Here is a 114705-nt window from a genome sequence, read left to right as displayed (position 1 = left end):
GCAGCTCGGGGTTGCGCCAGTAGGTCTCGGCGGCGGCGAGGAACGCGGCGCTGTCCCGCACGGAACGGCTCACGACGCCGTCGGTGACGAGGTCGATCGGCAGTTGGCGGCCCAGCGCGTTCGGCACCACCCGGCCGCGGGTCGGCTTCAGCCCGACGAGCCCGCAAGCGGCGGCGGGGATCCGGATCGAACCGCCGCCGTCGTTGGCGTGCGCGATCGGCACCGCTCCGGCGGCGACGAGTGCCGCGCTGCCGCCCGACGAACCACCCGCCGAGTGGCCCGTGTGCCACGGATTGCGGACGGGTTCGGCCTCCTCGTACTCCGTGGTCGGACTGAACCCGAACTCGGGCAGCCGGGTCTTGCCGAGCACCGTGACGCCGGTGCTCAGGAACTGGCGGACGAACGGGGCGTGCCGTCGTGCGGCCCTCGGCGCGAACGCGGCGCTGCCGTGACCGGTGGGCAGCCCCCGGTAGTCGGTGTTGTCCTTGACGAAGGTCGGCACCCCGGCGAGGGCGCCGGCGGACCCGGACTCGTGCACCGGAGGGTCGAGGTGCACCTGGACGGCGCGGAGCCGGGCCTCGACGGCCCTGACCCTGGCCGCCGCGTCACGGGCGGCCTCGGCGGCGCCGACCTCGCCCCGGCGGATCGCCCGGGCGAGGCCGACGGCGTCGTGGTCGCCGAGGGCGTCGTCCCGGAAGACGTGCACCCTGGTCTGTTCCTCGAAAGTCGTCACCGGTGACTCCGCCCTGAACGCGTGAAGGATCGCCCGCCATCATTCCTTACCGGCGAGTAACAGGCGAGGGGGTGCGGCGCACGGGTCCGGACCGCAGGAGGACGGCGGCAGCGGCCGGGCGACGGCTGCGCGGACGCGCGTCCACCGCACCGGGCACCGCCCCGAGCCGTCCCCTCCCGGTCGCCGCCCCGGTCGTCGCGTGTTCCGGGTCCGGGGCCTGCGGAGTCCGATGCGGGGAATCCGGGTGGGGGGACGGACGGGACGTGGACTCCGGCCGGCGCCCGGGAGTTGCCTCGGGCCCGGCCGGAAGACGGGTCGCTCAGAAATTGATGCTGCCGATCATCCCCGCGATGTTCGTCGTGAGCTCGCTGATGGTGGGCGCCACCGTCGACGAGGCGAGGTAGAAGCCCAGCAGCATGCACACGACCGCATGCCCGGCCTTCAGTCCTGACTTCTTGATCAGCAGGAAGACGATGATCGCCAGCAGCACCACCGCCGAAATCGAGAGTGCCACGGCGGCTCACCTCCAAGGATCCCAGGACGCGGGGGGTAGGAATATGGGGGGCAGATAAATCCACGCACGAGCCAGCAGGTTCATACCCACTATGCGCTAACGATCATAACTATCCGTACGTGCGCATCGGTCGGCGCACAGCCGCACAAGGGGGCGCATGGCCAATATGGTCAGGGCATGACGACTGAGGCTGACTCCTTCCCCCGGCGGCACGCCCGCACCCAGCGCTTCACGCTCGGCGCGCCGCGTTCGTTCACCGTGGCGCCCGACGGTTCACGTGTCGTGTTCCTGCGCTCCGGTTCCGGTACGGACCGGGCCAATTCGCTCTGGGTCCTCGACACGGAAGGGGGCGGGGAGCGCGTGGCGGCCGACCCGCACGCCCTCCTGGGCGGGGCCCGCGAGCAGCTCTCCGCGGAAGAGCGGGCACGGCGCGAGCGGAGCCGCGAGGGGGGTGCCGGCATCGTCGGCTACGCCACCGACGCGGCCGTGGAGTTGGCGTCCTTCGCCTTGTCCGGGCGGCTCTTCACGGCCGAACTGCGGGCCGGGACGGCGCGTGAACTGCCCGTACCGGGGCCGGTGATCGACCCGCGGCCGTCGCCCGACGGGCGCCACGTCGCCTACGTCGCCCGGGGCGCGCTGCGGGTGGTGGCGGCCGAGGGGGAGGACGACCGCGCGCTCGCGGCCCCCGAGGCGGAGGGCGTCGCCTACGGACTGGCCGAGTTCATCGCGGCCGAGGAGATGGGGCGTTCGCGGGGCTTCTGGTGGGCTCCGGAGTCGGACCGGCTGCTCGTGGCGCGCGTGGACGACACGCCGGTCGAACGGTGGTGGATCGCCGATCCCGCCCGTCCGGAGCGTGAGCCGAGCCGCGTCCCCTACCCGGCGGCGGGCACCGCGAACGCGGACGTGCGGCTGTTCGTGATCGGGCTGGACGGAGTGCGCACGGAGGTCTCCTGGGACCGGGCGCGCTACCCGTACCTGGCACGAGTGCACTGGTCAGCGGCGGGTGCGCCGCTGCTGCTCGTCCAGTCGCGCGACCAGCGCGGGCAGCTGATCCTGGCCGTGGACCCGGATTCCGGGGCGACCCGGATGGTGCACGCCGACGAAGATCGAAATTGGCTGGAACTTTTCCCCGGGGTTCCGTGCTGGAGCCCCTCCGGGCAGTTGGTGCGGATCGCGGACGAGGGGGGCGCACGACGGCTGGCGGTCGGCGAACGGCCTCTGACCGGTCCGCAGTTGCACCTCCGCGCGGTGCTGGACGTCTCCGACGACGACGTCCTGGTCTCCGCGTCCGCCGGCGAGGAGGCGGACGAGCCGGAGATCGGCGAGGTGCACGTCTACCGGGTGAACGAGCTGGGCGTGGAACGCCTCTCCCAGGAGCCCGGCGTCCACTCGGCGGTACGCGCCGGCGGGGTGACCGTGCTGGTCTCGGCGACGCCGGATCGGCCAGGTTCGCGGGTGCGGATCCTGCGTGACGGGAAACCGACGGCCACTGTCCCCTCGTACGCCGAGGATCCCGGTATGTCCCCCCGCGTGACCCTGACCCAGGGGGGCGCACGCCGCATTCCGTGCGCCGTGCTTATGCCTCGGGACTACGCCGGTGACACCCCCCTGCCGGTGCTCATGGACCCCTACGGCGGTCCGCACGGGCAGCGGGTGCTCGCCGCCCACAACCCCCACCTGACCTCGCAGTGGTTCGCCGACCAGGGCTTCGCGGTGATCGTCGCCGACGGCCGCGGCACCCCCGGCCGCTCCCCCGCCTGGGAGAAGTCCGTCAAGGACGACCTGGCCGCGGTCGTCGTCCAGGACCAGGTCGACGCGCTCCGGGCCCTCGCCGCCGACTTCCCCCTCGACCTGGACCGCGTCGCCATCCGGGGCTGGTCCTTCGGCGGCTACCTGGCGGCCCTCGCGGCGCTGCGCCGCCCGGACGTCTTCCACGCGGCGGTGGTGGGCGCCCCGGTCACCGACCTGCGCCTGTACGACACCCACTACCAGGAGCGCTACCTCGGGCACCCGGGCGAGCAGCCGGAGGTCTACCGCCGCAACTCGGTGATCGACGACGCGGGCCTGGTCGACGCCGCCGAACCGCACCGCCCCATGATGATCATCCACGGGCTGGCGGACGACAACGTGGTGGTCGCCCACTCGCTGCGCCTGTCCTCGGCGCTGCTGGCGGCCGGCCGGCCCCACGAGGTGCTGCCCCTGTCCGGCGTCACGCACATGACCCCGCAGGAGACGGTCGCCGAGAACCTGCTCCGCCTCCAGCTCGACTTCCTCAGGCGCTCGCTGGGGCTCAGTGCCGGCTGAGCACGGCGGCGGGCCGGGACGACATGGCGCGTCCCGGCCCGCTTACGGCACCCGCACGGCCGTACGCTGTTCAGCCTCGCGTGTCCGTATATCGGAACCGCTTCCGTGGAGTTGCTTCCGCGTTAACGCGGTCGGCGTCCGTTCGCGCGGCTACGGCGGACCCTCGCGGTCCCCCTGCGGCACCACGTGTCTCTCCTGCGCGAAGTGGCAGGCCGAGTCGTGGGCGGCCGGGCCGCCGGCCGTCCGGAACTCCTCGGGGACCGCGAGGGCCGGGACCTCCACGGCACAGCGCTCCCCGGCCTTCCAGCAGCGGGTGCGGAAGCGGCAGCCGGAGGGGACGTCCGCCGGGGACGGGACGTCCCCGCTGAGGATGATCCGTTCGCGGTGCTCCCGGGCCCGCGGGTCCGGCACGGGCACGGCGGACAGCAGCGCCTGGGTGTACGGGTGGGTGGGGTGTTCGTAGATCTCGGTGTCGGTGCCGGTCTCCACGATCCGGCCGAGGTACATCACCGCGACCCGGTCCGAGATGTGCCGGACGATCGACAGGTCGTGCGCGATGAAGACGTAGGAGAGCTCGAACTCGCTCTGCAGCCGGTCCATCAGATTGATGACCTGGGCCTGCACCGAGACGTCCAGCGCCGAGACCGGCTCGTCGGCGACGATCACCTCGGGGCGCAGCGCCAGCCCCCGCGCGATGCCGATGCGCTGGCGCTGGCCGCCGGAGAACTGGTGCGGGTAGCGGTTGACGTACTCCGGGTCGAGGCCGACGACCTCCAGCAGTTCCTGGACCCTGCGGCGCCGGTCGCCCTTGGGGGCCGCCTCGGGATGGATCTCGTAGGGCTCCCCGATGATGTCGCCCACCGTCATACGGGGGTTGAGGGAGGTGTAGGGGTCCTGGAACACCATCTGGATGTTGCGGCGGACCGCCTTGAGGGCCCTGCCCGACAGCCGGGTGATGTCCTCGCCCTTGTAGCGGATCGAACCGGCCGTCGGCCGCTCCAGGTTGACCAGCATCTTCGCGACCGTCGACTTGCCGCAGCCGGACTCGCCGACGATGCCCAGCGTCTCGCCCCGGCCGAGGCCGAAGTCCACGCCGTCGACCGCGCGCACGGCGCCGACCTGCTTCCTGAACACCACCCCCCGGGTCAGCGGATAGTGCTTGACCAGGTCGCTGACCTCGACGATCGGCTCAGCCATCCAGGCACTCCCTCCAGAAGTGGCAGGCGCTCCCCCGGGTCTGCGAGACCTCGTACAGCGGGGGCTCGTCGGTGCGGCAGACGTCCCGGGCCAGCGGGCAGCGGGGGTGGAAGGCGCAGCCCGGCGGGATGCGCGTGAGGTTGGGCGGCAGGCCCTTGACGGCCTGGAGCTGCCGGCCCTTGAGGTCCAGGCGCGGGACGGACTCCAGCAGGCCGCGGGTGTAGGGGTGGGCCGGGGCCCGGTAGATGTCGTGCACGGGGGCCGACTCGACGATGCGGCCCGCGTACATCACGGCGATGCGGTCGGCGACGTCGGCGACCACGCCCAGGTCGTGGGTGATGAGGATCAGGCCCATGCGGTACTCCCGCCGGAGCTCCGCGAGCAGGTCCATGACCTGTGCCTGGACGGTGACGTCGAGGGCGGTGGTCGGCTCGTCGGCGATGATCAGGGCCGGCTCCAGGGCCAGCGCCATCGCGATCATGATGCGCTGGCGCATGCCGCCGGAGAACTGGTGCGGGTACTGCCCCACCCGTTCCCGGGCGGCGGGGATGCGCACCCGGTCCATCAGCTCGACGGCCCTGGCCCGTGCCTCCTTGCGCGACATGCCCCGGTGCACGGTGAACATCTCACCGAGCTGGTCGCCGACGGTGAGCACGGGGTTCAGGGACGACAGCGCGTCCTGGAAGATCATCGCCATCTCGGCGCCCCGGACCCTGCGGCGTTCGTCCTCCTTCAGCCTCAGCAGGTCCCGCCCCCGGAAGACGACCTCGCCGCCGGTGATCCGGCCGGGCGGCGTGTCGAGGATGCCCATGACCGCCTGCGCGGTCACCGACTTGCCGGAGCCGGACTCGCCGAGCACGGCCAGCGTCTCGCCCGCGTCCACGCCGTAGCCGAGGCCGTCGACGGCCTTGGCGATCCCGTCCCGGGTGCGGAACTCCACGTGCAGGTCCCGGACTTCGAGCAGCACGGCGGCTCACCTCAGTTTCGGGTCGAGGGCGTCGCGCACCGCGTCGCCGAGCATGATGAACGCCAGGACGGTGACCGCGAGGGCCCCGGAGGGCCACAGCAGCGCGTGCGGGGCGTTGCGGACGTACGGGGAGGCGGCGGAGATGTCGATGCCCCAGGAGACGCTGGGCGGCTTCAGGCCGACGCCGAGGTAGGACAGGGTGGCCTCCAGGGCGATGTACGTGCCGAGCGCGATGGTCGCGACGACGATGACCGGGGCGACGGCGTTGGGGGCGATGTGCCGCAGCACCAGCCGGGCGTGGGAGGCGCCGAGCGCCCGCGCGGCCTGGACGTAGTCGTTCTGCTTGGCGGTGATGACGGCGCCGCGGGCGATGCGGAAGATCTGCGGCCAGCCGAGCAGCACGATGAAGCCGATGACCGGCCAGACGGTGTCGCTGGTGATGACGGACAGCAGCACCAGTCCGCCGAGGACGACCGGGATGGCGAAGAAGACGTCGGTGACCCGGGACAGGAGCGAGTCCCAGACGCCGCCGAAGAACCCGGCGAGGGCGCCGAGGACGCTGCCGAGGACGGCGACGCCGAGGGTGGCGAGGACACCGACCGCCACGGACGTGCGGGCACCGTGGACGGTGCGGGTGTAGACGTCGCAGCCCTGGCCGTCGAAGCCGAAGGGGTGGCCCGGCCGGGCGCCCTCCTGCGCGTGGGCCAGGTCGCACGCGAGGGGGCTGCCGGGGGCGATCGCCGAGGGCCACAGGGCGATGAGGACCAGGAAGCAGATCACCAGCCCGGAGACGACGAAGACGGGGTTGCGGCGCAGGTCGCGCCAGGCGTCGGACCACAGGGAACGGGGCCTGCCCCGCGGTCCGGAGCCGTCCGGGCCGTCCGGGCCGTCCCGGCCCTTCCGGCCGCCCGGCGCCCTCTCGAGGGTCTCCGTCCCGTCCGCGCCCAGGTCCACGGTGCCGCCCACGCCGGTCACCGCGACGACGCGCTCGGGGTCGTAGTGCTGCTCAGACATAGCGGATCCTCGGGTCCAGTACGGCGTACAGGAGGTCGACGACGAGGTTGGCGACCAGGAACACCAGCACGAGCACGGTCACGAAGCCGACGACGGTCTGGGTGTTCTGGCGCAGGATGCCCTGGTAGAGCTGGTAGCCGACGCCGTGGATGTTGAAGATCCGCTCGGTGACGATCGCGCCGCCCATGAGGAAGCCGACGTCCGCGCCGATGAAGGTGACCACGGGGATGAGGGAGTTGCGCAGCAGGTGCCGGGTGACGACCCGGTGCCGGGGCAGGCCCTTGGCGACGGCGGTGCGGACGTAGTCGGAGTGCCGGTTCTCGGCGATGGAGGTGCGGGTCAGCCGGGTGACGTAGGCGAGGGAGACGGAGGCCAGCACCAGACCGGGCAGGACCAGCTCGCCGAACGGCGCCTCGGCGGAGACCGAGGGCCGGATCCAGCCCCACTTCACCCCGAGCAGCAGCTGGAGCAGCAGGCCGGTGACGAAGGTGGGCACGGAGATGACGACGAGGGTGAGCAGCAGGACGCCGGTGTCGACGGGGCGGCCCCGGCGCAGTCCGGTGAGCACGCCGAGGGTGACGCCGACGACGATCTCGAAGAAGACCGCGATCAGGGTGAGCCGGAGGGTGACGGGGAACGCCGTCGCCATCAGCTCGGTGACCTCCTGGCCGTTGAACGCCGTGCCGAAGTCGCCGGTGAAGACGTTCCCCATGTAGGTCAGGTACTGCTGCCAGACCGGCTGGTCGAGGCCGAACTCCGCCCGCAGCCGGGCGGCGGTCGCCGGATCGCAGCGGCGCTCGCCGCACAGGCCCGCGACGGGATCGCCCATCACGTTGACCATGAGGAAGATCAGCAGCGTGGCTCCGGCGAACACCGGGACCATCTGGAGCAGACGCCGGACGACGTAGCGCCCCATGGCACTCAGCTCACCCTGATCTGGTCGTACACGGGGACGCTGAAGGGGTTGAGCCGCACGTCGGACAGCCGCTCGGACCAGCCGGCACTGCCGTTCTGGTACCACAGCGGAATGGCGGCCATGTGGTCGCGGACGACCTGCTCGGCCTGCTGGAACAGGCCGACGGACCGGGCGGCGTCGGTCTCCTGGTTGGCCCGGTCGACGAGACCGTCGAAGTCCTTGTTGGACCACCCGCCGTCGTTGGAGGAGGCGTCGGTGTAGTAGAGCGGCTGGAGGAAGTTCTGGATGAGCGGGTAGTCCATCTGCCAGCCGGCGCGGAACGGGCCGGTCATCTTCTGCCGGGTGATCCGGTCGCGGAAGTCGGCGAAGGTGCCGACCGGGTTGCCGGTGCAGGCGCGTTCGTCGCCCAGCGCGTTGTTGATGGAGTTGCAGACGGCGTCGACCCACTGGCGGTGGGAGCCGGTGTCCGCGTTGTAGGTGATGGTGACGCGGCCCCCGGGCAGTCCGCCGCCCTCCGCGATGAGCCTCCTGGCCTCGTCCGGCCTGTACGCGCAGGCCTCGCCGCACAGGCCCGCCTTGAAGCCGCCGTCCTCGCCGAGCACCGGGGAGGCCCAGTCGGTCGCCGGGGTGCGGGTCTTCCGGAAGATGGTGTCGGTGATCTGCTCGCGGTCGATCGCCATGGACAGGCCCGTGCGGACCTTCTCCATGCCGGGTCTGCTCCAGTTCTCGTCGTAGTAGGGGAAGGCGAGGGTCTGGATGATGCCGGCGGGGGTGTTGAGGTAGCGGTCGCCGAGGTCGTTCCCGACGTTCTTCAGCTGGGCCGCCGGGACGTCGTCCACCAGGTCGAGGTTGCCGGCCAGCAGGTCGGTGTAGGCGGTGTTGTTGTCGGTGTAGACCTTGAGGTCGACGCCGCCGTTGCGCGCCTTGTCGGGGCCGGGGTAGTCCTCCCACGTGCGCAGGGCCATCTGCGAGCCGCGCGTGTAGGAGTCGACCAGGTAGGGGCCGTTGCCGACCGGCTTCCTCACCCAGGCGTCGTGGTCGTCGAAGAAGGCCCGGGGCAGCGGGGCGAACGCGTTGTAGCCGAGGGTGTCGGGGAAGCCGGAGAACTTCTGGGAGAGCGTGACGGTGAAGGTGCGGTCGTCGACGACCTTCAGCCCGGAGAGGGTGTCGGCGGTCTGCTTGCCGCCGCCCTCGGGGTGGACTTCGTCGTAGCCCTCGATGTAGCCGAAGAAGTAGGAGTTGCGCTGGTTGTTCCTCAGGGCGGCGCCGTAGTTCCAGGCGTCCACGAAGGACCGGGCGGTGACCTTCTCGCCGTTGCTGAAGGTCCAGCCGTCCTTGACGGTGATGGTGAAGTTCCGCGAGTCCGAGGTCTCGATCCTCTCGGCGAGCATGTCCTTCGCCTCGCCGGTCTCCGGGTCGTAGCGCTTGAGCCCCCGGAAGATCATGTCGAGGACCTTGCCGCCCTGGACCTCGTTGGTGTTGGCCGGCTCCAGCGGGTTCTGCGGGTCGCCCCAGGAGGCGCTCAGCACGGCGTCACCGTCGCCGGCGCCCCCGCCTCCGCAGGCCGTCGCGACGAGGGCGGCCGCCACCGCGCAGACGGCCCAGGGGGTGTGCGTGGCTCGGCGCATGGGTGCCTCCTCGTACGTGCGCGGTGGTGCGCTGCCCTGTGCGCTCAATATCCGCGCAGAAGGGGCACGGCGCACACGCACGAGGGCTGTACGGGGGCCGGACGGGGGCCGGACGGGGGGCTCCGGCCGGGTTGCGCGTACGCGGCGACGAACGACGGCTGCCGTCCGCCCCTGGGGGGACGGACGGCAGCCGCGGGTTCCGACGGGGTGTCACTCCTCGTCGGCGGAGTCCTCCAGGGCCTTCAGCGCCGGGTCGAGGACGACGTCCTCGTCACGGGCCTGGGTGGTCGGCTCCTCCGGGAAGTGGCAGGCCGTCAGGTGGCCCTCACGGTTGCCGGAGATCTGGACGAGCGGCGGCTCCTCGGTGGCGCACTTGTCCTGCGCCTTCCAGCAGCGGGTGCGGAAGCGGCAGCCGGACGGCGGGGAGATCGGCGAGGGCACGTCGCCGGAGAGCCGGATGCGCTCCCGGTTCTCCGTCTCGTCGTCCATGGCCACCTCGGGCACGGCCGACAGCAGGGCGTGGGTGTAGGGGTGACGGGGACGGTTGTAGATCGACTCCCGGTCACCGACCTCCACGACCTTGCCGAGGTACATCACGGCCACGCGCTGCGAGAAGTGCCGGACCACCGCCAGGTCGTGCGCGATGAAGAGGAAGGCGATGCCCAGTTCGTCCTGGACCTTCTTCAGCAGGTTGACGACCTGCGCCTGGATCGACACGTCGAGCGCGGAGACCGGCTCGTCCGCCACGATCAGCTTCGGGTTCAGCGCGAGGGCGCGGGCGACGCCGATGCGCTGGCGCTGACCGCCGGAGAACTCGTGCGGGAAGCGGTTGTAGTGCTCGGGGTTGAGGCCGACGAGCTCGAGCAGCTCGCGGACCTTCTTCTCCCGGCCGCCCTCCGGGTTGATCCCGTTGATCTCCATCGGCGACTTGATGATGGTGCCGACGGTCTGCCGCGGGTTCAGCGAGGAGTACGGGTCCTGGAAGATCATCTGGATCTCGGACCGGACGGGCGCGAGCTGCCTGCGGGAGGCGTGGGTGATGTCGTGCCCCGCGTACTCGATCTTTCCGCCGGTCGGCTCCAGGAGCCGGGTGATGAGCCGGCCCGTGGTCGACTTGCCGCAGCCCGACTCACCCACCAGGCCGACGCTCTCGCCGACGCCGACGGTCAGGTCGACGTTGTCGACGGCCTGCACCGCGCCGACCTTCCGTTTGATCGGGAAGCCGCCGTAGATCGGGAAGTGCTTGGTCAGACCCTCCACCTTCAGCAGCGCCTCGGTCGAGGTGCCGGTGGAGCCCTGCTGTGCGGGGAGGGTGAGGTTGTCGCTCATGTCTCGGATCTCCCTAGCGCAGCCGGGGCTGGATCTTGTCGATGAAGATGGTCTGCTTCTGCTCCGCCGTCAGGTGGCACGCCGCGGCGCGGCCTTCGCCGAGCGGCGGCCGTTCCGTGCTGCAGCGGTTGCCCGACACCTCGCCCGTGAAGGCGCAGCGGGGGTGGAAGGGGCAGCCGGAGGGCGGGTTGAGCAGCGACGGCGGGGAGCCGGGGATCGGGGTGAGCTCCTCGTGGATGTCGCCGTCCAGGCGCGGCATCGAGCTGAGCAGGCCCCAGGTGTAGGGGTGCTTGGGGGTGCGCAGCACCTCCTTGACGCTGCCGCGCTCCACGGCCCGGCCCGCGTACATCACGAGCAGGTCGTCGGCCATGTTCGAGATGACGCCGAGGTCGTGGGTGATGAAGATGATCGCGGACCCGAACTCCTGCTGGAGGTCCTTGAGCAGGTCCAGGATCTGCGCCTGCACGGTCACGTCGAGCGCGGTGGTCGGCTCGTCGGCGATCAGCAGGTCGGGGTCGCACATCAGCGCCATGGCGATCATCGCGCGCTGGCGCATGCCGCCGGAGAACTGGTGCGGGTAGTCGTCGAAGCGCACCTTGGGCTGCGGGATGCCGACCTTCTCCAGCATCTGGATCGCCCGGTCCTTCGCCTCCTTCTTGGAGGCGCCGGTGTGCTTCATGAACGGCTCGGACAGCTGCCGGCCCACCGTGTAGTACGGGGACAGCGCGGTCAGCGGGTCCTGGAAGATCATCGCCATCTTGTTGCCGCGGAGCTGCTCCAGCTCCTTCTCCTCGGCGGTGACGAGTTCCTGGCCGTCCAGGACGATCTCACCCTGGATCGTCGACGTCCGCGGGTTGTGCAGGCCCAGGATCGTCAGGTTGGTGACGGACTTGCCGGAACCCGACTCGCCCACGATGCCCAGGGTCTTGCCGCGCTCGACGTCGAAGGAGAGGCCGTCGACCGCCTTGACGATGCCGTCCTCGGTGGAGAACTGCACCCGCAGGTCACGGACCGAGAGGAAGCTCTCGGGCCCGGTCGGGGCCGGGGCGTCCTCGGTCTTGGTCAGTGTGGTCACGGTGGTTCGTTCTTCCTAGGAGAGCCGGACGCGCGGGTCGATCCAGGCGTACGCGATGTCGACGAGGATGTTCAGGAGCAGGATGAAGAAGGCTCCGAACAGCATGACGCCCATCGTCAGCGGGAGGTCCTTGTTGACCGCTCCGTCGACGGCGAGGCGACCGATTCCCTGGAGGGAGAAGGTCAGTTCCGTGACCACGCCGCCGCCCAGCAGGGCACTGATGTCGATGCCCAGGATGGTGACGATCGGGATGAGGGAACCCCGCCAGGCGTAGCGGAAGAACACGTAGTTCCTCGACATGCCCTTGGCCCGGGCGGTGCGCACGTGCTCCTCGGCGAGCTGCTCGATCATCGAGGCGCGCGCCATACGCGTGTACTGCGCGGTGAAGATCGTGGCCATCACGACCATGGGGATGGACAGTCCGACGAGCCAGCCCACCGGGTCCTCGGTGAACGGGACGTACTTGGGGTCCTCCATCCAGCCGGTGCTGTAGACGAAGATCATCAGCGCGATCGGGCCCAGGAAGTAGATCTGGAAGGAGCTGAGCACCATGGACGCGCCGGTGGCCACCTTGTCCACCGCGGAGCCGCGCTTGTAGGCGGCCAGCATGCCCGTACCGAGACCGACGAACAGGAAGACGACGATCGAGCCGATGGTCAGCGACAGCGTGAGCGGGAAGCGGTCCATGATCGTGTCCCAGACGAAGTCGCCCGAGTAGAACGACTGGCCGAGGCACGGGGCCGCGCAGTGCCCGTCCGGGAAGTCGCGGCCGGCGACGATGCCGGACATGAACTCCCAGAACTGCTGGGCGATCGGCTGGTTCAGGCCGAGCGCTTCGCGGATGTCCTCCAGTCGCGCGGGCGAGCAGTCCTTGCCACAGGCCAGGGAGGCGTAATCGGAGGGCGCGGCGACGAAGAGGAAGAAGGTGGCGGCGCCGATGAGGAACAAGGTGACGACGGCACCGACCGAACGCCGGAGTATGAACTGAAGCATGGCGGGGAAGCTGCTCTCTGCGGAGGCGGTGGGCGGTTTCACGGAACCGCGGGAGTGCGCTCCGCCTGGTGCGCACTCCCGCGATCAGCCGTAGAGAGTTACGACTTCAGGAACAGACGGGTGACGTCGATGTAGCTCGACTCGGTGCTGTAGCGGGCACCGCCGATGTTCGAACCGTAGAGCTGGAACTGCTTCGTGTACCACAGCGGAGCGGCCGGGTTGACCTCTTCGAGGATGTAGCGGTGCGCTTCCTTCCAGGTCTTGTCGGCCTCGGTCGGCTCCTGGGTCAGGGCCTTCTTGATGAGCTCCTGGACCTTCGGGTCCTTCATGTGCGAGTAGTTCGGCGCACCGTCGGCGACCTGGTCACCGTCGTAGATCGGCGTGACGACCGTGCCCGGCGACGGCCAGTCCTGGCCCCAGCCGGTGATGTAGATGTCGTACGGGTTGTCGAGCTTGCCGATCTGCTCGTAGTAGCTCGCGGAGTCGATCTCCTTGGAGACGACGTCGATGCCGACCTTGCTCAGCGCGTCCTCGATGGCGACCTTGCGCTTCTGGCCCTGCTCGGTGTTGCCGTAGGCGAAGACGAGCTTCTTCTCGGCGGCCGGGACGTCCTTCAGGAGCTCCTTGGCCTTCTCGATGTCGCCCTGCGGCGCCTTCAGGCGGCCGTAGGGGTCGTAGTCCGCCTCGTAGCCCGGCAGGGTCGGGGCGAACAGGTTCGGGGCCACGTCGCCGCCGTACGCGCCGCCCTCACCGGCGATGAGCGACTTGGAGTTCACCGCGTAGGTGACGGCGTCGCGGACCTTCTTGTTCTTGACGCGGTCGAGGTTGAACGTCAGCTGCATGACGTAGGGCTGGTAGCCCTTGATCGTGCGCTTGTTGACCGCCGGGTCGCCGATGACGTCCTGGATCTGGGTCGAGTCGACGCTGCCGGTGAACTGGATGGCGCTCTTCGACGCGCCCTGGTCGGCGATCAGACGCTTGGTCTGGGTCGACTCGGTCACGCCGAAGTCGAAGTTCCAGCCGTCCACGTACTGGTGGCGCACGGAGTCGGTCTTCGGGTCCCACTGGTCGTTCTTGACCAGCTTGAGGGTCTTGCCGACCTTGTACTCGGCGATCTTGTACGGGCCGGTGGCGACCGGGGCCTTGTCGTACTTCTCCTTCGTGTCGGACTCCTCCGGCACGACGGAGTAGCCCGGCATGGCGAGCGTCTGGGGGAGGTCCGGACGCGGGGTGTCGAAGTGGAAGATGACGGTCTTGTCGTCCGGGGTCTCCAGGACCGAGTCCGGCAGGTGCTTCTTGCCGAAGCCGCCGTCCGGCAGCGCCTTGCGGTAGTCCGGGCCGCTCAGCCAGGTCTGCAGGTAGGTCGGGCCGTCGAAGATGAACTTGGCGTACAGGCGCTCGACGGAGTGGCGGACGTCGGCGGAGGTGATCTCCTTGCCGTTCTGGTCCTTGATGCCGTCCTTGAGCGTGAACGTCCAGGTCTTGCCGCCGTCGGAGGACTTGCCGGAGTCGGTGGCGAGGTCACCGACGACCGAGACGTTGCCCTTGCCGTCCTCCTCGAAGTTGGTCAGGCCGCGGAACAGCAGGTTGGCGACCTGGCCGGCGTCGGAGACGTAGATCTGGCCCGGGTCGAGGTGGGACAGGCCCGCCTCCTGGTAGACCTGGATGGTGCCGCCGCTCTTGGCGCCGGGCACCTCCTCGGCGGGGCCGGCCGACGCCGCGGCGTCGGCGTAGGTCACCGCCTTGGACTGGGTGGACGCCTCCTTCTGGTCCTTCTTGGAGTCCTTGCCCGAGCTGCCGCCCTCGTTCTTGGAGCAAGCGGTGAGCGCGAGGGAGCCGGCCGCGAGGGCGACCACGATGGCACGCGCTCTGCGCGAGGTCTGCGACTTCATGATGGTGTTTGCACCTACCTGTCGGTTGTTATCCATGAGTACTGCCTGACGCGGCTGGTAGGCCGACGCGGGGGCGGCAGTCACCCCCCACCAATGGACGGTTCAGCGCCCGGACTTGGGGTCGAAGGCATCCCGTACCGAGTCTCCGAGGAGGTTGAAGCACAGGATGAAGATCACCAGCGCCACGCCCGGGAAGAACATGAACGCCGGGTCCTGCTCGGCGTACCTGGCGCCGGCGGCGAACAGCCGTCCCCAGTCGGGGGTCGGCTCGACGAAGCCGACACCGGCGAAGGACAGGAACGCGATGGTGAGGATGGTGCTCGGCAGCATGTACGTGAACTGCACCAGGATCGGCGAGACGACGTTCGGCAGGATCTCCTTGCGGACGATCCGCCAGGGCGACGCGCCGGCGACCTTGGCCGCCTCCACGAACTCGCGTTCACGCAGGGACAGTACAGTCGAGCGGACGAGTCGGGCCATACCCATCCAGCCCAGCACCCAGAGCACGATCAGGATCGCCACCGCCCGCAGGTAGGTGGGCGTCTCCTCCCGCGGGTCCACGAAGAACGCGGTCACCACGGGCATGAAGGCGATGAAGAACAGCTGGCTGGGGAAGGACAGGAAGAAGTCGGTGACGCGGCCGATCCAGTAGTCGGTCTTGCCGCCGAAGTAGCCGCCGACCAGACCGATGACGACACCGGTGAGGACCACGAGGACGGTCACGCCCAGCGCCATGAACAGCGAGGTGCGCATGCCGTACAGCAGCATGGCGAACAGGTCGCGGCCGTACTGCGGCTCGACGCCGAACCAGTGGTCACCGGAGACACCGCCGAGGTAGCCGAGCGGCAGACCGAAGTCGTCCAGCACCGGCTTGTCCGCGTACGTGGGGTCCTGTCCGTACAGCGTGTACGGGTCGGTCCCGCTGATGGAGGTGAGCACCGGAGCCAGCAGGGACATCACGAAGTAGAAAATCACTACCCCGGCGCAGATCATGCCGGTACGGTCACGCCTGAAGCGCTGCCACATCAGCTGGCCCGGGGAACGACCTTCGAGCTTCTTCGGCTCGGCGGCCCTCGCTGGTCGCCTCCAGCTCAGGTTCCAAGGCGACCGTGGAGCCGGGACCCTCGGCCTTGGTTGGACTGGTCATGTGTGTTCTTCCCCCGGGATGGAGAGTTGAGCGCAGCACAGATACCGGCAGGTTCTGTGGTTTGGGGGAACTTTCGCCAAGACCATCAACGCGCGTCAAGGGCGGAAGACATAGGGATCTCCCTACCGTCCATATTTTGAGCGAAAATTGCAAAGATTGACACCTGCGCGCGCTTGACACCTATTACGAGAAACAGGCAAAACGGTCATACGGAAGTATTTTTTCGTTTACATGTCCGAAACCTGTTGGTGTGATCACCGGTATCCGAACAGCTCCTCGCGCTCCTCAGGGGCCCCACGGGCAGCACCGGAGCCGGCCGCCCGCCCGGCGGGCCGTCGGCAGGACCCCGGGTCCGGCCGGGGCCCCGCGGGCCCGGGAAGCCCCCGGGGCCCACGGCTCCCGCGCACGGGAAGGCGGTCCTGTCGACGGCCCCGTACCATGGGGTGAGGCCGTGGCGTGTTCAGCCCGGCAGGGCCCGCGCACCGCAGACGTCTGCGCAGGGCATCCTTCACCACCTCCGGGAGTACGCCTTATATGGCCACGCGCCACGACATCCGCAACGTCGCCATCGTCGCCCACGTCGACCACGGCAAGACCACCATCGTCGACGGCATGCTCAAGCAGGCCGGCGCCTTCGCGGCCCACCAGCTCGACTCCGTCGACGACCGCATGATGGACTCGAACGACCTGGAGCGTGAGAAGGGCATCACGATCCTCGCCAAGAACACGGCGGTGAAGTACCACCCCAAGGACGGCGGGGACCCGATCACCATCAACATCATCGACACCCCCGGCCACGCCGACTTCGGTGGTGAGGTCGAGCGCGGTCTGTCGATGGTCGACGGTGTGGTGCTGCTGGTGGACGCCTCCGAGGGCCCGCTGCCGCAGACCCGTTTCGTGCTGCGCAAGGCGCTCCAGCAGCGGCTGCCGATCATCCTGTGCATCAACAAGACGGACCGGCCGGACTCCCGCATCGACGAGGTCGTCAACGAGACCTACGACCTCTTCCTCGACCTGGACGCCGACGAGGAGCAGATCGAGTTCCCGATCGTCTACGCCTGCGGCCGTGACGGCATCGCCTCCCTGACCAAGCCGGAGGACGGCACGGTCCCGGCCGACTCCGACTCGCTGGAGCCGTTCTTCTCCACGATCCTGGAGCACATCCCGGCCCCCACCTACGACGAGGGCGCCCCGCTCCAGGCCCACGTCACCAACCTCGACGCCGACAACTTCCTCGGCCGCATCGCCCTGCTGCGCGTCCACCAGGGCGAGCTGAAGAAGGGGCAGACGGTCGCCTGGATGAAGCGCGACGGCTCGGTCTCCAACGTCCGCATCTCCGAGCTGATGATGACCGAGGCGCTCACCCGCAAGCCCGCCGAGAAGGCCGGCCCCGGTGACATCTGCGCCGTCGCCGGCATCCCGGACATCATGATCGGCGAGACCCTGGCCGACACGGAGAACCCCGTCCCGCTGCCGCTGATCACGGTGGACGAGCCGGCGATCTCCATGACCATCGGCACCAACACCTCCCCGCTGGTCGGCCGCGGCGGCACCGGCAAGGGCGCCGACAACAAGGCGGCCGTGAAGGACCGCAAGGTCACCGCCCGCCAGGTCAAGGACCGCCTGGACCGCGAGCTGATCGGCAACGTCTCGCTGCGCGTCCTGGAGACCGACCGCCCCGACGCCTGGGAGGTGCAGGGCCGCGGCGAGCTGGCGCTGGCCATCCTGGTGGAGACCATGCGCCGGGAGGGCTACGAACTCACCGTCGGCAAGCCGCAGGTGGTCACCAAGGAGGTCGACGGCAAGGTCTACGAGCCGGTCGAGCGCATGACCATCGACGTCCCCGAGGAGCACATGGGCGCGGTCACCCAGCTCATGGGCGTCCGCAAGGGCCGGATGGACAACATGTCCAACCACGGCTCGGGCTGGGTGCGCATGGAGTTCGTGGTGCCCTCCCGCGGTCTGATCGGCTTCCGCACGGAGTTCCTGACCCAGACCCGCGGCACCGGCATCGCCCACTCCATCCACGAGGGCCACGAGCCCTGGTTCGGCACGCTCACCACCCGGAACAACGGCTCCCTGGTCGCCGACCGCGCCGGTGCGGTCACCGCGTTCGCGATGACCAACCTCCAGGAGCGCGGCGTGCTGTTCGTCGAGCCCGGCACCGAGGTGTACGAGGGCATGATCGTCGGTGAGAACTCCCGCTCCGACGACATGGACGTCAACATCACCAAGGAGAAGAAGCTCACCAACATGCGGTCGTCCACGGCCGACGTGGCCGAGTCGATCGTGCCGCCGCGCAAGCTGTCGCTGGAGCAGTCCCTGGAGTTCTGCCGCGACGACGAGTGCGTCGAGGTGACCCCGGAGGCGGTCCGCATCCGCAAGGTGAACCTGGACGCCCGCGAGCGCGCCCGCGCCGCGAGCCGCGCCAAGCACGGCTGATCCCGGCACACGCCGGCAGCGACAGGAACGGCACGCCCCGCTCGGGGCGTGCCGTTCCGCGCGTGCGGGGGCCGCGCTCCCTGGCCGTCAGTCCCCGGACGACGGCCCGGCGCTCTTCTCCCCGCCCGGGGTTCCCCCGGTCCCCTGGGTCCCCGTCGGCCCCTGTGTGCTCTTCTTCAGGAAGCCGATGTCCTCGTACACCGGCGTGCGGAAGCCGAAGGCGCCGGCGTTGACCAGGTCCTTGCGGGCCGCGGTGAGCTGGGGGCGCTGGTAGAGGGGGATGGAGCCGGCCGCCGCCCAGATGCGGGCGTCGGCCTTGCGGATCAGGGCGCGGCGCTCGGAGTCGTCGAGCGTGGCGACGGCCTGGTCGAAGAGCTGGTCGACCTGGTCCGTGCCGACGCGGGTGTAGTTCTGCTCGACGTTCAGCGAGCCGTCCGCGGCCGGGACGGGCTTGGCGTAGACGGGGCGGGCGTCGGTGGCGGGGAAGGCGGTCGCGGGCCACGAGTACAGGGCGAGGTCGTACGCGCCGGAGGCGATGTGGTCCTTGAAGTAGCTCTCGTCGTCGACCCGGGAGATCTCCGTGCGGACACCGATCCGCTCCAGCATCCTCGAGATCCGGTCGGCCACGGTGCGCAGGGTGTCCGAGCCGGGGCCCGAGGGCAGCACGAAGCGGAGGGTGAGCGCCTTGCCGTTCCTGGCGACCGGGGCGGCACCGGCCCCGGCGGGGGCGGCGGTGCCCTCGGGGGCGTAGGCGCCGGGGGCGGCGCCCCGCTTCAGGTGCGCGGTGCCGTCCTGGGCGAGGTGGTCCGCACGGCTCCCGGCGCCGGAGTCGCGCGGCGCCTTGTTGTCGCCGCCGTCCTCGCCGTCGCCGCTGCCGCTGTCCTTGTCGCCGTCCCTGTCCTTGCCGTCGTTCCCGCCGACGATGTACGCCCCGTCGTCGCCGCCCTCCGACTCGCTCCCGGTGTCCTGGTCGGACGCGCCGTCCTTGTCCTTCTCCGCGCCGGTCGCCTTCTCCCCCTTCTTCTCCTCCTTGACCGGCCCGCCCGGCACCCACCCGGCGTCCGTCAGCAGCGCCCGCGCCTCCTTGACGTCCTGACGGCCGAGGGCGCCGCTGTTGTCGGCGTAGGCGGCCTGGCCGGACAGCGCCAGGTGGCTGCCGACCGGCTCGGCGGGCAGACCGAGCGGCTTCAGCACCGTCTCGGCCAGCTCCTTGCGGTCCAGGGCGCGGGCCACGGCACGGCGGACCCGCTCGTCGGCGAGGGGACCGTCGGCGCCGTTGAGGGCGAGCTGGGTGTAGGCCGGCTCCAGTGACTTGCGCACCTCGAAGCCGCTGAGGGCCTTCTGCCGGCGTGCGTACGCGGCGGCCTTCCTCTCCCGCTTCGCGCGGGCGGCGTCCTCCTCCTCGGCGGCCTTCTCGTCGGAGCCGCCGGCGCTCGCCCGGGAGCGGGGCTCGTCCGCGGTGGACCGGCCGGTGCCGGGACCCGTGAGGGCGGTGCCCGTGCTCCGCGGACCGGTGGCGAGGGTGATGCGGCGGGCGGTGGCCGGGTCGATCTCGGCCAGGTCCACGGTGCCGGCGGCGAGCGCGGAGACCCGCTCGTCGCGGGGCACGGCGCGCAGCACGATCCTCGAGAGCCTGGCGGGGTCGCCCCACCAGCGCGCGTTGCGGGTGAGGGTGACCTCGTCCTTCCTGCCGTCGACCTTCTTCACCGTGAAGGGGCCGGCGGTGACCTTCAGCTTCTTGCGGGCCCCGTCGTTGAAGGAGTCCGGGGTACCCATGACGTCCTTCGGGTACAGCGGGGTGAACAGCGACCTCCAGTCGGCGTAGGGACGGCTGAAGGTGACCTTGACCTCCAGGTTCCCCTTGCCGCGCTCGACCTTCTCGACGCGGTCGTAGCCGGCGTTGCGGGCGGTCCAGTAGGCGGTGTCCTTCCCCGACAGGGCGCGCCACTGGGCGGCGAAGTCGGCGGCGCCGATCTCGCGTCCGTCGCTCCAGACGGCCTGCTGGTTGAGCCTGTAGACGACGACCTGCTTGGGCTCGGTCGCGACGACCTCGGCGGACTCCAGGTAGTCCGGATTGCGCACCGGCCGCCCCCGGGCGTCCATCCGGAACATCGACGGCAGGACGGCCTGCGTGATCCGGGTGGTGGTGGCGTCGGCGTCCGACTGGAAGGTGTTCAGGGTGTCCGGGACCGTGTCCACGGCCCAGCGCAGGGTGCCCCCGTCGGCGATCTCCGCGCGGCCCGCGGGCTCGATGTCCTGCCCGGCGAGGGGCTTGCCCGCCGGGTCCTCGGAGCCGCATCCGGCCAGCGCGGGCACCGCGAGCGCGCCCGCCGTGAGGAAGGCGACCGAGCGCATGACCGCGCGCGGGCCGATGCCGTCATGGGACATCTCTGGTTACCTCCGGAAGCCGCGGGCGTTACGATCACTTTTGGTGGTATTTGGAGCTCATCCGATGTATGCGGCCACTGAAAAGGAAAGAGTTCGGCAGCCGGGGGCGACACGACGGCCACGGGCGGCAAGCCCACCCGTGCGGCGCAAAGCACCCGGCGGTGCACCCCCTGCGCCTCGGCCAATCGATGCACATCCCTTCACAGCACAAGGTGTGACGCGCAACACTCTCAGGCGCATGAACGTTGCCGCCTTGGGCCTGAAGGACCCGTGGAAGTGAGGGCAAGTCATGTCCGTGCACGACGAACTGACAACGGTCCAGCGCTGCCTCGACGACCTGATCCGGTCCGTGGGACGCCTGGAGAAGCAGCTCGGCAGCGGTGGCCTGGAGATGCGCCGCGTCCGCGCCGACAGCAACCACCTGCGTGAGAGCGTCGCGCTGCTGCGGGAGGCGGCCGCCTCGCCGGCCGCCGCGCAGAAGCGGCCCGACCTCGTCACCATCTCCGACACGCCGTACGACCCCTCACTGTGGGTGGACACGGACGACGAGGGGCTCGGCGCCCGCGACCGTCGCGCCCCCTGACCCCCGACCCCGACCGGAGTGGATCCCGTGGCCACAGGTACGGAACCCCCTGCCACCGAACCCCGTCCCCGCGGCGGCGTCACGGCGGGCACGCGCGCCGCGATCGCCGCCCCGCACCTGCGGAGCGACCGCTGGTGGCTGGCCCCGGCCGCCACCGCGGCCGGTCTGCTCGCCTTCGTCGTCTACTCGACCTGGCGGGCCTTCGCGAACGCCGACTACTACGCGGCACCGTACGTCTCGCCGTTCTACTCGCCCTGCCTGGCGGAGAACTGCGAGCCGATGAAGGCCGGACCGAACTGGGAGATCTTCGGCAGCTGGTGGGGCATCTCACCGGCGGTCATCATCCTGATCTTCCCGCTCGGCTTCCGCCTGACCTGCTACTACTACCGCAAGGCCTACTACCGGGGCTTCTGGGCGTCCCCGCCGGCCTGCGCGGTGGCCGAGCCGCACCGGAAGTACACCGGCGAGACCCGCTTCCCGCTGATCCTGCAGAACCTCCACCGGTACTTCTTCTACGCGGCCCTCCCGGTCGCCGCCATCCTGACCTACGACACCGTGCTCGCCTTCCGCGACGAGCACTACGACTGGGGCCACATGGGCCTGGGCACCCTGGTGTTCCTGGTCAACATCGTGCTGATCTGGGCGTACACCCTCTCCTGCCACTCCTGCCGGCACATCGTCGGCGGGAAGCTCAAGCACTTCTCCCGGCATCCGGTGCGCTACCGGATGTGGCGGTGGGTGGGCCGGCTGAACGCCCGGCACATGCAGCTCGCCTGGGCGTCGCTGCTGAGCGTGGCGCTCGCCGACCTCTACGTGTACCTCGTCGCGTCCGGCGTCTTCGACGATCCGCGCTTCTTCTGATGTGTTCCGTGATGAGTTTCGATGACTGGGGCCTTGTGAGATGACCGTGGTCGACCGGCAGGAATGGGACGTCGTCGTGGTCGGCGCGGGCGGCGCCGGACTGCGTGCCGCCATCGAGGCGCGCGAGCGGGGCGCCCGCACGGCCGTGATCTGCAAGTCGCTGTTCGGCAAGGCGCACACGGTGATGGCCGAGGGCGGCATCGCCGCGGCGATGGGCAACGTCAACGCCGGGGACAACTGGCAGGTCCACTTCCGCGACACCATGCGCGGCGGGAAGTTCCTCAACCAGTGGCGGATGGCCGAGCTGCACGCCCGGGAGGCGCCGCAGCGGGTGTGGGAGCTGGAGACCTGGGGCGCGCTGTTCGACCGGACCGAGGACGGCCGGATCTCGCAGCGCAACTTCGGCGGCCACGAGTACCCGCGCCTCGCGCACGTCGGCGACCGCACCGGCCTGGAGCTGATCCGCACCCTCCAGCAGAAGATCGTCGCGCTCCAGCAGGAGGACTTCCGCCTGACCGGGGACTACGAGTCCCGGCTGAAGGTCCTCCAGGAGTGCACCGTCACCCGCGTGCTCAAGGACGGGGAGCAGGTGTCGGGGGTCTTCGGCTACGCGCGGGAGTCCGGGCGCTTCTTCGTGCTGGAGGCGCCCGCCGTGGTGATCGCGACCGGCGGCATCGGCAAGTCGTTCAAGGTGACGTCGAACTCCTGGGAGTACACCGGCGACGGCCACGCGCTGGCGCTGCTGGCCGGGGCCCCGCTGCTGAACATGGAGTTCGTGCAGTTCCACCCGACCGGGATGGTCTGGCCGCCGTCGGTGAAGGGGATCCTGGTCACCGAGTCGGTGCGCGGCGACGGCGGGGTGCTGCGCAACTCCGAGGGCGAGCGGTTCATGTTCGACTACGTCCCGGACGTCTTCAAGGAGAAGTACGCCGAGTCCGAGGAGGAGGGCGACCGCTGGTACGACGACCCGGACCACAACCGGCGCCCGCCCGAGCTGCTCCCCCGCGACGAGGTGGCCCGCGCGATCAACGCCGAGGTGAAGGCGGGGCGCGGCTCCCCGCACGGCGGGGTCTTCCTGGACGTGTCCACGCGGATGCCGGCCGAGGTGATCAAGCGGCGGCTGCCGTCGATGTACCACCAGTTCAAGGAGCTGGCGGACGTCGACATCACCGCGGAGCCGATGGAGGTCGGGCCCACCTGCCACTACGTGATGGGCGGCGTCGCCGTCGACTCCGACTCGGCGGCGGCACGCGGGGTGCCGGGGCTCTTCGCCGCCGGTGAGGTGGCCGGCGGGATGCACGGCTCCAACCGGCTGGGCGGGAACTCCCTGTCCGACCTGCTGGTGTTCGGGCGCCGGGCGGGCCGGCACGCGGCCGAGTACGCGGGCGGACGGCACGCCGCGCGGCCCCGGGTGGACGACGCCCAGATCGACGCCGCCGCCGCGGAGGCGCTGCGGCCGTTCTCGGCGGGGGGCGGGGAACCGGCCGAGGGACCGCCGGAGAACCCGTACACCCTGCACCAGGAACTCCAGCAGACGATGAACGACCTGGTCGGCATCATCCGCCGCGAGGCGGAAATGAAGCAGGCGCTGGAGAAGCTGGACGAGCTGCGGGCGCGGGCGCGCCGGGCCGGGGTCGAGGGGCACCGGCAGTTCAATCCCGGCTGGCACCTCGCCCTCGACCTCAGGAACATGCTGCTGGTCAGCGAGTGCGTGGCGCGGGCCGCGCTGGAGCGCACCGAGTCGCGCGGCGGGCACACCCGCGAGGACTACGCGGCGATGGACCGCGCGTGGCGCAACGTCAACCTGCTGTGCTCCCTCACCGACCCCACGGGCGCCCTCGCGGCCGCCGACCCGGCGCGCGGCCGGATCACCCTGACCCGCGAGACCACCGAGCCCATCCGTCCCGACCTGCTCGCCCTCTTCGAGAAGGAGGAGCTGGTCAAGTACCTCGCCGAAGAGGAGCTGTACGAGTGAGCAGCTACGAGGCCCGCTTCAAGGTGTGGCGCGGGGACGCCGGGGGCGGCGGTCTGGAGGACTTCGCGGTCGAGGTGAACGACGGCGAGGTGGTCCTCGACATCATCCACCGCCTCCAGGCCACCCAGGCCCCCGACCTCGCCGTGCGCTGGAACTGCAAGGCCGGCAAGTGCGGCTCGTGCTCGGCGGAGGTCAACGGCCGTCCCCGGCTGCTGTGCATGACCCGGATGTCGGTCTTCGGCCGGGACGAGACGATCACCGTGACCCCGCTGCGGGCCTTCCCGGTGATCCGCGACCTGGTGACGGACGTCGGCTTCAACTACGCCAAGGCCCGCGAGGTCCCGGCCTTCGTGCCGCCCGAGGGGCTCGGTCCGGGCGAGTACCGGATGATGCAGGAGGACGTGGACCGCTCGCAGGAGTTCCGCAAGTGCATCGAGTGCTTCCTGTGCCAGGACACCTGCCACGTGGTCCGCGACCACGAGGAGAACAAGCAGGCGTTCGCGGGGCCGCGGTTCCTGATGCGGGTGGCGGAGCTGGACATGCACCCGCTGGACGCGGCCGAGGAGGCCGGCCTGGACCGCAGGCGCACGGCCCAGGACGAGCACGGCCTCGGCTACTGCAACATCACCAAGTGCTGCACGGAGGTCTGCCCCGAGGGGATCAGGATCACCGACAACGCGCTGATCCCGCTGAAGGAGCGGGCGGTCGACCGGAAGTACGACCCGCTGGTGTGGCTGGGCTCGAAGATCAGGAGGCGCTCCTCGGCGGGCTGAGCGCCGGTCACGGCCCGTCCGCCCAGCCCTCCCGGTACGCCCTCCAGTCCGCCTCGGTCGCCGTGAAGTCGATGTAGAGGGCCACGCCGAAGCGGGCGCGGTCGGCGTCCTCGCGGGACAGGCCGAGACGGACGCCCCGCACGGCGGCGGGGACGGTCTCGGCGTGGGCCCAGTGGCCGAACCGGTTCTCCCTGTAGGCGGGAAGGCCCATCAGCAGGTCGGTGGAGGGCGGGGTGACCTCCAGGGCGAGGGCGGTCTGCTGGGCGACGTAGCCGCCGTAGGTGCCCTCCAGCGGCTGCATGGTGTCGTACGACATCATCGCGATCTGGTCGACGCGGCGGGCGACCTGCCCGAAGAACTCCTGCGACCACCACTTGGGGTGACCGGTGAGCGCGCCCCAGAAGGAGTGGAAGCCCGGCAGGGGGTCGATCTGGTGGGCGGCGACGGAGAGCGGGACGCCGCGCGCACCGGTCTCCTCGTGCAGCGCGTCGAGGAGCTCCAGGTAGTCGCCGTCGCCGGAGTGCAGGGGTTCGAGGTCCAGGTGGATCCCGTCGTAACCGGTGTCGAGGACCTCGCGGGCCGACCGCAGGATCGCGGCACGGGACGCGGCGCGCCCCAGGTGCAGGCCCTCGGGGTGTTCGGGCGCGAGGATGTCGCCGAGGAAGGCCTGGACGCGGACGCCGGGCAGCTCCCGGTGCACGGAGTCGATCAGCCAACGGGCGCGGGGGTACGCCGGCTTCGGCAGGGTCCCGTCGTGCTCCAGCGGGCCGGAGTGCACGTAGAGGTCCCGGATGCCGGTGCCCTCCAGACGGCGGGCGAGCGCCTCGACGTCGGCGTCCTTCTTCCGCCCGTCGACCCAGGCGTGCCCCAGCCAGAGGGCGTCGCGGCCGCGGGTGTACGTGCCGTCCGCCGGGTCGCCGGTGTAGTTGATCCGCAGGGCCGTCCCGGCGGCGAGGAGGGGGACGAGGAGCAGCAGGGCGAGCGCGAGAGCGGTGCGCCTGAGCCGGCGGGCCCAGGGGCCCCGGCGTTTCCCCCCGGGCGGGCCGGTGGCTTCCGGGGGGTCGGGGGTTCCGGACGGGGCCGGAGCGTCGGACGGGGCGGGGGCGTCGGAGGCTTCCGGGGCGTCCCGCGTGCCGGGGGCGTCGCCGTCGGTGTCCCCCGGGACGCTCGCGCCGGCCGGCTCGGGCGGACGGCCCTCCTCGCCTCCGGCCGACGGCTCCCGCGACTCGGCGCGCTCCATCCCGGACCCCCTCACCCGCCGGCTCCCGCCGACGGCCGCGTGGTTGGTGTCGCAGGGGAGGACGGGAGGAACGGGTGTTCCGGTTGCGGTCACCGCACGGGGGCCACCCGCCGTACGTGCCGGTGGCCGTCCGGCGGGAAGGCCGGCGGAGCGGACCGTCAGAACATGCTCAGCAGTGCCTCCGCCGGGTCGGTGAGACCGGTGTCGGCGCCCGGGAGGGGGAGCTCGAACCAGACGGTCTTGCCCCGGTGGGTGCGGCGGGAGCCCCAGGCGGCGCTGAGCAGACCGACGAGCTGCAGGCCGCGGCCGCCCTCGTCGGTGTCGCGGGCGCGGCGGCGGCGCGGCTGGACCAGGCCGGAGTCCCAGACCTCGCAGACCAGGGTGCGGTCGAGGAGGAGGCGGAGCCTGATCTCGCCCTCGCCGTAGCGCAGGGCGTTGGTGACCAGCTCGCTGACCAGCAGCTCCGTGGTGTCGACGAGGGGTTCCAGGTCCCAGCTGAGCAGCTGGGCGCGGGCGTACTCGCGGGCCCGGCCCACGCTGCGGGGCTCGCGCGGCAGGGTCCAGTCGCCGACGGACTCGGCGGGCAGCCCCTGGACACGGGCCATCAGCAGGGCGATGTCGTCCTCGCCGTGGTGGGTGTCGAGGATGTTGAGGACGTGGTCGCAGACGTCCTCCAGGTTCGGACGGGTGTCGGCGCGCGGCGCCGTCGCCGGGGGGTGGCCGGGCGACGGGTGGTAGGGGTCCGTGAGCGCGCCCACGAAGGCCTGCAGGCCCTCGTCGAGGGGGTGGTCGCGGCTTTCGACCAGTCCGTCCGTGTAGAGCGCGAGCAGGGCGCCTTCGGGCAGTTCGACCTCCACCTCCTCGAAGGGCTCGCCGCCCACACCGAGCGGCATGCCGGGCGGTACGTCCAGCATCAGCGCGGACTCGCCGGGCTCGACCAGGACGGGCGGCAGGTGGCCCGCGTTGGCGAAGGTGCAGCGTCTGGTCACCGAGTCGTAGACGGCGTAGACGCAGGTCGCCAGGTAGACCTCGGAGAGGTCGGCCTCGCGGGGGCGGCGGGCCGCCCGGGTGGCCTGCTGGACGCCCCCGGGGGCGCCGAGGCCCCGGGCGATCTCGTCCAACTGGGAGAGGACCTCGGCGGGTTCCAGGTCGAGCTGGGCCAGGGTGCGTACGGCGGTGCGCAGTTCGCCCATGGCCACCGCGGCCCGCAGGCCGCGTCCCATGACGTCGCCGACGACCAGCGCGGTGCGGTGACCGGGCAGTTCGATGACGTCGAACCAGTCGCCGCCGACCTCGCTGGGCCGGCCGGTGGCCGCGTTGCCGGGCAGGTAGCGGCAGGCGATGTCGAGGCCGGAGGCCTCCGGGTCGCCGGGCGGGAGCAGGGACCGCTGCAGTATCAGCGCGCGCTCGTGCTCGCGCCGGTACAGGCGGGCGTTGTCGATGCAGACGGCGGCGCGTGCGGCCAGCTCCACCGCGAGGTCGCGGTCGCGGTCGCCGAACGGCTCGCTGCCCTTGGTCCGGGCGAACTGCGCGAGCCCCACCACCGTGTCGTGGGCGACCATCGGCACGGCGAGCGTGGACTGCACCAGTCCGCCGTCCTCGCCGGGGACGGTCTGCGGGCGGGCGGTGCGCAGGGCGTCCGCCCAGGGCGAGTTGAACGCGTAGTGGTGGACGGCGCCCAGCTTCACCCGCTCGCCGGTGCCGTCGAACGGCGCGTCGGAGACGGCGCTGGCGAAGGCGACCCGGCGTACCTCCGCGCTGCCGTCGGCCAGTCCCGGCGGGGTCTCGTCGCCGGCCAGCAGCCCCTGGTAGAGGTCGACGGTGGCCAGGTCGCAGAAGCCGGGGACGACGACGTCGAGGAGTTCGCGGGCGGTGGTCTCCAGGTCGAGGGAGTTGCCGATCCGGGCGCCGGCCTCGTTGAGGAGGGCGAGATTGCGCCGTGCGGCGGCGGCCTCGCGGGCGGCGGCGCGGCGGGCCGTGATGTCGGTCCCGAGCCAGGCGACGCCGATGGGCCGGCCGCTGCCGCTGTGCACGCGGTAGAGGTTGACGGACCAGTGGCGGCGCTCGTCGGACCCCGGCACGAACCCCGTGACGTGCATGTCCGTGATGGAGTCGCCGGTCTCCAGCACCCGGCGCAGGGTCGCGGCGACCCGTTCGGCCTCGCCGCGCGGCAGGTAGTCGTGGACGCCCTTGCCGCGGTGGTCGTCCGGCGTGCCGCCGAAGATGGACGCGAACCGCTGGTTGGCGCGGCGCACCCGCAGGTCGGGGTCGATCAGCAGGAAGCCGAACGGAGACTGGCCGAATATGGCCTGTGAGGCGGCGAGATCGGTCTCGATGCGGCGCAGGGTGCGCACGTCGACGACGATGCAGACGGCGGCCTTCTCCCCCTCCTCGGTCCGCGTCGGCATGACGTAGACCTCGGCCAGTCCCTCCCGGTCGCGCTCGTCCCGCGCCACCGTGTCCGGCAGCCGGAAGGGCACCACTCCGGTCCACTCCCGGCCGTCGAGGATCTCGGCCATCTTGCGCTGGCCCCGCTCACGCCGGTCGGAGGCGACGAAGGCGGCGATGGGGTCCATGCCGACGGCGCGGTCGGCGGGGATGCCGAAGAGCTGTTCGGCGCGCAGGCTCCACTGGTCGACCAGCCCGTCCGGGCCGATGGAGAAGGAGGCGACCTTGATGTAGTCGTACATCGAGCCGGGCGGACTGCTCTGCCACACCGCGTCGGCGGACGGGGCGTCGCCGGAGGAGAGGCCGTCCGCGGCCTCCGTCCTCGGGCCGCCCGACGAGTCCTCGGACCCCGTGGCCTTCGCTGGTATCTCGCTCACGCGAACCGTCCCCTCCAGCTCACCGCGTCCGGCACCGGTCACCGGAGACGGCTGCCCGCAGTATCCAGCACTACGGCGCCGCACGACACGGTGTTCACGATCACAGCACGGTCCCGATGCTTTTCGGTCCCCGCCGTGAGAACACTTCCAGTCTTCTAACCAGCGGACACGCCATCGAACCCCCTCTTCGGCAACCTCCGCGGGCCGGTGCCCGCGGGTGGACGCAGGAGGCGGGGGCGTACACCCGTGAGCGGTGTCGCGCGCCTCAGCGCGGCACCGCGAGTTCGAACCACACGGTCTTGCCCGCGCCGCCGGTCCGGGTGCCCCAGCGGCGGGAGGTGGAGTCCAGGAGCTGGAGCCCGCGACCGCCCTCGTCGTCGGGGCGGGCGACGCGTTCGTGGGGGAAGTCGGGAAGCGGGTCGGAGACCTCCACCAGGAGGACCCCGCCGAGGCCCGCGGGGCGCGTCAGGCGCACGCCGATGGGGCCGGTGGCGTACCGCAGGGCGTTGGTGACCAGTTCGCTGACCAGCAGGGCCGTCAGGTCGCCGACGCTGTCGAGGTCCCAGTCGCGCAGCCGGTCGCGGACGACGGAGCGGGCGGCGCGCACGGCGCCCGGGTCCGCGGGGAAGGTCCACGCGGCGCAGTCGCCTCCGGTGTCGATCACGTGGATCACTTCCCCGCCCAGCGAGCCCATCCGTGTCCGGTTTCATGGGGTTAATGGGCACATACCCGATATCCCGGACCGCGTACCGCGCACGGCGGCGTCTTGTGGCACGGACGGCGCGGGAGGGCGTGCCGCGCACCGGCGGGCCGCGATCCGGGCGGCGCGCGCAGCGCGCGAGGCGCGCGGCACGGCGCGCACGGCGGTACGGCGCGCACGCCGCCTACGGCCGCCGTGCGGTGAGACCGAGGTGGGCGAGGGTGTCCCGGACGGCGGGCACGTCGTGGTCGAGCCAGTCGACGTCCCAGATCCGGGCGGGAGCGAGCCAGCGCAGCGCGTCGTGGTCCTGGAGGGGCCGGGGATCGGCGGACCCGGGGCGCAGGCGGGCGGTCCACACCTGCATCACGTAGGGCGCCCTCAACGGCCACTCCCCCGGGACGCGTTCACCGGCCTCGGCGTCGACGCCGAGCTCCTCGCGCAACTCGCGCACGACGGCCGCGTCCGGGGTCTCCCCCGGCTCGACCTTGCCCCCGGGCAGCTCCCAGCGCCCGGCCAGCTCGACGGGTGCGCTCCGGCGGGCGGCGAGCAGCCGTCCCCCGTGCCACAGGGCCGCACCGACCACCACGATCCGCTCGCTCATGCGCCGGAGCCTACGGGAGGCCGGCCGGGCGCCCGCGACGGCGGCCGGTGTCAGCCGGCGGACGTTCCGTTCTGGCCGATGCGCTCGACCCAGTACAGCTGCTTGTGTCCGCGGTCGTCGAGGCTGTCCGCGATCTTCTGCGCCTCGGCGCGGGTCGCGTACCGGCCCACCCGGTACCGGTTGCCGTTGTCGTCCTGCCGCACGACGAGCCAGGGAAGAGTGACCGTGCCGTCGTTCATCGCGCCTCTCCACTTCCCGCCCGCGGCCTGTGCCGCGCCCCGCCCGGTAAGGAAACCGCAGTCCGCATATGCCTGAGCCTACGCCTTACCTTCACGCAGCGAATACGCCTTTTCACAAAGAGGCACGCAACCGACCGGCGCGCAAGGGGCGCACGGTGGTGGACGCGCCGTGCGCGATGACCGACGCATCCGGTCGGCGGCAGGCCGCTCCCCGCGCGCCGCACCCCGGGCGGCCTGCGGGAACGGCCGGATCACCACGGCGGCGGGGCGGTCGCCTCCCGGACGGCGCGCCGGGGCGGAAGCGGTGCCGGGGGCGCGCAGGGAGTGAGCAGGCTCACTGGACGGAGCGCCCGGCCGCGCCGGCGGAGGAGGGCCCGGCCGGCGGGACTACTTCACCGGGAGGTGGTAGGCGGCCCGGTAGCGGTCGGCCGGGATGACCACGTCGGCCGTCTCCACCGGACGCCCCGAGGCGAAGTACGTGCGCCGGATGACGAGGACGACGTGCCCGGGGACACCGCCCAGCACGGCCAGTTCCTCGGCGAGGCCGGGGCGGGCGCCGACCTCCTCGGTGACGTTGTCCACGATCACGTCGATGGCGCGCATGCGCTCGACGACGCCCATGCCGCCGAGCGGCCCCTCCTCGGGCAGCATCACCGGCGTCCGGCCGGTCAGGGCCAGCGGCTCCCAGGAGGTGGAGAGCATCATGGTCTCGCCGGCCTCCCGGAAGAGGTACCGGGTGCACATCACGCGGTCGCCGGGCTCGAGGCCGAGCCGCTCGGCGATCGCGGCGTCGGCCTCGGTCTGCTCGCTGCTGGACTCCCAGGTGCCGTGCACGCTCGCGTCGGCCTGCTCCTGGCGGAAGGGCGTGGCCCCGCGCTCCGGGCGGAACCCGGAGCGGGCGACCCGCCGGGGCACCGGCCGCTCGCGCACGTACGTGCCCGAGCCGGAGCGGCCCTCGACGAGGCCCTCCGCCATGAGCACCTTGCGCGCCTCCAGCGCGACCGTGTCCGAGACGCCGTACTCCTCGCGGATCCTCGCCTGCGAGGGGAGGCGGGTGTGCGGTGGCAGCCTACCGTCGACGATCTTCCTGCGGAGATCGCTCGCGACGCGCAGATACGCCGGCTGCTCACCGAAAGTCACTGGCCGCTCCCATCAGGTTGTACAGACAGCAACAGCGTGGCAACCGTGGGTTGAGCCGGGCAAGCGAAGGCCAGAGAATCACTCGATGTGATGACATGTGTCCGGCGGGGGTTTTACGCAGGCACTTTCTCCCCGCCCGGGCGGCCGTCACACCTGCGTGCCGCCGCTCCCGGTGTCGCGCCCGGGCGGCTCCCCCGCGTGCGCGCGTGGTGAGGCGGCCGGGCCGCGCGCCTCGCACGCGGTGACCGGCGCGCGGGCCGACGAGCCCTCGGCCCTCGTCGTGTGCCGGTGGCGGGCGGCCGCGTCGGCGGCCCTCCTCCCGTTCCCGGCGCCCCCTGACGGAGCAGCGGCCGGCCGGCCCGCGGAGGCGTCCGGGGCACGGCGTTCCCGGCCGCCGGGGCCCGGCCGGCCCGCACCGCGGGACGCCCCCGTCCTCGCGGCGGGCCGGGTCACCGACCCGAAGCCCCTCCCCGAGGACGAGGGCGTCCGTGCGCCGGACGGATCCGGGAGCAGGCGTGCTCCCGGGCCCGCGTCAGAACTGCAGGGCCCAGCCGTTCAGCCGGCCGGTGTCCCACCGGGCGTTGTCGCCGACCCGGAGCTTCCACGTGCCGTTCGCCGTCTCCGAGGAGGCGTCGACGGTGTAGGTGGTGTTGATGTTGTCCGCGCTGCCGCCGGTGCCGTACGCCTTCAGCGTGTACGCCGTGCCGTCGGGGGCGACCAGCTGGACCTGGAGGTCACCGATGTACGTGTGGGTGATGTCGACCTCCACGGCCAGGTCCGAGGGCGCGTTGCCGGAGACGCCGGAGACGGTCACCGGGGACTCGACGGTGGAGTTGTCGGCGATGGTGTAGTCGGTGGCGTTCTCGAAGCGGTCACCGGTCGGGGGCGGGGTGGTGCCCCCGTCGCCCACGTACAGCAGGCGGTTGGGCGAGCCGCTGCCCGGGCTGCCGACGACGCCGGTGGTGGCGGCGGAGGTCAGCGCGGAGGAGACCTGGGCGGGGGTGGCCGAGGGGTTGTCGGCCAGGTGGAGGGCGGCGGCGCCGGCGACGTGCGGGCTCGCCATGGACGTGCCGGAGATGGTGTTGGTGGCCGTGTCGCTGGTGCGCCAGGCGGAGGTGATGGAGGAGCCCGGTGCGAACAGGTCGAGCACCGAACCGTAGTTGGAGTAGCTGGCGCGGGCGTCGCCGGAGGTGGTGGCGCCGACGGTGATCGCCTCGGTCACGCGGGCCGGGGACTTGGTGGAGGCGTCGGTGGACTCGTTGCCGGCCGCGACGACGAAGGTGACGCCGGTGCCGATGGCGTTGCGCACGGCCGTGTCGATCGTGCTGTCGGCACCGCCGCCGAGGGACATGTTGGCGACGGCCGGCTTGACCGCGTTGCGCGCCACCCAGTCGATGCCGGCGACGACCTGGGCGGTGGTGCCGGAGCCGGAGTTGTTCAGCACGCGGACGCCGACGATCTTCGCCTTCTTGGCGACGCCGTAGGAGGTGCCCGCGACCGTGCCGGCGACGTGGGTGCCGTGGCCGTGGCCGTCCTGGGCGGTGTTGTCGTTGTCGACGGCGTCGTAGCCGTCGGAGGCGCGGCCGCCGAAGTCGCTGTGGGTGGTGCGGACGCCGGTGTCGATGACGTACGCCGTCACGCCCTGCCCGGCGGAGTCCGGGTAGGTGTAGGAACTGTTCAGCGGGAGGTTGCGCTGGTCGACCCGGTCCAGGCCCCAGGAGGGCGGGCTGGGCTGGGTGCCGGTGATGTGGAAGGTGCGGTTCTGGATCACCGAGGCGACGGCCGGGTCGGCGGCGAGGCGCTCGGCCTCGCTCTCGGACGCCTCGACCTCGTAGCCGTTCAGGGCCTTGGTGTAGGTCCGCTCGATGTCGGCGCCGTACTTCTCGGCCAGGGCGCGGCCCTCGGCGGAGCCGGACCGGGCCTTGTCCGCGTCGAGGGTCACGATGTAGCTGCCGGCCACGGCGTTCGCGGCGTCCTCGTACTGGATGCGGCCTTCGGGCGCAGCCGGGGCCGCGCCCGCGGGGAGGGCGGAGACGAGACTCGCGACGAGGGCCGCGGCGGTCGCCGCGCCGAGCGTGGTGAGTCTTCGGGTGGTGCTCCGCCGGGGGTGACGCATCACTGCCATCTGAGGGGTCCTCCTCGATCGGTGGTGCGTTGCTGTGGGGGGCGGTGCGGTCGGCGCACGGTGCCGCGGGTGTGACGAAGCGACTCCCTGATTGGCAGGATCATGTCAATCAGGGAGTGGCCGGGCACGTGCGTCAGCCGAAAGATTGAGGGTTCCACAGGAATTGCACAAGGGTTCCCGCACGAAGAAACAAGCATGTCATGCGCTCGTCATATGCGGCCTCGCCGGACCGGGCGCCCCCGCGCGCGGGCGCCCCGCGCGGCCGCCGGCTCCCTTTCGGTGAACGCCCCGGCGGCCCCGAGCCCTTCAGCCGCTCTCCGGGCTCAGCCGGCGGCCGTCGCGCACGGGGTCGCGCCCGGGCGGCTCGTCCGCCCCGCGCCGGGCCCGGACGCGCCGCGGCCGGACCGGGAAGTACCGGTGGGGCCCGCCGAGTTGGCGCAGGTCGACACCGGTCCTGACCGTGAACGCGTCGCCCGTCCCGGCGGCGGGCCGGGGACGTCCACCGGCCCGCGGCGCCGTCGACGACCACGGCGCCGCGGGGCGGCCCGGGGCCGAGGCGCACCCGCCCGTCCGCCGGCGGGTTGCGGCCGGTGCCCGAGGCGCGCGGCGCCGCGCCGGGGGACGCGGCTCCGTCCCCCGGCAGGAGAGCGGGACGAGGCGGACGCCGCCCGGGAAGCCCGCGGTCGCGCCCCGGGGACCGGCGTCGCCCTCCGGCCTCGCGCGAGTGTCCCGCAACCCCTCCTCGAGCCCGCGCGTCCGGCAGGCCCCCTCCTGGGACGGGCTCCGTCGGTCGCCGGTCAGTTCGCGAGCGCCGGGGACGCCGCCTCCCACGCGAACCCGTCCGGGTCGGTGAAGGGCCCCGCGTCGCCGGCGACCACGAGCCGGTGCGATCCGCTGCCGTCGGGGGAGACGCCGGCCACCTTGGCCAGGGCGCGGCGCTTGTACAGCGCCAGCTTGACCGAACCCGAACCGGGGGCGAACTCGACGTACTTGCTGCCGAAGCCCTTCGCCACGGCGAGGCCCTGGCCGACGTAGAACTGCTTGCTCGCCTTCACGTCCGCGACTCCCAGCAGGAGCACGACCTCGTCGATCCGCCGGGTGGCCGGGCCGGTGTCCTTCTTCGCCGACGTGGCGACCTGCCAGATCGTCCCGTCCGGGGCCTGTACGACGCCCCCGTAGCCCCAGAGCGACTTGGCGGCGGGCTTCAGGGTCGCGGCGCCGGCGTCCACGGCGGCGCCGACCAGGGCGTCGACGTCGGCCGGCTGGGAGACCACGAGCGACAGCGTGAACCCGCGGAAGCCGGCCGTCGGTTCCTCCGAGGCCCGCAGGCGTACCTGGCCCCCCAGGCCGAAGGCGGTGGTGTGGAAGCGGTCGGCGGCCGTGAGGTCGGCCACCTCGAGGGTCACGGATGCGATGGATGTCATGGCCGTCACGCTAGGTTCGGCTCGACGGCCGGCGCTTCTCGATTCCTGACCGGTTCCGCCGACGCCCGTTGCGCGGACCGGTAGGCGCCGGGCTCCATGCCGACCAGCTCGGTGAAGCGGGTGTCGAAGACGGCCGGCGACGGGCAGCCGACCGCGGAGCGGACCTCGGTGACGCCGAGGCCGCCCTGGCGCAGCAGCGCCGCCGCGCGCTCCATGCGACGCGCCGTCAGGTACGCGTACGGCGACGTGCCGTAGGCCTGCCGGAACCGGCGGCTGAGGTGCCCGGCGGGCATGCCCGCGCCGCGGGCGAGCGCCTCGACGTCGAGCGGGAGCGCGTACTCCCGGTCGATCCGGTCGCGGACGCGGCGCAGTCGCGCGAAGTCGCTCAGGCGCTGCGCCGCGGCGCGTGCGCGCCCCCACGAGGGGTGACACATGAGGGAACTCCTTTTCGACGGTGTGCGCGGGCGCCCGGCCGGTACGCGCCGGGGCGGCCGGCCGGGTGCCCGACGGTGACGACCGGACGGTTCAGCGGACTTCCTGGATGCGGACCAGGTTGCCCGCGGGGTCGCGGAAGGCGCAGTCGCGGATGCCGTACGGCTGCTCGGTCGGCTCCTGGACGACCTCGGCGTCGCGGGCCTGGATCTTCGCGAACGTGCCGTCGAGGTCCGGGGTGGCCAGCAGGATCCAGCCGTAGGTGCCCTTGGCCATCATCTCGGCGATGGTGCGGCGCTCGTCCTCGGTGATCCCGGGGTCGGCGGCCGGCGGCGCCAGCAGGATGGACGTGCCGGGCCGGCCGGCGGGGCCGACCGTGATCCAGCGCATCCTGCCCTGCCCGACGTCGTTGCGGACCTCGAAGCCGAGGACGTCGCGGTAGAAGGCCAGGGACGCGTCCGGGTCGTCGTGCGGGAGAACGGTCGTGTGAATGGTGATGTCCATGGCGGTCAGGCTAGGCACGGCTCCCCGGCCCCCGCTTCTCGATTCCTGACCGGAATCGGCCGCCGGAACGCTCTCCAGGACGGGGCTTCCCTCCCGGCCGACCGCCCGTGCCGATCGCCCGTGCCGGGCACACGGCGCAGGAGGCCCGAGGCCGGTGAGGTGGTGCACCGGGCTCCACGATCCACTCGGCCTTCGACCCGCCCACCGGGGCGGTCGGGAGGAGCCCGTCCCGGCCCCGCGCGCCCCGCCGCGCCCGCTCCCCCGGCTCCCGGTGCCGACGCCGTACCGGTCGGCACGCGAACCGCCCCGGCGTTCCGGCACGGTCCGGCACGGGAAAGGGGCAGGGGCCCGCCCCGAAGGGCCGGACCCCTTCCGGCCCGCAGCCCCCGGCGCCCTTCTCCACCTCGACGCCCGCCTCGGCACCGGGCGCGCGGCCCGCTTCACCCAGCCCGGCGGCCTCTGGGGCCAGTGGGTCAACGCCCTGACCCACCTCCGCGACCACCCGGCTCACACCCCCGCCGGGCTGCGCCGCCGGACGGGCCTCCACTGCGGCTTCGCCCACGGCTGGCCCCGGCCGTAACCGCCGGAAGGGGCCGGACCGTGAGGTCCGACCCCTGACCCGGGGTTCCCCCCTCCGACCCGCGTCTCAGCCGATCGAGGGGGCACCCGCTACACGTTGAAGCGGAACTCCACGACGTCCCCGTCCTGCATCACGTAGTCCTTGCCCTCCATGCGCGCCTTGCCCTTGGCGCGGGCCTCGGCGACCGAGCCCGCCTCGACCAGGTCGGCGAAGGAGATGACCTCCGCCTTGATGAAGCCCTTCTGGAAGTCGGTGTGGATGACACCGGCGGCCTCGGGGGCGGTGGCGCCCTTCTTGATGGTCCAGGCGCGGGATTCCTTCGGGCCGGCCGTGAGGTAGGTCTGCAGGCCGAGGGTGTCGAAGCCGACGCGGGCCAGGGTGGCGAGGCCGGGCTCCTCGGCGCCGACGGACTCCAGGAGCTCCATCGCGTCCTCCTCGTCCAGCTCGGCGAGGTCCGCCTCCAGCTTGGCGTTGAGGAAGATCGCCTCGGCGGGGGCGACCAGGGCGCGCTGCTCGTTCTTGAAGTCCTCGTCGACCAGCTCGTCCTCGTCGACGTTGAAGACGTAGAGGAAGGGCTTGGTGGTGAGGAGGTGCAGGTCGTGCAGGAGCTCGTTGCGCTCGGTGCCCTGGACGATGCCGTGCGCGAAGAGCGTGTCGCCCTTCTCCAGGATCTCCTTGGCCTCCTCGACCGCCTTGACCTTGGGCGCGACGTCCTTCTTGATCCGCGACTCCTTCTGCAGGCGCGGCAGGACCTTCTCGATGGTCTGGAGGTCGGCGAGGATCAGCTCGGTGTTGATCGTCTCGATGTCGTCCTTCGGCGAGACCTTGCCGTCGACGTGCACGACGTTCTCGTCCTTGAAGGCGCGGATGACCTGGCAGATCGCGTCGGACTCGCGGATGTTCGCCAGGAACTTGTTGCCGAGCCCCTCGCCCTCGCTGGCGCCGCGCACGATGCCGGCGATGTCGACGAAGTCGACCGTGGCCGGGAGGACGCGCTGGGAGCCGAAGATCTCGGCCAGCTTGGCCAGCCGGGCGTCGGGGACGCCGACGACGCCGACGTTCGGCTCGATCGTGGCGAACGGGTAGTTGGCCGCCAGCACGTCGTTCTTGGTCAGGGCGTTGAACAGGGTCGACTTGCCGACATTCGGCAGGCCGACGATTCCGATCGTGAGCGACACGTTGCGACTTCCCGTACGTGAGGAGAGGGGACGAGGGCCCGGCGACTGGGCCGCGTGGGCCGATCCACCAGTCTACGGCGTGCCCGCCCGCGCCCCGGCGACATGTCGAACGTCCGGCCGGACCGCGTTCCACGGCGTGTCTGAGGAGCCATTCGGCACATAAAACGACCTAAGTTGGTCCAATGGAGCACCCCAGGACGCGACCCGCGCAGTACGGACCGCGACGCGACACGCCGCCCAGGCCGCCCCGGCCGCCCGGGTCATCCGGGCCGTCCGGGCCCCCGCTGCCTCCGCAGGCGGGGCGGGCGGCGGGGGGCGGTGTCACGCGGTCCGCCGGGCCGGCCCGGCCCGGCCGGCCCGCCCGTGCGCCGCAGCGCCGGCCGGTGCCCGCGCGGCGCCCCGCTCCGGCGCCGGCCGCCCGGCGGCTGCCCGACCCGCGGCTCACCGGACTGGGCGGGGGGCTGTTCTGCGGGCTGGTGATGCTCGCGCTCGGGCTCCTGGTCGGCGTGGTGTTCGGGGCGCCCCAGACGGTGTACGGGGTGCTGTTCCTGCCGGTGTGCGTGCTGACCGCGGTGTGGGTGCGCGAAGGGGACCTGCTGGCCGCGCCCGTCATCGTGCCGATCGCCTTCGCCGTGGGGCTGGTCCCGGTGGCCGACGGCGGCGACGGGACCGGCGGCCTGCTGACGGGACTGGTGACGGGCCTCGCGACGCAGGCCGGCTGGCTGTACGGGGGGACGCTCGTCGCCGGGCTGATCGTGCTCGGCCGCAGGATCCGCATGGTCAACCGGAGGGCCGCGAAGGGCCGGCCGCGGAGGTGAGGCGTCCGGCGCGACGGTCGTGGCACCGGGGGGCGAGGCGCCGGAGGGCGGGGCACCGGGGGCGGGGCCCGCCCCGCCACGGACGGCCCGCCGCGCCCCCGCGCACCCCTACACGCCCGTGGCCGCCCGCATCGCCGCCCCCACGATGCCCGCGTTGTTCTGCAGCTGCGCCGGGACGATCTCCGCCTTGACGCCCTCGATGTGGGGCAGGAACTTGTGGGCCTTGCGGCTGACGCCGCCGCCGATGACGAACAGCTCCGGCGAGAACAGCATCTCCACGTGGGCCAGGTACTTCTGCACCCGTCGCGCCCATTCCTCCCACGACAGGTCGTGGTCCTCCCTGGCCTTGCTGGAGGCGTGCTTCTCCGCCTCGTGACCGTGCAGCTCCAGGTGGCCCAGCTCGGTGTTGGGGACGAGGACGCCGTCCACGAACAGGGCGCTGCCGATGCCGGTGCCGAAGGTCAGCAGGATGACGGTGCCCCTGCGGTGCCGCCCGGCGCCGAAGTGCATCTCGGCGACACCGGCCGCGTCCGCGTCGTTCACCACCGTCACCGGCAGGCCGCCCAGGCGGTCGCCGAGCAGCACCCGCGCGTCGGTGTCGATCCAGGCCTTGTCGACGTTGGCCGCCGTGCGGATCATGGCGCCGTCGGTGACCACTCCGGGGAAGGTGATGCCGACCGGACCGGTCCAGCCGAAGTGGTCGACGACCTCCTTGACGCCGTCCGCCACCGCGTCCGGGGTGGCGGGGTGCGGGGTGAGGACCTTGTGGCGCTCCTGCGCCAGGTCCCCCTCGTCCAGGTCGACCGGGGCACCCTTGATCCCGGATCCGCCGATGTCCACGCCGAAGATCTGCATGGCCCCACGTTACGACGTACGGCGGACGGCCACGGAGTCGATCACCGTGACGCCACCGTCACCGCGCGGAATCCTCACCCGTGCCGGAACCGCCGCGCCCGGCCGCCAGGGCCGCCGCCTCCTCGCGCAGGTCGCGGCGCAGCTCCTTCGGGAGCGAGAAGGTGATGGACTCCTCGGCGGCCTTGACGATCTCGACGTCCTCGAAACCGCGCTGCGACAGCCACTCGAGCACCTGCTCGACCAGCACCTCCGGCACCGAGGCGCCCGAGGTGACGCCGACCGTGGTCACGCCCTCCAGCCAGGCCTCGTCGATCTCGTCGGCGAAGTCCACCAGGTACGCCGCGCGGGCGCCCGCGAGCTTGGCGACCTCCACCAGGCGCTTGGAGTTGGAGGAGTTGCGCGAGCCGACCACGATCACCAGGTCCGCCTCGGCGCCCATCTGCTTGACCGCGAGCTGGCGGTTCTGCGTGGCGTAGCAGATGTCGTCGCTGGGCGGGGAGATCAGCTGGGGGAACTTCTCCTTGAGGGCGTCGACGGTCTCCATGGTCTCGTCGACGGAGAGGGTGGTCTGGGAGAGCCAGACGACCCTGGAGGGGTCACGGACCTCCACCTTGGCGACGTCCCCGGGGCCGTCGACGAGCTGGATGTGGTCGGGGGCCTCGCCGGAGGTGCCGATGACCTCCTCGTGGCCCTCGTGCCCGATCAGGAGGATGTCGTAGTCCTCCTTGGCGAACCGGACCGCCTCCTTGTGCACCTTGGTGACCAGCGGGCAGGTGGCGTCGATGGTGGCGAGCCGGCCGCGCGCGGCCTCCTCGTGGACGACGGGCGCCACGCCGTGCGCGGAGAACATGACGATGTTGCCCGGGGGCACCTCCTCCGTCCGTTCGACGAAGATCGCGCCCTTCTTCTCCAGGGTCTGCACGACGTACTTGTTGTGCACGATCTCGTGCCGGACGTAGACGGGGGCCCCGTACTGCTCCAGGGCCTTCTCGACGGCGATCACGGCGCGGTCCACACCCGCGCAGTAGCCCCGGGGGGCGGCGAGCAGGACACGGCGGCCAGGCGAAGCGGTCATGCGTCCCATCGTAAGGGCCGCGTCCGGGGGGCTCGATCACGGTGCGTTGTCGGCGGGGCCCACTACCCTCGCGGCATGGCTGTCAACACGTCTGCGGAAGCGCCCCTGCCGGTCGGTGAGGTGTCGCGGCTCATCGGGGGGTGGATCGACCGGCTCGGCGCGGTGTGGGTCGAGGGGCAGATCACCCAGCTGTCGCGGCGGCCGGGCGCCGGGGTGGTGTTCCTGACCCTGCGGGACCCGTCGTACGACATCTCCGTGGGCGTGACCTGCTACCGGCAGGTGTTCGACGCCGTGGCGGACGTGGTGAGCGAGGGCGCCCGGGTCGTGGTGCACTGCAAGCCCGAGTGGTACGCCCCGCGCGGGCAGCTGTCGCTGCGGGCCGCGGAGATCAGGCCGGTGGGGGTCGGGGAGCTGCTCGCGCGGCTCGAGCAGCTGAAGAAGGCCCTCGCGCGGGAGGGGCTGTTCGCGCCGGAGCGCAAGAAGCCGCTGCCGTTCCTGCCCCAGATGATCGGGCTGGTGTGCGGGCGCGCCTCGGCCGCCGAGCGGGACGTGCTGGAGAACGCCCGGCACCGCTGGCCCGCGGTCCGCTTCGAGGTGCGCAACGTCGCCGTGCAGGGGGTGCACGCGGTGCCGCAGGTCGTCCAGGCCGTGAAGGAGCTGGACGCGCTCGACGACGTGGACGTGATCATCGTGGCGCGCGGCGGCGGCAGCGTGGAGGACCTGCTGCCGTTCTCCGACGAGCAGCTGGTGCGGGCCGTGGCCGCCTGCCGTACGCCGGTGGTCTCCGCGATCGGGCACGAGCCGGACAACCCGCTGCTCGACCACGTCGCCGACCTGCGCGCCTCCACGCCGACCGACGCGGCCAAGAAGGTCGTGCCGGACGTGGGCGAGGAGCACGAGCGGGTGCGGATGCTGCGCGACCGCGCGCGGCGCTGCGTCCGGGCGCTGGTGGACCGGGAGGAGCGCGGGCTGTCCCAGGCGCTGGCCCGGCCCTCGCTGCAGGATCCGCACCGGATGGTCGACGTCCGGGCCGAGGAGGTCACGGCGCTGCTCGAGCGGGGGCGGCGCTCCCTGCGGCACCAGCTGGACCGGGCCGACTCCGAGCTGGCGCACACGCACGCGCGCGTGGTGGCGCTGTCCCCCGCCGCGACCCTGAAGCGCGGGTACGCCGTGCTCCAGCGGGCCGACGGGCAGGCGGTGCGCGCTCCGGGCGAGGTGGAGGCCGGTGAGGCGTTGCGGGCGCGGGTGTCCGAGGGCGAGTTCACGGTCCGGGTCGATGCGCAAGGGTGACGAGAGCGAGGAGGATGAGCGCATGAGCGGCAAGACGAAGCAGACGGCGGCGGTGTCCGAGGAGCTCGGGTACGAGCAGGCCCGGGACGAGCTGATCGAGGTCGTACGGCGGCTGGAGGCGGGCGGTACGACGCTGGAGGAGTCCCTCGCGCTCTGGGAGCGGGGCGAGGAGCTGGCCAGGACGTGCCGCCGCTGGCTGGACGGCGCGCGGGCGCGGCTGGACGCGGCGCTGGCGGAGGAGGCGGCGGAGGAGACGGAGGGCGGCGGCGAGGACGGGTAGACCTCCGTGCGGGCCCCTGTGAAGTGGATCACCGCGCCCCGGATTTAGTTGAGCGTTGAACTTAATGCGCGTACGGTCGTTCCGTCAGCCGATCCGCGCGCCCTCCCGGGCGCCCGGACCCGACGTCCACGCAAGAAGGTTCACGCATGACTCTCGTACTCGACCCGGCCGCCCAGGACCTGCTGTTCCGTGAGGCACGCACCGCGAACACGTTCACCGACGAGCCGGTGACCGACGAGCAGGTCCAGGCGATCTACGACCTGGTCAAGTACGGTCCGACCGCCTTCAACCAGTCCCCGCTGCGCATCACGCTGGTCCGCTCCCCCGAGGCCCGCGAGCGCCTGGTCGGGCACCTGGCCGAGGGCAACCGGGCCAAGACGGCCGCCGCCCCGCTGGTCGCGATCCTCTCCGCGGACAACGAGTTCCACGAGGAGCTGCCGCAGCTCTTCCCGCACTTCCCGCAGGCCAAGGACGCCTTCTTCAGCGAGCGTCCGGTGCGCGAGAACGCCGCCGCCCTGAACGCCGCCCTCCAGGCCGCCTACTTCATCGTCGGCGTGCGCGCCGCCGGCCTGGCCGCCGGCCCGATGACCGGCTGCGACTTCGAGGGCATCCGCAAGGAGTTCCTGGACGACGACCACACCCCGCTGATGGTCGTCAACATCGGCCGCCCCGGCCCGGACGCCTGGTTCCCGCGCAGCCCGCGCCTGGAGTACGAGCAGGTCGTCACGACCGTCTGACCCGAGGGGGCGCCGCGACGGCGGCGCACCACCGGCACGCCCGCGACAGGGCCCCGGGGATCGGCCGATCCCCGGGGCCCTGTCGCACGCCCGGGGCGGTCACTCGGCCCGCAGCGCCTCGGCCATCTCCGTCAGCTGCCCGAACGACGCCGTGCCCGTCACCACCGTGGTCGAGCCCTCGGTCCCCTCGAGCACCAGGGCGTCGTAGCGGCCGCCCTCGTACCGGGTCCAGGTCCTGCCGTCGATCCGCTGGGTGACCTCGGTCTTCTCCGCACCCTGCGTCGCGTCCTCGATGAAGAGCAGCCGCTTCTGCGTGGACTGCTCGACCGCCACGTACTCCCCGCCGGGAGCGTGGTAGCCGAGGTGCCAGGCGTCGCCCTCGTCGCCGCGGAAGCGGACGGAGGTGGGCTTCCACGCCTCGGGCAGGCCCTCGGGGGCGGCCACCGGGTAGGAGGCGGCGCGGCGGGCGGTGAGCAGGTCGACCCGGTAGTCCACCCGCTTGAGGTCGGGCGCGCTGTCGTCGTGCGGGATGAACAGCCAGACCACTCCCGACACCAGCCCTATGAGGCCCAGGGACAGGATCATGTCCCGGGCCGTCTTCTGCACGCTGTTCTTTCCTGCCACGCCCTCTATCGTCGCAGGTGCCCGGTGCGCTCATCCGTGGGGGCCCCTGCTCATTTTGTCGGACTGGCGATAGAGTCGTGCCCCACACCCTCATCCGGCCGTCGTCGTACAGAAAGGTGCGCTCCGATGACCGAACACCATCACCTGCCGTCCGAGCTCGATGTGCCCTCCGAGGCTCCCGACCGCAACCTCGCCCTGGAGCTCGTACGGGTCACCGAGGCCGCGGCGATGGCCGCCGGCCGCTGGGTCGGGCGCGGGGACAAGAACGGCGCCGACGGTGCCGCGGTGCGTGCCATGCGGACCCTCGTCTCCACCGTCTCGATGAACGGCGTCGTCGTCATCGGTGAGGGCGAGAAGGACGAGGCCCCGATGCTCTTCAACGGGGAGCGCGTGGGCGACGGGACCGGACCGGAGTGCGACATCGCCGTCGACCCGATCGACGGCACCACGCTGACCGCCAAGGGCATGACGAACGCGATCGCGGTGCTGGCCGCCGCCGAGCGCGGGTCGATGTTCGACCCCTCGGCCGTGTTCTACATGGACAAGCTGGTCACCGGGCCGGAGGCCGCCGACTTCGTCGACATCGACGCGCCGGTGAACGTGAACATCCGCCGGGTCGCCAAGGCCAAGCGGGTCACCCCCGAGGACGTCACCGTGGTGATCCTGGACCGGCCGCGGCACGAGGGCATCATCAAGGAGATCCGGGAGACCGGCGCGCGCATCAAGCTGATCTCCGACGGCGACGTGGCCGGCTCGATCCTCGCCCTGCGCGAGGGCACCGGCATCGACCTGCTGCTCGGCGTCGGCGGCACCCCCGAGGGCATCATCTCGGCCTGCGCCGTGAAGTGCCTGGGCGGCACCATCCAGGGCAAGCTGTGGCCCAAGGACGACGAGGAGCGGCAGCGGGCGATCGACGCCGGGCACGACCTGGACCGGGTGCTGACCACGGACGACCTGGTCTCCGGCGAGAACGTCTTCTTCGTGGCCACCGGCATCACCGACGGCGAGCTGCTGCGCGGGGTGCGCTACCGCTCCGAGACCGCCACGACCGACTCGATCGTGATGCGCTCCAAGTCGGGCACGGTCCGCCGGATCGACTCCGAGCACCGGCTGAGCAAGCTGCGCGCCTACAGCGCGATCGATTTTGACCGGGCGAAGTGACCACGCGGTAGCGCGGGGCCCGGACGGAAGCGTCCCGCGTCCCCGGGCGAAGGGCCGCCCGGCGCCGAAAGGGCACCCTCTGTGCGGAGAGGGTGCCCTTTCGCTCGCGTCCGCGCTAACCGGCCGCGGCTATGCGGTCCGTCGCGCGCGCCGTCTTCTTCAGCTCCATCTCGCGGCGCCGGCGCCGGGCCAGCACCACGCGGCGCTCGGCGGCGGTCAGGCCGCCCCAGACGCCGTAGGGCTCGGGCTGGAGCAGGGCGTGCTCGCGGCACTCCACCATCACCGGACAGCGTGCGCAGACCCGCTTGGCGGCCTCCTCGCGGGAGAGCCGGGCGGCGGTGGGTTCCTTCGAGGGGGCGAAGAACAGCCCGGCCTCGTCGCGCCGGCACACCGCCTCGGTGTGCCAGGGGGCGTCCTGGTCCCTGTCCCGCGCTGCCGCTCGCTGGGCCGGGACGGCAGCTACCTGCAGGGACGAATGCGGCGGTTGCAGCACGGTCTACTCCTGACGACGGCTTCGCGAGCGAGACACGATGCAGCAAGGCTTACCCGTTGTGCGCACGCCTATGCACTGAGTCCCGAACCGCCGTGCCGGATGCCGGATTTCGCACCGGCCCGCCCCGCCGCCCTCGGACGAACCGACTCCGCTTCCGGCCCGTTCACGGGCGTCAACGGTCCAGGCGCCCGCGCAAACCCCTGTCGACCGAGCGCTGCACCTTGTCGAGGATGTCCGCCACGAGCTTGCCGCGCCTGGGCCGCGCCTCGATGCTGCCCAGCACCGCCCAGCCGTCGACGTAGACCACCGGGGCCTCGGCGTCGGTCGCGTCGAGCGTGTCCACGTCGAAGGCGCCGAGCACGCCGCCGCCCATGCCGCGCAGCGACACGTTCTCCGGGACGCGGATCTCGACGCTGCCGAACACGGAGAACGCCTTGATCACGACCTGCTGGTGGTCGAACAGCGCCTCGCTGAGGTCGATCTCGACGCTGCCGAAGACCGCGTACGCGTGGATGCGGCGGCCGGTCCGCCAGCGGCCCTTGCGGGCGGCGGCGCTGAAGACCGCGACCACGTTGTCGTCGGGGTCCGTCGGTATCGCGCCGGCGGTGGGGCGGTCGGGCGCCGAGGCGTGGACCGCGCGCCGCCGGTGGGCGGCCGGGAGGTCCCGGACGAACACCTCGAGCTCCCCGACCGTCTTGGCGGCCAGCACGCCCTCGACGCGCTCGGCGTGCTCGTCGGGGGTCAGGCGGCCCTCCGCGAGGGCGTCGCGCAGGAGGTCGGCGACGCGGTCGCGGTCGGCGTCCGAGGCGCGCAGGTCGGCGGGGCGCGGGGCCGTGTCCGGCCGCTGGGCGTGCTGGTGAAGGTCCACGGCACCAGCGTACCCAAACGCGATAGATCGCGACTACCCCCTGTCAGGGACAACTGTGCGGGACGAGCGCGCGGGACGACCGCGGGACGACTGAGGACAACCTCACAGGTTCGCCGACGGGAGCAGGTCCTACGCTGGTGAGCGCCCGCCAACGTCGGCGGGCGGCCGTCTGTCGAGTGAGGAATGGGCGAGATGCCTGAGTTCGAGTACGCCGATCTGCTCCCCATGGGAGAGGACACCACCCCCTACCGGCTGGTGACCTCCGAAGGTGTCTCCACCTTCGAGGCCGACGGGCGGACCTTCCTCAAGGTGGAGCCGGAGGCGCTGCGCAAGCTCGCCGAGGAGGCCGTCCACGACATCCAGCACTACCTGCGCCCCGCGCACCTCGCCCAGCTGCGCCGCATCATCGACGACCCCGAGGCGTCGTCCAACGACAAGTTCGTCGCCCTGGACCTGCTGAAGAACGCGAACATCGCGGCGGCCGGCGTGCTGCCCATGTGCCAGGACACCGGCACCGCCATCGTCATGGGCAAGCGCGGCCAGAACGTGCTGACCGGGGGCCGCGACGAGGAGGCCCTGTCCCGGGGCATCTACGACGCGTACCAGAACCTCAACCTGCGCTACTCGCAGATGGCGCCGCTGACCATGTGGGAGGAGAAGAACACCGGTTCCAACCTCCCCGCCCAGATCGAGCTGTACGCGACCGACGGCGACGCCTACAAGTTCCTGTTCATGGCCAAGGGCGGCGGCTCGGCCAACAAGAGCTTCCTGTACCAGGAGACCAAGGCCGTCCTGAACGAGGCCTCCATGATGAAGTTCCTGGAGGAGAAGATCCGTTCGCTCGGCACGGCCGCCTGCCCGCCGTACCACCTGGCGATCGTCGTCGGCGGCACCTCGGCCGAGTACGCGCTGAAGACCGCCAAGTACGCCTCCGCGCACTACCTGGACAACATGCCGACCGAGGGCTCCCCGCTCGGCCACGGCTTCCGGGACAAGGAGCTGGAGGAGAAGGTCTTCGAGCTGACGCAGAGGATCGGCATCGGCGCGCAGTTCGGCGGCAAGTACTTCTGCCACGACGTGCGCGTGGTGCGCCTGCCCCGGCACGGCGCGTCCTGCCCGGTCGCCATCGCCGTCTCCTGCTCCGCCGACCGCCAGGCCGTCGCGAAGATCACCGCCGAGGGCGTGTTCCTGGAGCAGCTGGAGACGGACCCCGCGCGGTTCCTGCCGGAGACGACGGACGAGCAGCTCGACGCCGACGGCGACGTCGTCAAGATCGACCTCAACCAGCCGATGGACGACATCCTCGCCGAACTCACCAAGTACCCGGTGAAGACCCGCCTCTCGCTCACCGGCCCGCTGGTCGTGGCCCGCGACATCGCGCACGCCAAGATCAAGGAGCGGCTGGACGCGGGCGAGGAGATGCCGCAGTACCTCAAGGACCACCCGGTGTACTACGCCGGTCCGGCCAAGACGCCCGAGGGCTACGCCTCCGGTTCCTTCGGCCCGACCACGGCCGGCCGGATGGACTCCTACGTCGAGCAGTTCCAGGCGGCGGGCGGCTCCAAGGTCATGCTCGCCAAGGGCAACCGCAGCAAGCAGGTCACCGACGCGTGCGCCGCGCACGGCGGCTTCTACCTCGGCTCCATCGGCGGCCCGGCGGCGCGCCTGGCCCAGGACTGCATCAAGAAGGTCGAGGTCCTCGAGTACGAGGAGCTGGGCATGGAGGCCGTCTGGAAGATCGAGGTCGAGGACTTCCCGGCGTTCGTCGTCGTCGACGACAAGGGCAACGACTTCTTCCAGGACCCGGCTCCGCAGCCGACGTTCACCAGCATCCCGGTGCGGGGGCCGGGGCTGGCGTAACCGGCTCCCCCCTTCGGCGGGCCGGTCCGGGCGTCACCCGGGCCGGCCCGCGGCCGTCCCGCTCACCGCCGTCCGCCGGGCGGGTCCCGCAGCGCCGCCGCGATCAGGTCGTGGACGAGGAACTCCCCGGGGGCGCGGTTCTCCTTGAGCCGGTCGAGGTCGTCCGGCCCGAACCAGGCGCAGGCGGTGTGCCGGGACCACTCCAGGGCGGGCCGGCGCAGGTCGCCGTCGACCTCGACGAGGAAGTCGGCCTCGTGCCGGACCCCGAGACCGTCGTCCCCGGTCCAGGTGGTGACGCCGAGCAGCCGCCGCACCCGGCGCACGCGCCACCCCGTCTCCTCGGCCACCTCGCGGACGAGGGCGTCGAGCAGGGTCTCGCCGGGCTCCACGTGTCCGCCCACGACGTCCCAGCAGTCGGGGAAGAGCCTGCGGTCGGGGCCGCGCCGCTGGGCGAAGGCCCTGCCGTCCCCGTCGAGGATCACCGCGCCCACCGCCCACAGCTCGCCGTCGGCCGGCCGGGGCAGCTCGACACCGGGATCCACGGCCGCACTCCACCGGTCCTCCGACATGCCGTCACGGTAAGCCGTCCGGATGCCGGACGGCGTGTTCTTTTTTTGGACAACCTGCCCGCACCGGCGCCGATTTCATTGACTCCCTCAACCTCCGCTGTGAGTCTTCTCGCCACTCCGACATGCGCATGTCATGTCGACTCCCGTGTGGCCACCCCACGGCCACCTCCCGAAGGAGACAGAGTGAGACGACGATTCGCCGTGGCGAGCCTCTCCCTCGCCGTCGTGCTCGGCTGCGGAACACTCCCCGCCGCGGCCGCCGGCCCGGCAGACGCCCGGCAGACGCGGGCCCTCGCGGACACGGACCGGTCCACCGCCGCCGTGAACGCGCTGGCCGCGCCCGACGTCGACGTGACCAGGGTGCGGGCGCACCTGAGCGAGCTGAGCGCCATCGCCGCCCGCAACGGCGGCAACCGCCGCTCCAACACCCAGGGTTACCGCGACTCCGTCGCCTACGTGAAGGGCAAGCTGCAGGCGGCCGGCTACACCGTCACCGAACAGCCCTGCACCTCCGGCTGCACCAGCGGGGCCGGCCCCAACCTGATCGCCGAGTGGCCGCAGGGCGACGCGAACAACGTGTACATGTTCGGCGCCCACCTCGACGGCGTCTCGGCGGGCCCCGGCATGAACGACAACGGCTCCGGCTCGGCCGCGCTCCTGGAGAACGCCCTGACGCTGGCGCAGCAGAACCCCGCCCTGCGCAACCGGGTCCGCTTCGCCTGGTGGACCGACGAGGAGCAGGGCCTCAACGGCTCCGAGTTCTACGTCCGTTCGCTGTCCTCGACCCAGCGCTCCAGGATCCGGGCGTACTACAACTTCGACATGATCGCCTCCACCAACGGCGGCTACTTCATCAACCACATCACCTCGTCGGCCGCCGCGCCGATGAAGGCGTACTGGGACTCGCTGGGCCTGCGGCCCGAGGAGAACACCGAGGGCGCCGGGCGCAGCGACGACTACCCCTTCGAGCAGGTCGGCATCCCCACCTCCGGCTACGCGATGGGGGCCAGCGCCCGCAAGACGTCCGCGCAGGCCGGCAAGTGGGGCGGCACGGCCGGTGCGGCCTACGACCCCTGCTACCACCGGTCCTGCGACACCCTCAGCAACATCAACACCACCGGCCTGAACCGCGCGGCCGACGGCATCGCCCACACCCTCTGGCAACAGGCCGTCACCGGCGGCTGAGGCGCCACCGGCACCGTCCCGCCGGCCGTCCGCCGGCACCGGCGGGCCCGGCCCGGCGCGGTGCGACGGGCCCACGGCCCGGGCCGGCGACGGCACGCCCGCCACGCGGTACTCCGCCCCGCCGCCCCCTCGCGGCGGGGCGGAGTCCGTTCCGGGTACCCGCGCGGGATGCTGGCAAGGCAGGCCGGCGGGAATACGCCGGGCCGGGACCGCTGCTGTGAACCTTCGGAGGTACGACGATGACGACCACGGACGACGACCGGAACCACCGCATCGAGCACGACTCCATGGGGGAGGTGAAGGTCCCGGCCGACGCCAAGTGGCGCGCCCAGACCCAGCGCGCCGTGGAGAACTTCCCGATCTCCGGGCAGCGCATCGAGCGCGCCCACATCGAGGCCCTCGCCCGCATCAAGGGCGCCGCGGCCAAGGTGAACGCGCGGCTCGGCGTGCTCGGCGAGGACGTCGCCGAGGCGATCCAGGAGGCGGCCGGCGAGGTCGCCGAGGGGAAGTGGGACGAGCACTTCCCGGTGGACGTGTTCCAGACCGGCTCCGGGACCTCGTCCAACATGAACGCCAACGAGGTCGTCGCCACCCTCGCGAGCGAGCGGCTCGGGCGGGACGTGCACCCCAACGACCACGTCAACGCCTCGCAGTCGTCCAACGACGTCTTCCCGTCGTCCATCCACATCGCGGCCACCGCCGCCGTCACCCGCGACCTGGTGCCGGCCCTGGAGCACCTCGCGGCCTCCCTGGAGCGCAAGGCCGGGGAGTTCGCCGACGTGGTGAAGTCCGGGCGCACGCACCTGATGGACGCCACGCCGGTGACCCTGGGTCAGGAGTTCGGCGGGTACGCGGCTCAGGTGCGGTACGGGATCGAGCGGCTGCACGCCTCCCTGCCGCGCCTCGCCGAGCTGCCGCTGGGCGGGACCGCCGTCGGCACCGGCATCAACACCCCGCCGGGATTCTCCGCCGCCGTCATCGAGGAGGTCGCCCGGGTCACCGGGCTGCCGCTGACCGAGGCGCGCGACCACTTCGAGGCGCAGGGCGCCCGCGACGGCATCGTGGAGACCAGCGGCCAGCTGCGCACCGTCGCGGTCGGCCTGACGAAGATCGCCAACGACCTGAGGTGGATGTCCTCCGGTCCGCGCACCGGGCTCGCGGAGATCAGCCTCCCCGATCTCCAGCCCGGCTCCTCGATCATGCCCGGCAAGGTCAACCCGGTCGTCCCGGAGGCCGTGCTCATGGTCTGCGCGCAGGTGATCGGCAACGACGTGACCGTCGCCACCGCCGGCGCCTCGGGCAACTTCGAGCTCAACGTGATGCTGCCGGTCATCGCGAAGAACGTGCTGGAGTCGATCCGGCTGCTCGCGAACGCCTCCCGGCTGCTCGCCGACCGCACGGTCGACGGGATCGTCGCGCACCGCGACCGCGCCCGGGAGTACGCCGAGTCCTCGCCGTCCGTCGTCACCCCGCTCAACCGGTACATCGGCTACGAGGAGGCCGCCAAGGTCGCCAAGAGGGCGCTGGCCGAGCGGAAGACCATCCGGCAGGTGGTGCTGGAGAGCGGCTACGTCGAACGCGGGGACCTCACCGTCGAGCAGCTCGACGAGGCGCTGGACGTCCTGCGGATGACGCGCCCGTAAAACATCGCGCCGCGCGGGTGAACCGTGACCGGGGCCGCAGCGTCGTATGCCCCGGGCACCTAATATCTGCGCATGGCAGAGGGCGGAGCGGTGAGGGGCGTCGGACACGGGGACGCGGGCGGCGCGGCGGGCTTCTGGGCGCCCGGGACGCAGATCCTGTGGCGGTACCGGGAGAACGGCGGCGCGCGCTTCCACATCGCGCGCCCCGTCACGGTCGTGCGCGACGACCCGGAACTGCTCGCCGTGTGGATGGCTCCCGGCACCGAGTGCGTGAAGCCGGTGCTCGCCGACGGCACCCCCGTGCACCAGGAACCGCTGGCCACCCGGTACACCAAGCCGCGCACCGTGCAGCGCGACCGCTGGTTCGGCACCGGGGTGCTGAAGCTGGCCCGGCCCGGTGAGCCCTGGTCGGTGTGGCTGTTCTGGGACCCGGGCTGGCAGTTCAAGAACTGGTACGTGAACCTGGAGGAGCCGCTGGCCCGCTGGGCGGGCGGGGTGGACTCCGAGGACCACTTCCTGGACATATCCGTGCACCCGGACCGCAGTTGGCACTGGCGGGACGAGGACGAGTTCGCCCAGGCACGGCGCGACGGACTGGTGGACGAGGCGCTGGCCGGGAGGGTGCGGGAGGCCGGCCGGGCCGCGCTGGAGGTGATCGCCGCCTGGGGGCCGCCCTTCTCGGACGGCTGGCAGGACTGGCGCCCGGACCCGTCCTGGACGGTACCGTCACTGCCACAGGACTGGGACCGCACGCCCGCGCACATGTCTCCGTGAGACCCTTGATACGCCCCCGGGCAAGAAACGTAGGATCGTCCTCCGCAAGGGCACGGGAGCAGCAACCAACGGAACAGTCGCTGGGCTTGACCGATCGTCACCGAGGGGCGGCAGGACGTGAGCGAGGGGTACGGCAACACCGGTAACGGCCGGGAAGGGTCGGCCGGCGGCACAGGAACGACCTCTGACCGCGCGGGAATTCCGTTCCTGAGGCACGTATTGCGGGTATCGGAGTTTCGGCGGGACGCACTGCGCGCACGACGCGCAGTCCCGGACGGATGGACTTCACACGCGTGACGGAGCAGCCGACCTCCTTCGACCGCCCGCAGCCGGGCGTGGACCCCGCGGACCCCCGCGGGGCGCTCGTGCGTACCCAGGACCCGGTCCGCGCGCCGGGCACGGGAGCCGCCTTACCCGCACAGGCCCGCTCCGGCGGCGAGTCCGTCGCTCCCGGGGCCGCGTCCCCCGCGTCGCCGGACGCGTCCGCCTCCGGCGGCACCGGCCAGGACACGGCCGCCGGCCCCGCCTCCGAACACTCCCAGCCGGGCGCCGGACACGGTGCCGAGCCGGACACGCACCGGCCGCGGCCCGTGCCCGAGGGCATCCCGGTGCAGCCGGCCGCGGGTCAGGACGGCCGTCCGGCGCAGGGCCGGGACGGCCGGGAGCGCCGCACCGGCCAGGTCACCCCGCCCGGACAGCCCACGCCGATGCGGCGGGACGGGGACCGGCTGAGGTTCGTCGGCGCGGCGACCCGGCGGATCGCCCGCGGCATCGACCTGGACGAGATCGTGATGGGGCTGTGCCGGGCCACCGTGCCCACCTTCTCCGACACGATCCTGGTCTACCTGCGCGAACCGCTGCCGGTCGGCGACGAGCGGCCCACCGGCCCGCTGGTGCTGCGGCTGCGCCGCAGCGACCGGATCCCTCCCGACCGCGACACCGAGGGCGGGTTCGCCCCGATCGCCCCGCCGGAGCCGAGCGAGCTGGACTCGGTCGGCGAGGAGCTGTGCACGGTGCGGCCCGGCAGCGCGCTCGCCGAGGTGCTGCGCGGCGTCCGGCCGGTGTTCACGGACGCGCCGGCCGCCCGCGCCGCGCTGCCCGAACTCCTCGGCGAGGACGGCGCCCCGGCCGTGCCGCAGGGGCAGCGGGCGATCCTCGCGCCGCTGCGCGGCCGGCGCCGGGTGATCGGTGCCGCGCTGTTCCTGCGCCGCCCGGAGCGCATCCCGTTCGAGGCCGACGACCTGCTGGTCGCCGCGCAGCTCGCCACGCACAGCGCCCTCGGCATCGACAAGGCGGTGCTGTACGGGCGCGAGGCGTACATCGCGGACGAGCTCCAGCGCACCATGCTGCCGGAGCACCTGCCCCGCTGCACCGGCGTGCGGCTGGCGTCCCGCTACCTGCCGGCCGCGGAGACCGCTCGGGTGGGCGGCGACTGGTACGACGCCATCCCGCTGCCGGGCAGCCGGGTCGCGCTGGTCGTCGGGGACGTCATGGGGCACTCCATGACCTCCGCCGCGATCATGGGCCAGCTGCGCACCACCGCGCAGACCCTGGCCGGGCTCGACCTGCCGCCGCAGGAGGTGCTGCACCACCTCGACGAGCAGGCCCAGCGACTCGGCGTGGACCGCATGGCGACCTGCCTGTACGCGGTCTACGACCCGGTCTCGCACCGCATCACCGTCGCCAACGCCGGCCACCCGCCGCCCGTCCTGCTGCACCTGGGCGGCCGGGCGGAGGTGCTGCGGGTGCCCGCGGGCGCCCCGATCGGCGTCGGCGGGGTGGACTTCGAGGCGGTGGAGCTGGACGCGCCCGCCGGGGCGACCCTGCTGCTGTACACCGACGGCCTGGTGGAGTCCCGGCTGCGGGACGTGTGGACCGGCATCGAGCAGCTGCGCGAGAAGCTCGCCGCGACCGCGCAGCTGACCGGCCCGGACCATCCGCCGCCGCTGGAGGCGCTGTGCGACGAGGTGCTCGACATGCTCGGCCCGGGCGACAGGGACGACGACATCGCGCTGCTCGCCGCCCGCTTCGACGGGATCGCGCCGAGCGACGTGGCGTACTGGTTCCTGGAGCCGGAGGACGCCGCTCCCGGCCGGGCCCGTCGCCTGGTGCGGCGGACGCTGTCGCGCTGGGGTCTGGAGGAGCTCAGCGACTCGGTGGAGCTGCTGGTCAGCGAGGTGGTGACCAACGCGGTGCGGTACGCGTCCCGGCCGGTCACGCTGCGGCTGCTGCGCACCGACGTGCTGCGCTGCGAGGTCGGCGACGACGTGCCGCAGCTGCCGCGGCTGCGGCAGGCGCGCGCCACCGACGAGGGCGGGCGCGGGCTGTACCTGGTGAACCGGCTGGCCCGGCGCTGGGGCGCGACCCGGCTGAGCACCGGCAAGGTGGTGTGGTTCGAGCTGAACCGCGGCTGACCCGCGGCCGGACCTCGGCGGGTCCGCGGGAACGACTCAGGGGCGCCCGGTGACCTCACCGGGCGCCCCTGCCGTCCCGCCTCGTCTCGTCCGTTCCCGTCTACTCCTGCTGGTCCTGCTCCGGGTCGTCCGGCCTCTCCGGTTTCTCCGGGCTCTCGAGGATCGGCGGGATCGAGGGCGTCTGCGTCGTCGGCTCCGTCGTCGGGGTCTGGCTCGGCGGCTCCGTCGTCGGCGTCCGGGACGGGGTCTGGGACGGCGGCTCGGTGGTCGGCTCCTCCGTGGTCGGCTCCTCGCTCGGCGTCTGAGACGGCGACTGCGACGGCGACGGCGTCGAGGACGGCTCCACGGCCGCGCCCTGCTTCGTCTCCAGGTCGAACTCGCTGGTCTCCTCCATCACGCCGAAGGTGTACGCCGCCCAGATCCGCGCCGGGAAGCCGCCGCCGTTGACCCGGGGTTCACCGCCCGCGCCGTACATCTCGACCTGCTTGTGCGGGGGCTTGTCGTCCTCGCCGAACAGGCCGACGGAGGTCACCAGGTCGGGCGTGAAGCCGGTGAACCAGGCCGACAGGTTGTCGTCGGAGGTACCGGTCTTGCCGGCGACCTGCTGGCCGTCGCGCAGCGGGTTGTCGCGGACGGCCCCGCGCGCCGTGCCGTCGTCGACCACTCCGGTCAGCACCGAGGTGACCGTGTCGGCGGCCTCGCGGCTGATGACCTGCTCGCCGACCGCGTCGGGCATGGTGACGGTCCGGGTGCGGTGCTCCGCGGACTTGATGATCGACGGGGTGGTCTTCCTGCCGTGGTTGTCGAGCGTGGCGTAGACGCCGGCCATCTCCAGGGGGCTGGCGCCCATGGAGCCCAGGGTCTGCGCGGGCACCGCCTGGAGGTCCTCGGCGTCCATGCCGAGCCTGCCCGCGGTCTCCATCACCTTCTCCATGCCGACGTCGATGCCCATCTGCGCGAAGACGGAGTTGATCGACTTGTTCATCGCCGTCTGGACGGTGACGTCGCCGTAGTTGCGGTCGTCCTCGTTCTCGGGGGCGAAGCCGACCCTCCGGCCGCCGTCCACGACCGGGCGTTCGCTGGTGCCGTCGTAGACGGTGCCGGCCGTGATCGGCCGGCCGTCCTGCGTCTCGGCCCCCTCCTCCACGGCGGCGGCCAGGATGACCGGCTTGAAGGTGGAGGCGGGCTGGTAGTCGTCGCGGGTGGCGTTGTTGAAGTAGTGCTTCAGGTAGTCCACGCCGCCGTACATCGCCACGACCGCGCCCGTCTTCGGGTCCACGGACACGGCGCCGGCCTGGACGTCCGCGTCGACCTCGCGCTCCTCGGGGTCCAGCTTGGCGGTGAGCTGGGTCTTGACGGCCTTCTCCAGCGCCGCCTGCTTCTTCTTGTCGATGTTGAGCGTGATGGTCCAGCCGCCGGCGTCGACGAGCGCGTCGGCCTGCTTGGCGTCCTCGGCGGTGCCGTCGGCGACCAGCTGCTCCTTCAGCGCGGCGTTGGCCGCGTTCACCAGGTAGCCGGTCTGGCCCGCCATGCCCGGGTCGCCCTTGGGCTCCTTCGGCACCGGGAACTCCATGCCCGACCGCTCGGACCGGTCGAGCCAGCCCTCCTCGACCATGTTGTCCAGGACGTAGTTCCAGCGGTTCTTGACCAGTTTCCTGCCGCTCTCCGAGGCGACCGCCCAGTCGTACTGGCTCGGCGCCTGGAGCAGCGCGGCGAGGTAGGCGCCCTGTTCGACCGTGAGGTCCTCGGCGTCGACGCGGTAGTAGGCCTGGGCGGCGGCCTGGATGCCGTAGGCGTTGCGGCCGTAGTAGCTGGTGTTGATGTAGCCGGCGAGGATGTAGTCCTTGGACTTCTCCCGGTCCAGCTTCAGCGAGATGACCAGTTCCTTCAGCTTGCGCGAGACGGTCTGTTCCTGCGTCAGGTAGTAGTTCTTGACGTACTGCTGAGTGATCGTCGAGCCGCCCTGCGCGCCCTTGCCGGAGACGGTGTTGAGCAGACCGCGCGCGGTGCCCTTCAGGTCGACGCCGGCGTCGCTGTAGAAGGTCTTGTTCTCGGCGGCGACGAAGGTCTTCTGGACCTGCTTGGGTATCTGCGCCAGGTCGACGACCTCGCGGTTGACCTCGCCGTCGCGGGCCATGATCGAGCCGTCGCCGTACTTGTAGACGTTGCTCTGCCGTTTGGCGTCGGCGTTCCCCTCGGGGATGTCGATCACCATGTACAGCACGATGAAGGCGCCCATGCCGAGCAGGCAGAGCCCGAAGAAGGTGCCGAAGATCTTCTTCCAGGTGAAGAGGCGGCGTATGCCGGTGCGCCCGGCCGCTCCGGACGAACGGCGGCTCTGGGCCGCCGCCCGGCGCCCACCGCGCTGTCGTGCGCGTCTTTCTTCCGCTCGTCCCATGCGTCCGTTCCGCTCCGCTTCGTTCGTGTGTGCTCGACAGCCCCACAGGTTCGCCGCTCGGGTCAGCTCAGAAAACTAACACCGGGAGCTATGACAAAGGGCCGCCGATCCGACCTTTACGGACGTGACAATCAGCACCCGTCCCAACGGAACCGACGTACGAGAGGGGCGCAAGGTTGCCGAGATGCGATAAAGTGATATCACTTAGATAGGCAGGCGCTAGCCGCGCACACCGCGCGCGGCGGACGCCCGAGGGAACGGGGGACCACTCATGTCCACGCACGACACACAGGTCACGGCCGACGTGCCCGAGATGCCGGCGCCGCGCGTGCGGGAGTTCGCGGCGCACAGCATCGGGGGCGGACTGGCGCTGCTGCTCGGCCTGGCCGGGCTGCTGATCGGCGCGGCGCTGATCGTGACCGCCACCGCGGTCGCCGGGGCCGGCGCCAAGGCCGCGCTGATCGTCGGCGGCATCCTGGTCGCGCTCGCCGCGTTCCTCGCGATGTGCGGGCTGAACATGGTGGCGCCGGGCGAGGCGCGGGTGGTCCAGCTCTTCGGCAGGTACCGGGGCACGATCCGGCAGGACGGCCTGCGCTGGGTGAACCCCTTCACCTCGCGCACCAGGATCTCCACGCGCGTGCGCAACCACGAGACCGCCGTCCTCAAGGTCAACGACGCGTACGGCAACCCGATCGAGCTCGCCGCGGTCGTGGTGTGGCGGGTGGAGGACACCGCCCAGGCGACCTTCGAGGTGGACGACTACGTCGAGTTCGTCTCCACCCAGACCGAGGCGGCCGTCCGGCACATCGCCATCGAGTACCCCTACGACGCCCACGACGAGGACGGCCTCTCCCTGCGCGGCAACGCCGAGGAGATCACCGAGAAGCTCGCCGTCGAACTGCACGCGCGCGTGGAGGCGGCCGGCGTGCAGATCATCGAGTCCCGCTTCACGCACCTCGCCTACGCCCCCGAGATCGCCTCGGCGATGCTCCAGCGGCAGCAGGCGGGCGCGGTCGTGGCGGCCCGCAAGCAGATCGTGGAGGGCGCCGTCGGCATGGTCGAGTCGGCGCTGGCCCGGATCGCCGAGCAGGACATCGTGGAGCTGGACTCCGAGCGCAAGGCGGCGATGGTGTCCAACCTGATGGTGGTGCTGTGCGGGGACCGCTCCGCGCAGCCGGTCCTCAACACCGGGACGCTCTACCAGTGACCGGCCCCGCGGACTCCCCCGAGGGCACGGCCCCTCGGCGCAGGCCGCAGCAGCGCAAGCAGGTGCTGCTGCGGCTGGACCCCCTGGTGTACGAGGCCCTGGCCCGCTGGGCCAACGACGAGCTGCGCTCGGCCAACGCCCAGATCGAGTTCCTGCTGCGCCGGGCGCTCGCGGAGGCGGGCCGGCTCCCCGGCGAGGCGGGCCCCCTCCCCCGCCGGGGCCGCCCGCCCGCGCGGCAGCCGGACGACGCCCCCCGACGGCCCCCGGGCGACCCCTCCGCCCCTCAGTGACAGAACCGTGACAACCGGCCCCCACCTGGGGTCCCGCACCCCCTGCCACGCTCTGCGCACTCGGCGTATACACGGCGCGTATACACCGTGTGTAGAGTGCTCGGCATGTCCATCGGTCACACCCTTCTGGGGCTCCTGGAGTCCGGCCCGCGCCACGGCTACGACCTGAAGCGGGCCTTCGACGAGAAGTTCGGTCACGACCGGCCGCTGCACTACGGCCAGGTCTACTCGACGATGTCCCGCCTGCTGAGGAACGGCCTCGTCGAGGTCGACGGCATCGAGTCCGGCGGCGGCCCCGAGCGCAAGCGGTACGCGATCACCGAGGCCGGCGTCACCGACGTCGAGCGCTGGCTCGCCACTCCGGAGAAGCCGGAGCCGTACCTGCAGTCGACGCTCTACACCAAGGTCGTCCTCGCCCTGCTCACCAGCCGGGACGCCGGCGACATCCTCGACACGCAGCGCTCGGAGCACCTGCGCAGCATGCGGATCCTCACCGACCGCAAGCGCAGGGGCGACCTGGCCGACCAGCTCGTCTGCGACCACGCCCTGTTCCACCTGGAGGCCGACCTGCGCTGGCTGGAGCTGACCGCGGCGCGCCTCGACAAGCTCCGCGAGGCGGTGACCCGATGACCTCCGTCCCCGCCGGCACCCTGCTCGCGGCCCGGGACCTGCGCAAGGTCTACGGCCCGACGACCGCGCTCGACGGCGCCGCGTTCTCCATCCACCCCGGCGAGGTCGTCGCCGTGATGGGGCCCTCCGGATCGGGCAAGTCGACCCTGCTGCACTGCCTCGCCGGGATCGTCACACCCGACTCCGGGTCGATCACGTACGACGGGCGCGAGCTGACCGCGATGAACGACGCCGGGCGCAGTGCGCTGAGGCGCTCGGAGTTCGGCTTCGTCTTCCAGTTCGGGCAGCTCGTGCCGGAGCTGACCTGCGTGGAGAACGTCGCCCTGCCGCTGCGGCTGAACGGCACCTCCCGCAGGGAGGCCGAACGGGCGGCGCTGACCTGGATGGAGCGCCTGGAGGTCGACGACGTCCGCGGGAAGCGGCCCGGCGAGGTCTCCGGCGGCCAGGGGCAGCGGGTCGCCGTGGCCCGGGCGCTGGTCACGGGCCCGCGGGTGGTGTTCGCCGACGAGCCGACCGGTGCGCTGGACTCGCTCAACGGCGAGCGGGTGATGGAACTGCTCACCGACGCCGCCCGGTCCGCGAACGCCGCCGTCGTCCTCGTCACGCACGAGGCACGGGTGGCCGCCTACTCCGACCGCGAGATCGTCGTGCGCGACGGGAAGTCCCGGGACATGGAGCGCGTCGTATGAGTGCCGGGTGGGCCCGTGATCTGGCCATGGGGATCCGGTTCGCCTTCGCCGGCGGGCGCGAGGGCTGGGTCAGGGCGCTGCTCACCGCCGTCGGCGTCGGACTGGGGGTGGCCCTGCTGCTGCTCACCACCTCCCTGCCGAACGCGCTGGCGGAACGGGGCCGGCGCGAGGAGGCACGCCTGGACTACACCTACGCCCAGGAGGTCATGCCCGAGGCGGACGACACCCTGGTCATCGCGGACATCGACACCGAGTACCGGGACCGGGACGTCCGCGGCCGGCTGGTGGAGCCGGAGGGCGAGGGGGCCCCGCTGCCCCCGGGCCTGGAGGAGTTCCCGGCACCGGGCGACATGGTCGTCTCCCCCGCGCTGAGGGAACTGCTCGACTCGGACGGCGGCGGGCTGCTGCGCGAGCGGCTGCCGTACGACATCGTGGGGACGATCGGCGAGCAGGGGCTCATCGGCTCGCAGGAACTCGCCTACTACGCGGGCGGCGAGGGCCTCGCCGAACGGATCAACAACTCGACGGTGGCCCGTATCGACGCCTTCGGCGACCCCTACCCGACCGAGGAGGAGACGGATCCGGTCCTCGTGCTGCTGACGCTGGTCGTCTTCGTGGTGCTGCTGATGCCGGTCGTCGTGTTCGTCGCCGCGGCCGTGCGGTTCGGCGGCGAGCGGCGGGACCGCAGGCTGGCGGCGCTGCGGCTGGTCGGTGCCGACGGCGGCACGGCACGGCGGATCGCCGCGGGCGAGGCGCTCGCCGGGGCGCTGCTCGGACTCGTCCTCGGCGCCGGCTTCTTCCTGGCCGGGCGTGAGGTCGCGGCGTCCTTCGAGGTGTTCGGGGTCAGTGTCTTCCCGAGCTATCTGAACCCCTCGCCGCTGCTGGCGCTGCTGGTCGCGGTGGCGGTTCCGGCGGCCGCGGTGCTGGTGACGCTGGTGGCGCTGCGCGGGGTGGTCATCGAGCCGCTGGGCGTGGTGCGCACGGCGCGGCCCGCGCGCCGCCGGCTGTGGTGGCGGCTGCTGCTGCCGCTGGCCGGGATCGGCATGCTGCTGCCCATGGCCGGCCAGGGCAGGGACGGCGGGGACTTCAACCAGTACCTGGTCGTCGGTGGTGTCATGTGCCTGCTCATCGGGGTCACCGCGCTGCTGCCGTGGGTCGTGGAGACGGTCGTCGCCCGGCTCGGCTCCGGCAGCGTCTCCTGGCAACTGGCGGTGCGCCGCCTGCAGTTGAGCAGCGGCGCGGCGGCCCGCATGGTCAACGGCATCGCGGTCGCGGTGGCCGGGGCGATCGCGCTGCAGATGCTGTTCGCCGGGGTGGAGAGCGACTACACCGAGGCCACCGGCTACGACACCACCCGGGCCCAGATGCAGATGCGGGTGCCCGAGGGCGTGGAACTCTCCGCGGCGGCGGCGAAGCTGGAGGGGACCGAGGGCGTGCGGCGGGTGCACGCCCTGTCCCACGGCTACCTCTACGGCGCCCCGCCGCAGGAGGAGCCGCAGCAGGGCGCGCAGCTGACCGTCGGCGACTGCGCCACCCTGCGGGAGGTCGCGAAGCTGCCGGGCTGCCGGGACGGTGACGTGTTCGCGCTCCGCGGCGGCGACTACGACGAGGAGACCGCGGCGCTGAACGAGCCCGGCCGGAAGCTGTACCCGGAGACGTCCGGCTCCGGCGGGCCCGGGGCCGCCGCCTGGACCGTCCCCGGGGGCGTGCGGCAGGCCGACTCGATCGAGGACCCGACCGGGGACAGGCGCAACGGCTTCCTGATGACCCCGGGCGCGATGCCCGAGGGCCTGGCGGAGGCGGTCACGGGGGAGCTGTACCTGGCGGTCGACGACTCGGTGCCGGACGCCCACGAGCACGTGCGCAACGCGGCGGCCGCGCTCGACCCGATGACCCAGCCGCTCGTGTGGTCCGCCACCGAGCGCTCCGAGCGCTACGAGTCCGTCCGCACCGGCCTGTTCGCCGGCGCCGCCGCCGTGCTCGCGCTGATCGGGGCGAGCCTGCTGGTCTCCCAGCTGGAGCAGCTGCGGGAACGCCGCAAGCTGCTGTCGTCCCTGGTCGCCTTCGGCACCCGGCGGCGCACGCTGAGCCTGTCGGTGCTGTGGCAGACGGCGATCCCGATCGGGCTGGGGCTGCTGCTGGCGTCGGCGGTGGGCATGACGCTGGGCGCGGTGCTGCTGCGGATGACCGCGACGCCGGTCCGCGTGGACTGGCCGAGCGTGCTGCAGATGACCGGGACCGGCGCGGCGGTGGTCGTGGTGGTGACCCTGCTGAGCCTGCCGCCCCTGCTGCGCATGATGCGCCCGGACGGCCTGCGCACGGAGTAGGCCCCGGCCGCGGGAGGCTCCGGGGCCCGGCCCGGGCAGGGGCGGGCGGCGCCGGAAGGCGTACCGCCGGTCAGTCCCGCACCACCCGCACCGGCAGGTCCCGCATCGCCTCGCGCAGCGCCGCCGCCAGTTCCTCGTACTCCGCCGCCCTCGCCGCGCCCGTGCGCATGGCGAGGGCGATGCGGCGCCCGGGGGCCGGATCGGCGAAGCGGCCGGTGAGGAGTCGGCCGGAGCGGGTGGTCTCGACCTGGACGGCGGTGCGCGGCAGCAGCGTCACCCCGAGGCCGCCCGCGACCAGCTGCACCAGCGTGGACAGCCCCGCCGCCGTGGTGGTGGCCGCGACCCCCGCGCTTCCGGCCTCGCGGCAGATGTCGAGGGCCTGGTCGCGCAGGCAGTGGCCCTCGTCCAGGAGGAGCAGGTTGAGCTCGCGCAGCGCCTTGCGGGGGATGCCCTCCCGGCCGCCGAGCCCGTGGCCGAGTGGCGTAACCAGCACGAAGTCCTCGTCGAACAGGGGCAGTTCGGTCACACCCGGGACCCCGAGCGGCACCGCGAGCAGCAGCACGTCGAGCCGGCCGCCGGTCAGCCCGTCCAGCAGGCCGGCGGTCCGCTCCTCCCGCACCTGGAGGTCGAGGTGCGGATAGCGGTCGTGGACCAGCCGCAGGACCGTCGGCAGCAGGTACGGCGCCACCGTCGGGATCACACCGAGCCGCAGCGCCCCGGTGAACGGTGCCCTCAGCGCGTCCGCCTCCTCCGTCAGCGCCCCGACCTCCGACAGCACCGCCTTGGCGCGGGCGGCGAGCCGCTCGCCGGCCGGTGAGAGCAGCACCTTGCGCGTCGTACGCTCCAGGAGGGTGACACCGAGTGTCTCCTCCAGCGCCGACACGGCACCCGACAGGGCCGGCTGGCTCATCCCGATCGCCGCGGCGGCGTCCCGGAAGTGGAGATGCTCGGCCACCGCGGCGAAGGCGCGCAACTGCGCGAGGCTGGGCTGCCTGCGCCCTTTACGCACGGTCACTGATAGCTACCTCCGATCAACACGACCGAGTGTAGCTATTTCACTCATCAATGCACCTTGTGCCAACATCAAGAACGTCCAACCCATGGGAAACACCCTCAAAAAGGGTGTCTCCTCGCTGCAAGGAGAGCCTGTGCTCACTGTCGGTGACAAGTTCCCCGAGTTCGAACTGACCGCCTGCGTCTCCCTGGAGAAGGGCAAGGAGTTCGAAACGATCAACCACAAGACCTACGAGGGCAAGTGGAAGATCGTCTTCGCATGGCCCAAGGACTTCACCTTCGTGTGCCCGACCGAGATCGCGGCCTTCGGCAAGCTGAACGACGAGTTCGCCGACCGCGACGCCCAGATCCTCGGCTTCTCCGGTGACTCCGAGTTCGTCCACCACGCCTGGCGCAAGGACCACGACGACCTGCGCGACCTGCCGTTCCCGATGATGGCGGACTCCAAGCACGAGCTGATGCGCGCCCTCGGCATCGAGGGCGAGGACGGCTTCGCCAAGCGCGCCGTCTTCATCGTCGACCAGAACAACGAGATCCAGTTCTCCATGGTGACCGCCGGCTCCGTCGGCCGTAACCCCAAGGAGGTCCTGCGGGTCCTGGACGCCCTGCAGACCGACGAGCTCTGCCCGTGCAACTGGACCAAGGGCGACGAGACCCTGGACCCGGTCGCGCTGCTGGCCGGGGAGTGACCTGACATGTCCCTCGACTCCCTGAAGTCCCGCATACCGGACTACGCCAAGGACCTGAAGCTCAACCTGGGCTCGGTCATCGGCAACTCCGACCTCCCGGCCCAGCAGCTGTGGGGCACGGTGCTGTCGACGGCCATCGCCTCGCGCTCGGCGATCGTGCTGCGCGAGCTGGAGCCGGAGGCGAAGGCGAACCTGTCGCCGGAGGCGTACACGGCCGCCAAGGCCGCCGCCGCGGTGATGGCGATGAACAACGTCTTCTACCGCACCCGTCACCTGCTGTCGGACCACGAGTACGGCAGCCTGCGCGCCGGCCTGCGGATGAACGTCATCGGCAACCCGGGCGTCGACAAGGTCGACTTCGAGTTCTGGTCCTTCGCGGTCTCCGCGATCAACGGCTGCGGCATGTGCCTCGACTCCCACGAGCAGGTGCTGCGCAAGGCCGGCGTGGAGCGTGAGGTCATCCAGGAGGCGTTCAAGATCGCCGCGGTGATCCAGGCGGTCGCCGCCACGCTGGACGCGGAGGCGGCCCTCGCGGAGTGACGCCGCGCCCGCCCCACGCAGCGGGCCCGTCCACCGGTCACGGTGGACGGGCCCGCTGTCGTCGTACCGGGGACCGCTGTCGCCGCATGAGGGACCGCTGCCGCCGTACGGGGGACCGCTACTGGTCGCGTGGGTCCTCCGCCCGCTTCTCCTCCGCCGGAGCCGGCGGCTGCGCTCCGGAGGGCTCCGGGGCAGGGGTCAGGGCCGGCGCCGGGGCCTGGGCCGACGACATCGCCGTCGCGCCCCGGGGCCTGACGGCCTGTCGCACGGCCGCCTCCTGGGAGTACGAGCGCAGATAGCCGACGACGGTGTTGACGACCGCGACCAGCGGTACGGCGACCACCGCGCCGCCGATGCCGGCCACCATGCCGCCCGTGGAGACCGCCAGCACCACCGCGAGCGGGTGGACGCGCACCGCGCGGCCCAGGATGAACGGCTGGAGGATGTGCCCCTCGATCTGCTGCACCGCCAGGACCACCACCAGCGTCATGACGCCCGTGAACACGCCCTGCGTGACGAGCGCGACGACCACCGCCAGCGCTCCGGACACCACCGCGCCGACGAGCGGGATGAAGGAGAACAGGAAGATGAAGACGGCGAGCGGCACCGCCATCGGCACGTCGAGGAAGTAGATGCCGAGGCCGATGAAGATCGCGTCGATCAGCGCCACCACCACCGTGCCGCGCACATACGCCGTGAGCGTCCGCCACGCGGCCGGACCCGCGCCGGCGACACCCGGACGGGCGGCGGCCGGGACGAGCTTGAGCGACCACTCCCAGATGCGCCGGCCGTCGTAGAGCAGGAACAGCGTCGAGAAGACCGCCAGCAGGATGCCGGTGAGCGCCTCGACGACGACCGTCACGCCCTCGATGCCCGCCGAGGTGATCTGCTCGGTGTTGGCGCCGACCGCCTCCCGCAGGTTCTTGGCGATCTCGTTGATCTGCTTGTCGGTGACGTGGAAGGGGCTGTTGAGCAGCCAGTTGCGCAGCTCGTCGATGCCGTCCTGGATCTGGTCGGAGAGGTGGTCGATGTTCTCCATGACCTGCCAGGTCACGAACCAGCCGATGAGGCCGATCACGACGAACCCGAACAGGGCCGTCAGCGCGGTGGCCGGCCCGCGCGGCACCCCGATCCGGCACAGCCGCGCCACCGTCGGCTGGAGCAGCGCCGTGATCAGCAACGCGGCCGCGAACGCCAGCACCACCAGCTGCACGGCGCTGATCACCCGCATGAGCACCCAGAGGGTGCCGGCCAGCACCAGCAGCCGCCAGCCGGCCTCGGCCGCGACCCGCACCCCCCACGGCACGGCCAGTGCCGGATCGGGCCGGGGCTGGACGAGAGGGGGGTCGGACGGCGGCACGGGCTGCGGGGCGGTCTCCCGTTCGGACTCGCCGTCCTCCCGGTCGCCCCGCTCCACCTCGGCGCGGCGCTCCTCCAACCGCTTGCTGACCTCGGTCAGCCGGGCTCCCACCCGGCCGAGCCACCCTGGCACTCGCGACATGATCCGTCCTCTTCCCCCGTTGCTCCCCACCACTCCCCCTGGAGTCATCGGTCAGACCGTACATGGCGAAAGCCCCGCACCGTAGGACGGTGCGGGGCTGCGCCGGGGTTGAGCGACGGCCGGGAGGCCGGGGACCGGAGGGCCGGGCGGCTCCGGGGGCTCCCCTAGTACCAGTTGTTGGCCTGCCAGAACGACCACGCGCCGCAGGGGCTGCCGTAGCGTTCGTTCATGTAGTTGAGGCCCCACTTGATCTGGGTGGCCGGGTTGGTCTGCCAGTCGGCGCCGGCGGAGGCCATCTTGGAGCCCGGGAGCGCCTGGACGAGGCCGTAGGCGCCGGAGGAGGGGTTGACGGCCCGGTAGTTCCAGGTGGACTCGTGGTCCACGATGTTGCTGAAGCACTGGAACTGGTCGGCGGGCACCATCTGGCGCGCGATCGCCTGTACCTCGGCGACCGTGTACGAGCTCTGGACGGCGATCTGGGAGGCGTCGCGGGTCTCGGAGCGGGCGGCCTTGGCCTCCGCCTCCTCGCGCTCCTTCGCCTCTGCCTCCGCCTTGGCCTTCGCCGCCTTCTCGGCGGCCGCCTTCTTGGCGATCGCGGTTTCGGCGGCGGCCTTGCGGGCGGCCTCCTCCGCGTCCTTCTTGGCGCTCACGTCCGCGGCGATGGCCATCGTTTCGGCCTGCTGCGTCAGGGACGCGGTCTGCACCTGGGCCTGCTGGCCCGCGGGGATGTCCGCGAGCAGCGTGGTGCCGCTTGCCGTCGCTTCGGCGTCGTTGTTCTGCGCGGTGCTGCCCGAGGCAACGCCGACGACGCTTCCGACAGCGGTGACCGCGGTGGCCGAGGCCACTGCGAATCCCCGGACCGAGATCCGGCTCACACGGTTTCCTTCCAGCATCGCCCGCTTCGGTGACCCTCGCGGACGCAATCGTGCCCCTGGCACTGGCCTCCCCAACTGCGGGTCACGGGAGGCTCGGGCCCGGTGGGCAACCCCCACGAGGGGAGCGCCGCGTGGTGCTCGGGCGGCATACGACGACGCTATGGAGTTGGAAAGCGATGCTTTTGTGGTGCCGTACCGCTGGGGGTACAGGTGTGTCGTATGCGGGGCCTGACAGGAGTGAGACTCTGCCGCAACCCGACGGTGCAAGGCAATTCCCCGTTGCGTGTGAAAGCTCACATCCCGTTCGGCCCCGAGGGATCCAGGAAACCCCCACACACGCCGACGCCGCCCGGCTAGGCTCTACGCCTTTCCGGACGGCGCCAATCACCCCATGACCGGCCCTCGTTGGAAGGTGCGGGTCAGACCTGCCCGTCTTCCAGCATTTCGGTCACAAGGGCGGCGATCTGGGACCTTTCGGACCGTGTCAGGGTGACGTGCGCGAAGAGCGGATGGCCCTTCAGCTTCTCGACGACGGCGACCACACCGTCGTACCGGCCGACCCTCAGATTGTCCCGCTGGGCGACGTCATGGGTCAGGACGACCCGCGAATTGGCCCCGATCCGGGACAGGACGGTCAGCAGGACGTTCCGCTCCAGCGACTGCGCCTCGTCCACGATCACGAACGCGTCGTGCAGCGAGCGGCCCCGGATGTGGGTGAGCGGCAGGACCTCCAGCATGCCGCGCGCGGTGACCTCCTCGATGACCTCGCGGCTGGTGACCGCCGACAGCGTGTCGAAGACGGCCTGCGCCCAGGGGCTCATCTTCTCCGCCTCGGTGCCGGGCAGGTAGCCGAGCTCCTGCCCGCCCACCGCGTACAGCGGACGGAAGACCATCACCTTCTGGTGCTGCCGGCGCTCCAGCACCGCCTCGAGGCCCGCGCACAGCGCCAGCGCCGACTTGCCGGTGCCGGCCCGGCCGCCCATGGACACGATCCCGACGTCCGGGTCGAGCAGCAGGTCGAGCGCGATCCGCTGTTCGGCGCTGCGCCCCTTGATGCCGAACGCCTCCCGGTCGCCGCGCACCAGCCGCACGTTGCCCTCGGCGGTGACCCGACCGAGCGCCTTGCCGCGCTCCGACTGGATGGTCAGCCCGGTGTGCACGGGCAGGTGCGAGGCCTCGGGCACGTACACGTGCCCCTCCTCGAAGAGGACGTCCACCTGCTCGCCGGGCAGGGTCAGTTCGGACATCCCGGTCCAGCCGGAGGCGTCCGTGACGGCGAGTTCCGCGCGGTACTCCTCGGCGAGGAGACCGACGGAGGACGCCTTGATCCTGAGCGGGAGGTCCTTCGACACGACGGTGACGTCGAACCCCTCGGCCTGCAGGTTGCGGGCGACCGCGAGGATGCGGGAGTCGTTGTCCCCCAGGCGGTAGCCGCTGGGCAGCACGCTGGGGTCCGAGTGGTTGAGCTCGACCCGCACGGTTCCGCCGAGGTCCCCGGTCGGAATGGGGGCGTCGAGACGGCCGTACCGCACCCGGTAGTCGTCCAGCAGACGCAGCGCCTGACGGGCGAAGTAGCCGAGTTCGGGATGGTTCCGCTTGGCCTCCAGTTCCGTCACCACGACGATGGGGAGCACGACCTCGTGCTCGTCGAAGCGGTTCAGGGCTTTCGGGTCGGCCAGCAGGACGCTGGTGTCGAGAACATAGGTGCGCCGGTCGGGCTTGTGGCGCTTTGCGCTGGTCACCACGGAAGGACGTACCCCCTCGGATGAGGTCGGGGAGCGACGAGGCGGAGCTGGACCGGTCTGCGGCCCCTGCGCACGCCCCCGTGCGCAGCGGGCCGGGAACCGGCCCTCCGCTGCTTCTTCCGTGCCGTGACCGCACGGTCGGGCTGGTGCAAAGGGCCTCCCGGGCGGACGGCTTCCCTGCCGCCCGCTGAGATCCGACACCCGTGGTTCGGGTGTCGACCTGTCTGGCTTATGCCCTCGAACGAGCGCCGCCATGCCACGGCATATGACGGCACACCGGTGAACTCGGTGTGACCCCCGGCCCTCGCCGGGGTGTCCGCGCGTGTCCGAATGCCGCCCGCCGCGCCGTCCGGCCCGCCGTCGGGCCCCGGTCCGGCCGCCGCTCAGCCGCTGCTCAGCCGCCGTAGCGCCGGTGGCGGGCGGCGTAGTCGCGCAGGGCGCGCAGGAAGTCGACCTTGCGGAAGGCCGGCCAGAAGACCTCGCAGAAGTAGTACTCCGAGTGCGCGGTCTGCCAGAGCATGAATCCGGACAGCCGCTGCTCACCGCTGGTGCGGATGACGAGGTCCGGGTCGGGCTGGGCGCGGGTGTAGAGGTGACGCCCGATCATGTCGACGTCGACGGCCTCGGCGAGCTCGTCCAACGAGGTGCCCTTCTCACGGGCGTCGAGCAGCATGGACCGCACCGCGTCGGCGATCTCCTGGCGGCCGCCGTATCCGATGGCGACGTTGACCACTATCCCGTCGATGTGCGCGGTGGCCTCCTCGGCCTCCTTCAGGGTGGTCTGCATCCCGGAGGGCAGCAGGTCGAGCGTCCCGACGTGGTGCACCCGCCAGCGTCCGTCGGCGGCGAGGGTGCGGACCACGTCCTCGATGATGCCGAGCAGCGGGACGAGTTCCTCCTTCGGCCGGTCGAAGTTGTCCGTGGACAGCAGCCAGAGGGTGACGACCTCGACGTCCGTCTCGGAGCACCAGCCGAGGAACTCCTCGATCTTGTCGGCACCGGCCCGGTGGCCGTGGACGGTGCTGGAACCCGAGGCCTTGGCCCAACGGCGGTTGCCGTCCATGATGACGCCGATGTGCTTGGGCACCTGAGCGGTGTCCAGGTGGCCTTCCACCCGGCGCGCGTACAGCCTGACCAGCAGGCCGCGCAGCTTGTCGCGCAGGTTCACGTGATCGTCAGCCCCTCCGTACGGATCGGACAGGCACGGCATCCCGCCGCGGTGCGCGGCAAGCGGCCCGGTCTCGGCCGCGGGCGCCCCTGTCCGTATGGCGGTCCCCGAAGGCGAAGCGTACCCCCGCCGGGGCGGGGGTCCCCAAAGTCCGGGGTGGTGCGTTTGCCGGATGTGCCGCGGCGGCACACCGTTTGCGCGGTGCCGGGCATGACCCGGGCCGGGACGGGGCGCGGTACGGCGGGACACCGGTCGCCCGGGCTCCCGGGAGCGGAGGGGTGGGGCGCCCCGGACTCCCGCCGGAGGGGGGCGGACGGAGGCGTCGGAGCGGAGAAGAAAAAACGGGCCGGTCCGTGGGGGGGAGACGGACCGGCCCGAGGGGGGGTTTCCACCATAACCCTTCGTAAGTGATGCTGCGTGCATCAGCGCGCCACAACTACTCTCCGAAACCGGCCGACGACGCCCCGACGCCCGCGGAAGCCCCCGTTCAGGCCGCCCGCGTGGCCGGAACGCAGCGGCATTCCGTCGAAAAGCGGGTGTCAGGAGGCGGCTGTGCAGGATGTGACGCCGAAGGACCCGCATCGCGACAACTCCTCCGGCCGTCCCCCCGACGGGTGACCCGGCGGCGAGCGCCGGCTTGACCCGCCCCGCGGCGAGCGCCGTACGGCGGGAGGGGTGCCGGCACCGCGCAGCCCCCTCCGCCGCGCGGTGCCGCCCGCGCGACTTTGCTCACGCGAATTACCTTGGTCTGAACTTATGTGATGTCGAGCGCCCGTGGCGAGCCGCCCTCCCCAACGATGCGGACACCCCGGCTCCGCCCACGACGAGAGCGAACACGGGAAGGGAAAAGAAGATGAGGAGGAAGAGGGGCAAAGAGGGAAAACAGGCCGGCGCGGGCGTCATCACCGCGCCGGCCGACCGGGGCCGGGCCTGCGGGCCTCGATGAGGTGACGGGTGCTGTGGGCCACGAACGCCCCGTCCGTCTCGATCCGCTCGTGCAGGGTGCGCAGCTTCGGCAGATACGCCTCGACGGTGAAGCCCGGGACGATCCAGACGACCTTGCGCAGGAAGTGGACGACGGCGGCGATGTCGTGGAACTCCATGCGGAGCCGTTCGGCCCGCAGATCGACGATCTCCAGCCCGGCGGCCTCGGCGTCCCGCCGCTCGCGGTCGGGGTGCCGGGCGTCGCGCCGCTCCTGCGGCTGCGGTCCGAGGAAGTACTCGGTGAGTTCGTGGACGCTGCCCGGCCCGACGTGCTGGGCGAAGTAGGTGCCACCGCTCTCCAGCACCCGGGCGATCTCGTCCCAGCGCGCCTCGACGGGATGCCTGCTGACGACGAGATCGAAGGTCCCGTCGGCGAAGGGCAGCGGCGCGTCCTCGGGTGAGGCGACGACGGCGACGCCGCGGGGCCGGAGCAGAGCGGTGGCCTTGGCGACGTTGGGCGGCCATCCCTCGGTGGCGACGGTGAGCGGGGGACGCCGGGGGGCCTCGGCGAGGGCGAACTCGAGCACCTCCCCTCCCCCGGTCTGGATGTCGAGCGCGGCACCGGCCCGGCCCAGCCGCCCGGCCATCGACACGGCGTACCCCCAGGAGGGCCTGGCCTCGGTGGCCCGGCCCTCGAACCAGGAGAAGTCCCATCCCTCGGTGGGGACGGAGGCGCCTTCCGCGAGGAGATCATCGAAGGAACGGGTCCGCTTGTCCGGCATGATCCGATCATGCATGACCGGGACGGATCCTGTCGGCCGGATCACGGCACCAGCGGCCGTACCTCCTGCGCCACGAACCGCACGAAGCCCTCGGGGTCCGGCTCGTCGCCGGTCGGCTGCAGGACGACCGCGTCGGCCCCGGCCTCGGCCAGCCGCTGGACCGCCTTGGCGACGGCGCCCGCGTCCCCGGCGGCCCCGAGGTCCGGTTCCCCGCCGACGCCCTCGGCGACCAGCTCGGCACGCAGCCGCCCGTCGGCGCCGGGCCCGGTGGCGGCGAGCAGGTAGACGACGACCCTGTGCGGCCCGGCGCCGCGGCCTGCCGCGGCGCGTCCCTCGTCGATGAGCCGGCGTGCGCGCCGGACGCCTTCCGGTGAGGTGGTGGCGGTGAGGATGGTGCCGTCGGCGGCCTCACCGGTGAGCCGCACGGTCCGCGGACCGGTGGCCCCCGCGAGCACCTCGACCTCGCCCTCCGGCGGCCAGTCGAGAGCGACGTCGTCGAGCTCGACGTACTGCCCGTCGGTCGTGATCCGCTCCCCCCGCAACAGGCCCCGCAGTGCGACGAGGTGCTCCCGCAGCAGGGTCACCGGGGACTCGACGCGCGCCCCGACCTGCCCCATCCAGTCCTGCACCCCGTGTCCGACGCCGAGGATCGCGCGCCCGGGGAACATGCGGTGCAGGGTGGCGGCCTCCATGGCGGTGACGGCGACGTTCCGCAGGGGCACGGGCAGCAGTCCGACCCCGACCCGCACCCGCTCGGTCCACGCGAGCGCGGCGGCGGCGGCCGAGATCCCGCCCTCCCGGAAACAGTCCTCCCACAGCCAGAGCTCCTCGAGCCCCGCCCCGTCCGCGAGCCGGGCAACGGAACGGAGCCGCTCGGGAGCGAGCTGGGGACGGAACACAGCGCCGAGTGTGGTCATGGTCGGGGTCCTACCCGGCAGGGAGCGGGTCGGTAACCACATCGGCGGAGCAAAGACCTGCAACCGGCCTGCGCTCACGCACCGCCGCCCGCGTCCCCCGGCGGGCTCTCGAAACCGACGCTCCCGGCGATCAGCCGCAGGATCGCCCGGTACTCGTCCCCTCGCTCCGGGGCCGTCGTGGCGAGCGTGAGCACGGCGAGGCGCCGGCAGTCCGGGTGGGGCAGATACGCGTGCAGTCGCAGGAGCGGCCGCTGCGGCAGCCCGCTGCCGGGGGCCGGTACCGACACCGTCTCGGCGAACGTGGCGGGCCCGCAGGGAAGTTCGGCGAACTCGATCCGTGCGTGCCCGCCGGCGGACGTCACCGCACGGGCCGCGGTGACTCCCCGCGGGGCGACGCCGGTGTCCCGCCAGGAGATGGTGAAGAGCGAGAACAACGGCCCCCCGCCGCCCACGACGGCCACGTCACCGACGTCGTCACGGTGCAGCCCGACGGAACAGTGGACGGTGCCGGCTTCGCGCAGGGCAGCCAGCAACCGCTGTGCCGTGGCGAACTGAGCGATGAAATGCCGGCGTGCCCCGCCCTGCGGAAAAGCATCGAGAAGTGGCGTGGCAGCCGCGCGCAGATCATCCGCCGCCCGGGAATCAGGAGAAGGGAGCAGTTGGTCGAGGGGAAGGGCTGTGAAACCGGCGGGTTCGAAAAACCAAAGCGCCGCATGGGGGTCGTTGAACGAGTCGTCGATGACGATTGCCAGGTCAGCCACAAGCGGCTCCGTACGTGGATCAGAATTGGGCAGGGTGGATTCCGACGCGTCTACTACGCTCCACGTCCTCCGCAGTGGCACCCCATTCGGCACATCGCTCCTTCTCCGGCAATGCCATTCGCTGTTCGAGTACATGCAGCCGACGGGGCCGGACACCCTTGCGGCCGGGTACGGCGACGAGTCCGATGAAGCGGGGGTCACCGGCGAACCAGATCGTCTCGATACCCGCCTTCAACACAGGCTTGGCACGAGGCGCCATCCTGCGGTGCCACCACTCCGTACGGTGATGACGAGGGAACACAAGCGGCAGTCGGTGCTGAGCACGGACTGGATTGGAAAACTCGAACCACCCGTAGTGCTTGCTGACGACCTCGGGGTGGTCCGTCAATCCGTAGGGAGTACGTCGAAGGACCTGCCAGGGATACGTCAGCATGATACGCCGCATGCGAAGAGCCGGACGGAAATAACACAACTGCACCACCAGTCGATAGGAGCAGTAGCAGAGCGGGACCACGAAGAGAAGGATGAACCCTGGAGGCAGGAACACGACCAGCACATAGAGCAAACCGAACCAGGAAGTGATCCACCCCAGCAGGCCGACGAAGTTCATCAACATGTGTCCTGCCCAGGACCGACGACTGGGCGGATGGTCCCAAGCCACACGGCACGCTTCAGGATTCACAACTCGGCCTCTCCTCATCAGGACATCAGAAGGCGTGACGGACGACATCGAAGATCCCGGCGTTGTCCAGAATCAATCGCGTTCCGTCGACGCCTGCGACGGCCCCGTCCTTGATTCCGTCGTCGTCCGCGTCCACGACCTTGTTGTAGAGTCCGAATCCGGCAGTACCGACGCCGACCAGCCCTGACGTGATCGTCACGGTCCTGGCCGCGGTATCGGGGTTGCCGAGACCCCGAACAGCCCGCGCGACGAAAGGGTTGTCGAGCCGGGAAATGGCCTGCATGTTTTCCATGGTTTTGGTGCCGAGCAGTGCTGTCTTCTGTGCGAGCGAAAGCGTCGCTCCGCCCGTACGAAGCGTGTTCACGGCTCCCTTGGCTCCTGCTGCAACCGCCGCGAGTCCGGGAATCGCCCCGGCGGCATCTGCTCCCACTGACACCAGATTGCTCCAGAAATCCGCATCGAGCTCACCTTTGGTGAAGCCGTCCTTCAAGGACTCCAACGTCTCGGGATTCGCAAGGAGCCGCAGACCGAGTGCCGTCACGCTCAGCCCGGACGCTGTGAGCATCAACGCCGCCACCATCGCCAACCCAAGTGGCCCCGCGAAGAGGATCGCCACGACACCTGCGACTCCGGCCAAGAAGCTCAGGATGTCCGGCAGGTTGTCGCCCAGCCAGTCGAGGGCCTCGTCGAACCAGCCCGGCTCCTGCGGCGCCAGCTTCTTCGTCGCGTCGCGGATCTTCCTCGCACGGAGCTGGGCCCGGCGCTCATGCTCCTCGGCCAGCCTCTTCGCCCTGCCGATGACCTTGTCGAGTTCGGCCTGCGCCTCCTCGACGTCGTTGTTCGCCCGGGTCAGCGCCCGCCGTGCCGCCTCCCGGTCGGAGCCCTCCTTCTCGAGGTCGGGATGGCCCTCCGCCCTGGCCGCGCGTCCCTCGGCCCGGTCGACCTCGGCCCGGGCCTCCCTCGCGTCGTCCTCCAGCTGCTTCGCGCGCCGCCGGAAGTCGTCCAGCTCTCCCTCCCAGCGGCTCAGCTGCCTCGCCGCCTTGCGGAGGGAGTGCGCCGCGTTCTTCAGGTTCAGCGGCAGCGGCCCGTCGTCGAGTTGTTCGCGGAAGGCCACGGCGGCGTCGCCCTTCCAGTGGCTTCCGTCCAGCAGTCCGGTGACCACGTCGTGCGTGTCCTGAAGCGCCTCCGCACACCCGCTCAGCTTCTTGTGCAGCCGACGGACGGTCTCCGTGTCGCCCGGCACCGGGTTGAACCCCAGATGCGGACAGTCCGGGTTCGGCATGCGCGGGGCCGACTTGAGCCCCTGGGGCAGGCCGAGGTCCGCCCGGGACCGCGGGTCCAGGACAACGCCGTCCCGATCACTCTCCGGAGCGAGGGTCACTTCCCGGCACCCCCGCCCTCGCCCCCGTCGCGCGCCTGCCGGAGCGCCTCTTCCAGGGCTCTGTCGACCTCGAGGTAGCCGTCCCGGCTCTTGCCGATGATCTCGGCGAGGTCCTCCGTCTGCTTGCCGATCTCCTCGGCGCCGTGCTTCCAGTCCTCCTGGAAGTCCTGGCAGGCCTCGTCGAGATCGTCCGTACCGAGCCCGGTGACGGTCGCGTCGGCGAGCGCCTTGCGTACGCCTCTGAGTGAAGTCGCCGATTTCCGCAGCGACTTCATGAACCGACCGAGTTCACCACCGTCGACCGCCAGTCGCTCCGCCATGCGCCCGTCCCCTCTCCCGGTTCACCTGCACCCATGGGAGGAACGAGGTACTCCACGATTCGTGGCGCGCGCTCAGGGGCGTTCTGGGGATTCACCGCGCGGGGGAGGCGCGTGGACGCGGCGCCGAACTCCTGCTCATCCCGTGGGGGACGCACGACCGTCAGCGCGGTCGGCCTGTCGTTCGCCGCTGGTGCTGGTGCTCCGGTGGGGACGGCGTGTGTCCGGACCCGTACCGGGAGGTGCGGCTGAAGGCCGGGATCACCGTGGCGGCCGGCACGCCCTCCCGGGCGTGCCGGCCGTCTTCCTCACGCCTGCCGTGCCGCCGCGTTCACCGGTTGACGGCCTGGATCTCCTGGACGACGACGTCCTGTGTCGCCCCGAATTCGCCGTCGGGCAGGTCGCCGCCCGCGTCGCCGCTGCCCGTCCAGTGGATCTCCCAGGTGACCGTGGCCCGGAGCGGGAAGGTGCCGTCGCCCGAGGAACGCAGGTACTTCACTCCGCACGGGGGCGTCCGGTCCGCCTTGCCCTTGGCGTAGGGCTCGCCGATACGGCCGTCGTCGATCTCGCAGATGCCCGAGGCCGGGTACGTCTCGGCATCCGGGGTGCCCGGCTCGATCTTCAGCGAGACCGGCTCCGCCGTGGCGGTCGCCTCGATGCCGAGCACCGGTACGGACGCGGTGACGGAGACCGGCTTGAACTCGGCGCCGTCCAGCCAGGACCAGGTCGGGAGGTTGACCTTGGTCGCCTCCGCGGGGGCCAGCGTCACCTCGGTGCCCGGGACGCGGATCTCGGCGTAGGCGAGTTCGGCGAGGACCTCCGGGGTGACGGCGTTCTCGATGTCGGCGGGCGGCGGGTCGCCCTGGTCCACCCAGAAGTAGTCCTTGTCGCAGGAGTCCCAGCCCGGGGGGTAGCTCTCGTTGACGTACGAGCCCCACCAGTAGCCCTTGCCGGTCTTGTCCTTGTTGAAGCCCTTCTTCTCGTCGTCGGCGTTGTACTTCTTCCGCTGCTCGGCGTCCCACTGGTAGCCCGTCGACTCCGCCTCCCAGATCGGCTCCAGGTACTCCTGCAGCTGCTCGGGCGTGTACTTGGGCGCGTACCAGCACGGAGGGGGCGTCCACGACGTGGACGACGTCAGCGAGCCCGCGGAGTCACCGCTGCCGTTCTTCGAACGGTCGAAGACGACGCCGCCGACGGTCACGGAGACGGTGCCGTCGTCGCCGGCTTCGGCGTGTTGCTGGGTGTCACCGTTGTTCCCGTACTTGCCCCGCCCAGCGAAAGCCGCTTGGGGAGCCAAGACGGAAACACCCACGAAGGCCAGAACTGTTGCGGCCCTCGCCGCGTTCCTTATGGCTGGCACTCCTCGGCTCCCCTCTTCGAAACGATGTCGGTGGTCCGCCAGACGCCGTCGGTGTTCTTGGTGAGCACGGTGTTGTACAGCACGTAGCTGTCAGAGGTCGCCGGCGACTTGTCGACCTTGCCGGTCTTCTTGCTCTTGATGTACGACTTGCTCTCGTCGGAGCAGTAGGTGACGTATGCCTTGCTGTCACTGCTCAGCGTTACCTTGCGGTTGAAGTACCGCGTCACACCGATCCAGGTGTCGTTGCCGTCGATGTAGCGCTGTGCGTACGTGATCGACGAGCTCAGGGCCTTCTCGGTGTTGTAGAAGCCGAGCGCCTTGGTGTCCGTGGTGCCCTTGAAGATCGCCTCGTCGACGGAGTTGACGCTGAGAGCGCTGTCGGCGAGGACGGCGTCCTTCGTCGGGTCGCCCGTTTTCCCGCCCTCGAAGACGTTCTTCGCGTCGGAAGGAAAGGTGATCTTCGGACGTCCACCGGAGTCCGACGCGCTCGGACTCGGTGACGCCGACTTCTCACCCCCCGTGTCGGCTCCCGCGATCTTGTCGTTGTCCTTGGCGGCGCTGTCCTCGTCGCTACCGCACGCGGACAGCGTCAGGGCCGCGGCGGCGGTCAGCGCGAGCGCTGCGAGCAGGGTGGGGCGGCGGTTCACGGTCGGCTCCCGGTGGGGCGAGGCTTCTGTCGAGCGCACCCAAGCTATCCGCGTGATGCGCGGTGACACCAGGGTGAAAGATGTCAACCTGTATGGGTAATAGCCCAATTGGCGCTGAAAAGCCCTCCCGGCTCGGGTAACGGTTCGGATCGGCCGTCTCCTCCACCGCGTCGTCCGCCGCCGTGGGCGGGCTACTCGCCGCGGGTCTCCGCGAGGGTGTGGGCGACGAGGGCGTTGGCGTGGCCGTGGCCCAGGCCGTGTTCGGCCTTGAGCCAGTTGACGAGTTCCATGTGCTTGGCCAGCGGCGAGGAGCGGATGAGGTCCTTCCACTCCGTTATCGGGCGGCCGTACTTCTTCTCGATGGAGGGGAAGTAGCTGGCAGGGCCCTTGGCGGTGTCGGTCATGTCGGCGGTGTCCCGTCTGTCGGTGCTCGGTGGTCGGTGGTCGCGGAGTGCCGCTCGCAGCCGGATGTCCCTCCGGCTGCGGGCGGTGCCGTCCCTTGTGCGACCGGTGGGCGGGGCTCGTGTCATCGGCCGGGGAGGGTGTGCCGCGTCACACTCCGGAGCCCGGGCGGCCCCGCCGCGGGAGCCGGCTCCGCTACGCGTCGAGGTGGGCGGGCGGACGAGCGGGGCGGGTCGCGGGCTTCAGGGGCGTTCGTGCGGCTCTTCGACCGGACGGGTGCTGACCAGGGCGGTGATGATCATGGGGGCGTCGCCGTCGGACTGGTTGAGGGAGAGGGCGAGCCACCGGGGGGCGCGGGGAGTGGTGGGCGGGCCGTCGAGCGGCACCGGGCCCCACACCGTCAGGTCGCCGTAGCAGTCCTTGGCGGCGAGGGTGCGGAAGGGCTCGGGGAGGGGGGCGCCCGTTCGGCTGCGGTGCAGGGGGACGCGCATGCTCACCGTGCGGTGGGGGCCCCAGCGGTGGTCCAGTTCCGTGACGAGCGCGGCCAGGTTCGCCTCGGCCGCCGCCTCGGCGTCGTTCCACTCGGGGCCGTACACGCCCGTGAGGGCCTCGCCCTCCCAGAGGGGCAGGAGCAGGAAGCCCGCGCCGCGGGTCACGGTCCACTCCCCCGTGCCCGGCTCGCCCTCGCTGGTCGTGGGGCCGGTCGCCGGGACGGGGGCGGACAGGGCGGCTTCGATGCGGGACGTCACCCGGCCGACGTCGAAGGGTTCGCCGGCGCGGGCCGTCACAGGGTGGGCCCGGTCATCGGGTGGGGCAGCGGGTCCAGGACCCCGGCCTTCTTGAGCAGGTCGTAGGCCCGGACCACCTCGGCCGTGTCGCCGGGCGCCGCGATGTCCAGGAGGACGCCGACGCCGGGGATCTCCTTGCGCGGGGCCGGCCAGTCGGCGGGGACGCGGGCCGCCCGGCCCGGGGACAGGAAGGCGACCCAGCCGACCGACGGGGTGCCGATCCTGAGGCCGGCCTCCTTCTTCAGGGCCGCCGTCACGGCCCGGTCACCGACGTCCCCGTGGTCCGGGTGCCACGCCTCGGCGACGGCGGTGAGGAGGTCGGCGTCGGGGAGGCGCTCGTCGTCGGGGGACACGATCGTGGCCACCAGCGACTGGAGCAGGAACTCCGGTGTGCCGCCCGCCAGCGCGGCGATCTCCACCTTCCAGCCGGGCGGCGGGCCGTCCGCGACCAGGCGCAGCGACGTGCCGTTCCCCGCCGACCAGTCGTCGGCCGCCTGGGCCGTGCGCAACGCCTCGAGCAGTGACGCCCCGTCCGGCCGGAGCGGCCGGGAGGGGCCGGACGCCGGGGCGGTCCGCCACGTCCACCGCGGGTCCGCCTCCGGTTCCCCGGGGGTGGGGAGCAGCCGGGCGAATCGGGTCAGGGTCGCGCTCCACCGTTCGGCGAGCGCCTCCGCCGGCTCCTGCCGGGGGCCCCAGAAGCCCCGCACCACTCGTCGCATGTCCGTCCTCTTCCCTTCTCCGTCCCGCGTCCACGCCTCTCGTTCCTGCCCGGCCGTTCCCACCTTAGGGCCGGCCCGGCCGGTGGTCCCGTCAGTCGAACGCCTCGGGTCGCCGGTCGCCGGCGACCGGTTCGGGCGCGGTGTGGACGACCTCGATGTCCAGGCCGGCGTCCTCGAACGCGTCCCTGGCCGCGTCGGCCACCTCCTCGTTGGAGAAGTGCCACTCGACGTCCTTGCCGCGCGCGGCCTCGACCTGCCTGCGGGCCTCGGTCAGCAGGCGTTCCCTGCCGGACGGGGTGAGCTCCGTGCGGTCCGCGCTCAGGAAGCTGTCGTAGCCGTTCTTGGCCTCGAGGTAGGTCTGGCGCGAGGAGTCCCAGCCGTCGAACTCGACGTCCGGCACGTCGGGGTCGGTGTGCGGGACGACGTACTCGTATCCGCGCTGCGTGCCGGTGACCTGTTCCTGGTAGCGCAGCCACGACTCGTTCTTCCAGCCCGGCTTGGGGTTGCGGTCGCGACTGGCCCAGAAGCCGTCGCCGTCGTCGGCGTCGCCGTACGTGCGGCTGCGCAGGTTCTCCGCCCAGTCCGGCGGGTTGTAGTTGCGCGGGTCGCCGGTGTCGTTGCGCTCGGGGTCCGGCCACTGCTTCTTGTTCTCCAGCGCCTGCCGGGCGCGCTCCGGCTCCTCGGCGCGCTTGCGCTCCAGGTAGGCCCGGCGCTCCTGCGCGCGGGCCGCCTCCGCCTGCTCCCTGGCCTCCTCGTCGCAGCCGCCCTCCGCCAGGACGACGTACGGGCTGCGCGCGGACGGTCCGCCGGCGAGCACGGTGGTGCCCGTGCCGGGTCCTCCGCCGAGGCCGGGGAGGCCGGGGTGCGGTCCCTCGCCGTACGGGATCCCGCGGGCGGGCGCGGAGATGGCGCAGCCCGTCCGGCGGGCCGCCTCCTCCGCCTCGTCCGCCGCCTCGTCGGCGCGCCGTGCGGCGTCCTCCAGCGCCTCGAGGTCGCCGGCCTCGGCCGCTCGCCGCGCGTCCCGGGCGGCCTCGGTGGCGTCGTCGACGACTTTGCTCAGCCGGCCGAGCGAGCCGATCTTCTCGACGATCTTGGCCTCGCCGTAGCCGGGGATGAACAGGGACCCGACGTTCCAGATGACGGTGGTGACGGCCCGGGTCTCGTTGCCCTCGTTCCACTGGTCCACGACGTCGTCGCCGACGAACGAGTCGAACAGGACCGTGCCGCCGGTGCCGAGCGAGGCGCCGCCCCAGTCCAGGATCGCGCCGAGGTAGTCGCCGTCGTCCCACCTGTCGCGGGCGTCCGCGGTGTCGTTCCACCAGTCGTCCCCGAGCGAACGGCCGTAGTCCATCAGGCCGTTCCAGGTGTCGACGGGGCTGGTGACCACGTCCCAGATGCCGGTGAGGTCGCCCCAGACGCCGTCGACGAAGAGGCCCTGACCGACCTGCTTGATCTGGTCGCCGGCGCATCCGAGGAAGGCGCCGAAGCCGGAGAAGCAGCCCTCGTCGTCGCCCTCGCCGCCGTCGTCTCCGTCGCCGCTGCCGTCTCCGTCGGTGGTCGGGTCTTCGTACGGGGGCTCGTCGATCTCGTCCGCGGCGGCCACGGGGTCGACGGGATCGACGGCGGGCGGGTCCTCGTCCCCGCCGGGGTTCCTGGCCTCCGCGTCCTGGCCGGGGTCGGCTCCCCCGGGGTCGCCGCCCGGGTTCCCGGTGCCGCCGGTCCCGGTGTCTCCTGGGGTGTCGCTTCCGCCGGTGTCCCCCTGCCCGTCCCCGTCGCCGCCCTCCGCGGTGACCTGGCCGTCGTCCCCCCCGGCGGGCGCGGGGCAGGCCGTGCCGGTGACGCGGCACACCTGGGCCTGGATGCCGGTGAGGATCTGCGTGCCCAGGCCGCTGACGACGAGCGCGGTGATGATCGCCGCGACGACCGCGACCAGGCCCGCGTACTCCACCGCCGTCTGGCCCTCGTCCCGGCGCCAGCGGATCAGCCGGGCCGGTGAGAAGGAGCGGCGTTCCGGCCGGTCCGGTGCGGCGAGGCGGTACCAGGCGCGGCTCTCCGGGCGGGTCAGGAGGAACAGGATCAGGAGGGGGAACAGGAGCTGGGTGAGGCCACGGGCCGATCCGTCGGCGAGGTTGGACACCGAGCCGAGGACCAGCCACGCCTGTACGGCGATCAGTCCCGTCCGGACCCTGGCGCCGCCCTCCCAGGAGCGGCGGGCCAGCCACCAGCCGAGCGCGCCGGGAGCGGCCGCGTACGCCACGTGGGCGAGCAGCGCGCCGTCCACCGCGTCGAGGGACGCCGCGGTGAGGAGCAGGCCCACGCCGCCGAGCACGGTGAGGGCGAAGAGCGTGTGGACGAGCAGGAGGGCCCACGACAACGGCCGGGGCATGTCCCGCCGCCCTCCGGGTCCGGCCGGCCACACGGCCCCGGCCTCCGCGCCTCCCCCGATCGAGGACATGTCGCCCCTCCTCAACTCCCCCGGTTCGCAACCGTGTTTGGTTCACGGCACGGCCCGAGGGTAGGGAGAGGCAGCTGTCACAGCATGGGCCCGTGGGCCCAAATCGGCGCCCACGCCTCACCACGCGCAGCCCGGGGTGACGCCCCGCCCGGCTCCTGGCCGCGTCGGCCTTGCGACTTCGCAACGGCCGACATCCGGCGGTCTGCCGGGGATACCTTCGGTTCGGCCGGTCGGTCGCCGGTCGGTCGTTGGTGACGGAGGGGGTCGGTGATGGCGCGCTGGCGTGACGGGCACGGGAAGTTGACCGTGCGGGGGGAGGCGGGGGGAGGGACGCTCGTGCGCGTTCCCCTGGAGATCGCGACCTCCTACCGGGCCCGCACCAAGGGGTTGCTGGGGCGGGACTCCCTCGACGGGGCGCTGCTGCTCTCCCCCGCCGGCAGCGTGCACACCTTTCGTATGCGCATGCCGATCGACGTCGCCTATCTCGATCGCCGTCTCACCGTCATCGCCGTACGCACCATGCCACCGGGGCGGCTCGGGCTGCCCCGGTTGCGGGCACGGCACGTGATCGAGGCCGAGGCGGGTGCCATGGAGGGGTGGGGGCTGCGGGTCGGGGTGCGGGTGGAGGTGGAGCGGGAGCAGGAGCGGGAGGGAGAGTGACGGGGGCCTCCACGGCTCTCCGCCCACGTAGGCGCGTGCGCCGTCCCCGGGCGGGAGGACCGTTGCCTCACCGACAGCGGGGAGGCCCTGCGCGCCCTGAATCCTGGGGATCAGGGCGGGCAAGGCCGATCGTCTGCTGCGGCTAGCTCTCCGTGCGGGGGAAGGAGATCTCGACCCTGCGGTTCTTCTTGCGGCCGGCCTCCGTCGAGTTGTCGGCGATCGGGTACTGCTCGCCGTAGCCGCGCACCTCGTAGGTGACGTTGGAGTCGTTCAGCTCCTGCTCCAGGATGCCGTGCACGGCGTTCGCACGCTGACGGGACAGGACGTCGCCGTGCGCGGAGGAGCCGAGGTCGTCGGTGAAGCCGAAGACGCGGATCCTGGTGGCGTTCTGGGCCTTGATCTCGTCCGCGATGGCGGTGATACGGGCCTTCGCCTGCGCGCCGAGTTTCGCGCTGTCCTTGCCGAACAGCACCTCGGCCTGGAGCGCGAACTTCACGTCGGAGTTGGTGTCCTCGCGGCGCTCGTCGCCGCTCTGGTCCTCCACGACGGTTTTGATGTCGAGGACTTTGGCGGCAGCGAGGGTCGCGCCTTCAGGAAGCTTGAGGTCCGGGTCATTGCCATCCACCTCCACCGGTGCGGAGGCGGTGGCTTCGGTGCCGGGAGGGACACTGGGGCCATCGTCGGCGTATGTCACTCCTACGCCAACGACCAGGAAGGCTGCAAGGCTCCCGGCGAGAATTACGCGCGTACGGATCATCCTCTGCCTCACCCGGAAATCTCGATGGCGGCGCTCGAGAATGTCGGCAGTTGGAACGTCACTTCGGTGGTGTCCATGGGCGGTGCCGGGAATTGCATGAAGACCGGGACAGACTCACCAGGCTTGATGATGCCTAGGTCAGTGGTGGTCAGGGGACGCCCATCGGTGTCACGAAGCACGTAGTAGCGCTTCTTTCCCTTCGAGTCCACAAGTGTGGCTCCACCGAGTGTCCGACCGTGCTTGATGATCTCCGTCTCATCCCCCCTCAGTGCCGCAGGCACCGTGATCCTCTTGGAACCCTCGTTCTTAAGGTCACCATTAACCGTCACGAAGCCTCCGGCATCACGCTCAGCAGTTGTGAGCTGCAAAAGCAGTCCGTCCTGCCCCCTTAGCTCCGCCAAAGGCTCCTCTGCCTGTCCTTCCTGAGCACTCGGGCCGGATGCGTCCTCCCTGGAGGCAGAAGTCGAAGCCCTCGGCTTTTTATCGTCGCCGCCTCCACCACAGCCAGCCACGCCGAGAGCCAGTCCGGCCGCAACGGTCAGCGCGACCATCCCCCTGCGGGCCTTCGTTGTGAACCGAATGCTCATGCCTCTGCTTCCTTAGTCACTCGTCGTTCGCTTGTCAGTCGGCCAGATGGACGTCGAAAAGATCTTCGGGTTTCGGCAGCAGCTCCTCGGGGCCCTTTGGATCCAGTTCCCACTCCGTGCCCTCACAGATGAGCGGAGGCAGCGTGTCATCCCCCGCTTCCTCCGTCGGAAGCTCGAACGCACAACGAGGCTCGATCACGGCGGTGGCGGTCTCCTGGGACTTCTTGTCCTCCGTGCCGGGCACGATGGAGTTCCCCACGGCGTCGTTCGTCTCGACCACGACCGTGTAACCCAGAGTTCCATCCGGGGCGCAGCTCGTCACTGTCGCATCGTTCTGTGCCGCAAGCTGGTCCGCCCGCCAGCACGAAAGCCCGAGACCGTCTGACTCGCCGTCGAAGATGTCCTGCCACTCGGTCGGGTCGAGGAGGTTCTGCACCCATGCACCCGCGAGTTGATCCCGCCGGTCCTGAGCTGCCGCGAGCGCGGCCGCGTCGGCGGCGGTCTGCGCGTCGTTCCGGTTCGCCGCGGCCTGGCCGACCGCGAAGTACGCGAACGCGAGGAAGAGCAGGCCCCCCACCACCGTGATGTAGATGGGGAAGGCCTGCCCTGCGTCGCCGTACTTACGGGGCTTCGTCAGCCGCCCGTGACTTCCGCGATCTGGTTCGTAATGGCGTCGTAGATCGACTCGCCGATGTCCGTCCCCGTGATCGCCAGTACGATCGCCACGACCACCGCGATGATGCCCAGGTACTCCACCGCGGTCTGGCCCTTGTCGTTGCGGGCCGCGCGGGACTGGAGGTACGCGACCGTCGTGTTGATCCAGTTGCTCATGGTGTTCCCCTCCGGCTGACGCGGTAGCGGCCTCCTTCGCGGTGCCGCTTTCGACATGAGCAACGTAGGGGCGCGCACCCCGTTCGCCGGAGGGCCCCAGGGCCCAATCCCGGGCCCAATCGCAGGCCCAGTTCCTCTTCCCCCCTACCGTCATCGCAGGTCACCCCACTTCCCGGCCGGAACCCGGTGCCGTGCCGAGCCACTTCGCGGCGGCCTGGGAGCGGCTGGTGCTGTGGAGCTTGGCGAAGATGCGGTTGATGTGGTTCTTGACCGTCTTCTCGCTGATGAAGCACGCGGCGGCGATCTGCTGGTTGTTCATGCCGGACGCGATGAGGTCCATGATCTCCGCCTCTCTCGTGCTCAGCCGGAACCTCGACCTGTCGGGAGCGGCCGGGCGGCCGCCCGTCCACCCAGACGACGACTGTGCCACATACGGTTGCATCTGCGAAAGGTTTTCCGCAGAAGCAAGTGAGGACGGGGCATGGGGCGGGCCGAATCCCGGTAGGATTCCGGGATTTGTGCGCGAGGCGCCCAGCCCGTCCGGCAACACTTGATCCGTCCTGGGCTCCTGACGCAGTTGCGCCAGCAACGCCCCCGCCGCCGTGGACGTGAAGTGGGCCCTGCCCTCCTTGACGTCCCGCACCGCCGACACCAGCTGGTCGGCCGTGAACTCGCCGTGGACCAGGTAGCCGCCCGCTCCCCTGCGCAGCGCCTCCTGGACGACCTCCGCCTCCCTGCTGTACGTCAGCATCACGACCGGGGCGATCCGCACCAGGTGGGGCAGCGCCGAGATGCCGTCCACGCCCGGCATGCGGACGTCGAGGAGGACGACGTCGGGACGGTGGGAGTGGGCCGCCTCGTAGGCCTCTCTGCCGTCCGCCGCCTCCGCCACGACCGTGATGTCCGCGCGGCCGGTGAGCAGGGCGGTCAGGCCGGCGCGGACCACCGGGTTGTCGTCGGCCACCACGACACGGAGCGCGGCGGGCGGGGGGACGTTCTCGAAGGGGTTCGGCGGCGGTTGCATGGGGCTGCCTCCTCTCGGCGTCTTCACGGGGCCGCCTCCGCGGGACGCGGAGCCGGTGCCGTCACGGCCGCCAGGGGGAGTTCCAGGCGGACCTCCGTGCCCCGGGCGTGCGAGCCACGGCCTATGCGGATGCGGGCGCCGACGGAGGCCGCCCGTTCGACCATGCCGAGCAGGCCGAAGTGGCCCGCACGGCGGAGTTGTTCGAGGTTCGTGCCGGGCGGGAGGCCGCGGCCGTCGTCGTGGACGCTGATGCGGAGCAGGTCTCCGTGGACGCCCGCGTGGACGTCGACCCGGGTCGGTCCGGCGTGGCGGTGGGCGTTCTCCATGGCCTCCGAGGCGATGGTCAGGAGCTGGCGGGCCACCGCCGGCGGAACCGGCGGGACCGTGTCGCCGCCCGTCGGGCGGTACGTCGTCGGCAGGCCGGTGCGGGCGCCGAAGTCACGCGTGCGGGCCGCCAGTTCGACCAGGACGTCGGTGCCCTGGTCCGGGTCCGACTCGCGGCGCAGGTCGGCGAGGAGTTCGCGGGACTCCGCCGCCGCGCGGCGGGCCGAGCGGGCGACCAGTTCCGCCTGCTGCCTCACCAGGGCCGGGTCCACGGGCCGGGCGCCCGCCGAGCCCGCCAGGCCGTCCGCCGCCAGGGCGACGCCGTGCAGGGTCTTCGCCACCGAGTCGTGCATCTCCCGGGCCAGGCGGGCGCGTTCGGCGCTGACCGCCTCCGTGACGGCCAGGCGGGCCTGGACCGTCGTCAGGGCCCGGGTCGCCGCGCCGAAGCGGAGCATGAGGTTGCGCAGGCTCGAGCCGACCGCCCCCGCGACCACGCAGAGGCCGGGCAGGAGCAGCGTCTCCGCCGGGCCCGCGTGCGGGTCCTCCACGGTCGCGTAGACCAGGAGCAGGATCAGGCCCTGGAGGGAGGCGAAGACCGCCGCGCCGCGCCAGCCGTAGACCAGGCCCGCCAGGAGGGGGGTGCAGACGCTGACGTAGGCGAGGGTCGTGTCCGGGCCCGCCGAGATCAGGAGCAGGGCGCCGAAGAGGGTGTCCACCGCGAGGAGTGTGGGGTGGCGCAGGAGGAGGGGGCCGAAGCGTTCCCAGTCGCGGAAGAGGAGGTAGGACGCCATGAAGGTGACGACCACCGCGATGCCGACCAGGCGGGTGCCCCAGCCGGGGCCGGCGTTCAGGAGGGCGGCGGGGGCGGCCAGGGCGATCATCGCCAGGCGGAAGCCGAACGCCTGCCGGCACAGGGCTTGGAGGGCGTTGACCTGGATGTCCACGTCCGGGGCGGGCGCGGGTGCGGGTGCGGGTCGTGGGGGGTGCGTCCGGCCGTCGGCCGGGTCCTCGGTGCCGCCCGCGCCGCCCGCGCCGCCCGCGCCGTCGGCGGCTCTCCCGTCGTGCGCCGGCCCGCCGGCTCCTGCCCCGACCGCCGCCTCCCAGCCCGGCGGCAGCACCGGCGTCGCCGACGTCACCGGGACGTCCGGCGCGCCCGTCCGGACGTGGGCGGGCAGGACCGTGCCCGCGGGCGGGGTGGTGATCTCGGGAGTCCTGGGGCGTCGGCGGAGCAGCCCCGTGCGGCCCCCGCGCGGTCCCCGGTCGTCGTCATCGCACCCTGCCCCCGTCCTACTCGCCCGTGATCGAGCCGAAGTCGGTGCCGGAGCCGAGGATCAGGCCGGCGCCGAGGAGGATCATGGTGGCCGGGACCATGAACGTGGTGATCATCATGGTGGCCTTGGGGACCGCGCGGGCGGCCTTGCGGCGGGCGTTCTGGGCGTCCGTGCGGCGCATGTCCTTGGCCAGGGACACCAGCGTGTCGACGATCGGCGCGCCCAGTTCCTCGCCCTGCTGCAGCGCGGTGACGAACATGGCGACCTGTTCGGAGTCGTTGCGGCGGCGCAGTTCCGCGAAGGCCTGGCGGCGGCTCATGCCCAGGTCCATCTGGCGGAGGGTGATGCGCAGTTCGTCGGCCCAGGGACCCTCGTACTTCGAGGCCACCCTGTCCAGTGCCTGGCGGAATCCGAGCCCGGCGCTCACCACGACCGCCAGCACGTCCAGGAAGTCCGGCAGCGTCCGCTCGATCACGTCCTTGCGGATGCGGATCGCCGACCAGATGCCGACCTCCGTCCAGAACGCCCCGAAGGCGAGCAGCAGCAGGGCCACGAAGAGCTGGCCGCGCATGAGGAAGACCAGGAAGCCGACGCCGCCGAGGGCGCCGTAGACGGCGCGGCGGGCGGCGTAGCGGTCGAGGGTGAGGCCGCCGGGGTTGCCCGCGAGGTCGATCTTGCGGCGGTACCTGGCGACCTGCTTGGGGCCCATGAGGCGCAGCACGGCGGGGGCGTAGCGCATGCCCATGCGGTCGACGAGCGAGTCGACCGCGCCGGTGCGGGTGGAGCCGACCTCCAGGGCGAGGGCCAGGTCCCCGGGGAGTTTCGCCTCGGCCCGGTACATGCGGATGCCGGCGAAGACGCCCCAGACACCGAGGCCCATGGCCAGTGCGAGCAGAAGTGCCATGTCAGTCAGTCCCTCCTGTGCCGGTCCGGCCGCTCAGACGTCGATGCGGGACAGGCGGCGGATGAGGACGAAGCCGACGGCGTAGAGCCCGAAGGCGATGATCACCGCGGCCTGGCCGGCCGGGGAGCCGGTCATGCGCTCCAGGGCGCCGTCCTTCACGCCGTTCATCAGGAAGAGGGAGCCGACGCCGAGGACGGGGACGGCGTACGAGGTCATGCTGACCTGGGAGAGCTGCGTCCTCACCTCCCGCCGCGTCTCCTTGCGTTCCTCCAGCGTCTCGGTCAGGTTCCTGAGCGCGCTCACCACCTGGCCGCCCGCCCGGTTGGACAGCACCAGGGTGGTGACCAGGACGACCAGTTCGCGGGAGGGGAGGCGGTCGGCGAGTTCGCCGAGCGCGTCGTCCATCGAGGCGCCGACCGCCAGCTGGTTGGCGACCTTGGACAGTTCCTCCCCGGCGGGGGCCTCCAGTTCCTCCGCCGCCATGCCGATCGCCGTCCGCAGGGCCAGACCGGCCTGGGTGGCGTTGGCCAGGATGCGGGCCAGTTCGGGGAGTTGGTTGATGAACTTCTCGATGCGCTTCTGGCGCTGCCAGTTGAGGAACTGGACCGCCACCCAGATGCCGAGCAGCCCGGCGATCGGGCCGAAGAAGGGGGCGAGGGTCGCCTGGCCGACGAGCCAGAGGCCTGCGACCGTGGCGAGCATGGCGGCGAAGAACTCGCCGGGGGTGATGTCCAGGCCGGTGGCCATCAGGCGCAGTTCCAGCTTCCGGCCGAACCCGGTGCGGCGCAGACGGCGGTCCAGGGTGGGGAAGTGGCGCCGGCGGCCGGCGACCGGGATCTGGCCGGTGGCCGACAGCCGGTCCACCAGCGCCTGCCGCTGTGCCTTGCCGGTGGCGTAGGAGTGCACGCCGACGACCGCGAGGACGCAGGTCAGCAGCGTGACGCCGGTGGTCAGCGTGATCAGGTTCTGCAGATCCATGGGGACGGTTCCTACCTGGCTTCTCGGGTGGCGAGCTGGTCGGCGGACTGGGCGATGCCGAAGGCCTGGGGGACGGGCTGGCTCGCCATGTAGAGGCGGTCGGCGGTGCGGCGCGGGAGCGGGTAGTACTCGAAGGCGCCGTGGATCCGGCCGTCGGCGGTCATCGGCCGGGCGTGGAAGCGGGCGACCGTGGCCAGCCGGTACGGCTCGCCGCCGTGGCTCTCCAGCAGGGCGATCTCGGTGATGCGGCGGGCGCCGTCGGCGAAGCGGGTGAGCTGGACGATCACGTCGACGGCGCTGTTGATCTGGTCGTGCAGCGCGACGAAGGGGATCTCGACGTCGGACATGGAGGCGAGGGTCTGCAGGCGCATCAGCGCGTCCTCGGCGCTGTTGGCGTGGACGGTGGCGAGGGAGCCGTCGTGGCCGGTGGACATCGCCTGGAGCATGTCCAGCGACTCGCCGCCGCGGACCTCACCGACGACGATGCGGTCGGGGCGCATGCGCAGCGAGTTGCGCACCAGGTCGCGGATGGTGACCCGGCCCTTGCCCTCGACGTTCGGCGGGCGGGACTCCAGACGGATGACGTGCGGCTGCTGGAGCTGGAGTTCGGCGGAGTCCTCGATGGTGATGATGCGCTCGCCCTCGGGGATCAGGCCGGAGAGGGCGTTCAGCAGGGTCGTCTTCCCGGTGCCCGTCGCGCCCGAGACGATGACGTTGAAGCGCGCCTGCACCAGGCCGGCCAGCAGGTGGAGCATGTGCTCGTCGAGCGAGCCGAGGCCGATGAGCTCGTGGAGGGTGAAGGAGCGCGGGAAGCGGCGGATGGTGAGGATGGCGCCGGTCAGGGACAGCGGCGGGATGATGACGTTGACGCGCTCGCCGGAGGGGAGGCGGGCGTCGACCATCGGGTTGGACTCGTCGACGCGGCGGTTGACCGTGGAGACGATGCGCTCGATCGTCTGCATGAGCTGGTCGTTGGAGGCGAACCGCAGCGGGAGCTGTTCCACCCGGCCGCCGCGCTCGACGAAGATCGCGTCGGGGCCGTTCACCATGATCTCGGTGATCGACGCGTCCTCCAGGAGGGGTTCCAGGATGCCGAGGCCCAGCGCCTCGTCGACGACCCGGCGGATCAGCTGGGAGCGTTCGACGGTCGACAGGACCGGGCCCTCGCGGCTGATGATGTGGCCGAGCACGCGCTCCAGCCGCGCGCGGCGCTCGGCCGCGGCGAGTGAACTCATCTCCGCGAGGTCGATCTCCTCGAGGAGCTTGGCGCGGTAGGAGGCGACCAGGTGGCCGTCCTCGCCCCGTCCGGTGTTCTCCTCGGGGGAGTTGATGCGTGCCCGCAGGCTCATGAGTCCGGTGCTCCTCGGTCCTCGTGGGTGCTCGTCGGTCCTCGTCCCCGGTCAGTGGTCGAGCGGCATCGTGGCGGTCTTGCGGGCGGGGCCGAAGTCCCAGCCCGGCACGATCGAGGGGATGTCGATCGTGGCGGTGACGGTCACCTCGTCGCCGCCCTCCGCCGCGCCGCAGTCGGTGCGGCCGGCCAGCCAGTCGCTGACCGCGGCCGTGCAGGCCGGTCCGGCGCCCCGGTCGAGCGACGCGCTGCGCGCTCCCGCGCGGGCCGCGGTGCCGGCCTGCTGGGCGGTGTAGGCGATCAGGCCGAGCTGTACGGCGGCCATGGCGACGATGAGCAGGACGGGGAGGAAGCCCAGGTATTCGAGCGCCGCCTGACCGCGGTCGCGGGGCCCGCGCGGGCCGCGGAGGCCGCGGCGGGGCCCGGGGGGGTACGGCATCTCAGTCCACCTCCTCCTCGACGGCGCCCGCGTGGCCCTCCACGTCGAAGGGGAAGGAGACGGTGCCCGGGAAGAGGACGGGGACGCTCAGCTCCACGTCGGCGGTCACGAACCCGCCCGCGGTCGTGCAGTTCACGGTCGCTCCCCCCGCCCACGCTCCCGACAGCTTGTCCAGTCCGGCCTCCTGGCAGGCGCCCTGGCGCGCGCCCGGCGCCGCCGCCGTCCCCGCCCGCACGGCCTCGTCCGCAGCATTCCCCGCGAGCGTGAACGTGTACCCCACCAGTACGAGCTGCCACAGCACCACCAGCGTCACGAGGATCGTCGGTGTCATGCCGAGGAACTCGACGGTGACCTGGCCCCGGTCACGGTCGCGTGCAGGTGGTGCGGCCCGCATGCTCATCCCCCTCCGTCCCTGCGGCGCCGGAAGCTCACCGACCCCCGGTCGCCGCGCAGCCGTCCCGCCCTGTGGGCGCCCTCGGCGGCCCTGACCAGGCCGAGTTCGCCGGCCAGGCCCCACATGGCCTGCTTGACCGCGCTCTTGTTCTCCAGTTCGTGGACGCGGCCCGCGTCCACGACCGCCTGCAGTTCCCTGAAGCCGGCCGGGATCGCGGTCGCCGCCACCGACGTGCCGGTGATCCGCTGGATGAGCGGGGGCTGGATCTCCGTGGCCCGGGTGTGGCGGTTGACCACCACCGTGGTCTCCTCGGCCTTGCGGATCTGCAGCCGGTCCCACATCCGCACCGCCCGCTTGGCGCCCCGTACGGCGATCACGTCCGGGGTGGTGACCAGCAGGGCCGTGTCGGCCATCTCGACCGCCGCCGCGCCGGCCCCGGTGAGCTGGGCGCCGCAGTCGATGACGACGACCTCGTAGCGGGAGCGCAGGGCGCTGACGATCTGGCGGGCGGCCCGGTCGGTGACGTCCTCGCCGCGTTCGCCCTCGGCGGGGGCGAGCAGCAGCGCGACGCCGGTGTCGTGCCGGAAGACCGCGTCGGCCAGGACGCGCGGGGAGATGTCGGTGATCGCGGCGAGGTCGACGACGGACCGGCGGAACTGGACGTCCAGGTAGGAGGCGACGTCGCCGGTCTGGAGGTCCATGTCGACGAGGGCGGTGGCGCGTCCGGAGGCCTGGGCGGCGAGGGCGAGCTGGACGGCCGTGAGGGTGGTGCCCACGCCCCCCTTGGCCCCGCTGACCGTGACGACCGTGCCGCCGGCGCCGGTGAAGACGTCGCCGCCCGCGCCGAGGTGGCGGCGTACGCCGACCGACCACTGGGCGACCGCCTGGACGCGGCTGGCGAGTTCCTCGTAGCTCAGCGGCAGGGCGACCAGTCCGCGGGCGCCGTAGTCCATGGCGGCCTGGAAGAGGCCGGGGCTCGCGTCGGAGGTGACGAGGATGACGCCGACGGCCGGGAAGCGCAGGGCGACCTCACGGATCAGTTCCAGGGCGGGGACGGGGCCGATCCGCTCGTGCACGACCACGACCTCGGGCAGTTCGTCGACGGACTCGGCGGCCAGGCGCGCGAGGGTGTCGACGAGCTGGGTGGAGTCGGTCACCGGGGTCACCGGCTCGGCGTCGGGGAGCTGGCTGAGCAGTGTGGTGATGGACCGGACCGCGTCCGCGTCGCCGACTGCCGGGAGGATCCTCGTGGACATGCGGGCCTCTCACTTGTCCTTCGCGAGTTCGTACGTCCGCTGCGAGTCGGGGACGGTGGTGTCGCCGCCGGGTGCCACCAGCGCGAGCCGGACCCGCTGGGCGAACGACTCGGCGTAGGTGATGCGCTGGGCGTCGAGGGCGGACAGCGCGAAGGTGATCGGGACGGCGTCGGTGGGCTCCCGGCCGCGGTCGTCCTCGTCGGGCTGGAGGGCGGTGAGCCGGCCCACGTCCAGGACCTTGGCGTTCGTCACGATGACCTTGGACTGGGCGGGGTCGCCCTCGCGCTCGCCCTCGAAGGTGGCGTAGACGTTGACCGCCGAGCCCGGTGTGATCTTGCCGGCGACGCCGGTCGCCGCGTCGATCATGATGGCGACCTCCTGCTGACCCGGCTGCAGCTCGGGCTGGTCCACGACCATGTCGCTCTGCAGCAGGGAGCCTTCCTTCAGCGTGGTCACGGCGATCTTGCCCCGGATCTCGCGCAGGTCGGTGACCGCGTTCTCGGACAGCCACCGCTCGGGCATCTTGATCTTCTCGAACTGGCCCGTGCTGAGGGCGGTGTAGGGCGCCACGTCCGCTTTCAGCCGGTACGCGGTGACCTCGGGGCCCACCTTGGACTTCACGTCGTTGATGACGGACAGCACGCCGGCGAACGCGCCGAGGGCGCACAGGACCGACAGGAGCAGGAGTATCACGCCGCGGCGCTGACGGGAGTTCATGAACCGTGCAACCTCATCGGGAAATCGGTCGAGCGGGATCGGGCGGGCGGATCAGGTGCGGTGGGCCGGGTGCGGTGGACCGGGTGCGGTGGACCGGCGGGTCGGGAGGCCCGGGACGGCGGGAGCCGTCCGGGGCGCCTCGTGGTGCGGGACTCACCCGACGGCCGTGCGGTTCCCGGGCCGTGACCGGTGCGGGTCCTCCTGGCCGGGTGGTGTGGCCGAACAGAACACGCACCGGTCGCCGATGACGTCGATGCCGCACCAGTGGCAGGTGGTCCGGCGCACGGACGTGACCAGCTGGTAGAGGACGGACAGGTCGGGCAGGTAGGTGCAGAACTCGATCAGCCTGCCGGTCCCCCACCAGCCCGGGGACTCGGCCGGAAGCGGTGCCTCGTGCAGCCCCTGGACCTTCCAGGCCGGCGCCAGGGTGCCGGTGACCCAGTCGGACTGGAGCTGGCCCTTGGCGAGGAGCATCCAGGTGCCGAACTCCGGGCCGTCGAGCGCGGCCTCGGGGCCGAGGCGGACGAGCTGCGGCTGCGGGTGGGCGAGGACGGCGAACTGGCTGCCGGGCATCCAGGACTTGGCGTGCTGCTTGAGGTTCACCGGGACGCGGTCGAGGCGGGCGACGGAGCCCAGCAGGGCCCCGGCGTGGATGTAGTGGATCAGCAGGCGGCCGGCCGAGGCGAGGACGCCGGGGGTGAGGTCGCAGGAGGCGAGCTGCCGCAGCTGGCGGGCCAGGACGGCGATCCCGAGCGGCGGGAGGGCGGGGCGGAAGAGCGCGACCCGGTCGCTCTCCAGCAGGGAGCGCAGGGTGTGCAGCCGCCGCCGGACGGCGGTGGGGGCGGCCTGCGAGCAGACCACGATGACGTGGCCGTGCTGCTCGATCAGCGTCTGGAGGTCGGCCAGCGCCTGTTCGAGCGGACGGGTCTCGAGGTCCCGCAGCACCACGGCGGGCAGGGTCCGTTCGTCCTGCGGCGGCAGCGCCATGTCGGCGCTGGTCACGGCGATGGCGGTTGGCACAGCGCAGCTCCCCGTTCTCCCCACGCCCCGGCGGTCCACCGGGCGTTACTCCGGTACACCCGGGTGACTTCACTGCGTGACTACCTCAGCACTGTATCCACGGCTCCGTGACCGGAGAACAGCGTTTGAGTAGCGGAACAGGAACTCCTGTGGCACAAGGCGCGCCATAACGGGACAGGTTGAGCATCTCGCCGGTCGCGGCCCGGACCCGTGGGTGTGGATCCCGTGCGCCGCCTTGACGCCGGGCCCGCTGTGCGGAGCCGCCGGGGAGGGGGGTTCCGGACGGGAGGGCGCCGCGCGGCGGGGCCCGGCGACCGATGTCGGTCCGGACCATTGACAAGGCGATTGGTCTGGACCACCTTGTAGGTCCAACGGTGGCCACCGTCGCTTCCCCGCTCCTTCCCCCACTCCTTCTCCCCCACCGGAGGCCCCAGTGGACCGCGTACCGGGCACGCCCCGACGCAGCAGACGCATCTGGGCCGGAGCCCTCGTCTCCGCCCTCGCCCTCACCCTCGCCGGCGCGGGCCAGGCGTCCGCCGCGGACGTCGACAACGCCAGGAACGGCGGCTTCGAGGCGGGTCTGGGCAACTGGACCTGCTCGGCGAACAGCGGGACGACCGTCTCCTCCCCCGTGCACGGCGGCACGGCCGCGCTCAAGGCGACGCCGTCCGGGCAGGACAACGCCCGCTGCAGCCAGACCGTCGCGGTGAAGCCCGGCTCCACGTACCGGCTGAGCGCCTGGGTGCAGGGCGGCTACGCCTACCTGGGCGTGACCGGCACCGGGACCACCGACGTGTCCACCTGGACGCCGGACTCCGGCAGCTGGAAGCAGCTCTCGACGAGCTTCACCACCGGGTCCTCCACCACCTCGGTGACGGTCTACACCCACGGCTGGTACGGCCAGGCGGCCTACTACGCGGACGACCTGTCGGTGTTCGGCCCCGACGGGGGCGGCGGCGGTGGCCCCCAGCCCACGATCCCGGGCACGCCCGGCGGCCTGGGCGTCTCCGGCACGACGTCCTCCTCGGTGTCCCTGGCGTGGAACGCGGTGTCGGGGGCGACGGGGTACACCGTCTACCGCGACGGCACGCGGGTGACCGCCGTCTCGGGCACCTCGGCGACGGTGACCGGCCTCGCGGCCGCCACCTCGTACTCCTTCCAGGTCGCCGCGACCAACGCGGCGGGCGAGTCGCCGAAGTCGGCGGCCGTGACCGCCCGGACGAAGGAGAGCGGCGGCGGGGGCGGCGGCCTGCCCCGGCACGCGGTGACCGGCTACTGGCAGAACTTCAACAACGGGGCGGCGGTGCAGCGGATCTCCGACGTGTCCGCCCAGTACGACATCATCGCGGTCGCCTTCGCCGACGCCACCAACACGCCCGGGGCGGTCACCTTCAACCTGGACACCGCGGGCCTGAACGGTTACACCGTCGACCAGTTCAAGGCGGACGTCCGGGCCAAGCAGGCGGCCGGGAAGAAGGTCATCATCTCGGTCGGCGGCGAGAAGGGCACCGTCTCGGTGAACGACTCCGCCTCGGCGACGGCCTTCGCGAACTCGGTGTACGCCCTGATGCAGGAGTACGGCTTCGACGGCGTCGACATCGACCTGGAGAACGGCCTCGACGCGACCTACATGACGCAGGCGCTGCGGGCGCTGTCCGCGAAGGCGGGCCCGTCGATGATCCTGACCATGGCCCCGCAGACCATCGACATGCAGTCGACGTCCAACTCCTACTTCCGGACCGCGCTGAACGTGAAGGACATCCTCACGGTCGTCAACATGCAGTACTACAACAGCGGTTCCATGCTGGGCTGTGACGGGAAGGTCTACAGCCAGGGCTCGGTGGACTTCCTGACCGCCCTGGCCTGCATCCAGCTGGAGGGCGGCCTCGCCCCGTCCCAGGTCGGCCTGGGCCTGCCGGCCTCGACGCGCGGCGCGGGCAGCGGCTACGTCTCCCCGGCCGTGGTGAACAACGCCCTGGACTGCCTGACGAAGGGCACGAACTGCGGCACCTTCAAGCCCTCGCGGACCTACCCGGACCTGCGGGGCGCGATGACCTGGTCCACCAACTGGGACGCGACGGCGGGCAACGCCTGGTCCAGCGCGGTGGGCCCGCACGTGCACGCGCTGCCGTAGCTCCGGCCTGTACGCACGCGACCGCCCCCGCCCGCGGCATGCGGGCGGGGGCGGTCGCGTGCGGGGCCGGTCAGAAGAACTCCGACCACGGCTGGTCCCAGATCTGCTTGACGCACAGGACCAGGAACAGCAGTCCCGCGACGGCCAGCATGGCGTTGCTGAGGGCGCCGTTGCGCCATTCGCGGGGGGTGCGGTCGGAGTTGAGGAGCCAGACCAGGGTGAGGGCCAGGAAGGGCATGAAGGCGGCGCCGAGGACGCCGTAGACGATGACCAGGCGGAAGGGCTGGCCCTCGAAGAGGAGGATCATGGGCGGGAAGGTCAGCCACAGGAGGTAGGCGCGGAAGGGCCAGGACTTCTCCCGCGCGCCGGAGGCGATCTCCTCGCCCTTGGACTCGGCCGCCTTCTTCCGGCCGCGCGCCACGAAGTCGGCGAACATCAGGCTCACGCCGTGCCAGACGCCGATCAGCGAGGTGAAGGAGGTGGCGAAGAAGCCGATCAGGAAGAACTTCGCCGTGGCGGTGCCGTACCTGTCCTCCAGGATGTCGCTCAGCTGCACCAGGCCCTTGTCGCCGCCGGCGATCGCGATGTTCGCCGAGTGGAGCAGTTCGGCGCCGACGAAGAGCATGGCGACCACGAAGACGCCGGTGGTGAGGTAGGCGACGCGGTTGTCCAGCCGCATGACCTTCATCCAGCCGGTGTTCGTCCAGCCCTTGGCGTTGACCCAGTAGCCGTAGGCGGCGAGCGTGATGGTGCCGCCGACACCGCCGATCAGGCCGAGGGTGTTGAGGACCGAGTCCTTCTCGTCGGGCAGGACGGGCAGCAGCCCGGCGAAGGCGTCGCCGAGGTTCGGGGTGACGCGGACCGCGAGGTAGACGGTGACCACGAACATGACGCCCACCAGGACGGTCATGACCTTCTCGAAGACCGCGTACTGGTTGAACCAGACGAAGGCCAGGCCCACCAGGGCGCAGGCGATGCCCCACCACTCGAGGTCCATCACGTCCGGGAAGAGCGCCTGGAGCGGCAGGGCGCTGGACGACATCGCCGCCGCGCCGTAGACGAAGCCCCAGACGACGACGTAGAAGCCGAAGAAGTACGTCGTCCAGCGGCCCAGACTCGCCCAGCCGTCGAACAGGGTGCGGCCGGTGGACAGGTGCCAGCGGCCCGCCGCCTCGGCGAGGGAGATCTTCACCAGGCAGCCGATGATCGCGGCCCACAGGAGGGTGTAGCCGAAGTTGCTGCCGGCGATGAGCGTGGCGACGAGGTCGCCGGCCCCGACGCCGGTCGCGGCGACGACGATGCCGGGGCCGATGTACTTCCAACTGGACTTGCGGGGCTGGGGGCCGGCGCCGTGCGCTGCTCCGGTGTCCTGGGTGTTTCCCGTGGTGTCCGCCATGGAGGTCAAGAAAGCGGATGGGTGCCGGGCGGGCAAGGGGGCGTGCGGGGATCTTCACCGGATACACCTGGTCGAGCGGTCCGGCCCACGTCATCTTGACCTGATCATGTCACCACCGGACGATGTCGGCACCGCACCACGCACGTCGCACTGAACAACCCCACCTCCCACAAGGAGACTTCATGCGACTCCGCTCACGCGGCAGACGTTCCGCAGCGCTCGCCGCCCTGCTCGCCCTCGCCCTCGCGGCGCCCGTGTCCCTGACGGCCACGCCGGCCGGCGCCGACGGCGCGGACCGGGCGGCGCCCTCGGCCGACGACGTCCGCCAGTACGAGATCCACCAGCACACGACTCCCGTGACCCGCACGGCGATCCAGCGCTCCGGCGTCACCGTGGACGAGGCCGACGAGGAGACGGTGGTCGTCTCCGGGCGCGCGGACCAGATCCGGACGCTGCGTCAGCAGGGCTACGAGGTCACGCCGTTGGGCGCGGCCCCCGACCGCTCGTCCGCCGCCGACGGCCTGCGGCTGTTCGACTTCCCCTCGGCCGACTCCCGCTACCACAACTACGCCGAGATGAACGCGGAGATCGACCAGCGGCTGGCCGCGTACCCGGGCATCATGAGCAAGCGGGTGATCGGCAGGTCCTACCAGGGCCGGGACATCGTCGCCGTCAAGATCAGCGACAACGTGGCGACCGACGAGAACGAGCCCGAGGTCCTGTTCACCCACCACCAGCACGCCCGCGAGCACCTGACCGTCGAGATGGCCCTGTACCTGCTGCGCGAGCTCGGCGCGGGGTACGGCAGCGACTCGCGGATCACCAGCATGGTCAACGGCCGGGAGATCTGGATCATCCCGGACCTCAACCCGGACGGAGGGGAGTACGACATCGCGAGCGGCTCCTACCGCTCCTGGCGCAAGAACCGCCAGCCCAACTCCGGTTCCTCGTACGTCGGGACCGACCTGAACCGCAACTGGGACTACCGCTGGGGCTGCTGCGGCGGCTCCTCGGGCTCCACGTCCTCCGAGACCTACCGCGGTTCCGCCCCGGAGTCCGCGACCGAGGTGAAGGTCGTGGCGAACTTCGTGCGCAGCCGGGTCGTCGGCGGGGTGCAGCAGATCAAGGCCGGCATCGACTTCCACACCTACAGCGAGCTGGTGCTGTGGCCGTTCGGCTACACCTACTCCGACACCACGACCGGGATGACGGCCGACGACAACGCCGCGTTCAAGGCGGTCGGCCAGAAGATGGCGGCCAGCAACGGCTACACGGCCGAGCAGTCCAGCGACCTGTACATCACGGACGGGTCGATCGACGACTACCTGTGGGGCACGCACAGGATCTTCGGCTACACCTTCGAGATGTACCCGCGCTCCAGCTCCGGGGGCGGGTTCTACCCGCCCGACGAGGTCATCGAGCGGGAGACGTCCCGCAACCGGGACGCCGTCCTGCAGCTCCTGGAGAACGCGGACTGCATGTACCGCTCCATCGGCAAGGAGGCGCAGTACTGCCGTTAGGACGCGTCACCCGGTGTCCTCCGCGGAGCCGGCCGAGGTCTCGGCCGGCTCGGCGGACCTGTCGCCGTCCTCCTCGAAGTACGCGTCCAGGACCGCGTCCAGTCCGGCGTCCCACTCGGCGAACCGGCTCCGGGACGGGGCCTCGACCTCGAGGGGGTACCAGCGGCGGTCGGGGGTGTGGACGGTGACCGTCCAGCGCTTGCCGAAGCGGGCGGTCTCCGTCTCCACCGCGCCGATCTCGTCCCAGCGGAACTCGCACTCCTGGTCGTCCAGGCGCAGGCGGACGCCGCTGTGGTCGGCGACGATGCGCGCGCGGCGGTCGGACGCCTCGAAGACCGGGCCGTCGGGGGCCGCCTCCTCCTCGGGGGAGGCGGTCTCCTCGCCGGAGGCGGCCTCCGCGGCGGAGTCCTCCTCCGGCTCGGGCTCCGGCCCGGGTGCCGTGTCCTGCGGCTCCTCCGCCGTCGCCTTCGCCTCCTCCTCACGGCCGGACGCGGGTGAGGTGAGCCCGGGGATGAAAGCCGGGTCGAATCCGGCGCCTTCCAGGGGCTGGCTGCTCGAACCTATGCGCTGCTCCACAGCAGGGCAGTATGGTCGACAAACCTGTGCCGGACACAGCCGACCCCGACTTCGTTATCAGACGACTACACGGACACCGCGGCTCACACGACCAGGCTGAGCGCCGCCGCGACCGCGAATCCGGCCACCGACAGCACGCTCTCCAGCACCGTCCAGGTCCTGAGCGTGTCCCGCTCGCTGATGCCGAAGTACTTGGCCACCATCCAGAACCCGCCGTCGTTGACGTGCGAGGCGAAGATCGAGCCCGCCGAGATGGCCATGATGACGAGCGCGACGAACGCCTGCGAGTGGTCCCCCTCGGCCAGCAGCGGGGCGACGATGCCCGCCGTGGTCACGATCGCCACCGTCGCCGAGCCCTGCGCGACCCGCAGCACCACGGAGATCAGGTAGGAGAGGACGATCACCGGCAGGCCGACGTCGTTGAAGGTGTCCGAGAGTGCCTGGGCGACCCCGCTGGCCTTGAGGACGGCGCCGAAGACCCCGCCCGCGCCGACCACCAGCAGGATGTTGCCGACCGGCTTCAGCGAGGACGTGGAGACGGTCTCCAGGGACTTGCGGGACCAGCCGCGCCGGATGCCGAGCAGGTAGTACGCGAGGAACAGGGCGAGGGTGAGGGCCACGAAGGGGTGGCCGAAGAACTCGATCACCGAGCGGAGGGTGGAGGGGTCCAGGGCGATCGAGGAGAAGGTCGCGGCGAGGATCAGGACGAGCGGCGTCCCGATGATGCCGAGGACCGTGCCGAGCGGCACCGGCGTCTCGCGCGGTTCGGCCCCGTCCCCCGAGCTCTCGACTCCGCTCGAGCAGGGGGCACCCCCACCGTGCTGTTCGGCGACGACGGCCCGCCTGGCCTCCTCGGCCGCCTCGACCATGTCCTGCGGCACGGCGACGAAGATGCGCCTGCCGATCCAGGCGGAGTAGACCCACGCGGCCACGACGGCGGGGATCCCGCAGACGACGCCCATGAGGATGACCCAGCCGAGGTCGACGTGGAGCAGTCCGGCGGCGGCCACCGGGCCGGGGTGCGGGGGCAGGAAGGCGTGGGTGACCGAGAGGCCGGCGAGCAACGGCAGGCAGTACAGCAGGATCGACTTGCCGGAGCGCTTGGCGGCGGCGTACACGATCGGCGCGAGGACGAAGATGCCGACGTCGAAGAAGACCGGGATGCCGAAGACCAGGCCGGTCAGACCCATGGCGAGGGGTGCCCGCTTCTCGCCGAACAGGCCGAGCAGCCGGCTCGCCAGCACCTCCGCGCCGCCGCTCACCTCGAGGATCGCGCCGAGCATGGTGCCCAGGCCGATGATGATCGCGACGTGGCCGAGGATGCCGCCCATGCCGGACTCGATGGTGGACACGGCGTCCGAGCGCTGGACCGTGCCGAAGAGCTCGGTGACCGACAGGCCCGCCATCAGGCCGACGGCCATGGAGACGCCGAGGAGGGCGACGAAGGGCTGGAGCCGGACCTTGATGATCAGGAAGAGGAGGAGCGCGATGCCGATCGCGGCGACGGTCAGCAGACCGGCCGTGCCGTCGACGAGGAGGAGCAGGCCTCCGGTGTGCGGGGGTGCCTCCACCGGTGCGGAGGCGGCGAGCGGGAGGGACGAACGGGACATGCGGGGGTCCTCTGCGTAAGGGCATGGTGCTTTCGGGCAGGGGGGATCGCGGCGCGGCGTCCCGGGGTGCGGGACACCGCGCCGTGACGTACGGCGTGCGGGGGGTGGGAGGGTGAGGGGGCGTCAGCCGAGGACGGCGAGCGCGTCGATCTCGATGAGGAGTCCGGCGGGCAGACCGACGTAGACGGTCGTGCGGGCGGCGGGCGGCTGGGTGAGGCCCTGCTCCTCGAAGTAGGTGTCGTAGATCTCGTTCATCTCCGCGAAGTGGTCCACGTCGGTGAGGTAGACGCGGATCATCATCACGTCGTCCCAGCCGGCGCCGCCCTCCTCGAGGATCGCCTTGACGTTGGCGAGGGTCTGGAGGGTCTGCTCGCGCAGGGTGGGGCCGGCGGGCGTGGGCGGCTCGCCCTCCACCGCGGGCAGGAACCCGACCTGGCCGGCGACCTGGAGGATGTTGCCCTTCCTGACGCCGTGGGAGAACTTCGCGGGCGGGGTGGTGTGGGTCTTCGGGGTGAGCGCGGTCTTCTCGGTCTTGTCGGTCATGCGGTGTCCTTGTCGGGGTGGTGCACGGGGGTCCTGCCGGAGTACTCGCCGCTGATCGCGTCCGCCGTGCGGCGCACCAGCGGGAGCAGGGTGAGGAGTTCGTCGGCGGTGACGACGACGTTCGGCGCGGAGACCGACATCGCGGCGACCACCCGGCCGTCGGCGCCGCGGACGGGGGCCGCGACGCAGTTGATGGACTCCTCGTGGCCGCCGAGGTCGGTGGCCCAGCCCTGTTCGCGCACCTTCTCCAGCTCGCGCAGGAACGCGGCCGGGCCGGGTGTCGAACGGGACGTGTACAGGGGGTAGTCGAGCCTCTCCGCGAGGGCGCGGCGCTCGTGCTCGGGCAGGTCGGCCAGGAGCAGCTTGGCCACGGCCGCGACGGTGATGGCGACGGGCTTGCCGATCCGCGAGTACATGCGCACCGGGTAGCGGCTCTCCACCTTGTCGATGTAGAGGACCTCGTTCTCCTCGTGGACGGCGAGGTGGACGGTGTGCCCGCACTGCTCGTTGAGGCGCACGAGGTGGGGGTGGGCGATCTCGCGGACGTCGAGGTTCTCCATCGCCTCCTGGGCGAGGGCGAAGAGGCGGGCGCCGAGGCGGTAGCGCTGGTCGGACTGGCGGTAGACCAGGCCGTGCTCGTGCAGGGTGCGCAGCAGGCGCAGCGCCGTGGACTTGTGCACGCCGAGGCGGTCGGCGACCTGTCCGAGGTCGGCGGGTCCCTCGGCGAGCAGCGGCAGGATGCTCAGCGCGCGGTCGACGGTCTGGCTCATGGGGTGCGTACCTCCTCCTCGGCCCCTTCGTCGGCCTGTGTCCAGCCGGGGCCGAGTCGCAGTCTCCCCCACGCGGTGTCGTCCAGGGCGACGAGGCGGTCGGCCAGGTCGCGGGCGGGGGGCGGGGCGAGGTCGCCGGGGGCGGTGAGCGCGGCGGCGGCCATGAGGTGGCCGTGCCGCAGCCGGTCGCGTACGGGCAGCCCGCGCAGGGTGGCGGAGAGGAAGCCGGCGGCGAAGGCGTCCCCGGCGCCGACGGCGGCGACGACGTCGACGTGCAGGGCGGGCACGAAGGTCGCGGTGCCGGTGGCGTCCTCGCACGGGAGGCCGTCGGTGTCCCTGCCGAAGGCGACCGCTCCGCCCCGGCCCTGCTTGACGACCACGATCTCCGGTTCGGGCAGCGCCTCCCGCACGGCGCGGGCGCCGTGCAGTCCCCACGCGTCGCGCGCCTCGTCGTCGCCGACGAAGACGATGTCCGCGCCGCGCGCCAGGTCCAGCAGCACCTCGGGGCCGCGGGCGTCCCGCCACAGGCCCGGACGGTGGTTGACGTCGAAGGAGACGAGCGGGCGGCCGGGGCGGGGGGCCGTGAGCTCCCGCAGCAGGTCCAGGCAGCCGGCGGAGAGCGCGGCCGTGATGCCGGACAGGTGCAGCACGCGTCCGGCGCGCACGGCGTCGAGGTCGACGTCGGCGGCGGTCATCGCGGAGGCCGCGGAGCCCGCCCGGTAGTAGGCGACCTCGTGGGCGTCGGTGGCCCGGTCGCCGGCCGTGCGGAAGTAGACGCCGGTGGGCCGGTCCGGGTCGCGGCGGACGTACGACACGTCGACGCCGTGTCCGCCGATCGCCTCGAGGAGGTGGTCGCCGAAGCCGTCGTCGCCGACCCGGCTGACCCAGCGCGCCGAGTGGCCGGCCGCCGCCAGCACGCACGCGGTGTTGGACTCCGCGCCGCCGATGCCGCGCTCGAAGGAGGGGACGTCGGCGAGGCGGCCCGGCCGGGTGGGCAGGAACGTCACCATGGACTCGCCGAGCGCGACGACGTCCACGACGTCGGGGGCGTTGCAGGGTCCGGTGACGGTCACGGCGGCGGGGCTCCTCGGTGGCTGCGGGGGACGCGGTGTCCGTTGACCACGCGTGGCCGAGATGTTAGACAGCGGTAAGCGATATACGCAACGAGCGTTGCATTAAATGCAACGCGCCTGATCAGGGAGGCTCTGATGGTCCTCGACCCCGGCTCCGACGCACTCGCGCAGCTCACCGAGGAACGCGTCGACCACCGCTTCAAGGGCCTCCCGCCGGACGCCGACGGGCTGACCGTCGGCGAACTGGCCGCCCGGCGCCGCAACCTCTTCACCGACGGCTTCACCACCCCCGTGCTCACGCTGTCCGCCGAGCGGCTGGAGCACAACCTGAGGCTGATGGAGACCTACGCGGCCCGCCACGGCCTCGCCTTCGCCCCGCACGGCAAGACCTCCATGGCCCCGCAGCTCTTCCACCGCCAGATCGAGCACGGGGCGTGGGGCATCACGCTCGCCGTCCCGCACCAGGTGCGGGTGGCGCGGGCGTTCGGGATCCGGCGGGTCTTCCTCGCCAACGAGCTGGTGGACGCGGCGGCCCTGCGCTGGGTCTCGGCGGAGCTGGACGCCGACCCGGACTTCCGCTTCGTCTGCTACGTCGACTCCGTGCGCGGGGTGGAGCTGATGGACGCGGCGCTCGCCGGGGCGTCCCGCCCGGTGGACGTCGTGGTCGAGCTCGCCGCCGGAGAGGGCGCCCGCACCGGGGTGCGCACGGAGGCGGAGTGCGCCGCCGTCGCCGACGCCGTGGCGGGTGCGCGCGGGCTGCGGCTGGCCGGGGTCGCCGGGTACGAGGGCGAGGTGCCGCAGGCGGACCCGGAGCGGGTGCACGCCTGGCTGCGGCGGCTGGTGTCGCTCGCCGTGGACTTCGACGAGGCGGGCCGGTTCGCGGGGCTGGACGAGATCGTGGTGAGCGCGGGCGGCAGCGCCTGGTTCGACGCGGTGGCCGACGTCTTCGCGCGGATCCCCGCACTCTCCGCGCCGGTGCTGAGGCTGCTGCGCTCGGGGGCGTACGTCTCGCACGACGACGGCCACTACCGCAGGCTGACCCCCTTCAACCGGGTGCCGGAGGAGGGCGCGCTGGAACCGGCGTTCCGGCTGTGGACCCAGGTGGTGTCCCGCCCCGCCCCCGACCAGGCCTTCGTCAACGCCGGCAAGCGGGACGCGGCCCACGACCTCGACCTGCCGTCCGTCCAGGTGGTCCGCCGGGACGGCACCGAGCGCCCGGCCGCCGGGATCTCGGTGACCGCCCTGTCCGACCAGCACGCCTGGCTGCGCACCACCGGGGAGGCCGACCTGGAGGTCGGCGACTGGGTGGGGCTCGGGCTGTCCCACCCGTGCACGTCCTTCGACAAATGGGTGCTCATCCCCGTGGCCGAGGCGGACGGCACGGTGGTCGACTACATCCGTACGTTCTTCTAGGAGGCCGGTGTGGAAGAGCTCGTCATCCGGGACGCGGACGTCGTGGACGGCTCCGGCGGCGACGCGTACCGCGCGGACGTGGTCGTGGACGGCGGCCGGATCGTCGGAATCGTGAAGGAGGCGGCGGCAGCGGGCTGCCAGCGCCCGAAGGCCCGCCGCGAGCTGGACGCCGAAGGGCTGGTCCTCTCCCCCGGCTTCGTCGACATGCACGCGCACAGCGACCTGGCGCTGCTGCGCGACCCCGACCACAGCGCCAAGGCAGCGCAGGGCGTCACGCTCGAGGTGCTGGGCCAGGACGGCCTGTCGTACGCGCCGGTCGACGACCGCACGCTCGGCGAGGTGCGCCGGGCGATCGCCGGCTGGAACGGCGCGGGCGACGACGTCGACTTCGACTGGCGGTCGGTCGGCGAGTACCTGGACCGGCTGGACCGGGGCATCGCGGTCAACGCCGCCTACCTGATCCCGCAGGGCACGGTCCGCGCGCTCGTCGTCGGCTGGGAGGACCGCGGGGCCACCCCGGCCGAGCTGGACCGGATGCGGCAGCTGGTGGCGGAGGGCATGGAGCAGGGCGCGGTCGGCATGTCGTCCGGCCTGACCTACACCCCCGGCATGTACGCCGAGGACGCCGAACTGACCGGGCTGTGCCGGGTGGTGGCCGAGTACGGCGGCTACTACTGCCCGCACCACCGCTCCTACGGCGCGGGCGCGCTGGAGGCGTACGCGGAGATGGTGGCCCTCACCCGGGAGGCCGGCTGCGCGCTGCACCTGGCGCACGCGACGATGAACTTCGGGGTGAACAGGGGCCGGGCGCCCGAACTGCTGGCGCTGCTGGACGAGGCGCTGGACGCCGGCGCCGACATCAGCCTCGACACCTACCCCTACACGCCCGGCTGCACCACGCTCGTGGCGCTGCTGCCGAGCTGGGCGAGCGAGGGCGGCCCGGAGGAGGTCCTGCGGCGGCTCGCGGACGAGGCGACGGCCGAGCGGATCCGGCACCACCTGGAGGTCACCGGCTCGGACGGCTGCCACGGCGTGCCGGTGGAGTGGGAGACCATCGAGATCTCGGGCGTCGGCGACCCGGCGCTGGGCGAGTACGTGGGCCGTACGGTCCTGGAGTCGGCGCGGGCGCGCGGCGAGTCGCCCTGGGCGGTCGCGCGGGAGCTGCTGCTGAAGGACAGGCTCGCCCCGACGATCCTCCAGCACGTCGGCCACGAGGAGAACGTGCGGGCGATCATGCGGCACCGCGCGCACACCGGCGGCTCGGACGGCATCCTGCAGGGCGCCAAGCCGCACCCGCGCGCGTACGGCACGTTCCCGCACTACCTCGGGCACTACGTCCGGGAGCTGGGGGTGCTGTCCCTGGAGGAGTGCGTGGCGCACCTGACCTCGCGCCCGGCCGCCCGGCTGCGGCTGCCGGACCGGGGGCTGGTCCGCGAGGGGTACCGGGCCGACCTGGTCCTGTTCGACCCGGACACGGTGGCCGCGGGTTCCACCTTCGAGCGCCCCCGCACGCTCCCGACGGGCATCCCGCACGTGCTGGTCGACGGGCGGTTCGTGATCGAGGACGGACGGCGCACGGACGAACTGGCGGGGCGGGCGGTCCGCCGGACTCCCCGGTGACCGCCCGCCCCGCGCGTGCGCCCGCCCCCTACGGCTTGGGGACGGCGCAGCCGCTCGCGTTCAGCTCGAGCCTGTTGTCCACGCCGAAGCAGGCGGGGAACAGGTAGGTCTGCTGGGCGTAGTTGATGCCCTGACGGACCGTCACGGTGCCGTCCTCGGCGACCTCGCACGGGTTGTTGACCGTGCAGCGCTCGCCGTCCTCGTTGCCGGTGTTGTTGACGGCGACCACCTCGCCGGTGGCGTCGTCGACGACCGGCGAGCCGGAGGTGCCGCCGATGGTGTCGCACTCGGGGGTGTAGCGGACCGAGTCCTTCCAGGTCCAGTCGCCCTCCTTCATCCGGTGCACGAACCCGTCGACGGAGCAGTTGTAGATCCGCTTCCAGTAGCCGGAGACCATGCTGACGGCGGTCCCGGCCTGCGGGCGGGTGCCGGACAGGGTCAGCGCGTCGATGCCGTACGCGCTCTTGATCCGCGCGTACGTGGTGCCGAGCCGGTAGACCGCCGCGTCCGTGTCGGTCATGGTCGCGTACACCAGCCGGTCGGCGCGCAGGGTGGCGACCCGGGAGCCGGAGGAGTTCAGCAGGCCGAAGCTGCGGCTGGACGCCCGGTCGACGAGGACCTGGCCGGGCGCGGGGAAGCCGCTCTCCAGGCAGTGGCCGTTGGTGAGCACGAGCGCCGGGTCGTCGGCCGCCGAGTCGGGCATGCGGACGACGGAACCGGAGCAGTTGCTGAGCGAGACGGTGCCGGCGAAGTTCACCGCGCCGGCCTTCGGCGCGGTGAGGCCGGACAGGGTGTCCGCCGCGGTACCGACCAGGCCGTCGACGACGTCCGTCACCGCGGTCGGGCCCGAGCCCGTGGCCGTCTCCGCGCCCGTGGGGGAGGGCTCGGCGGCGACCGCGGGAGCCGCGCCCGCCCCGGCCATCGCCAGGGCGCACAGCGCGACGACGAGAGGTTTTCTCATGTGGGGTCCCCTCATTGCGACGTCGGGCGGCCGGGGACCCGGACATCCGGGAATCCTCCGGCCACCCACAGGATTGTCATGCGCATTGTCATCACGCGGACGGCAGGGGGGACAAGGAGGTGTTTCCGGCCGCAGACTCCCCGGGGACGGCACACCGCCGACGCCCCGGCCGGCCGCGGCGACACCCGGAACAGAGTCGTCCACTCCCGTGGAGACGGCGGGGGCCGACCTGGGGAGGGTCGGTGCGGAGATCATGGAGACGCCGGGCGACGGCCCCGCGGCGAACCCCGTCCGGCCGGCCGGCGGCCCGCCCCTACCTGGGCCGCTTCGGTCCCTGACCCCGGCCCGGCCGGTCGTCGTCCACGCCGTCCGGATCGGTGGACGCGGAGGCGGAGACGGAGGGGGACGGCGCGGGAAGGGCCGGCGTGGGGGCGGCGGTGGACGCGGCCGGGGTGGCGGAAGCGGCGGACGCGTCGGCCGCGGGGGCCGACGGCGTCCCGTCGGCCTTCCGCTCCCCCTCGGACGCGCTCGCACCCGGGGAGTCCTGGCCGCCCGGTGAACCGCCGGCACCGGACGGGCTCCCGGAGGAGGGCGTGTCCGGCACCGTGGACGTCTCGGGCCCCTCCGCCGTCGGTCCCGTGCGGTCGTCCCTGCCCCCGGCGCCGCCGGACGGCGAGCCCGAGAAGGCGAACCCGGCGACCAGCGCCGCCGACACCGCGCCCACCGCTCCCGCGGCCACCGCCATCCGGCGCGAACGCCGGGGGGCGGCCCTGCGGTGGGCACGCCGGCCCGAGCCGCCGGCGCCGGACCGGCCGGCCGCACGCCCCGCGCCGTCGCCCGCCGGGGACGGCGCGCCGCCGTCCGCCGCGGCGCCCGCGTCGTCCTCCCCCGGACGCGGCACACCGCCGTCCGCCGCGGGGGACGGATCCTCCTGCGCCGCCCACGGCGCGCCGGCCGCCGCGACCGGGGGCAGCTCGCGCGTCTCGTCGTACGCGTTCTGCCAGCCGTGGGCGGCCGCCGGGTCGGCGTACGCGTCGTACGCCGGGGCGGGGGCGGTCTGCGGGAGGTACACGTTCGGCGGACCCTGGGGCTCCGGCGCGTCGTGTCCCCCGTCGGCGTACCGAGGTGGCCTGGACATGGCGGCGCATTCTAGAGACCGGGAGGGCCCTGAGGACAGCGCGCGGACATAACCACCCGAATCGCCGTGTCTCACGTGGCGGGAAACACGGCCCAAACGGCCTTACCGGGCCGTAAGCTCCCTGCATGCAGGTGATCCAGTCGACCAAGCTCGCCAACGTCTGTTACGAGATCCGGGGCCCGGTGCTCGAGGAGGCGATGCGGCTGGAAGCGGCCGGCCACCGCATCCTCAAGCTGAACACCGGCAACCCGGCCGCCTTCGGCTTCGAGTGCCCGCCCGAGATCCTGGAGGACATCCTCCGCAACGTCTCGTCGGCGCACGGCTACGGCGACGCCAAGGGCCTGCTGGCCGCGCGCCGGGCGGTCGTCATGCACAACCAGACCCTCGGCATCGAGACCGACGTGGAGCACGTCTTCATCGGCAACGGCGTCTCCGAGCTGATCGTGATGGCGATGCAGGGGCTGCTGGACGACGGCGACGAGGTGCTCGTGCCCGCGCCCGACTACCCGCTGTGGACGGCCGCCGTCTCGCTCTCCGGCGGCACGGCGGTGCACTACCGCTGCGACGAGCAGTCGGACTGGATGCCGGACCTCGCCGACGTGGAGCGCAAGGTCACCGACCGCACCAAGGCGATCGTCGTCATCAACCCGAACAACCCGACCGGCGCGGTCTACGACGAGGCGGTGCTCAAGGGCCTGACGGACATCGCCCGCCGCCACAACCTGCTGGTCTGCTCGGACGAGATCTACGACAAGATCCTCTACGACGACGCGAAGCACGTCCCGACCGCCTCCGTGGCCCCCGACCTGCTCACCCTCACCTTCAACGGCATGTCGAAGGCGTACCGGGTGGCGGGCTACCGGGTGGGCTGGATGTCGATCTCCGGGCCGCGCGCGCACGCCGACTCCTACATCGAGGGCCTGACGATCCTCGCGAACATGCGCCTGTGCGCGAACATGCCGGGCCAGCACGGCGTGGTCGCGGCGCTCAGCGGGCGCCAGACGATCAACGACCTGGTGCTGCCGGGCGGCCGGCTGCGCGAGCAGCGGGACGCGGCGTACGAGCTGCTGACCCAGATCCCCGGCGTGAGCTGCGTGAAGCCGAAGGGGGCCCTGTACCTCTTCCCGCGCCTCGACCCCGACGTCTTCAAGATCAAGGACGACCGCCGGATGGTCCTGGACCTGCTGCGCCGCGAGAAGATCATGGTCGTGCAGGGCACCGGCTTCAACTGGCCGGAGCCGGACCACTTCCGGGTGGTGACCCTGCCGTCGGTCACCGACCTGCGGGACGCGGTGGGCCGGATCGGGCGCTTCCTGGACGGTTACAGCCAGCCCTGACCCCGTCCGTACGACCGGACGCCCGGACCCGCGCTCACCCTGCGTGGTTCCGGGCGTCCGATTTTGTGAACGACTCAACTTTAGACGAAATCCAAGCTAGGATGGTTTCCTGTCAGCACCCAGGAGGCCATCCATGTACGAACCGATCCGTGCCAAGTCGGTCCACAGCACGATGGCCGGCACCCCCCACGACTTCCCCCACCGCTCCCGCGAGGAGGAGCTGGACATCCAGCTCGCGGGACACCTCGCAGCGCTGCTCGCCGTCACCGACGAGCTGCGCGCGACAGCTCCCTCGGCCGACCTGGACGCCGCGGCCGAACGGATCGCCGAGCAGGTCACCCGCCTGCGGGGAGGGCGGGTGCCGGCCCGCGCGTCGGTGACCACCACCGGCCGTGAGCCGAACGCGACGGCGCTGCACCGGCGTGCGCACGCCCTCGCGGGCCGCGCCCTGGTCGTCGCCGCCTCGCGCGCCGACACCGCGGTGGCGATCCTCGCCGCCGAACGGATGGACGCGCACACCGCGGCCCTGCAGCCGCGCGAGTTCGCGTCCCGCTGAGCCCCACCGGGCTCCCCCGAACGGCCCCGGTCCGCGTGCACCCGCAGCGACGCGCGGACCGGGCGCCCTGCACCCCCACCGTCGACGGGGCACCCCGGGCAGCGCGCCCGGGGTGCCCCGTCGGCGTTTCCGGCGCGGTCAGCGCGTGACGTACACCGTCGCCGACGCCGTGGACCCCTCGTGCAGGTCGTCGCCGGGCCAGCTGACCGTGTAGGTCGTCTCCCGCCGGGTGCGCGGCAGGTCGTCGACGGTGAAGGTGCCGTCGGCGGCGACCGTCACCGACGACAGCGTGCCGGTGCCGAGCCGGTCGGCGCGCTCCACCTTCAGCACGGCCCGCTCGGGCAGCGCCCTGCCCTGCGCGGTGAACGTCCCGGTGAGGCGGACGCCGGTGCTCATCGACGCCTCCTGCGGAGCCGTGAGCGCGATCGAGCTGGCCGCCTTGCCGACGGACACGGTGTGGGTGACGTCGGCGGCCGGGCGGTGGGTGAGGTCGCCGAGGAACGACACGGTGTACGTGGCGTCGCCGGTCAGGTCCGGCTCGTCGAGGACGGTGAAGGTGCCGTCCGCCTTGACGGTCGCGGTGCCCAGCTCGTGCGTGCCGTTCGCGTCCGTGCGGGTCGCCGTGACCTTCGGCGGCTCGGCGGGGGCCGGGCCGTCGAACTCCAGCTTCCCGCGCACCGCCAGCGGCTCGCCCGCGACGGCCCGGGCGGGGCTGTGGGTCAGCCCGCCGGTGAAGCGGGCGTCGTACTGGACGGCCGGCGGCTGGATGACGTGCAGCCAGTACTGGCTGCCCGCGGCGTTGGTGGTGACCGCGAACAGCCGGGAGCCGTCGGCGGACCACTCCAGGCCGCGCGGCGCGACCCGGTCGCCGTCGAGGCTGCCCTCGAAGGCGAACTCCAGCGGCGCGGTCGCGTCCCCCGGATCGGCGGGCGAGAGCAGCAGGTCGGGCGTCGCGCCGGAGGCCGAGGCGCCGCGCGCCAGGTACGCCCCGTCCCCGCTGAAGGCGACGGCGGAGGCGGCGGCGCCGGACGGCAGCGCCGGGTAACCGGCCCGGGCGTCGGACAGGTCGGTGGTGTTGAGCAGCCGGGTGCCGGCGGAGGCGTCGGCCACGGCGACCTTGGTGCCGTCCGGGGAGAACGCCATGTCCTTGAGGTTCAGGGCGCCCTTGCCCTCGCCGTCGGCGAAGCGGCGGCCGGCGGTGCGCACCAGGGTCTCGCCGCTCGCGTCGAACACCGCGAGGAACGGGTCGGCGGCCTTGGCGTTCAGCGGCTGGCCCATCATCAGCCGGTCGCCGGGGCCCGCCTCCAGCTGGAGCCTGCCGTGGTCCTGCCAGCCGGTGCGCTGCCAGGTGTTGTCGGTCTGGTGGTTGTCCAGGTACGTGAGCGTCGCGTCGCACTCCGAGGTGGAGTTGGCGTACGGCGTGGTGTGGTACGCCCTGCCGCCCGCGAAGGCCAGGCTGCGCCCGCAGGTGTCCGTGCCCGCCACCCCCGCGCTGAGCGGCGTGTACGTGGCGGTGTCGTACCGCAGGATCCCCTCGCGGCCGCCGACGTGGAGCGTGCTGCCGTCGGCGTTCAGCGCGAGGCCGGACACGTGGCGCTGGGTGCTGAGGGTGGTGACGCGCTCACCGGAGAAGTCGTAGACGGCGATCAGCCCGGTGTTGGTGTAGCTGCCCAGGTTGCTGTCGGCGACGTACACGCGCTGGTGCGCCGAGTCGACCGCCAGCGCCGAGAACGAGGAGATCGGCAGCTTGGCCACGAGGTCGGAGGCCGCCGCGTGCGCCGCGGGCGCGGCGGCGAGGGTGAGGCCGCCGCCGGCGAGCGCGCCGGCCAGCAGCGTGGCCGCGAGACGTCTGGATCGTCGTGCTGTATTCAACTGTGCCCCCCACAGGCTGTGTCGGCGACCCGTACGGAACGGCCGTCCCCGCCTCCGGGAGGCGGGAACAGCCGTTCGGGTCGTGCGAGGTTGGTGAGCGTACACCGACACATCCGGATTCCCCCGGGGTTCGCGTTCCCGCGCGCGTCCCGCGGTGGGGATCAGCCGTCGCCGGCGGGCAGCTCGCCCGCCCGGCCACCTCCGCTCGCGTCCCCGCCGGCACCGTTCCGTGCGCCATTCCCCGACGGCAAGCCGAAGTCCAAGGCGGACGACGGTGTGCCGGTGGGCAAGTCGGTGGTCCTGGTGGACGACTCCGACAGTCAGCACACCTCTTCGACCGGCACCTGGGCGAAGGGCGACCTCGCCGGGCAGCACGGCTACGACCACCGCACGCACGCGGCCGGTACGGGCACGGATGCCTTCACGTGGACGCTCGACGTCCCCGAGGACGGCACGTACACCGCGTACGTGAAGTACCCGAAGGCGACGGGCGCGGCCACGACGGCGAAGTACACGCTGTCGCGGGGGCCGACGAGTGAGCCCGCGGTCACCGAGGACCAGAACGCCGACACCGGCACCTGGGTCCCGCTCGGCTCGTACAGCCTCGAGCAGGGTAATGACGCCGGCGAGTGGTGCAGGTATGAAATGTCGACCTCGGAATTCCTGTACCGGGTCCCTGCGGACAAGGAGTTCAAGCCTTTCGGTGTCGCGGAGTACGGCCTTGACCCGACGTTCCAGCCGGGCCGCTCGGTCCACGGCAGCTGAGCAGGGACGGACAGGGAGGGGCGTTCGTGCAGTCGCAACGTGCGGGCCGCGGACTCAGGGTCGCTGCCCGGGTGCTGGTTCCGCTGGGGTTGGTCCTGTTGCTGGGAGCCACCGCTGGGATCGCGCGCACCGGCGTCCTGGACCGGGAGCAGATCACCGTCGCGGGCGATGCGATGCGGTCCACCTACCGTCCGGGCGGGCGGCTGACCATGGAGCGCATCGACGAAGCCGAGATACGCCGCGGCGACGTCGTCCTCGTCAGTGTGCCGGGACGGTGCGGGGCGCACCGGTCCTGCAGCGGGTGATCGGCCTGGGCGGTGATCACGTGGAGTCCCGCGACGGTACGCGAGTCGCGGTGAACGGCAAGGAGATCGACGAACCATATGTGAAGCGCGACGGGTTCGCCCCGGCAGGAGCCCCGTACGACGTGACCGTTCCGGAGGGGTGACTGTTCCTCCTCGGTGATCACCGGGCCAGTGCCCATGACTCGCGCTACTTCCTCAGCGAACAGCCGGGGAGCATCACGGCCTCCGATGTGCGCGGCCGCGTCCGGGACGAGCCGGCCACGTCACTGTGGCCACTGGCCCTGGGAGCCGTCGGAGCCCTGCTGACGCTGGTCGGGGCCGGGCTGGGCATCGGGGGGTACATGGCCGGGCAGCGCTCCCGGATCGCGGACACGGCAGTACCACCATGCACCGGCCGCACCTGAAGGCCGGATACCGCTCGGTGGCCGCGCTGTGCCTTGTACTCACTGGTGTGCTGGTCGCCGGGTGCGGCGCGGATGCCGGTCCGACGCCGGAACACGGCGTCCGGCGGGACGCGAAGGTCATCCGGCAGTACTTCCCCGAACCGGGTGACTTCGAAGAGGTCGTGTGGACGGCTGAGCTTCTGGAGGTGTGGGGTCCCCTCGTGGTGACAACGCTCGCGGAGATACAGGCCCTGTTGGGCGAACCCCGGTTCAACTGGTCGGATCCGGCACCATGGACCGGACTGGAGCAGGAACTCGGTATCGAATTTCCCGCGGACTTCCGTGAGATCGTGGACGCCTATGGTTCGGTCGTGATCAACGGGTAGTTGTACGTGTCGCATCCTGCCGGCCATCTTCTGCACAATCTGGGAGAAGGGATCAGGGGGGATCTCGAGCTCTGGCGCGACGAGGACAGGGTGGAGTTCCTGCCGAGCCCGGTGGGAGCGAACCCCGGCGACTTGATGCCGGTGGCCACGGCCGTGACGGGCGAGGCGATCTTCCTTCGCGTTCCGGACGAGCCCTCGTCACCCTGGCGTGTCGTGGTCCAGGAGTTCGCCAGTCCGGCCTGAACCCAGTACGAAATGACGTTC

The 114705-nt window shown here is 72.0% G+C and carries 105 protein-coding genes and 2 pseudogenes (1 of these 107 only partly in view); 36 read left to right on the top strand and 71 right to left on the bottom strand.

Features of this window, described 5'->3' with window-relative positions; genetic code table 11:
• A protein-coding gene (locus GL259_RS25300) for an amidase (protein ID WP_159535623.1) crosses the window boundary here: on the bottom strand, positions 1 to 733 show its 5' portion. It extends 683 nt beyond the left edge of the window; the window shows 733 of its 1416 coding nt (coding positions 1-733); the start codon lies at positions 731 to 733; its stop codon lies beyond the left edge, outside the window.
• A gap of 319 nt (positions 734 to 1052) precedes the next feature.
• Positions 1053 to 1247, bottom strand: a complete 195-nt coding sequence (locus tag GL259_RS25295) for a hypothetical protein (protein WP_159535622.1) — start codon at positions 1245 to 1247, stop codon at positions 1053 to 1055.
• 177 nt (positions 1248 to 1424) lie between these two features.
• Here GL259_RS25295 and GL259_RS25290 point away from each other — a divergent pair, with 177 nt between their 5' ends.
• The gene (locus tag GL259_RS25290; protein ID WP_159535621.1) at positions 1425 to 3551 is read left to right on the top strand and encodes a prolyl oligopeptidase family serine peptidase; all 2127 of its coding nucleotides are present in this window, start codon (positions 1425 to 1427) and stop codon (positions 3549 to 3551) included.
• Positions 3552 to 3701: 150 nt separating this feature from the next.
• On the opposite strand, the gene GL259_RS25285 is transcribed toward GL259_RS25290, so the two are convergent.
• The 10 genes and pseudogenes from GL259_RS25285 to GL259_RS25240 form a co-directional block, all read right to left on the bottom strand.
• Entirely contained in the window at positions 3702 to 4748 is a 1047-nt protein-coding gene (locus tag GL259_RS25285; protein WP_159535620.1) for a dipeptide ABC transporter ATP-binding protein, read from the bottom strand.
• Positions 4741 to 5715 (bottom strand): ABC transporter ATP-binding protein, encoded by a 975-nt coding sequence (locus GL259_RS25280; RefSeq protein ID WP_159535619.1) that lies wholly within the window; start codon positions 5713 to 5715, stop codon positions 4741 to 4743. Before GL259_RS25280 ends, GL259_RS25285 begins: the two co-directional genes overlap by 8 nt.
• A 6-nt stretch (positions 5716 to 5721) precedes the next feature.
• Positions 5722 to 6729 (bottom strand): ABC transporter permease, encoded by a 1008-nt coding sequence (locus GL259_RS25275; RefSeq protein ID WP_159535618.1) that lies wholly within the window; start codon positions 6727 to 6729, stop codon positions 5722 to 5724.
• Positions 6722 to 7645 (bottom strand): ABC transporter permease, encoded by a 924-nt coding sequence (locus GL259_RS25270; protein ID WP_159535617.1) that lies wholly within the window; start codon positions 7643 to 7645, stop codon positions 6722 to 6724. The genes GL259_RS25275 and GL259_RS25270 overlap by 8 nt, the downstream gene beginning before the upstream one ends.
• 5 nt (positions 7646 to 7650) lie before the next feature.
• Positions 7651 to 9273, bottom strand: a complete 1623-nt coding sequence (locus tag GL259_RS25265; RefSeq protein ID WP_159535616.1) for an ABC transporter substrate-binding protein — start codon at positions 9271 to 9273, stop codon at positions 7651 to 7653.
• A 210-nt stretch (positions 9274 to 9483) separates the two neighbouring features.
• Complete coding sequence (locus tag GL259_RS25260) at positions 9484 to 10602, bottom strand: dipeptide ABC transporter ATP-binding protein (protein WP_159535615.1); 1119 nt, start codon at positions 10600 to 10602, stop codon at positions 9484 to 9486.
• Positions 10603 to 10615: 13 nt separating this feature from the next.
• Entirely contained in the window at positions 10616 to 11677 is a 1062-nt protein-coding gene (locus GL259_RS25255; RefSeq protein WP_159535614.1) for an ABC transporter ATP-binding protein, read from the bottom strand.
• A gap of 15 nt (positions 11678 to 11692) precedes the next feature.
• On the bottom strand, positions 11693 to 12670 hold the full coding sequence (locus GL259_RS25250) for an ABC transporter permease (protein ID WP_159535613.1): 978 nt from the start codon (positions 12668 to 12670) through the stop codon (positions 11693 to 11695).
• A 98-nt stretch (positions 12671 to 12768) separates the two neighbouring features.
• Positions 12769 to 14562 carry an ABC transporter substrate-binding protein gene (locus GL259_RS25245; protein WP_208026518.1) on the bottom strand — a complete coding sequence of 598 codons (1794 nt, stop codon included), beginning with the start codon at positions 14560 to 14562 and terminating at the stop codon, positions 12769 to 12771.
• 102 nt (positions 14563 to 14664) lie between these two features.
• Positions 14665 to 15709: pseudogene (locus tag GL259_RS25240) on the bottom strand (ABC transporter permease).
• Between the two features lie 534 nt (positions 15710 to 16243).
• On the opposite strand from GL259_RS25240, the gene typA reads away from it, so the two are divergent.
• Positions 16244 to 18151: a translational GTPase TypA gene (gene typA / locus GL259_RS25235; RefSeq protein WP_159535611.1), complete on the top strand. Its 1908-nt coding sequence runs from the start codon at positions 16244 to 16246 to the stop codon at positions 18149 to 18151.
• 87 nt (positions 18152 to 18238) lie between these two features.
• Here typA and GL259_RS25230 read toward each other — a convergent pair whose 3' ends face one another.
• On the bottom strand, positions 18239 to 20539 hold the full coding sequence (locus tag GL259_RS25230) for an ABC transporter family substrate-binding protein (RefSeq protein WP_159535610.1): 2301 nt from the start codon (positions 20537 to 20539) through the stop codon (positions 18239 to 18241).
• 289 nt (positions 20540 to 20828) lie between these two features.
• On the opposite strand from GL259_RS25230, the gene GL259_RS25225 reads away from it, so the two are divergent.
• From GL259_RS25225 to GL259_RS25210, 4 genes are read left to right on the top strand one after another with little or no spacing between them, the layout of a single operon-like run.
• Positions 20829 to 21122, top strand: coding sequence for a hypothetical protein (locus GL259_RS25225; protein ID WP_159535609.1), 294 nt, complete (start codon positions 20829 to 20831; stop codon positions 21120 to 21122).
• A 27-nt stretch (positions 21123 to 21149) separates the two neighbouring features.
• Positions 21150 to 21983: a hypothetical protein gene (locus GL259_RS25220; RefSeq protein WP_159535608.1), complete on the top strand. Its 834-nt coding sequence runs from the start codon at positions 21150 to 21152 to the stop codon at positions 21981 to 21983.
• Positions 21984 to 22023: 40 nt separating this feature from the next.
• Positions 22024 to 23958 (top strand): fumarate reductase/succinate dehydrogenase flavoprotein subunit, encoded by a 1935-nt coding sequence (locus GL259_RS25215; RefSeq protein ID WP_159535607.1) that lies wholly within the window; start codon positions 22024 to 22026, stop codon positions 23956 to 23958.
• Positions 23955 to 24731 carry a succinate dehydrogenase/fumarate reductase iron-sulfur subunit gene (locus tag GL259_RS25210; protein ID WP_159535606.1) on the top strand — a complete coding sequence of 259 codons (777 nt, stop codon included), beginning with the start codon at positions 23955 to 23957 and terminating at the stop codon, positions 24729 to 24731. The genes GL259_RS25215 and GL259_RS25210 overlap by 4 nt, the downstream gene beginning before the upstream one ends.
• Before the next feature lie 7 nt (positions 24732 to 24738).
• Here GL259_RS25210 and GL259_RS25205 read toward each other — a convergent pair whose 3' ends face one another.
• The 10 genes and pseudogenes from GL259_RS25205 to GL259_RS25160 all read right to left on the bottom strand — a co-directional run bounded on the left by GL259_RS25205 (position 24739) and on the right by GL259_RS25160 (position 35961).
• Positions 24739 to 25971, bottom strand: coding sequence for a hypothetical protein (locus GL259_RS25205; protein WP_159535605.1), 1233 nt, complete (start codon positions 25969 to 25971; stop codon positions 24739 to 24741).
• Positions 25972 to 26129: 158 nt separating this feature from the next.
• The gene (locus GL259_RS25200) at positions 26130 to 28796 is read right to left on the bottom strand and encodes a SpoIIE family protein phosphatase (RefSeq protein ID WP_159535604.1); all 2667 of its coding nucleotides are present in this window, start codon (positions 28794 to 28796) and stop codon (positions 26130 to 26132) included.
• Between the two features lie 265 nt (positions 28797 to 29061).
• A complete protein-coding gene (locus GL259_RS25195; RefSeq protein ID WP_159535603.1) occupies positions 29062 to 29490 on the bottom strand; it encodes an ATP-binding protein in 429 nt (142 codons plus the stop codon).
• A 190-nt stretch (positions 29491 to 29680) separates the two neighbouring features.
• Entirely contained in the window at positions 29681 to 30097 is a 417-nt protein-coding gene (locus GL259_RS25190) for a (deoxy)nucleoside triphosphate pyrophosphohydrolase (RefSeq protein ID WP_159535602.1), read from the bottom strand.
• Between the two features lie 50 nt (positions 30098 to 30147).
• A pseudogene (locus tag GL259_RS25185) lies at positions 30148 to 30366 on the bottom strand (SPOR domain-containing protein); the annotation flags it as partial.
• Between the two features lie 357 nt (positions 30367 to 30723).
• Positions 30724 to 31476 (bottom strand): GntR family transcriptional regulator, encoded by a 753-nt coding sequence (locus tag GL259_RS25180; RefSeq protein WP_159535600.1) that lies wholly within the window; start codon positions 31474 to 31476, stop codon positions 30724 to 30726.
• A 532-nt stretch (positions 31477 to 32008) separates the two neighbouring features.
• Positions 32009 to 33601 (bottom strand): S8 family serine peptidase, encoded by a 1593-nt coding sequence (locus GL259_RS25175; protein ID WP_159535599.1) that lies wholly within the window; start codon positions 33599 to 33601, stop codon positions 32009 to 32011.
• A gap of 797 nt (positions 33602 to 34398) precedes the next feature.
• Entirely contained in the window at positions 34399 to 35025 is a 627-nt protein-coding gene (locus GL259_RS25170; protein ID WP_159535598.1) for a glyoxalase, read from the bottom strand.
• A gap of 5 nt (positions 35026 to 35030) precedes the next feature.
• Positions 35031 to 35459, bottom strand: coding sequence for an AraC family transcriptional regulator (locus GL259_RS25165; protein ID WP_159535597.1), 429 nt, complete (start codon positions 35457 to 35459; stop codon positions 35031 to 35033).
• Positions 35460 to 35550: 91 nt separating this feature from the next.
• Positions 35551 to 35961 carry a VOC family protein gene (locus GL259_RS25160; protein ID WP_159535596.1) on the bottom strand — a complete coding sequence of 137 codons (411 nt, stop codon included), beginning with the start codon at positions 35959 to 35961 and terminating at the stop codon, positions 35551 to 35553.
• Positions 35962 to 36115: 154 nt separating this feature from the next.
• Between GL259_RS25160 and GL259_RS38935 the strand changes: the two genes are divergently transcribed.
• Entirely contained in the window at positions 36116 to 36541 is a 426-nt protein-coding gene (locus tag GL259_RS38935) for a DUF6000 family protein (RefSeq protein ID WP_347814625.1), read from the top strand.
• 89 nt (positions 36542 to 36630) lie between these two features.
• Here the strand turns inward: GL259_RS38935 and ychF are convergent, their stop codons facing one another.
• Positions 36631 to 37719 carry a redox-regulated ATPase YchF gene (gene ychF / locus GL259_RS25155; protein WP_159535595.1) on the bottom strand — a complete coding sequence of 363 codons (1089 nt, stop codon included), beginning with the start codon at positions 37717 to 37719 and terminating at the stop codon, positions 36631 to 36633.
• Positions 37720 to 37901: 182 nt separating this feature from the next.
• Here ychF and GL259_RS25150 point away from each other — a divergent pair, with 182 nt between their 5' ends.
• Entirely contained in the window at positions 37902 to 38537 is a 636-nt protein-coding gene (locus GL259_RS25150; RefSeq protein ID WP_159535594.1) for a DUF6542 domain-containing protein, read from the top strand.
• A 108-nt stretch (positions 38538 to 38645) separates the two neighbouring features.
• Here GL259_RS25150 and ppgK read toward each other — a convergent pair whose 3' ends face one another.
• Together ppgK and GL259_RS25140 are read right to left on the bottom strand one after the other, a co-directional pair.
• Positions 38646 to 39392, bottom strand: coding sequence for a polyphosphate--glucose phosphotransferase (gene ppgK / locus GL259_RS25145; RefSeq protein WP_159535593.1), 747 nt, complete (start codon positions 39390 to 39392; stop codon positions 38646 to 38648).
• Positions 39393 to 39450: 58 nt separating this feature from the next.
• Complete coding sequence (locus GL259_RS25140) at positions 39451 to 40476, bottom strand: 4-hydroxy-3-methylbut-2-enyl diphosphate reductase (RefSeq protein ID WP_159535592.1); 1026 nt, start codon at positions 40474 to 40476, stop codon at positions 39451 to 39453.
• A 66-nt stretch (positions 40477 to 40542) separates the two neighbouring features.
• Here GL259_RS25140 and xseA point away from each other — a divergent pair, with 66 nt between their 5' ends.
• The 3 genes from xseA (at position 40543) to GL259_RS25125 (ending at position 42774) form a co-directional block, all read left to right on the top strand.
• On the top strand, positions 40543 to 41757 hold the full coding sequence (gene xseA, locus GL259_RS25135; protein WP_159535591.1) for an exodeoxyribonuclease VII large subunit: 1215 nt from the start codon (positions 40543 to 40545) through the stop codon (positions 41755 to 41757).
• Between the two features lie 22 nt (positions 41758 to 41779).
• Positions 41780 to 42037 carry an exodeoxyribonuclease VII small subunit gene (locus GL259_RS25130; RefSeq protein WP_159535590.1) on the top strand — a complete coding sequence of 86 codons (258 nt, stop codon included), beginning with the start codon at positions 41780 to 41782 and terminating at the stop codon, positions 42035 to 42037.
• A gap of 146 nt (positions 42038 to 42183) precedes the next feature.
• Positions 42184 to 42774, top strand: coding sequence for a malonic semialdehyde reductase (locus tag GL259_RS25125; RefSeq protein ID WP_159535589.1), 591 nt, complete (start codon positions 42184 to 42186; stop codon positions 42772 to 42774).
• A gap of 99 nt (positions 42775 to 42873) precedes the next feature.
• Here the strand turns inward: GL259_RS25125 and GL259_RS25120 are convergent, their stop codons facing one another.
• On the bottom strand, positions 42874 to 43398 hold the full coding sequence (locus tag GL259_RS25120; RefSeq protein WP_159535588.1) for a DUF4245 domain-containing protein: 525 nt from the start codon (positions 43396 to 43398) through the stop codon (positions 42874 to 42876).
• A gap of 126 nt (positions 43399 to 43524) precedes the next feature.
• Between GL259_RS25120 and glpX the strand changes: the two genes are divergently transcribed.
• On the top strand, positions 43525 to 44559 hold the full coding sequence (gene glpX / locus GL259_RS25115) for a class II fructose-bisphosphatase (RefSeq protein ID WP_159535587.1): 1035 nt from the start codon (positions 43525 to 43527) through the stop codon (positions 44557 to 44559).
• 115 nt (positions 44560 to 44674) lie between these two features.
• Here glpX and GL259_RS25110 read toward each other — a convergent pair whose 3' ends face one another.
• Both GL259_RS25110 and GL259_RS25105 read right to left on the bottom strand, forming a co-directional pair.
• Entirely contained in the window at positions 44675 to 45052 is a 378-nt protein-coding gene (locus GL259_RS25110; RefSeq protein ID WP_159535586.1) for a WhiB family transcriptional regulator, read from the bottom strand.
• A gap of 172 nt (positions 45053 to 45224) precedes the next feature.
• A complete protein-coding gene (locus GL259_RS25105) occupies positions 45225 to 45920 on the bottom strand; it encodes a DUF1707 domain-containing protein (protein WP_159535585.1) in 696 nt (231 codons plus the stop codon).
• A 183-nt stretch (positions 45921 to 46103) separates the two neighbouring features.
• On the opposite strand from GL259_RS25105, the gene GL259_RS25100 reads away from it, so the two are divergent.
• Complete coding sequence (locus GL259_RS25100) at positions 46104 to 47780, top strand: fumarate hydratase (RefSeq protein ID WP_159535584.1); 1677 nt, start codon at positions 46104 to 46106, stop codon at positions 47778 to 47780.
• A 62-nt stretch (positions 47781 to 47842) separates the two neighbouring features.
• On the opposite strand, the gene GL259_RS25095 is transcribed toward GL259_RS25100, so the two are convergent.
• Complete coding sequence (locus GL259_RS25095) at positions 47843 to 48349, bottom strand: NUDIX domain-containing protein (protein ID WP_159535583.1); 507 nt, start codon at positions 48347 to 48349, stop codon at positions 47843 to 47845.
• 147 nt (positions 48350 to 48496) lie between these two features.
• Here GL259_RS25095 and GL259_RS25090 point away from each other — a divergent pair, with 147 nt between their 5' ends.
• The 4 genes from GL259_RS25090 (at position 48497) to GL259_RS25075 (ending at position 54365) form a co-directional block, all read left to right on the top strand.
• Complete coding sequence (locus GL259_RS25090; protein WP_159535582.1) at positions 48497 to 49534, top strand: M28 family metallopeptidase; 1038 nt, start codon at positions 48497 to 48499, stop codon at positions 49532 to 49534.
• A gap of 239 nt (positions 49535 to 49773) precedes the next feature.
• Positions 49774 to 51177, top strand: coding sequence for a class II fumarate hydratase (locus GL259_RS25085; protein ID WP_159535581.1), 1404 nt, complete (start codon positions 49774 to 49776; stop codon positions 51175 to 51177).
• A 72-nt stretch (positions 51178 to 51249) separates the two neighbouring features.
• Positions 51250 to 51951, top strand: a complete 702-nt coding sequence (locus GL259_RS25080; RefSeq protein ID WP_159535580.1) for a DUF402 domain-containing protein — start codon at positions 51250 to 51252, stop codon at positions 51949 to 51951.
• Positions 51952 to 52229: 278 nt separating this feature from the next.
• Positions 52230 to 54365, top strand: a complete 2136-nt coding sequence (locus tag GL259_RS25075; protein ID WP_166461553.1) for a SpoIIE family protein phosphatase — start codon at positions 52230 to 52232, stop codon at positions 54363 to 54365.
• A gap of 100 nt (positions 54366 to 54465) precedes the next feature.
• On the opposite strand, the gene GL259_RS25070 is transcribed toward GL259_RS25075, so the two are convergent.
• A complete protein-coding gene (locus GL259_RS25070) occupies positions 54466 to 56763 on the bottom strand; it encodes a transglycosylase domain-containing protein (protein WP_159535578.1) in 2298 nt (765 codons plus the stop codon).
• A gap of 271 nt (positions 56764 to 57034) precedes the next feature.
• Here GL259_RS25070 and GL259_RS25065 point away from each other — a divergent pair, with 271 nt between their 5' ends.
• From GL259_RS25065 to GL259_RS25045, 5 genes are all read left to right on the top strand, one after another.
• On the top strand, positions 57035 to 57970 hold the full coding sequence (locus tag GL259_RS25065) for an SPFH domain-containing protein (protein ID WP_159535577.1): 936 nt from the start codon (positions 57035 to 57037) through the stop codon (positions 57968 to 57970).
• Positions 57967 to 58260, top strand: coding sequence for a hypothetical protein (locus GL259_RS25060; protein WP_159535576.1), 294 nt, complete (start codon positions 57967 to 57969; stop codon positions 58258 to 58260). Before GL259_RS25065 ends, GL259_RS25060 begins: the two co-directional genes overlap by 4 nt.
• Positions 58261 to 58365: 105 nt before the next feature.
• Positions 58366 to 58890: a PadR family transcriptional regulator gene (locus GL259_RS25055; RefSeq protein ID WP_159535575.1), complete on the top strand. Its 525-nt coding sequence runs from the start codon at positions 58366 to 58368 to the stop codon at positions 58888 to 58890.
• Complete coding sequence (locus tag GL259_RS25050; protein WP_159535574.1) at positions 58887 to 59579, top strand: ABC transporter ATP-binding protein; 693 nt, start codon at positions 58887 to 58889, stop codon at positions 59577 to 59579. The genes GL259_RS25055 and GL259_RS25050 overlap by 4 nt, the downstream gene beginning before the upstream one ends.
• The gene (locus tag GL259_RS25045; protein WP_159535573.1) at positions 59576 to 61906 is read left to right on the top strand and encodes an FtsX-like permease family protein; all 2331 of its coding nucleotides are present in this window, start codon (positions 59576 to 59578) and stop codon (positions 61904 to 61906) included. Before GL259_RS25050 ends, GL259_RS25045 begins: the two co-directional genes overlap by 4 nt.
• Positions 61907 to 61976: 70 nt before the next feature.
• Here the strand turns inward: GL259_RS25045 and GL259_RS25040 are convergent, their stop codons facing one another.
• Positions 61977 to 62921 carry a LysR substrate-binding domain-containing protein gene (locus tag GL259_RS25040; RefSeq protein ID WP_166461552.1) on the bottom strand — a complete coding sequence of 315 codons (945 nt, stop codon included), beginning with the start codon at positions 62919 to 62921 and terminating at the stop codon, positions 61977 to 61979.
• 133 nt (positions 62922 to 63054) lie between these two features.
• Here GL259_RS25040 and GL259_RS25035 point away from each other — a divergent pair, with 133 nt between their 5' ends.
• Positions 63055 to 63609 (top strand): peroxiredoxin, encoded by a 555-nt coding sequence (locus tag GL259_RS25035; protein ID WP_159535572.1) that lies wholly within the window; start codon positions 63055 to 63057, stop codon positions 63607 to 63609.
• Between the two features lie 6 nt (positions 63610 to 63615).
• Positions 63616 to 64149, top strand: a complete 534-nt coding sequence (locus GL259_RS25030) for an alkyl hydroperoxide reductase (protein ID WP_159535571.1) — start codon at positions 63616 to 63618, stop codon at positions 64147 to 64149.
• Positions 64150 to 64267: 118 nt separating this feature from the next.
• Here the strand turns inward: GL259_RS25030 and GL259_RS25025 are convergent, their stop codons facing one another.
• From GL259_RS25025 to GL259_RS24950, 16 genes are all read right to left on the bottom strand, one after another.
• Entirely contained in the window at positions 64268 to 65650 is a 1383-nt protein-coding gene (locus GL259_RS25025; RefSeq protein WP_159535570.1) for an AI-2E family transporter, read from the bottom strand.
• Positions 65651 to 65814: 164 nt separating this feature from the next.
• Entirely contained in the window at positions 65815 to 66525 is a 711-nt protein-coding gene (locus GL259_RS25020) for a transglycosylase SLT domain-containing protein (protein ID WP_159535569.1), read from the bottom strand.
• Between the two features lie 419 nt (positions 66526 to 66944).
• A complete protein-coding gene (locus GL259_RS25015; RefSeq protein ID WP_159535568.1) occupies positions 66945 to 68270 on the bottom strand; it encodes a PhoH family protein in 1326 nt (441 codons plus the stop codon).
• A gap of 394 nt (positions 68271 to 68664) precedes the next feature.
• A complete protein-coding gene (locus GL259_RS25010) occupies positions 68665 to 69438 on the bottom strand; it encodes an isoprenyl transferase (protein ID WP_159535567.1) in 774 nt (257 codons plus the stop codon).
• 902 nt (positions 69439 to 70340) lie between these two features.
• Positions 70341 to 71144, bottom strand: a complete 804-nt coding sequence (locus GL259_RS25005; RefSeq protein ID WP_159535566.1) for a class I SAM-dependent methyltransferase — start codon at positions 71142 to 71144, stop codon at positions 70341 to 70343.
• Between the two features lie 41 nt (positions 71145 to 71185).
• The gene (locus tag GL259_RS25000; RefSeq protein ID WP_159535565.1) at positions 71186 to 72061 is read right to left on the bottom strand and encodes an LLM class flavin-dependent oxidoreductase; all 876 of its coding nucleotides are present in this window, start codon (positions 72059 to 72061) and stop codon (positions 71186 to 71188) included.
• Positions 72062 to 72135: 74 nt separating this feature from the next.
• Positions 72136 to 72594 carry a hypothetical protein gene (locus GL259_RS24995; RefSeq protein ID WP_159535564.1) on the bottom strand — a complete coding sequence of 153 codons (459 nt, stop codon included), beginning with the start codon at positions 72592 to 72594 and terminating at the stop codon, positions 72136 to 72138.
• A gap of 247 nt (positions 72595 to 72841) precedes the next feature.
• Entirely contained in the window at positions 72842 to 73432 is a 591-nt protein-coding gene (locus GL259_RS24990; RefSeq protein WP_159535563.1) for a hypothetical protein, read from the bottom strand.
• 97 nt (positions 73433 to 73529) lie between these two features.
• On the bottom strand, positions 73530 to 74885 hold the full coding sequence (locus tag GL259_RS24985; protein ID WP_159535562.1) for a putative T7SS-secreted protein: 1356 nt from the start codon (positions 74883 to 74885) through the stop codon (positions 73530 to 73532).
• Complete coding sequence (locus tag GL259_RS24980) at positions 74882 to 75205, bottom strand: type VII secretion target (RefSeq protein ID WP_159535561.1); 324 nt, start codon at positions 75203 to 75205, stop codon at positions 74882 to 74884. The genes GL259_RS24985 and GL259_RS24980 overlap by 4 nt, the downstream gene beginning before the upstream one ends.
• Positions 75206 to 75533: 328 nt before the next feature.
• Positions 75534 to 76562: a hypothetical protein gene (locus GL259_RS24975; protein ID WP_166461551.1), complete on the bottom strand. Its 1029-nt coding sequence runs from the start codon at positions 76560 to 76562 to the stop codon at positions 75534 to 75536.
• The gene (locus GL259_RS24970) at positions 76550 to 77209 is read right to left on the bottom strand and encodes a hypothetical protein (RefSeq protein ID WP_159535560.1); all 660 of its coding nucleotides are present in this window, start codon (positions 77207 to 77209) and stop codon (positions 76550 to 76552) included. Before GL259_RS24970 ends, GL259_RS24975 begins: the two co-directional genes overlap by 13 nt.
• A gap of 191 nt (positions 77210 to 77400) precedes the next feature.
• A complete protein-coding gene (locus GL259_RS24965) occupies positions 77401 to 77613 on the bottom strand; it encodes a DUF4287 domain-containing protein (protein WP_159535559.1) in 213 nt (70 codons plus the stop codon).
• Positions 77614 to 77853: 240 nt separating this feature from the next.
• Entirely contained in the window at positions 77854 to 78399 is a 546-nt protein-coding gene (locus GL259_RS24960; RefSeq protein WP_159535558.1) for a hypothetical protein, read from the bottom strand.
• On the bottom strand, positions 78396 to 79118 hold the full coding sequence (locus GL259_RS24955) for a hypothetical protein (RefSeq protein ID WP_159535557.1): 723 nt from the start codon (positions 79116 to 79118) through the stop codon (positions 78396 to 78398). The genes GL259_RS24960 and GL259_RS24955 overlap by 4 nt, the downstream gene beginning before the upstream one ends.
• A gap of 91 nt (positions 79119 to 79209) precedes the next feature.
• A complete protein-coding gene (locus tag GL259_RS24950; protein ID WP_159535556.1) occupies positions 79210 to 81573 on the bottom strand; it encodes a Tox-REase-5 domain-containing protein in 2364 nt (787 codons plus the stop codon).
• Between the two features lie 270 nt (positions 81574 to 81843).
• On the opposite strand from GL259_RS24950, the gene GL259_RS24945 reads away from it, so the two are divergent.
• A complete protein-coding gene (locus GL259_RS24945) occupies positions 81844 to 82233 on the top strand; it encodes a DUF192 domain-containing protein (protein ID WP_159535555.1) in 390 nt (129 codons plus the stop codon).
• 142 nt (positions 82234 to 82375) lie between these two features.
• Here the strand turns inward: GL259_RS24945 and GL259_RS24940 are convergent, their stop codons facing one another.
• The 14 genes from GL259_RS24940 to GL259_RS24875 all read right to left on the bottom strand — a co-directional run bounded on the left by GL259_RS24940 (position 82376) and on the right by GL259_RS24875 (position 94065).
• Positions 82376 to 82990, bottom strand: a complete 615-nt coding sequence (locus GL259_RS24940) for an OmpA family protein (RefSeq protein WP_159535554.1) — start codon at positions 82988 to 82990, stop codon at positions 82376 to 82378.
• An 8-nt stretch (positions 82991 to 82998) separates the two neighbouring features.
• On the bottom strand, positions 82999 to 83577 hold the full coding sequence (locus GL259_RS24935; RefSeq protein WP_159535553.1) for a hypothetical protein: 579 nt from the start codon (positions 83575 to 83577) through the stop codon (positions 82999 to 83001).
• 34 nt (positions 83578 to 83611) lie between these two features.
• On the bottom strand, positions 83612 to 84214 hold the full coding sequence (locus GL259_RS24930; protein ID WP_159538954.1) for a pilus assembly protein TadG-related protein: 603 nt from the start codon (positions 84212 to 84214) through the stop codon (positions 83612 to 83614).
• Positions 84211 to 84408: a hypothetical protein gene (locus tag GL259_RS24925; RefSeq protein ID WP_159535552.1), complete on the bottom strand. Its 198-nt coding sequence runs from the start codon at positions 84406 to 84408 to the stop codon at positions 84211 to 84213. The genes GL259_RS24930 and GL259_RS24925 overlap by 4 nt, the downstream gene beginning before the upstream one ends.
• Before the next feature lie 160 nt (positions 84409 to 84568).
• Positions 84569 to 85432, bottom strand: a complete 864-nt coding sequence (locus tag GL259_RS24920) for a response regulator transcription factor (RefSeq protein ID WP_159535551.1) — start codon at positions 85430 to 85432, stop codon at positions 84569 to 84571.
• 23 nt (positions 85433 to 85455) lie between these two features.
• A complete protein-coding gene (locus GL259_RS24915) occupies positions 85456 to 86700 on the bottom strand; it encodes a histidine kinase (protein ID WP_243762599.1) in 1245 nt (414 codons plus the stop codon).
• 343 nt (positions 86701 to 87043) lie between these two features.
• A complete protein-coding gene (locus GL259_RS24910; protein WP_159535550.1) occupies positions 87044 to 87931 on the bottom strand; it encodes a DUF5936 domain-containing protein in 888 nt (295 codons plus the stop codon).
• 33 nt (positions 87932 to 87964) lie between these two features.
• Positions 87965 to 88909, bottom strand: coding sequence for a type II secretion system F family protein (locus GL259_RS24905; protein ID WP_159535549.1), 945 nt, complete (start codon positions 88907 to 88909; stop codon positions 87965 to 87967).
• Positions 88910 to 88920: 11 nt separating this feature from the next.
• A complete protein-coding gene (locus GL259_RS24900; RefSeq protein WP_159535548.1) occupies positions 88921 to 90258 on the bottom strand; it encodes a CpaF family protein in 1338 nt (445 codons plus the stop codon).
• Between the two features lie 51 nt (positions 90259 to 90309).
• Positions 90310 to 90696: a TadE/TadG family type IV pilus assembly protein gene (locus tag GL259_RS24895; protein ID WP_159535547.1), complete on the bottom strand. Its 387-nt coding sequence runs from the start codon at positions 90694 to 90696 to the stop codon at positions 90310 to 90312.
• Position 90697: 1 nt separating this feature from the next.
• Positions 90698 to 91096 (bottom strand): pilus assembly protein, encoded by a 399-nt coding sequence (locus GL259_RS24890; protein ID WP_208026516.1) that lies wholly within the window; start codon positions 91094 to 91096, stop codon positions 90698 to 90700.
• Entirely contained in the window at positions 91093 to 92346 is a 1254-nt protein-coding gene (locus GL259_RS24885) for an AAA family ATPase (RefSeq protein ID WP_159535546.1), read from the bottom strand. The genes GL259_RS24890 and GL259_RS24885 overlap by 4 nt, the downstream gene beginning before the upstream one ends.
• A gap of 9 nt (positions 92347 to 92355) precedes the next feature.
• Positions 92356 to 93063 (bottom strand): Flp pilus assembly protein CpaB, encoded by a 708-nt coding sequence (gene cpaB / locus GL259_RS24880; protein ID WP_159535545.1) that lies wholly within the window; start codon positions 93061 to 93063, stop codon positions 92356 to 92358.
• A gap of 153 nt (positions 93064 to 93216) precedes the next feature.
• On the bottom strand, positions 93217 to 94065 hold the full coding sequence (locus GL259_RS24875; protein ID WP_166461664.1) for a hypothetical protein: 849 nt from the start codon (positions 94063 to 94065) through the stop codon (positions 93217 to 93219).
• A gap of 451 nt (positions 94066 to 94516) precedes the next feature.
• Here GL259_RS24875 and GL259_RS24870 point away from each other — a divergent pair, with 451 nt between their 5' ends.
• Positions 94517 to 96217, top strand: a complete 1701-nt coding sequence (locus GL259_RS24870; protein WP_159535544.1) for a glycoside hydrolase family 18 protein — start codon at positions 94517 to 94519, stop codon at positions 96215 to 96217.
• Between the two features lie 70 nt (positions 96218 to 96287).
• On the opposite strand, the gene GL259_RS24865 is transcribed toward GL259_RS24870, so the two are convergent.
• Positions 96288 to 97613, bottom strand: coding sequence for an Nramp family divalent metal transporter (locus tag GL259_RS24865; protein ID WP_159535543.1), 1326 nt, complete (start codon positions 97611 to 97613; stop codon positions 96288 to 96290).
• A 182-nt stretch (positions 97614 to 97795) separates the two neighbouring features.
• On the opposite strand from GL259_RS24865, the gene GL259_RS24860 reads away from it, so the two are divergent.
• Entirely contained in the window at positions 97796 to 99133 is a 1338-nt protein-coding gene (locus GL259_RS24860) for a M14 family metallopeptidase (protein WP_159535542.1), read from the top strand.
• A gap of 6 nt (positions 99134 to 99139) precedes the next feature.
• On the opposite strand, the gene GL259_RS24855 is transcribed toward GL259_RS24860, so the two are convergent.
• The 5 genes from GL259_RS24855 to GL259_RS24835 form a co-directional block, all read right to left on the bottom strand.
• The gene (locus tag GL259_RS24855; RefSeq protein WP_159535541.1) at positions 99140 to 99709 is read right to left on the bottom strand and encodes a hypothetical protein; all 570 of its coding nucleotides are present in this window, start codon (positions 99707 to 99709) and stop codon (positions 99140 to 99142) included.
• Between the two features lie 83 nt (positions 99710 to 99792).
• Positions 99793 to 101319 carry an SLC13 family permease gene (locus tag GL259_RS24850; RefSeq protein ID WP_159535540.1) on the bottom strand — a complete coding sequence of 509 codons (1527 nt, stop codon included), beginning with the start codon at positions 101317 to 101319 and terminating at the stop codon, positions 99793 to 99795.
• A 123-nt stretch (positions 101320 to 101442) separates the two neighbouring features.
• Positions 101443 to 101862, bottom strand: a complete 420-nt coding sequence (locus tag GL259_RS24845) for a RidA family protein (protein WP_159535539.1) — start codon at positions 101860 to 101862, stop codon at positions 101443 to 101445.
• On the bottom strand, positions 101859 to 102632 hold the full coding sequence (locus GL259_RS24840; protein WP_159535538.1) for an IclR family transcriptional regulator: 774 nt from the start codon (positions 102630 to 102632) through the stop codon (positions 101859 to 101861). Before GL259_RS24840 ends, GL259_RS24845 begins: the two co-directional genes overlap by 4 nt.
• Positions 102629 to 103705 carry a sugar kinase gene (locus tag GL259_RS24835; protein WP_159535537.1) on the bottom strand — a complete coding sequence of 359 codons (1077 nt, stop codon included), beginning with the start codon at positions 103703 to 103705 and terminating at the stop codon, positions 102629 to 102631. Before GL259_RS24835 ends, GL259_RS24840 begins: the two co-directional genes overlap by 4 nt.
• Before the next feature lie 135 nt (positions 103706 to 103840).
• Between GL259_RS24835 and GL259_RS24830 the strand changes: the two genes are divergently transcribed.
• The gene (locus GL259_RS24830; protein ID WP_159535536.1) at positions 103841 to 105118 is read left to right on the top strand and encodes an amino acid deaminase; all 1278 of its coding nucleotides are present in this window, start codon (positions 103841 to 103843) and stop codon (positions 105116 to 105118) included.
• Positions 105119 to 105127: 9 nt separating this feature from the next.
• Positions 105128 to 106738, top strand: coding sequence for a D-aminoacylase (locus GL259_RS24825; protein ID WP_159535535.1), 1611 nt, complete (start codon positions 105128 to 105130; stop codon positions 106736 to 106738).
• A gap of 28 nt (positions 106739 to 106766) precedes the next feature.
• Here GL259_RS24825 and GL259_RS24820 read toward each other — a convergent pair whose 3' ends face one another.
• Together GL259_RS24820 and GL259_RS24815 are read right to left on the bottom strand one after the other, a co-directional pair.
• Complete coding sequence (locus tag GL259_RS24820; RefSeq protein ID WP_159535534.1) at positions 106767 to 107699, bottom strand: serine protease; 933 nt, start codon at positions 107697 to 107699, stop codon at positions 106767 to 106769.
• A gap of 313 nt (positions 107700 to 108012) precedes the next feature.
• Positions 108013 to 108837, bottom strand: a complete 825-nt coding sequence (locus GL259_RS24815; protein ID WP_159535533.1) for a hypothetical protein — start codon at positions 108835 to 108837, stop codon at positions 108013 to 108015.
• A gap of 125 nt (positions 108838 to 108962) precedes the next feature.
• Between GL259_RS24815 and GL259_RS24810 the strand changes: the two genes are divergently transcribed.
• Positions 108963 to 110174, top strand: a complete 1212-nt coding sequence (locus GL259_RS24810) for a pyridoxal phosphate-dependent aminotransferase (protein ID WP_159535532.1) — start codon at positions 108963 to 108965, stop codon at positions 110172 to 110174.
• Positions 110175 to 110307: 133 nt separating this feature from the next.
• On the top strand, positions 110308 to 110730 hold the full coding sequence (locus GL259_RS24805; RefSeq protein ID WP_159535531.1) for a hypothetical protein: 423 nt from the start codon (positions 110308 to 110310) through the stop codon (positions 110728 to 110730).
• A 138-nt stretch (positions 110731 to 110868) separates the two neighbouring features.
• Here GL259_RS24805 and GL259_RS24800 read toward each other — a convergent pair whose 3' ends face one another.
• Complete coding sequence (locus tag GL259_RS24800; RefSeq protein ID WP_159535530.1) at positions 110869 to 112602, bottom strand: Ig-like domain repeat protein; 1734 nt, start codon at positions 112600 to 112602, stop codon at positions 110869 to 110871.
• Between the two features lie 282 nt (positions 112603 to 112884).
• Between GL259_RS24800 and GL259_RS24795 the strand changes: the two genes are divergently transcribed.
• The 5 genes from GL259_RS24795 (at position 112885) to GL259_RS38915 (ending at position 114684) form a co-directional block, all read left to right on the top strand.
• A complete protein-coding gene (locus GL259_RS24795; RefSeq protein WP_208026515.1) occupies positions 112885 to 113367 on the top strand; it encodes a hypothetical protein in 483 nt (160 codons plus the stop codon).
• Between the two features lie 26 nt (positions 113368 to 113393).
• Complete coding sequence (locus GL259_RS38930; RefSeq protein WP_243762384.1) at positions 113394 to 113672, top strand: S24/S26 family peptidase; 279 nt, start codon at positions 113394 to 113396, stop codon at positions 113670 to 113672.
• Positions 113642 to 113815: a S26 family signal peptidase gene (locus GL259_RS38925; protein WP_243762383.1), complete on the top strand. Its 174-nt coding sequence runs from the start codon at positions 113642 to 113644 to the stop codon at positions 113813 to 113815. The genes GL259_RS38930 and GL259_RS38925 overlap by 31 nt, the downstream gene beginning before the upstream one ends.
• Before the next feature lie 242 nt (positions 113816 to 114057).
• Positions 114058 to 114441 carry an SMI1/KNR4 family protein gene (locus GL259_RS38920; protein ID WP_243762382.1) on the top strand — a complete coding sequence of 128 codons (384 nt, stop codon included), beginning with the start codon at positions 114058 to 114060 and terminating at the stop codon, positions 114439 to 114441.
• Positions 114442 to 114684: a hypothetical protein gene (locus GL259_RS38915; RefSeq protein ID WP_243762381.1), complete on the top strand. Its 243-nt coding sequence runs from the start codon at positions 114442 to 114444 to the stop codon at positions 114682 to 114684.
• The last annotated feature ends 21 nt before the right edge of the window (positions 114685 to 114705 follow it).

It is taken from the genome of Streptomyces sp. Tu 3180, from assembly GCF_009852415.1.
Taxonomy (GTDB): Bacteria; Actinomycetota; Actinomycetes; order Streptomycetales; family Streptomycetaceae; genus Streptomyces.
The sequence above is the reverse complement of the archived record's forward strand: the minus strand, read 5'-3'. Positions and strand labels throughout refer to the sequence as shown.

Coding starts and splice junctions, on each gene's coding strand:
- GL259_RS25285 (WP_159535620.1), bottom strand. CDS start 4,748: ATGGCTGAGCCGATCGTCGAGGTCAGCGACCTGGTCAAGCACTATCCG.
- GL259_RS25065 (WP_159535577.1), top strand. CDS start 57,035: ATGTCCACGCACGACACACAGGTCACGGCCGACGTGCCCGAGATGCCG.
- GL259_RS25275 (WP_159535618.1), bottom strand. CDS start 6,729: ATGTCTGAGCAGCACTACGACCCCGAGCGCGTCGTCGCGGTGACCGGC.
- GL259_RS24845 (WP_159535539.1), bottom strand. CDS start 101,862: ATGACCGACAAGACCGAGAAGACCGCGCTCACCCCGAAGACCCACACC.
- GL259_RS25175 (WP_159535599.1), bottom strand. CDS start 33,601: ATGGCAGTGATGCGTCACCCCCGGCGGAGCACCACCCGAAGACTCACC.
- GL259_RS24925 (WP_159535552.1), bottom strand. CDS start 84,408: ATGAGCAACTGGATCAACACGACGGTCGCGTACCTCCAGTCCCGCGCG.
- GL259_RS38920 (WP_243762382.1), top strand. CDS start 114,058: ATGCACCGGCCGCACCTGAAGGCCGGATACCGCTCGGTGGCCGCGCTG.
- GL259_RS24905 (WP_159535549.1), bottom strand. CDS start 88,909: ATGGATCTGCAGAACCTGATCACGCTGACCACCGGCGTCACGCTGCTG.
- ppgK (WP_159535593.1), bottom strand. CDS start 39,392: ATGCAGATCTTCGGCGTGGACATCGGCGGATCCGGGATCAAGGGTGCC.
- GL259_RS24955 (WP_159535557.1), bottom strand. CDS start 79,118: ATGCGACGAGTGGTGCGGGGCTTCTGGGGCCCCCGGCAGGAGCCGGCG.
- GL259_RS24885 (WP_159535546.1), bottom strand. CDS start 92,346: ATGTCCACGAGGATCCTCCCGGCAGTCGGCGACGCGGACGCGGTCCGG.
- GL259_RS24920 (WP_159535551.1), bottom strand. CDS start 85,432: ATGCAACCGCCGCCGAACCCCTTCGAGAACGTCCCCCCGCCCGCCGCG.
- GL259_RS25045 (WP_159535573.1), top strand. CDS start 59,576: ATGAGTGCCGGGTGGGCCCGTGATCTGGCCATGGGGATCCGGTTCGCC.
- GL259_RS24840 (WP_159535538.1), bottom strand. CDS start 102,632: ATGAGCCAGACCGTCGACCGCGCGCTGAGCATCCTGCCGCTGCTCGCC.
- GL259_RS25260 (WP_159535615.1), bottom strand. CDS start 10,602: ATGAGCGACAACCTCACCCTCCCCGCACAGCAGGGCTCCACCGGCACC.
- GL259_RS25130 (WP_159535590.1), top strand. CDS start 41,780: ATGAGCGGCAAGACGAAGCAGACGGCGGCGGTGTCCGAGGAGCTCGGG.
- GL259_RS24810 (WP_159535532.1), top strand. CDS start 108,963: ATGCAGGTGATCCAGTCGACCAAGCTCGCCAACGTCTGTTACGAGATC.
- GL259_RS24900 (WP_159535548.1), bottom strand. CDS start 90,258: ATGAGCCTGCGGGCACGCATCAACTCCCCCGAGGAGAACACCGGACGG.
- GL259_RS25000 (WP_159535565.1), bottom strand. CDS start 72,061: ATGACCACACTCGGCGCTGTGTTCCGTCCCCAGCTCGCTCCCGAGCGG.
- GL259_RS25190 (WP_159535602.1), bottom strand. CDS start 30,097: ATGAGCGAGCGGATCGTGGTGGTCGGTGCGGCCCTGTGGCACGGGGGA.
- xseA (WP_159535591.1), top strand. CDS start 40,543: ATGGCTGTCAACACGTCTGCGGAAGCGCCCCTGCCGGTCGGTGAGGTG.
- GL259_RS25070 (WP_159535578.1), bottom strand. CDS start 56,763: ATGGGACGAGCGGAAGAAAGACGCGCACGACAGCGCGGTGGGCGCCGG.
- GL259_RS24890 (WP_208026516.1), bottom strand. CDS start 91,096: ATGAGCATGCGGGCCGCACCACCTGCACGCGACCGTGACCGGGGCCAG.
- GL259_RS25290 (WP_159535621.1), top strand. CDS start 1,425: ATGACGACTGAGGCTGACTCCTTCCCCCGGCGGCACGCCCGCACCCAG.
- GL259_RS24945 (WP_159535555.1), top strand. CDS start 81,844: ATGGCGCGCTGGCGTGACGGGCACGGGAAGTTGACCGTGCGGGGGGAG.
- GL259_RS25140 (WP_159535592.1), bottom strand. CDS start 40,476: ATGGGACGCATGACCGCTTCGCCTGGCCGCCGTGTCCTGCTCGCCGCC.
- GL259_RS24830 (WP_159535536.1), top strand. CDS start 103,841: ATGGTCCTCGACCCCGGCTCCGACGCACTCGCGCAGCTCACCGAGGAA.
- GL259_RS25195 (WP_159535603.1), bottom strand. CDS start 29,490: ATGGGCTCGCTGGGCGGGGAAGTGATCCACGTGATCGACACCGGAGGC.
- GL259_RS25215 (WP_159535607.1), top strand. CDS start 22,024: ATGACCGTGGTCGACCGGCAGGAATGGGACGTCGTCGTGGTCGGCGCG.
- GL259_RS24990 (WP_159535563.1), bottom strand. CDS start 73,432: ATGAACTTCGTCGGCCTGCTGGGGTGGATCACTTCCTGGTTCGGTTTG.
- GL259_RS25030 (WP_159535571.1), top strand. CDS start 63,616: ATGTCCCTCGACTCCCTGAAGTCCCGCATACCGGACTACGCCAAGGAC.
- GL259_RS24865 (WP_159535543.1), bottom strand. CDS start 97,613: ATGGCGGACACCACGGGAAACACCCAGGACACCGGAGCAGCGCACGGC.
- GL259_RS25085 (WP_159535581.1), top strand. CDS start 49,774: ATGACGACCACGGACGACGACCGGAACCACCGCATCGAGCACGACTCC.
- GL259_RS24950 (WP_159535556.1), bottom strand. CDS start 81,573: ATGTCCTCGATCGGGGGAGGCGCGGAGGCCGGGGCCGTGTGGCCGGCC.
- GL259_RS24980 (WP_159535561.1), bottom strand. CDS start 75,205: ATGGCGGAGCGACTGGCGGTCGACGGTGGTGAACTCGGTCGGTTCATG.
- GL259_RS25050 (WP_159535574.1), top strand. CDS start 58,887: ATGACCTCCGTCCCCGCCGGCACCCTGCTCGCGGCCCGGGACCTGCGC.
- GL259_RS25005 (WP_159535566.1), bottom strand. CDS start 71,144: ATGCCGGACAAGCGGACCCGTTCCTTCGATGATCTCCTCGCGGAAGGC.
- GL259_RS24820 (WP_159535534.1), bottom strand. CDS start 107,699: ATGAGAAAACCTCTCGTCGTCGCGCTGTGCGCCCTGGCGATGGCCGGG.
- GL259_RS25100 (WP_159535584.1), top strand. CDS start 46,104: ATGGGCGAGATGCCTGAGTTCGAGTACGCCGATCTGCTCCCCATGGGA.
- GL259_RS24805 (WP_159535531.1), top strand. CDS start 110,308: ATGTACGAACCGATCCGTGCCAAGTCGGTCCACAGCACGATGGCCGGC.
- GL259_RS25025 (WP_159535570.1), bottom strand. CDS start 65,650: ATGTCGCGAGTGCCAGGGTGGCTCGGCCGGGTGGGAGCCCGGCTGACC.
- GL259_RS25170 (WP_159535598.1), bottom strand. CDS start 35,025: ATGACATCCATCGCATCCGTGACCCTCGAGGTGGCCGACCTCACGGCC.
- GL259_RS25095 (WP_159535583.1), bottom strand. CDS start 48,349: ATGTCGGAGGACCGGTGGAGTGCGGCCGTGGATCCCGGTGTCGAGCTG.
- GL259_RS24940 (WP_159535554.1), bottom strand. CDS start 82,990: ATGATCCGTACGCGCGTAATTCTCGCCGGGAGCCTTGCAGCCTTCCTG.
- GL259_RS24895 (WP_159535547.1), bottom strand. CDS start 90,696: ATGCCGTACCCCCCCGGGCCCCGCCGCGGCCTCCGCGGCCCGCGCGGG.
- GL259_RS24850 (WP_159535540.1), bottom strand. CDS start 101,319: ATGTCCCGTTCGTCCCTCCCGCTCGCCGCCTCCGCACCGGTGGAGGCA.
- GL259_RS25270 (WP_159535617.1), bottom strand. CDS start 7,645: ATGGGGCGCTACGTCGTCCGGCGTCTGCTCCAGATGGTCCCGGTGTTC.
- GL259_RS25205 (WP_159535605.1), bottom strand. CDS start 25,971: ATGGAGCGCGCCGAGTCGCGGGAGCCGTCGGCCGGAGGCGAGGAGGGC.
- typA (WP_159535611.1), top strand. CDS start 16,244: ATGGCCACGCGCCACGACATCCGCAACGTCGCCATCGTCGCCCACGTC.
- cpaB (WP_159535545.1), bottom strand. CDS start 93,063: ATGAACTCCCGTCAGCGCCGCGGCGTGATACTCCTGCTCCTGTCGGTC.
- GL259_RS24815 (WP_159535533.1), bottom strand. CDS start 108,837: ATGTCCAGGCCACCTCGGTACGCCGACGGGGGACACGACGCGCCGGAG.
- GL259_RS25250 (WP_159535613.1), bottom strand. CDS start 12,670: ATGCTTCAGTTCATACTCCGGCGTTCGGTCGGTGCCGTCGTCACCTTG.
- GL259_RS25125 (WP_159535589.1), top strand. CDS start 42,184: ATGACTCTCGTACTCGACCCGGCCGCCCAGGACCTGCTGTTCCGTGAG.
- glpX (WP_159535587.1), top strand. CDS start 43,525: ATGACCGAACACCATCACCTGCCGTCCGAGCTCGATGTGCCCTCCGAG.
- GL259_RS25080 (WP_159535580.1), top strand. CDS start 51,250: ATGGCAGAGGGCGGAGCGGTGAGGGGCGTCGGACACGGGGACGCGGGC.
- GL259_RS25160 (WP_159535596.1), bottom strand. CDS start 35,961: ATGGACATCACCATTCACACGACCGTTCTCCCGCACGACGACCCGGAC.
- GL259_RS25230 (WP_159535610.1), bottom strand. CDS start 20,539: ATGTCCCATGACGGCATCGGCCCGCGCGCGGTCATGCGCTCGGTCGCC.
- GL259_RS25055 (WP_159535575.1), top strand. CDS start 58,366: ATGTCCATCGGTCACACCCTTCTGGGGCTCCTGGAGTCCGGCCCGCGC.
- GL259_RS25265 (WP_159535616.1), bottom strand. CDS start 9,273: ATGCGCCGAGCCACGCACACCCCCTGGGCCGTCTGCGCGGTGGCGGCC.
- GL259_RS25225 (WP_159535609.1), top strand. CDS start 20,829: ATGTCCGTGCACGACGAACTGACAACGGTCCAGCGCTGCCTCGACGAC.
- GL259_RS24965 (WP_159535559.1), bottom strand. CDS start 77,613: ATGACCGACACCGCCAAGGGCCCTGCCAGCTACTTCCCCTCCATCGAG.
- GL259_RS25150 (WP_159535594.1), top strand. CDS start 37,902: ATGGAGCACCCCAGGACGCGACCCGCGCAGTACGGACCGCGACGCGAC.
- GL259_RS24935 (WP_159535553.1), bottom strand. CDS start 83,577: ATGAGCATTCGGTTCACAACGAAGGCCCGCAGGGGGATGGTCGCGCTG.
- GL259_RS24910 (WP_159535550.1), bottom strand. CDS start 87,931: ATGGCACTTCTGCTCGCACTGGCCATGGGCCTCGGTGTCTGGGGCGTC.
- GL259_RS25165 (WP_159535597.1), bottom strand. CDS start 35,459: ATGTGTCACCCCTCGTGGGGGCGCGCACGCGCCGCGGCGCAGCGCCTG.
- GL259_RS25075 (WP_166461553.1), top strand. CDS start 52,230: ATGGACTTCACACGCGTGACGGAGCAGCCGACCTCCTTCGACCGCCCG.
- GL259_RS25245 (WP_208026518.1), bottom strand. CDS start 14,562: ATGAAGTCGCAGACCTCGCGCAGAGCGCGTGCCATCGTGGTCGCCCTC.
- GL259_RS24860 (WP_159535542.1), top strand. CDS start 97,796: ATGCGACTCCGCTCACGCGGCAGACGTTCCGCAGCGCTCGCCGCCCTG.